The organism is Nitrospirillum iridis (assembly GCF_014205765.1).
GTDB classification, from domain to species: Bacteria; Pseudomonadota; Alphaproteobacteria; order Azospirillales; family Azospirillaceae; genus Nitrospirillum; species Nitrospirillum iridis.
In genome coordinates, this window is record NZ_JACIIZ010000005.1 from 1 (window position 1) to 111,994 (window position 111,994).

The 111,994-nt window shown below is 65.4% G+C and carries 109 protein-coding genes, 2 tRNA genes, 1 pseudogene and 1 other annotated feature (1 of these 113 cut by a window edge); of the genes and pseudogenes, 70 read left to right on the forward strand and 42 right to left on the reverse strand.

Going from position 1 to position 111,994, the window contains the following annotated elements:
- The coding region (locus FHS74_RS09585; RefSeq protein ID WP_246463035.1) for a condensation domain-containing protein at window positions 1-1,403 on the reverse strand (1,403 nt) is incomplete at its 3' end.
- 375 nt (window positions 1,404-1,778) lie between these two features.
- Here FHS74_RS09585 and FHS74_RS09590 point away from each other — a divergent pair.
- Window positions 1,779-3,013, forward strand: a protein-coding gene (locus FHS74_RS09590; protein WP_184799848.1) for an IS3 family transposase whose coding sequence is annotated in 2 segments (ribosomal slippage) — window positions 1,779-2,073 and window positions 2,073-3,013 — 1,236 coding nt in all. Because the reading frame shifts where the segments join, the coding sequence is not laid out codon by codon here.
- Window positions 2,066-2,182, forward strand: a sequence feature (AL1L pseudoknot). Its footprint overlaps the gene before it by 117 nt.
- A 437-nt stretch (window positions 3,014-3,450) precedes the next feature.
- Here the strand turns inward: FHS74_RS09590 and FHS74_RS09595 are convergent.
- Entirely contained in the window at window positions 3,451-6,447 is a 2,997-nt protein-coding gene (locus FHS74_RS09595) for an autotransporter outer membrane beta-barrel domain-containing protein (RefSeq protein WP_184799850.1), read from the reverse strand.
- A 363-nt stretch (window positions 6,448-6,810) separates the two neighbouring features.
- Between FHS74_RS09595 and FHS74_RS09600 the strand changes: the two genes are divergently transcribed.
- The gene (locus tag FHS74_RS09600) at window positions 6,811-7,164 is read left to right on the forward strand and encodes a hypothetical protein (RefSeq protein ID WP_184799852.1); all 354 of its coding nucleotides are present in this window, start codon (window positions 6,811-6,813) and stop codon (window positions 7,162-7,164) included.
- 156 nt (window positions 7,165-7,320) lie between these two features.
- On the opposite strand, the gene FHS74_RS09605 is transcribed toward FHS74_RS09600, so the two are convergent.
- Together FHS74_RS09605 and FHS74_RS09610 are read right to left on the reverse strand one after the other, a co-directional pair.
- A complete protein-coding gene (locus tag FHS74_RS09605) occupies window positions 7,321-9,171 on the reverse strand; it encodes a flagellin N-terminal helical domain-containing protein (protein WP_184799854.1) in 1,851 nt (616 codons plus the stop codon).
- Window positions 9,172-9,669: 498 nt separating this feature from the next.
- Window positions 9,670-10,269: an aspartyl/asparaginyl beta-hydroxylase domain-containing protein gene (locus FHS74_RS09610; RefSeq protein ID WP_184799856.1), complete on the reverse strand. Its 600-nt coding sequence runs from the start codon at window positions 10,267-10,269 to the stop codon at window positions 9,670-9,672.
- A 251-nt stretch (window positions 10,270-10,520) separates the two neighbouring features.
- On the opposite strand from FHS74_RS09610, the gene FHS74_RS09615 reads away from it, so the two are divergent.
- The 3 genes from FHS74_RS09615 to FHS74_RS09625 all read left to right on the forward strand — a co-directional run bounded on the left by FHS74_RS09615 (window position 10,521) and on the right by FHS74_RS09625 (window position 11,131).
- Window positions 10,521-10,597 (forward strand) — tRNA-Pro (locus FHS74_RS09615).
- A gap of 110 nt (window positions 10,598-10,707) precedes the next feature.
- Window positions 10,708-11,013, forward strand: coding sequence for an ETC complex I subunit (locus FHS74_RS09620; protein WP_184799858.1), 306 nt, complete (start codon window positions 10,708-10,710; stop codon window positions 11,011-11,013).
- Between the two features lie 41 nt (window positions 11,014-11,054).
- Window positions 11,055-11,131: transfer RNA gene (locus FHS74_RS09625), tRNA-Arg, on the forward strand.
- 32 nt (window positions 11,132-11,163) lie between these two features.
- Here FHS74_RS09625 and FHS74_RS09630 read toward each other — a convergent pair.
- From FHS74_RS09630 to FHS74_RS09685, 12 genes are read right to left on the reverse strand one after another with little or no spacing between them, the layout of a single operon-like run.
- Window positions 11,164-12,318 carry a tyrosine-type recombinase/integrase gene (locus FHS74_RS09630; protein WP_184799860.1) on the reverse strand — a complete coding sequence of 385 codons (1,155 nt, stop codon included), beginning with the start codon at window positions 12,316-12,318 and terminating at the stop codon, window positions 11,164-11,166.
- An 8-nt stretch (window positions 12,319-12,326) separates the two neighbouring features.
- Window positions 12,327-12,608 (reverse strand): helix-turn-helix transcriptional regulator, encoded by a 282-nt coding sequence (locus FHS74_RS09635; protein ID WP_184799862.1) that lies wholly within the window; start codon window positions 12,606-12,608, stop codon window positions 12,327-12,329.
- Window positions 12,605-12,937: a DUF4031 domain-containing protein gene (locus FHS74_RS09640; protein ID WP_184799864.1), complete on the reverse strand. Its 333-nt coding sequence runs from the start codon at window positions 12,935-12,937 to the stop codon at window positions 12,605-12,607. The genes FHS74_RS09635 and FHS74_RS09640 overlap by 4 nt, the downstream gene beginning before the upstream one ends.
- Window positions 12,934-13,179 carry a hypothetical protein gene (locus FHS74_RS09645; protein WP_184799866.1) on the reverse strand — a complete coding sequence of 82 codons (246 nt, stop codon included), beginning with the start codon at window positions 13,177-13,179 and terminating at the stop codon, window positions 12,934-12,936. The genes FHS74_RS09640 and FHS74_RS09645 overlap by 4 nt, the downstream gene beginning before the upstream one ends.
- Window positions 13,176-13,751 (reverse strand): DUF3850 domain-containing protein, encoded by a 576-nt coding sequence (locus FHS74_RS09650; protein WP_184799868.1) that lies wholly within the window; start codon window positions 13,749-13,751, stop codon window positions 13,176-13,178. Before FHS74_RS09650 ends, FHS74_RS09645 begins: the two co-directional genes overlap by 4 nt.
- On the reverse strand, window positions 13,748-13,987 hold the full coding sequence (locus tag FHS74_RS09655) for a hypothetical protein (protein ID WP_184799870.1): 240 nt from the start codon (window positions 13,985-13,987) through the stop codon (window positions 13,748-13,750). The genes FHS74_RS09650 and FHS74_RS09655 overlap by 4 nt, the downstream gene beginning before the upstream one ends.
- A 33-nt stretch (window positions 13,988-14,020) precedes the next feature.
- A complete protein-coding gene (locus tag FHS74_RS09660) occupies window positions 14,021-14,248 on the reverse strand; it encodes a hypothetical protein (RefSeq protein ID WP_184799872.1) in 228 nt (75 codons plus the stop codon).
- 11 nt (window positions 14,249-14,259) lie between these two features.
- On the reverse strand, window positions 14,260-16,356 hold the full coding sequence (locus FHS74_RS09665; protein WP_184799874.1) for a DNA cytosine methyltransferase: 2,097 nt from the start codon (window positions 16,354-16,356) through the stop codon (window positions 14,260-14,262).
- Complete coding sequence (locus FHS74_RS09670; protein ID WP_184799876.1) at window positions 16,353-16,535, reverse strand: hypothetical protein; 183 nt, start codon at window positions 16,533-16,535, stop codon at window positions 16,353-16,355. Before FHS74_RS09670 ends, FHS74_RS09665 begins: the two co-directional genes overlap by 4 nt.
- Window positions 16,535-18,430 carry a ParB/RepB/Spo0J family partition protein gene (locus tag FHS74_RS09675; RefSeq protein ID WP_184799878.1) on the reverse strand — a complete coding sequence of 632 codons (1,896 nt, stop codon included), beginning with the start codon at window positions 18,428-18,430 and terminating at the stop codon, window positions 16,535-16,537. The genes FHS74_RS09670 and FHS74_RS09675 overlap by 1 nt, the downstream gene beginning before the upstream one ends.
- On the reverse strand, window positions 18,427-19,260 hold the full coding sequence (locus tag FHS74_RS09680; protein ID WP_184799880.1) for a BRO family protein: 834 nt from the start codon (window positions 19,258-19,260) through the stop codon (window positions 18,427-18,429). Before FHS74_RS09680 ends, FHS74_RS09675 begins: the two co-directional genes overlap by 4 nt.
- A gap of 15 nt (window positions 19,261-19,275) precedes the next feature.
- Window positions 19,276-19,545 (reverse strand): hypothetical protein, encoded by a 270-nt coding sequence (locus tag FHS74_RS09685; protein ID WP_184799882.1) that lies wholly within the window; start codon window positions 19,543-19,545, stop codon window positions 19,276-19,278.
- Between the two features lie 157 nt (window positions 19,546-19,702).
- Here FHS74_RS09685 and FHS74_RS09690 point away from each other — a divergent pair, with 157 nt between their 5' ends.
- Window positions 19,703-20,188: a helix-turn-helix transcriptional regulator gene (locus FHS74_RS09690; RefSeq protein ID WP_184799884.1), complete on the forward strand. Its 486-nt coding sequence runs from the start codon at window positions 19,703-19,705 to the stop codon at window positions 20,186-20,188.
- Between the two features lie 551 nt (window positions 20,189-20,739).
- Here FHS74_RS09690 and FHS74_RS09695 read toward each other — a convergent pair.
- Both FHS74_RS09695 and FHS74_RS09700 read right to left on the reverse strand, forming a co-directional pair.
- Window positions 20,740-21,276 carry a helix-turn-helix transcriptional regulator gene (locus FHS74_RS09695; RefSeq protein WP_184799886.1) on the reverse strand — a complete coding sequence of 179 codons (537 nt, stop codon included), beginning with the start codon at window positions 21,274-21,276 and terminating at the stop codon, window positions 20,740-20,742.
- A 331-nt stretch (window positions 21,277-21,607) separates the two neighbouring features.
- Window positions 21,608-21,796: a hypothetical protein gene (locus FHS74_RS09700; RefSeq protein WP_184799888.1), complete on the reverse strand. Its 189-nt coding sequence runs from the start codon at window positions 21,794-21,796 to the stop codon at window positions 21,608-21,610.
- Window positions 21,797-21,904: 108 nt separating this feature from the next.
- Between FHS74_RS09700 and FHS74_RS09705 the strand changes: the two genes are divergently transcribed.
- The 20 genes from FHS74_RS09705 (at window position 21,905) to FHS74_RS09800 (ending at window position 39,923) form a co-directional block, all read left to right on the forward strand.
- Entirely contained in the window at window positions 21,905-22,384 is a 480-nt protein-coding gene (locus FHS74_RS09705) for a hypothetical protein (RefSeq protein WP_184799890.1), read from the forward strand.
- Window positions 22,381-22,590 (forward strand): hypothetical protein, encoded by a 210-nt coding sequence (locus FHS74_RS09710; protein WP_184799892.1) that lies wholly within the window; start codon window positions 22,381-22,383, stop codon window positions 22,588-22,590. The genes FHS74_RS09705 and FHS74_RS09710 overlap by 4 nt, the downstream gene beginning before the upstream one ends.
- On the forward strand, window positions 22,580-23,020 hold the full coding sequence (locus tag FHS74_RS09715; RefSeq protein WP_184799894.1) for a hypothetical protein: 441 nt from the start codon (window positions 22,580-22,582) through the stop codon (window positions 23,018-23,020). Before FHS74_RS09710 ends, FHS74_RS09715 begins: the two co-directional genes overlap by 11 nt.
- A gap of 2 nt (window positions 23,021-23,022) precedes the next feature.
- Complete coding sequence (locus FHS74_RS09720) at window positions 23,023-24,792, forward strand: bifunctional DNA primase/polymerase (RefSeq protein WP_184799896.1); 1,770 nt, start codon at window positions 23,023-23,025, stop codon at window positions 24,790-24,792.
- Window positions 24,789-25,079, forward strand: coding sequence for a hypothetical protein (locus tag FHS74_RS09725; RefSeq protein WP_184799898.1), 291 nt, complete (start codon window positions 24,789-24,791; stop codon window positions 25,077-25,079). Before FHS74_RS09720 ends, FHS74_RS09725 begins: the two co-directional genes overlap by 4 nt.
- On the forward strand, window positions 25,076-27,205 hold the full coding sequence (locus FHS74_RS09730; RefSeq protein WP_184799901.1) for a hypothetical protein: 2,130 nt from the start codon (window positions 25,076-25,078) through the stop codon (window positions 27,203-27,205). The genes FHS74_RS09725 and FHS74_RS09730 overlap by 4 nt, the downstream gene beginning before the upstream one ends.
- A 360-nt stretch (window positions 27,206-27,565) precedes the next feature.
- Window positions 27,566-28,384, forward strand: coding sequence for a hypothetical protein (locus FHS74_RS09735; protein ID WP_184799903.1), 819 nt, complete (start codon window positions 27,566-27,568; stop codon window positions 28,382-28,384).
- A 385-nt stretch (window positions 28,385-28,769) separates the two neighbouring features.
- A complete protein-coding gene (locus tag FHS74_RS09740; protein WP_184799905.1) occupies window positions 28,770-29,324 on the forward strand; it encodes a hypothetical protein in 555 nt (184 codons plus the stop codon).
- Window positions 29,305-31,482: a phage terminase large subunit family protein gene (locus tag FHS74_RS09745; protein ID WP_184799907.1), complete on the forward strand. Its 2,178-nt coding sequence runs from the start codon at window positions 29,305-29,307 to the stop codon at window positions 31,480-31,482. The genes FHS74_RS09740 and FHS74_RS09745 overlap by 20 nt, the downstream gene beginning before the upstream one ends.
- A gap of 1 nt (window position 31,483) precedes the next feature.
- Window positions 31,484-31,681 carry a phage head-tail joining protein gene (locus FHS74_RS09750; protein ID WP_184799909.1) on the forward strand — a complete coding sequence of 66 codons (198 nt, stop codon included), beginning with the start codon at window positions 31,484-31,486 and terminating at the stop codon, window positions 31,679-31,681.
- Window positions 31,681-33,219, forward strand: a complete 1,539-nt coding sequence (locus tag FHS74_RS09755) for a phage portal protein (protein WP_184799911.1) — start codon at window positions 31,681-31,683, stop codon at window positions 33,217-33,219. Before FHS74_RS09750 ends, FHS74_RS09755 begins: the two co-directional genes overlap by 1 nt.
- Window positions 33,216-34,772, forward strand: coding sequence for a S49 family peptidase (locus tag FHS74_RS09760; protein ID WP_184799913.1), 1,557 nt, complete (start codon window positions 33,216-33,218; stop codon window positions 34,770-34,772). The genes FHS74_RS09755 and FHS74_RS09760 overlap by 4 nt, the downstream gene beginning before the upstream one ends.
- A 33-nt stretch (window positions 34,773-34,805) precedes the next feature.
- Window positions 34,806-35,183, forward strand: coding sequence for a head decoration protein (locus FHS74_RS09765; RefSeq protein ID WP_184799915.1), 378 nt, complete (start codon window positions 34,806-34,808; stop codon window positions 35,181-35,183).
- A 59-nt stretch (window positions 35,184-35,242) separates the two neighbouring features.
- The gene (locus FHS74_RS09770; RefSeq protein ID WP_184799917.1) at window positions 35,243-36,298 is read left to right on the forward strand and encodes a major capsid protein; all 1,056 of its coding nucleotides are present in this window, start codon (window positions 35,243-35,245) and stop codon (window positions 36,296-36,298) included.
- 102 nt (window positions 36,299-36,400) lie between these two features.
- Window positions 36,401-36,718, forward strand: a complete 318-nt coding sequence (locus FHS74_RS09775) for a head-tail joining protein (protein ID WP_184799919.1) — start codon at window positions 36,401-36,403, stop codon at window positions 36,716-36,718.
- Window positions 36,715-37,236: a hypothetical protein gene (locus tag FHS74_RS09780; RefSeq protein ID WP_184799921.1), complete on the forward strand. Its 522-nt coding sequence runs from the start codon at window positions 36,715-36,717 to the stop codon at window positions 37,234-37,236. Before FHS74_RS09775 ends, FHS74_RS09780 begins: the two co-directional genes overlap by 4 nt.
- 26 nt (window positions 37,237-37,262) lie before the next feature.
- Complete coding sequence (locus tag FHS74_RS09785) at window positions 37,263-37,481, forward strand: hypothetical protein (protein WP_184799923.1); 219 nt, start codon at window positions 37,263-37,265, stop codon at window positions 37,479-37,481.
- Between the two features lie 6 nt (window positions 37,482-37,487).
- Window positions 37,488-38,657 (forward strand): phage tail tube protein, encoded by a 1,170-nt coding sequence (locus FHS74_RS09790; protein WP_184799925.1) that lies wholly within the window; start codon window positions 37,488-37,490, stop codon window positions 38,655-38,657.
- Window positions 38,658-38,829: 172 nt separating this feature from the next.
- Window positions 38,830-39,600, forward strand: a complete 771-nt coding sequence (locus FHS74_RS09795) for a hypothetical protein (RefSeq protein ID WP_184799927.1) — start codon at window positions 38,830-38,832, stop codon at window positions 39,598-39,600.
- A 20-nt stretch (window positions 39,601-39,620) separates the two neighbouring features.
- The gene (locus FHS74_RS09800; RefSeq protein WP_184799929.1) at window positions 39,621-39,923 is read left to right on the forward strand and encodes a hypothetical protein; all 303 of its coding nucleotides are present in this window, start codon (window positions 39,621-39,623) and stop codon (window positions 39,921-39,923) included.
- A gap of 67 nt (window positions 39,924-39,990) precedes the next feature.
- On the opposite strand, the gene FHS74_RS09805 is transcribed toward FHS74_RS09800, so the two are convergent.
- Window positions 39,991-40,305, reverse strand: coding sequence for a hypothetical protein (locus FHS74_RS09805; protein WP_184799931.1), 315 nt, complete (start codon window positions 40,303-40,305; stop codon window positions 39,991-39,993).
- A gap of 635 nt (window positions 40,306-40,940) precedes the next feature.
- Between FHS74_RS09805 and FHS74_RS09810 the strand changes: the two genes are divergently transcribed.
- The 3 genes from FHS74_RS09810 (at window position 40,941) to FHS74_RS09820 (ending at window position 41,758) form a co-directional block, all read left to right on the forward strand.
- A complete protein-coding gene (locus FHS74_RS09810) occupies window positions 40,941-41,108 on the forward strand; it encodes a hypothetical protein (RefSeq protein WP_184799933.1) in 168 nt (55 codons plus the stop codon).
- 4 nt (window positions 41,109-41,112) lie between these two features.
- Complete coding sequence (locus tag FHS74_RS09815; RefSeq protein WP_184799934.1) at window positions 41,113-41,538, forward strand: hypothetical protein; 426 nt, start codon at window positions 41,113-41,115, stop codon at window positions 41,536-41,538.
- Between the two features lie 70 nt (window positions 41,539-41,608).
- Window positions 41,609-41,758, forward strand: a complete 150-nt coding sequence (locus FHS74_RS09820) for a hypothetical protein (protein ID WP_184799936.1) — start codon at window positions 41,609-41,611, stop codon at window positions 41,756-41,758.
- Window positions 41,759-41,896: 138 nt separating this feature from the next.
- Here FHS74_RS09820 and FHS74_RS31130 read toward each other — a convergent pair whose 3' ends face one another.
- The gene (locus FHS74_RS31130; RefSeq protein ID WP_211106211.1) at window positions 41,897-42,214 is read right to left on the reverse strand and encodes a hypothetical protein; all 318 of its coding nucleotides are present in this window, start codon (window positions 42,212-42,214) and stop codon (window positions 41,897-41,899) included.
- Window positions 42,215-42,410: 196 nt separating this feature from the next.
- On the opposite strand from FHS74_RS31130, the gene FHS74_RS09830 reads away from it, so the two are divergent.
- The 3 genes from FHS74_RS09830 (at window position 42,411) to FHS74_RS09840 (ending at window position 44,085) form a co-directional block, all read left to right on the forward strand.
- Window positions 42,411-42,848, forward strand: a complete 438-nt coding sequence (locus FHS74_RS09830) for a hypothetical protein (RefSeq protein ID WP_184799938.1) — start codon at window positions 42,411-42,413, stop codon at window positions 42,846-42,848.
- Window positions 42,849-42,989: 141 nt separating this feature from the next.
- Window positions 42,990-43,277 carry a hypothetical protein gene (locus FHS74_RS09835; RefSeq protein WP_184799940.1) on the forward strand — a complete coding sequence of 96 codons (288 nt, stop codon included), beginning with the start codon at window positions 42,990-42,992 and terminating at the stop codon, window positions 43,275-43,277.
- Window position 43,278: 1 nt separating this feature from the next.
- Window positions 43,279-44,085: a phage antirepressor N-terminal domain-containing protein gene (locus FHS74_RS09840; RefSeq protein ID WP_246463036.1), complete on the forward strand. Its 807-nt coding sequence runs from the start codon at window positions 43,279-43,281 to the stop codon at window positions 44,083-44,085.
- A gap of 24 nt (window positions 44,086-44,109) precedes the next feature.
- Here the strand turns inward: FHS74_RS09840 and FHS74_RS31290 are convergent, their stop codons facing one another.
- Together FHS74_RS31290 and FHS74_RS09850 are read right to left on the reverse strand one after the other, a co-directional pair.
- Window positions 44,110-44,544, reverse strand: coding sequence for a superinfection immunity protein (locus FHS74_RS31290; RefSeq protein ID WP_425491288.1), 435 nt, complete (start codon window positions 44,542-44,544; stop codon window positions 44,110-44,112).
- Between the two features lie 123 nt (window positions 44,545-44,667).
- Window positions 44,668-44,991, reverse strand: a complete 324-nt coding sequence (locus FHS74_RS09850) for a hypothetical protein (RefSeq protein WP_184799942.1) — start codon at window positions 44,989-44,991, stop codon at window positions 44,668-44,670.
- A 108-nt stretch (window positions 44,992-45,099) separates the two neighbouring features.
- On the opposite strand from FHS74_RS09850, the gene FHS74_RS09855 reads away from it, so the two are divergent.
- The 11 genes from FHS74_RS09855 (at window position 45,100) to FHS74_RS09905 (ending at window position 60,639) form a co-directional block, all read left to right on the forward strand.
- Window positions 45,100-45,750 carry a DUF6441 family protein gene (locus FHS74_RS09855; protein WP_184799944.1) on the forward strand — a complete coding sequence of 217 codons (651 nt, stop codon included), beginning with the start codon at window positions 45,100-45,102 and terminating at the stop codon, window positions 45,748-45,750.
- Between the two features lie 2 nt (window positions 45,751-45,752).
- Window positions 45,753-52,280, forward strand: coding sequence for a phage tail length tape measure family protein (locus tag FHS74_RS09860; protein ID WP_184799946.1), 6,528 nt, complete (start codon window positions 45,753-45,755; stop codon window positions 52,278-52,280).
- Window positions 52,280-53,809 (forward strand): hypothetical protein, encoded by a 1,530-nt coding sequence (locus FHS74_RS09865; RefSeq protein ID WP_184799948.1) that lies wholly within the window; start codon window positions 52,280-52,282, stop codon window positions 53,807-53,809. Before FHS74_RS09860 ends, FHS74_RS09865 begins: the two co-directional genes overlap by 1 nt.
- Window positions 53,809-54,672: a hypothetical protein gene (locus FHS74_RS09870; RefSeq protein ID WP_184799950.1), complete on the forward strand. Its 864-nt coding sequence runs from the start codon at window positions 53,809-53,811 to the stop codon at window positions 54,670-54,672. Before FHS74_RS09865 ends, FHS74_RS09870 begins: the two co-directional genes overlap by 1 nt.
- Complete coding sequence (locus FHS74_RS09875; protein ID WP_184799952.1) at window positions 54,672-57,605, forward strand: LamG-like jellyroll fold domain-containing protein; 2,934 nt, start codon at window positions 54,672-54,674, stop codon at window positions 57,603-57,605. The genes FHS74_RS09870 and FHS74_RS09875 overlap by 1 nt, the downstream gene beginning before the upstream one ends.
- Before the next feature lie 13 nt (window positions 57,606-57,618).
- The gene (locus FHS74_RS09880) at window positions 57,619-58,407 is read left to right on the forward strand and encodes a hypothetical protein (RefSeq protein ID WP_211106213.1); all 789 of its coding nucleotides are present in this window, start codon (window positions 57,619-57,621) and stop codon (window positions 58,405-58,407) included.
- Window positions 58,404-58,961, forward strand: coding sequence for a hypothetical protein (locus FHS74_RS09885; protein ID WP_184799957.1), 558 nt, complete (start codon window positions 58,404-58,406; stop codon window positions 58,959-58,961). The genes FHS74_RS09880 and FHS74_RS09885 overlap by 4 nt, the downstream gene beginning before the upstream one ends.
- Complete coding sequence (locus FHS74_RS09890) at window positions 58,958-59,188, forward strand: hypothetical protein (RefSeq protein WP_184799959.1); 231 nt, start codon at window positions 58,958-58,960, stop codon at window positions 59,186-59,188. The genes FHS74_RS09885 and FHS74_RS09890 overlap by 4 nt, the downstream gene beginning before the upstream one ends.
- 2 nt (window positions 59,189-59,190) lie before the next feature.
- A complete protein-coding gene (locus FHS74_RS09895) occupies window positions 59,191-59,658 on the forward strand; it encodes a lysozyme (protein ID WP_184799961.1) in 468 nt (155 codons plus the stop codon).
- 61 nt (window positions 59,659-59,719) lie between these two features.
- A complete protein-coding gene (locus FHS74_RS09900) occupies window positions 59,720-60,175 on the forward strand; it encodes a 3TM-type holin (RefSeq protein ID WP_184799963.1) in 456 nt (151 codons plus the stop codon).
- Window positions 60,172-60,639: a hypothetical protein gene (locus tag FHS74_RS09905; RefSeq protein WP_184799965.1), complete on the forward strand. Its 468-nt coding sequence runs from the start codon at window positions 60,172-60,174 to the stop codon at window positions 60,637-60,639. Before FHS74_RS09900 ends, FHS74_RS09905 begins: the two co-directional genes overlap by 4 nt.
- A 506-nt stretch (window positions 60,640-61,145) precedes the next feature.
- Here FHS74_RS09905 and FHS74_RS09910 read toward each other — a convergent pair.
- Together FHS74_RS09910 and FHS74_RS09915 are read right to left on the reverse strand one after the other, a co-directional pair.
- Window positions 61,146-61,556 (reverse strand): hypothetical protein, encoded by a 411-nt coding sequence (locus FHS74_RS09910; protein ID WP_184799967.1) that lies wholly within the window; start codon window positions 61,554-61,556, stop codon window positions 61,146-61,148.
- Window positions 61,557-62,196: 640 nt separating this feature from the next.
- Complete coding sequence (locus FHS74_RS09915; RefSeq protein ID WP_184799969.1) at window positions 62,197-62,439, reverse strand: hypothetical protein; 243 nt, start codon at window positions 62,437-62,439, stop codon at window positions 62,197-62,199.
- 53 nt (window positions 62,440-62,492) lie between these two features.
- On the opposite strand from FHS74_RS09915, the gene FHS74_RS09920 reads away from it, so the two are divergent.
- The 7 genes from FHS74_RS09920 (at window position 62,493) to FHS74_RS09950 (ending at window position 67,444) form a co-directional block, all read left to right on the forward strand.
- Window positions 62,493-63,017 carry a hypothetical protein gene (locus FHS74_RS09920; RefSeq protein WP_184799971.1) on the forward strand — a complete coding sequence of 175 codons (525 nt, stop codon included), beginning with the start codon at window positions 62,493-62,495 and terminating at the stop codon, window positions 63,015-63,017.
- The gene (locus tag FHS74_RS09925) at window positions 63,014-63,274 is read left to right on the forward strand and encodes a hypothetical protein (RefSeq protein ID WP_184799974.1); all 261 of its coding nucleotides are present in this window, start codon (window positions 63,014-63,016) and stop codon (window positions 63,272-63,274) included. The genes FHS74_RS09920 and FHS74_RS09925 overlap by 4 nt, the downstream gene beginning before the upstream one ends.
- A gap of 293 nt (window positions 63,275-63,567) precedes the next feature.
- Window positions 63,568-64,296, forward strand: a complete 729-nt coding sequence (locus FHS74_RS09930; RefSeq protein ID WP_184799976.1) for a hypothetical protein — start codon at window positions 63,568-63,570, stop codon at window positions 64,294-64,296.
- Complete coding sequence (locus FHS74_RS09935) at window positions 64,293-64,565, forward strand: hypothetical protein (RefSeq protein ID WP_184799978.1); 273 nt, start codon at window positions 64,293-64,295, stop codon at window positions 64,563-64,565. The genes FHS74_RS09930 and FHS74_RS09935 overlap by 4 nt, the downstream gene beginning before the upstream one ends.
- 25 nt (window positions 64,566-64,590) lie before the next feature.
- The gene (locus FHS74_RS09940; protein WP_184799980.1) at window positions 64,591-64,842 is read left to right on the forward strand and encodes a hypothetical protein; all 252 of its coding nucleotides are present in this window, start codon (window positions 64,591-64,593) and stop codon (window positions 64,840-64,842) included.
- Window positions 64,843-65,424: 582 nt separating this feature from the next.
- On the forward strand, window positions 65,425-66,756 hold the full coding sequence (locus FHS74_RS09945; RefSeq protein ID WP_184799982.1) for an ATP-binding protein: 1,332 nt from the start codon (window positions 65,425-65,427) through the stop codon (window positions 66,754-66,756).
- Between the two features lie 166 nt (window positions 66,757-66,922).
- Entirely contained in the window at window positions 66,923-67,444 is a 522-nt protein-coding gene (locus tag FHS74_RS09950) for an IS66 family transposase (protein WP_343066898.1), read from the forward strand.
- Window positions 67,445-67,489: 45 nt separating this feature from the next.
- Here FHS74_RS09950 and FHS74_RS31295 read toward each other — a convergent pair.
- Window positions 67,490-67,987, reverse strand: a pseudogene (locus tag FHS74_RS31295) (transposase); the annotation flags it as partial.
- 429 nt (window positions 67,988-68,416) lie between these two features.
- Between FHS74_RS31295 and FHS74_RS09960 the strand changes: the two are divergent.
- Genes FHS74_RS09960 through FHS74_RS09970 form a run of 3 tightly spaced genes read left to right on the forward strand, consistent with a single transcriptional unit; the run spans window position 68,417 to window position 72,421 of the window.
- Complete coding sequence (locus FHS74_RS09960) at window positions 68,417-69,118, forward strand: RNA polymerase sigma factor (RefSeq protein WP_184799984.1); 702 nt, start codon at window positions 68,417-68,419, stop codon at window positions 69,116-69,118.
- A complete protein-coding gene (locus tag FHS74_RS09965; protein ID WP_184799986.1) occupies window positions 69,115-70,644 on the forward strand; it encodes a hypothetical protein in 1,530 nt (509 codons plus the stop codon). Before FHS74_RS09960 ends, FHS74_RS09965 begins: the two co-directional genes overlap by 4 nt.
- 16 nt (window positions 70,645-70,660) lie before the next feature.
- Window positions 70,661-72,421 carry a DEAD/DEAH box helicase gene (locus FHS74_RS09970; protein ID WP_184799988.1) on the forward strand — a complete coding sequence of 587 codons (1,761 nt, stop codon included), beginning with the start codon at window positions 70,661-70,663 and terminating at the stop codon, window positions 72,419-72,421.
- Between the two features lie 15 nt (window positions 72,422-72,436).
- On the opposite strand, the gene FHS74_RS09975 is transcribed toward FHS74_RS09970, so the two are convergent.
- Entirely contained in the window at window positions 72,437-73,849 is a 1,413-nt protein-coding gene (locus tag FHS74_RS09975; RefSeq protein ID WP_184799990.1) for a DNA cytosine methyltransferase, read from the reverse strand.
- 432 nt (window positions 73,850-74,281) lie between these two features.
- On the reverse strand, window positions 74,282-74,608 hold the full coding sequence (locus FHS74_RS09980) for a helix-turn-helix domain-containing protein (protein WP_246463037.1): 327 nt from the start codon (window positions 74,606-74,608) through the stop codon (window positions 74,282-74,284).
- A 221-nt stretch (window positions 74,609-74,829) separates the two neighbouring features.
- Here FHS74_RS09980 and FHS74_RS09985 point away from each other — a divergent pair, with 221 nt between their 5' ends.
- The 6 genes from FHS74_RS09985 (at window position 74,830) to FHS74_RS10010 (ending at window position 84,076) form a co-directional block, all read left to right on the forward strand.
- Window positions 74,830-75,234: a hypothetical protein gene (locus FHS74_RS09985; RefSeq protein WP_184799992.1), complete on the forward strand. Its 405-nt coding sequence runs from the start codon at window positions 74,830-74,832 to the stop codon at window positions 75,232-75,234.
- A gap of 495 nt (window positions 75,235-75,729) precedes the next feature.
- Window positions 75,730-77,751: an AAA family ATPase gene (locus FHS74_RS09990; RefSeq protein ID WP_184799994.1), complete on the forward strand. Its 2,022-nt coding sequence runs from the start codon at window positions 75,730-75,732 to the stop codon at window positions 77,749-77,751.
- A 268-nt stretch (window positions 77,752-78,019) separates the two neighbouring features.
- The gene (locus tag FHS74_RS09995; RefSeq protein WP_184799996.1) at window positions 78,020-78,949 is read left to right on the forward strand and encodes a PDDEXK family nuclease; all 930 of its coding nucleotides are present in this window, start codon (window positions 78,020-78,022) and stop codon (window positions 78,947-78,949) included.
- An 8-nt stretch (window positions 78,950-78,957) separates the two neighbouring features.
- Window positions 78,958-81,255: a hypothetical protein gene (locus FHS74_RS10000; protein WP_184799998.1), complete on the forward strand. Its 2,298-nt coding sequence runs from the start codon at window positions 78,958-78,960 to the stop codon at window positions 81,253-81,255.
- 23 nt (window positions 81,256-81,278) lie between these two features.
- Complete coding sequence (locus FHS74_RS10005) at window positions 81,279-82,253, forward strand: ATP-binding protein (RefSeq protein ID WP_184799999.1); 975 nt, start codon at window positions 81,279-81,281, stop codon at window positions 82,251-82,253.
- Window positions 82,250-84,076: a TniQ family protein gene (locus tag FHS74_RS10010; protein WP_184800001.1), complete on the forward strand. Its 1,827-nt coding sequence runs from the start codon at window positions 82,250-82,252 to the stop codon at window positions 84,074-84,076. The genes FHS74_RS10005 and FHS74_RS10010 overlap by 4 nt, the downstream gene beginning before the upstream one ends.
- A 592-nt stretch (window positions 84,077-84,668) precedes the next feature.
- On the opposite strand, the gene FHS74_RS10015 is transcribed toward FHS74_RS10010, so the two are convergent.
- On the reverse strand, window positions 84,669-86,390 hold the full coding sequence (locus FHS74_RS10015; protein ID WP_184800003.1) for a DUF885 domain-containing protein: 1,722 nt from the start codon (window positions 86,388-86,390) through the stop codon (window positions 84,669-84,671).
- A 276-nt stretch (window positions 86,391-86,666) separates the two neighbouring features.
- On the opposite strand from FHS74_RS10015, the gene FHS74_RS10020 reads away from it, so the two are divergent.
- The 3 genes from FHS74_RS10020 to FHS74_RS10030 all read left to right on the forward strand — a co-directional run bounded on the left by FHS74_RS10020 (window position 86,667) and on the right by FHS74_RS10030 (window position 89,634).
- Entirely contained in the window at window positions 86,667-87,176 is a 510-nt protein-coding gene (locus FHS74_RS10020; RefSeq protein ID WP_184800005.1) for a nuclear transport factor 2 family protein, read from the forward strand.
- Between the two features lie 75 nt (window positions 87,177-87,251).
- A complete protein-coding gene (gene chrA, locus FHS74_RS10025; protein ID WP_184800006.1) occupies window positions 87,252-88,577 on the forward strand; it encodes a chromate efflux transporter in 1,326 nt (441 codons plus the stop codon).
- A gap of 220 nt (window positions 88,578-88,797) precedes the next feature.
- A complete protein-coding gene (locus FHS74_RS10030; RefSeq protein ID WP_184800008.1) occupies window positions 88,798-89,634 on the forward strand; it encodes a class I SAM-dependent methyltransferase in 837 nt (278 codons plus the stop codon).
- Here FHS74_RS10030 and FHS74_RS10035 read toward each other — a convergent pair.
- The gene (locus FHS74_RS10035; RefSeq protein WP_184800010.1) at window positions 89,631-90,548 is read right to left on the reverse strand and encodes a DMT family transporter; all 918 of its coding nucleotides are present in this window, start codon (window positions 90,546-90,548) and stop codon (window positions 89,631-89,633) included. The two genes, FHS74_RS10030 and FHS74_RS10035, sit on opposite strands and share 4 nt — an antisense overlap.
- 298 nt (window positions 90,549-90,846) lie before the next feature.
- On the opposite strand from FHS74_RS10035, the gene FHS74_RS10040 reads away from it, so the two are divergent.
- Window positions 90,847-91,053 (forward strand): hypothetical protein, encoded by a 207-nt coding sequence (locus FHS74_RS10040; RefSeq protein ID WP_184800012.1) that lies wholly within the window; start codon window positions 90,847-90,849, stop codon window positions 91,051-91,053.
- Window positions 91,054-91,095: 42 nt separating this feature from the next.
- Here FHS74_RS10040 and FHS74_RS10045 read toward each other — a convergent pair whose 3' ends face one another.
- Window positions 91,096-93,156, reverse strand: a complete 2,061-nt coding sequence (locus FHS74_RS10045) for a TonB-dependent receptor plug domain-containing protein (RefSeq protein ID WP_184800014.1) — start codon at window positions 93,154-93,156, stop codon at window positions 91,096-91,098.
- Between the two features lie 211 nt (window positions 93,157-93,367).
- On the opposite strand from FHS74_RS10045, the gene FHS74_RS10050 reads away from it, so the two are divergent.
- The gene (locus FHS74_RS10050) at window positions 93,368-94,216 is read left to right on the forward strand and encodes a ferritin-like domain-containing protein (RefSeq protein WP_246463057.1); all 849 of its coding nucleotides are present in this window, start codon (window positions 93,368-93,370) and stop codon (window positions 94,214-94,216) included.
- 186 nt (window positions 94,217-94,402) lie between these two features.
- Window positions 94,403-96,238, forward strand: coding sequence for a DUF885 domain-containing protein (locus FHS74_RS10055; protein ID WP_246463038.1), 1,836 nt, complete (start codon window positions 94,403-94,405; stop codon window positions 96,236-96,238).
- 7 nt (window positions 96,239-96,245) lie between these two features.
- Here the strand turns inward: FHS74_RS10055 and FHS74_RS10060 are convergent, their stop codons facing one another.
- Window positions 96,246-96,854 (reverse strand): hypothetical protein, encoded by a 609-nt coding sequence (locus tag FHS74_RS10060; protein ID WP_184800017.1) that lies wholly within the window; start codon window positions 96,852-96,854, stop codon window positions 96,246-96,248.
- A 124-nt stretch (window positions 96,855-96,978) separates the two neighbouring features.
- Here FHS74_RS10060 and FHS74_RS10065 point away from each other — a divergent pair, with 124 nt between their 5' ends.
- Both FHS74_RS10065 and FHS74_RS10070 read left to right on the forward strand, forming a co-directional pair.
- The gene (locus FHS74_RS10065; protein WP_184800018.1) at window positions 96,979-97,557 is read left to right on the forward strand and encodes a GNAT family N-acetyltransferase; all 579 of its coding nucleotides are present in this window, start codon (window positions 96,979-96,981) and stop codon (window positions 97,555-97,557) included.
- Window positions 97,558-97,585: 28 nt separating this feature from the next.
- Window positions 97,586-98,443 (forward strand): glycosyltransferase family 2 protein, encoded by an 858-nt coding sequence (locus FHS74_RS10070; protein WP_184800019.1) that lies wholly within the window; start codon window positions 97,586-97,588, stop codon window positions 98,441-98,443.
- A gap of 80 nt (window positions 98,444-98,523) precedes the next feature.
- On the opposite strand, the gene prfB is transcribed toward FHS74_RS10070, so the two are convergent.
- The 4 genes from prfB to FHS74_RS10090 all read right to left on the reverse strand — a co-directional run bounded on the left by prfB (window position 98,524) and on the right by FHS74_RS10090 (window position 102,918).
- Window positions 98,524-99,646 (reverse strand): peptide chain release factor 2 gene (prfB, locus tag FHS74_RS10075; protein WP_184800020.1). Its coding sequence is split into 2 segments (ribosomal slippage): window positions 98,524-99,576 and window positions 99,578-99,646, totalling 1,122 coding nucleotides; the frame shifts between segments, so codons are not numbered across the junction.
- A gap of 200 nt (window positions 99,647-99,846) precedes the next feature.
- Entirely contained in the window at window positions 99,847-101,292 is a 1,446-nt protein-coding gene (locus FHS74_RS10080; RefSeq protein WP_246463039.1) for a methyl-accepting chemotaxis protein, read from the reverse strand.
- A gap of 345 nt (window positions 101,293-101,637) precedes the next feature.
- Window positions 101,638-102,291, reverse strand: coding sequence for an OmpW/AlkL family protein (locus tag FHS74_RS10085; RefSeq protein ID WP_184800022.1), 654 nt, complete (start codon window positions 102,289-102,291; stop codon window positions 101,638-101,640).
- Between the two features lie 114 nt (window positions 102,292-102,405).
- Complete coding sequence (locus tag FHS74_RS10090) at window positions 102,406-102,918, reverse strand: hypothetical protein (RefSeq protein WP_184800024.1); 513 nt, start codon at window positions 102,916-102,918, stop codon at window positions 102,406-102,408.
- A gap of 236 nt (window positions 102,919-103,154) precedes the next feature.
- On the opposite strand from FHS74_RS10090, the gene FHS74_RS10095 reads away from it, so the two are divergent.
- On the forward strand, window positions 103,155-103,535 hold the full coding sequence (locus tag FHS74_RS10095; protein WP_184800026.1) for a hypothetical protein: 381 nt from the start codon (window positions 103,155-103,157) through the stop codon (window positions 103,533-103,535).
- Between the two features lie 41 nt (window positions 103,536-103,576).
- On the opposite strand, the gene FHS74_RS31135 is transcribed toward FHS74_RS10095, so the two are convergent.
- The 3 genes from FHS74_RS31135 to FHS74_RS10110 all read right to left on the reverse strand — a co-directional run bounded on the left by FHS74_RS31135 (window position 103,577) and on the right by FHS74_RS10110 (window position 106,240).
- Window positions 103,577-104,263 carry an HTH domain-containing protein gene (locus tag FHS74_RS31135; RefSeq protein WP_184800028.1) on the reverse strand — a complete coding sequence of 229 codons (687 nt, stop codon included), beginning with the start codon at window positions 104,261-104,263 and terminating at the stop codon, window positions 103,577-103,579.
- Window positions 104,264-104,340: 77 nt separating this feature from the next.
- Window positions 104,341-105,555 (reverse strand): FAD-dependent monooxygenase, encoded by a 1,215-nt coding sequence (locus tag FHS74_RS30950; RefSeq protein WP_184800030.1) that lies wholly within the window; start codon window positions 105,553-105,555, stop codon window positions 104,341-104,343.
- Between the two features lie 211 nt (window positions 105,556-105,766).
- Complete coding sequence (locus FHS74_RS10110) at window positions 105,767-106,240, reverse strand: OsmC family protein (protein WP_184800032.1); 474 nt, start codon at window positions 106,238-106,240, stop codon at window positions 105,767-105,769.
- A gap of 148 nt (window positions 106,241-106,388) precedes the next feature.
- Here FHS74_RS10110 and FHS74_RS10115 point away from each other — a divergent pair, with 148 nt between their 5' ends.
- On the forward strand, window positions 106,389-107,834 hold the full coding sequence (locus tag FHS74_RS10115) for a sigma-54-dependent transcriptional regulator (protein ID WP_184800035.1): 1,446 nt from the start codon (window positions 106,389-106,391) through the stop codon (window positions 107,832-107,834).
- On the forward strand, window positions 107,824-109,203 hold the full coding sequence (locus FHS74_RS10120) for a sensor histidine kinase (RefSeq protein ID WP_184800036.1): 1,380 nt from the start codon (window positions 107,824-107,826) through the stop codon (window positions 109,201-109,203). Before FHS74_RS10115 ends, FHS74_RS10120 begins: the two co-directional genes overlap by 11 nt.
- Here FHS74_RS10120 and FHS74_RS10125 read toward each other — a convergent pair.
- From FHS74_RS10125 to FHS74_RS31140, 4 genes are all read right to left on the reverse strand, one after another.
- A complete protein-coding gene (locus FHS74_RS10125) occupies window positions 109,187-110,449 on the reverse strand; it encodes an MFS transporter (protein ID WP_184800038.1) in 1,263 nt (420 codons plus the stop codon). The genes FHS74_RS10120 and FHS74_RS10125 overlap by 17 nt on opposite strands.
- Window positions 110,446-111,006, reverse strand: a complete 561-nt coding sequence (locus FHS74_RS10130) for an isochorismatase family protein (protein ID WP_184800040.1) — start codon at window positions 111,004-111,006, stop codon at window positions 110,446-110,448. The genes FHS74_RS10125 and FHS74_RS10130 overlap by 4 nt, the downstream gene beginning before the upstream one ends.
- A gap of 27 nt (window positions 111,007-111,033) precedes the next feature.
- Entirely contained in the window at window positions 111,034-111,498 is a 465-nt protein-coding gene (locus FHS74_RS10135) for a MarR family winged helix-turn-helix transcriptional regulator (protein ID WP_184800042.1), read from the reverse strand.
- 93 nt (window positions 111,499-111,591) lie between these two features.
- A protein-coding gene (locus FHS74_RS31140; protein ID WP_184800044.1) for a hypothetical protein crosses the window boundary here: on the reverse strand, window positions 111,592-111,994 show its end. It continues 1,340 nt past the right edge of the window; 403 of the gene's 1,743 nt are visible here — the last part of the coding sequence; its start codon lies off the right edge, out of view; the stop codon is at window positions 111,592-111,594.

Here is a 111,994-nt window from a genome sequence, read left to right on the forward strand (position 1 = left end):
ACCTGCGCCTCGAACAACGCTGGCACCGTCGCCGGCGGCACCGGATGCGCCGTGTCGTTCCAATCAATCAACAGTTGCCGGCGCTCCTCCGGCGAAAGGAGGTCCAGCCGCCCAACCGGCGCCTCGGGCGAGGACACCATCGCCGACAGAACCTGCAGGAACCGGGCGCAATGGTCGGTCAAGTCCTGATCTGTATAAAGTGCCGCGTTGGCCTTGAATTCGAACCGTAATCCTGCCGTCTCCGAGCGCTGGTAGACGAAAAGCGACAGATCCTCGATCGGGCCGTTCTCAAGATTATGCGTTGTCGTCGGGTGACCCGCGAAGCGCAGTTCGTAGTCAAACGCCATGATATTGACGCTCGGGCCGTACAGGCGCCTTTGCGTCCCGGCCCATTGCAGATCGCGCCGCAACGCCTCGCTTCGATACCGCTGATGGCGCAAGACATGTCGGGCCTCGCCCGCGGCCTGCTTGACCAGATCCCGAAAGGTCATATCGGGGCGGACGTGCAATCGCAAAGGCAACACGTTCGACATCATCGCCGGCACGCGCCGCGCCGCGCCCCCGATCCGGGCCAGCACGGGCAAGCCGAGTATAATGTTATCCGACGCGGTGAAGAGATGCGTATAGGCGGCCATCGCCGCTATGATCACCTGTGGCCAGGTTGCGCCCGCGCTGCGCGCGACCGATCGCAATTCGTCGAGAACGGAGTCTGGCGGATGTAGAGTGCGCCGCACAATACCGCAGGCCGCAGCCGGCGGCCCCTCGACCAGAGTCACGGGTTCCGGCCGATCGGCAAAGCGCGCGGTCCAATAGGCTTGATCCCGCCTGAAATCGTCCGAGACGCGATACGACGCATCCGCGGAAAGGAGAGCCCCCAGCGATCCGAATGGGCTGTCCTCCGGGCGCCGCTCCTCGGCCAGGGCCGAATACACGCCGGCCAAACGCTGGGCAATCAACGCCGCGCCGTAGCCATCCTGGATGATATGATGATAGCGCTGATACCAGAGGTAGTGATCCGATTCCAGGCACAATAAGGCATAACAAAACGCAGGGTCTCTCTTCAACTCTATGGGTCTGCTCAGCTCCGAGCGCATCCAGGATTCGGCGGCGGCCCGGGGATCCGGCGCCGCCGAAAAGTCGATTTTGACCAGAGAACGGTGCGGTATCGGACCTATGAATTGCGCCAGGCCTCCGTCACCCGTTTCGAACCGCAAATGCAGCGTCTGGCTCTCGGATATGACTTGGTCCAATGCTCTTTCAAAGAGTCCCGAGTCGATCGGGCCGTGGATCTCGATGTATTCGGCGATGTTGTAATTGGCTGTGTCTTCGGCAATTTCCAGGGCCAGCCAAATGCCGAGCTGTGCCGCCGACAGCGGTTGGAGAAAAGGGCGAGCGTCGTCCATTATGGATATGGTCCAGTCAATGGGAACTCCACTCTCAATAAATTGAAGAGATTATTGGGGTATTGAGTATACCTGTCGCGAATAGACGCGTCGGATACGCAGGCGCCAGCCGCTCGCGCTCGCCTCACGGGACTCCGAGCGAGCGAGCGTAAGGGAACAACGCAGCCCGGGGCGTGAGACCACAGGCATCATACCCTCACCGTTTTGGTGTAAGTTGGTAAACTATTCTCTTTAAAATGGCATAAACGTCCTTTCGGCTCAACAAGAATGTTGGTTCCCCGCACCGCTTGGAATGAGGGCATCGCATCGCACCCCAGCCGTTAAGTGAACCGCCCCGTCTTTACCGGAGGGTAAAACCCTCAGAGGATGCCCGTCATGGTAGAGAAGAAGAACACATCGCCCTACTCGCCAGAGTTCCGTGAGCGCGCGGTTCGGATGCTGGACGAGCATCTGTCTGATTATCCGAGTGTATCCGTGGCTTGCCGGGAGATAGCGGCCAAGCTGGGATGTTCGGGGGACAGCCTGCGCGTATGGTGGAAGCAAGTGCGTCGCGACGGCGGGATGGAGCCTGGCGCCACCACGGCGGAGAAGGCGCGGATCAAGGAATTGGAGCGCGAAGTTCGTGAACTTCGTCAGGCCAATGAGATCCTGAAGAAGGCGTCGGCCTATTTTGCGCAGGCGGAGCTCGACCGCCCGTTCCGCAAATGATTGAGTTTATTGAAGCGCATCGCGCTGATCATGGGGTCGAGCCGGTCTGCCGGGTTCTGCCGATCGCCCCGTCGACATATTATCAGCATGTCGCCGTGACCAGAGCGCCTGCCAGGGCGAGCGCTCGCGCCCGGCGCGATGCTGATCTGAAGGAAGCCATTCGGCAACTCTGGGAAGATAATCGCGAGGTTTATGGCGCCCGCAAGGTTGGGCACGGCGTGATGCGCGAAGGGTGGCATGGGGCGCGCTGCATTGTCGAACGCCTGATGCGTCAGATGGGATTGAGGGGCGTTATCCGGGGCAAGAAGGTCATCACGACCAACCCGGACACGTCCAGGCCATGCCCCGATGACAAGGTCAACCGGCAGTTCCAGGCTGACGCCCCCAACCAACTCTGGGTTTCTGATTCCACCTGTGCGCAGACGTGGAGTGGAACAGTCTATGTGGCTTTTATCATTGATGTTTTCGCCCGCAGGATTGTGGGCTGGAAAGTGTCGGCAACCATGACCACCCAGTTCGTGCTTGATGCTCTCGAGCAGGCAATTTGGCAGCGAAGGCCAGCGGGGAACAAAGCCTTAATCCACCACTCGGACCGCGGATCGCAATATCTGTCCATCAAATACACGGAACGCCTTGCACTGGCAGACATCGACGCCTCGGTCGGCACCGTTGGCGACAGTTATGACAACGCCTTGGCCGAAACGATCAACGGCTTGTATAAAGCGGAGGTCATCCATCACCTCGGGCCATGGAAATCCATGGCGCAGGTGGAATGGGAAACACTGAATTGGATCGACTGCTACAATAACCGCCGGCTCTTGGCCCCAATCGGCTATAGGTCGCCGGCCGAAGCCGAACGCGCCTTCTATGCAAATCACGACGAGCTCGATATCGCCGCTTGATCTTTGAACCAATCACTCTCCGGTAAAGACGGGGCGGTTCACTACTACGACCTCGGCTGACTTCCCGCTCCGGTTCGACACCGTCACCCCTTCAGGCATAAGGCGGGATCTCCCCAGGTAAGAACGCGTTCCTTCACCACACAACCGACGGATTTACGACACCGACCCTTGATCACGAGAGCTTCGCGGTCTCTGGCCCGCTCGCCCTGGTCGGCACCGCCTTCTATCCGGTTCTTGTCCATCGGCCCGTGGTTGCGCTCCACGCTTCCTCCCCACATTCGGTCGCCCTCATGCAGTTGCGCTTCGCTTCGTTGACCGTGATCAGCTTACGACGGGACTCTCGCCCGCAGGAACGCGCCCATGCTGGGCGCACCAAAAGCGAAGGCGGCCCCCGCAAGGGCCGCCTTCATCACGTCGTCGGCGACACCGTCGCCGGGTCAGAAGCGGAACTTGCTGACGAAGCGGGCATCGTAGCCGATGTAGCCATGGCGGCTTTCGCCACCCAGTTCCAGGCCGATATCGGAGTAACGGTTGCCAGCCTGGACCGTGAGGCGGGCGATGGGGCCACCGCCCACCATGGACTGCGGCACCAGGGTGAAGCTGGACCCGCCGGCGAAGTTGGCGGTGGTGTCACCCGCCCCGTCGCCGAACACCTGCTTCCAGCCCACGGTCAGGGCCGGCTTCCACTGGAAGTCGCCACCAAGCTGGGTGCCGAAGGTCAGGCTGGCCTCGGCATTGCCCTGCTGGCCCGTGCGCGAGGCGATATTCAGGTTGAAGGCGCTGCCGCCGTTGCTTTCCTGGTGGGCGCCATCATAGAGGACGAAATAGTCCAGCGAGGCGTTGGGCCGCACGAACATGAAGCCCAGCGACTGCTCATACCCCAAGCCGACATGGGCATCGCCCAGATAGCCGGTCCAGTGGGCGTCGGCGTCACGCTCGAACGCGGTGCTGTCATCATCCGTGCCGGTGAAGACACGCTTGCTGGTGAAGCGGATATAGCCCGCGTTCAGGCTGGCATTGGCCATCAGCCCGCCCAGCCGGTCACGCCAATAAGTGCCACCGGTGAAGACCTGGCCCTTCACCTGGTTGCCGCTGGACGCGTCCGGATCGTTGACGGCGGTGATCATGTAGGCGCTGGACAGGCCGACGATGCCGACATTCTCCACCGACTTCTCATAGCCGCCCATCAAGGCCACGCCATTGCCGTTATAGCCGGGGCCCTGGTCGCGGTTCTGTGACACGGCGAAGCCCAGTTCCTGTACCCAGGCGCCGCGCTTCTCGTCCACCATGGCCACGGTGGGATCGGCTTCGGTGCGGGCCAGGGCCATCATGCCGCGGTTCAGCAACTGGAAGGGCCCGCCATTATAGTCCGGCAGCATCTTTTCATACAGGCTGCCGAAGGTGCTGGCGCTGGTGGCGTTGAAGAACGCCTCGCCCACCTGGGTGTCCTTGTCGAAGGCGGCATAGACCGCGTTGAACGCGCTGGCGCCCACGGTGATGCCGGCTTCGGCGGCGGAGCGGCGGGCCACATTCACCGACACGGTGCCGGCGGTGGTGTCGGCGGCGATGCTGGCCTTGTACCAGTAGGAAACATCGCCCAGCAGCGTCTGGTCATTGGTGCCCACGGACAGGCTGCTGGCCTTGATCACCGTGAAGGTGGTGCTGTCGGTGACCTTGCTCTTGAAGATCAGGCCGATCTTGGTGCCCGAGGCCAGGGAGGCGGTGCCCGACACGTTGAACAGGGTGTTGGTGTTGTTGGCCGGATCGGCGGTGAAGTCGATCTCGCCGCTGGAGCCGACGGTCAGCGAGCGCATGTTGATGGTGCTGGTGCTGGTGTCCCGCAGCTTGCCATTGGTCACCGTGGTGGCCAGCGTGCCATCGCTGGTCAGGGCGCCAACATAAACCGCACCGCCATCAATGGTCAGCGTGTTGGTGCCACTGCCGAAGGACAGGGCGCCGGTGACGGTGCCGGCGGTCAGGTTGACGGTGGCGTCACCCGAGCCCAGCAGGATGTCACCGGTGATGGTGCCGCTGTTGTTGATGGTGACGCCAATGGTGTTGGCGCTCAGGTCCAGGGCCGTGGCGGTGCCGGTGATGCCGGTGTTGTCGGTGGATTTCGACACCTGGGCCAGGATGATGCCACTGTTGTTGATCAGGCTGACGGTGCCACTGGCATCCTTGATGGCGACGGCGTTGCTGGCCACCGAGGTGGTGGCGCCGGAATAGCCGGTGGCGTACGCCGCGACCGTGCCGACGATGTTGATGCTGTTGACGGTGGCGCCGCTGGCGATGGAAATGGCGGTCGCCGTCGAGGACTGGGACGAGACGGTGGTGCTGACGGTGCCGGAAATGGCGATGTCGGTCACCGTGGCGCCCGAACCGACGAGGATGCCGGTGGAATCCGCCTTGTACGCCAAGGTGGTCAGGGTGCCCGACAGGCTGAGGCCGCCCACCACCTCGACGGTGCCGCCCAGGCCGCCGATCTGGATGCCGGTGGTGCTGAAGCCATTGTAAACGCCGCTGGCGATGATGGAACCGGCCAGCACCAGGCCGCGGGTGTTCCCCGGATAGGCGCCGAGGGCCATGTCGCCCGTGCTGGCGCCCACAAGGATCGCCGGCGCCGAACCATAGGAACTGATGACCGAGGTCGATTCCGCGTACAGACCGCCCGTCGTCGTCGCGGAAATGCGCAGGGCGGCGCCACCCTGCAATTCATCATTGGCCGTCAGCGCCGCGAAACCGGCCGTGGTGGTGGGCCGGGTCGTGGACAGGTAGCCGGTCGAGGTGATGGTCCCGGTGACGTCCACCGCCCCTTCCGTCACGCCGTCCAGCGCCACGCCGACCGAGCCCGTGCCCAACGTGCTGACCGTGCCGGAGATGAGGATGGTGCCGGCCGTGATCGCCGTGGTGTGGATGCCATAGGAATTGTTGCCCGTGACCGACACGCTGCCGCTCATCGACAGGCTGCCATCCATCTCGGTGGCGATCAGGATGCCGGCGCTGTCGTTGCCGCGCACGGTGAGCGTGGCCGAGGTGCTGATGTCACCCGTGAACACACCGGTACCGGACACCCAGATGCCGTACCGCCGCTCGGCCGAGGTCAGGGGAACGGTGGTGCTGATGCTGCTGTCGGTCAGCGTCAGGGTGCCGCTGAGGCTGACGCTGCCGGTATTGCCACCCTTGACCAGGATGCCGGTGGTATCGTCATTGCCGGTGATGGATATGGTGCCGGAGCTGGTGATGGTGTTGCTGCTGTCCAGCGTCACCGCCGTGCCGCTGGATGGGCTTACCGTACCGGTGATGGTGAGATCACCGGACGTGGAGGTCGACACCGCCGTACTCTGGGTGCCGGAGATCGTCGTCGCCGCATGAAGATCGGTCAGGGCGGCGAAGCACAGGGGCGCTGCGGCCACCGGCGCGAGAAGGCGCTTCATTTGCTGAGAAATCCTGCCTGTTCAGACGAATAAGGGCTTTGGGCCGGCTTGGCCTTGGGAACAACCGGCGGCACCGGCTGGAACGGATTGGTCGGGGCTGGAGTTGCGACGGAGGACTGCGGAACCAGGATTACGGCCCGTACGGACCGAGTTACACGTCGCTGCCGTCGAAACCCGGCGGCTTCAGCGGGAAAAAATTCGCTGAACCGCAATTTCCCGCCAATTTGCCGCAGCCTGCTCGCCAACGGCCACGGCTATCCTTATTCGTCCGCGCGGCGGGATGGCGCCCGGGCATTTGCAACTGGCGGGGTTAACCACACCTGGCGTAGAGTTCACGCCCCAGGCCTGCCGGATCACCACCACATGAAGGAACTACGCTGCATCGTCTTCACCGACCGCGAGGTGGTGACCGCCATCACGGAGCGGCGACGCAAGCTCAACGATGTCTTTCCCGAGGGGGACGTCACCAGCCTGGACTACACGATTGATCGCGGGGTCACCGCCAAGCTGTCCGTGACACTGAACGGCGCGGTCAGCGAGTTGGCCATAGCCGAGCAGGAGTTGCAGGCGGCGGTGGTCGGCTATTGCATGTCCCGCAACATCCCGCTGCCGGCGGTGGCCGACAAGGCCCTGTACGTCATCAAGGGACGGGCCACGCTGATGATCACCATGAACTTCCGCAAGCCGGCGCGCCTGGTCGTTCTGGGCGTGGAATGATCCCGGGCTTACCTGCGATTCTGTGCACCAACAAGAAGGGCGGCCCACCAGGGACCGCCCTTCTTGTTGCCCTATAGCCTCCTGCGCCGCCGCCGGACGGCGGTGGGGCGGGTCCCATGGCTGGTAAGCCACGGGACCCATCCCCGCCGTCACCGATTAGAACAGCTTCAGGATGGCCTGCTGGCTCTGGTTTGCCAGGGACAGGGTGGTGACACCCAACTGCTGGCGGGTCTGCAGGGTCAGCAACTGGGCGCCCGCCTGGTTCTGGTCGACCTGGACCAAGCTGTCCGCGCCGTCCGACAAGACGTTATTGAACGCGTCGGTGAAGTCTGAGCGGGTCTGGATGACGTTCAGGTTGGTGCTGAGCGTCTGGCCGGCGGACCGCAACTGGTTCGTCGCGTAGGTCAGCTGACTCACCGCCGCGTCGATGTCGGACCGATCCAGGAAGTTGTTCTGGGCATAGTCAAGCCGCAGGCCCTGACCATCGGTGGTGACGTTGGTGGATTTCACCGTCAGCGAGTTGGTGTTGGTCTCGTTGAACTGCACCGACAGGTCGTTCTGGGTGTTGGCCGGCGTCTGCTGCGTCGTCGTCATGTTGGCGAAGCCGCTGGCCGATGCCGCCTGCATGATCTTGGCGGAGTCGATGTTGACACGAACCGTGCCGGTGGTGAACGACATGGCGTTCTCGCCATCGGTCAGCTTGGCGCTGCCACGATCATTGGCGCCCGACCGGGTGATGGACACACCGTTGAGGTCGGTTGCCGTGACCGAGACATCCACGTCCTTCTCAATGGTCGAGGTGCCGTTGCCCGCCGTTCCCAGGCCCTCCAGCGTCTTGCGATCGATGGTGAAGGACACGACCGACCCGGAGGTGAAGGACACCGAGATGTCCTTCGTCAGGGCGTTGGTGGCGGAGCTGCCCAGCGTGAAGCTGTTCGAGGTGCCGAATGAGCCGCTGGCGGTGATGGTGAAGCTGTTGCTGCTGGCGGTGTAGCCGACGGTGAAGCCCGAACTCTGCAGTCCGGTGGCCACCAGCGCCTGCAGGTGGTTGGCGATGGTCTGCTGGCGGATGGTCGGCGAAGCGTTGGACACGTCGCCCGCCGAGGCGGTGTAGCTGAACGACCGGCCGTTGACCGTGACGTTGAAGGTGTCGCCCTGGTCGACGTTGCCGGTGATGTTGACCTGCGAGACCTGCGGGACACCCGACTTGCCGGCCGTGTTCAGCGTGTTGCTGGCCGACTGGGTGTTGTCAAAGAAGGTGATGGAGCGGGACTCATCGCCTTCGGTGATGACCACCGTGCGGGTCTGGCCCACGGCACCGCGCATTTCGATCGACACGTCGGAGAAGTTGCCCGCCGTCGCGCTGAGCTTGCCGGAAATCTTCAGACCGAACAGGCCGCGGGCGTCTTCGGTCGACGCGATGTCGCCGGCGCTGCCCGAGATGTCGCCCGTGCCGGAAACGCGGATGGAATAGGTGTCCGAGGTGGTGACATTGGTGACGCGGCTGTTGGACAGGCCGGTGATGGAATTGACGGTCGCCCGCGTCACCGAGGTGGCGTCGTAGGTCTGGCCGCTGCCAGCCAGCAGGTTCTTGCCGCCGTAGCCGCTGTCACCGGCCAGCTTGTCGATCTGGTCCTTGATGGCGTTGAACTGGTCCGCCAGCGACTTGCGGGCCGCGATGGAGGACGGATCGTCGCCCAGGTTGGAATAAGCGGACGTCGTCAGGCCCTTGGCCTGGTCGATCAGCTTTTGAATGGAGGTGATGCCCTGGTTGCCGGCCTTGATCGTGCTGATGGCCTGACCCATCGCGTCCTTCAAGGTCGACAGGTCGCTGGCACGCTGGTTCAGACCCTGCGCGGCGAAGAAGGCGGTGGGGCCATCCAGCGCGCTGTTGATCTTGTTGCCCGTGGACAGTTGGGTCTGGAGCTTGTCGATCGAGCTGTTGGTGTTTTGCAGCAACAGCAGGTTGGAACGCATTGCCGAAGAAAGCGCGACTTGAGTGGACATCATCTGTCTCCTTTTGAGCTGCCGGAGGGCGGCCGTTTGGGCCGGTCTGATCCTTCTGGCGAGAGCAAGCTGCTGGTCCCACACCACCGGGAACACCACCCGCCCGCTGCCGGGGGGGCCTAAGTCCCCGTCTCCGGGCGGCGGCCCTTTCCTGCCGGGACTGGCGGAAAAGATCCGTCCGGGATCGCCGGGGCGTTCCGTTGGTATGGGTGCCGTCAACCTCCTCTGATGGACGGTTAGGTTCGGACGGCCATCCGCAGAAACCGTGCCAACAGCGCGGGGAGATATTCACGTTATTGTAAATAAAGGGGTTTGCCGCCGACGCGCAGGACCGGACGCGGGCACAGGGCACCGGGTTGGGGGGCGGATTTTTCCGCTTGCCGGGTCAAATTTGCCGGGTACCCTCCCGGACACACGGACGAGATTTCCGGGTGAATGGCCCCTGGAAGGGCGGTGCGGGGGGAAAAGGCAGTCCGGGATCGCCGGCACGGCGATCTGTCACCCCTCGGTCGTCCGCCAGGCCAGCAGCAGGTTGCGGCAGTCTTGGGCCACCCCGCCGCGCTGCGGCAGGTCGGCCGCCAACGCCGCCGGGAACCGTTGTTTCACGGGCGATGTCACCGCGACATCGATGGCCAGCACCACGCGTTGCTCCGCCGATGGATTTTCGACCTGATGCGGGATGGCGAAATCCCCCGTCCATCCATGGCCGGGTGGATAGGCCACCGCTTCATGGCCGATCCAGGTGGTGGCGGCCGCCGGCACCTGGATGGGAATCAGGATGCGCGCCTCGTCGAGGTGCAGCGCCTGGTTATCGAAATGCCATGGCAGCAGACTGCGTGGCGCCTGGCGCAGGAGGTGGCAGCCGCGAACCTTCCAATCAACGCGGGCAAGGAGGGCGGCCACGGCGGGCATCATGGCCAACGCCGGCATGGCCTGGGGTGAGGCGTGCAGGTCGCGTTCCAGCAGCACGATGGACGTCCAGCCCTCGGTGGCCCCAAAATAGTGACGGGCCTCGGGCGGCAACTCACGATCCAGCGCGGCGAACTCCGCCTGCAAGGGGGCGGGGTCTATCGCCAGATCCAGCGCACCGTGCAGCATCAGCCCACAGTCACGCGTCCTCTCCTGCCAAGGCTGCACCCCAGTCCCCAATCCCGTCGCGCCTCCCCTCCGGAGGTCGCCCCCTATGCCGCCCCATATTTAACGTCCAAGTCCGTTGGCGGCCACGGTTGATCGGGGGAACGACGTGCGAAACGGTGGAAGAATTCAACGCCCGGCTTGCGGTCGGACCTGCCGCTTTCCTGATTGACCAGATGGCGGCAAACCACGTAAACCCTAGCCCTGCATGGTCTCGGGGCGTAGCGCAGTCTGGTAGCGCGACGGTTTTGGGAACCGTAGGCCCCCGGTTCGAATCCGGGCGCCCCGACCATCATCCGGACCGGCGCCTTGTGGCGACGTCCGGGTTTCCCAACCGCCCGTCGGCCCGGTGCTCCGGACGGCGGGCATCAGGTGTTTCGTTCAACCAGGGACGTTCCAGAGATGCAGGTTCGTATCTATCAGCCGGCCAAGACGGCCATGCAGTCCGGCCGTGCCAAGACCCAGTCCTGGCTGCTGGAATATGAACTGGCCACCGCCCGCCGGCCGGAGCCGCTGATGGGCTGGGTCAGTTCGGGCGATACCCTGAATCAGGTGAAGCTGACCTTCGACAGCGCCGATGAGGCCGTCGCCTACGCCCAGCGCAAGGGCTGGGGCTATGAAGTCATCACCCACAATGACCGCATCGTCCGCCCCAAGAACTACGCCGATAATTTCCGCGCCGACCGCCCCCGCGTCGGCCGTTTCTAATCCCCGGTGTGTCGGCCCAGAGGGTCGGCGATCGCCAGGCAGGCCCCGTAGCTCAGCTGGATAGAGCACCCGCCTTCTAAGCGGGATGTCGCAGGTTCGAGCCCTGCCGGGGTCGCCATCTCGCCCTGACGCGTCTTGTTTATCAATGCGTTAGCGGCTGGATTTGTCCAACCTTTTCGAACCCGCTTCGGAAGGTTGGACACTTTTGTTCGATCCGTGTTCTTCCAGGCGTTCCATGGCCCTGGCCGCCAGCCCCTTCTGCCGGGCCGCGCGGGTGTAGTGCGCCACCTGGCTTAGGGTCCTGTGCCCCGTGATGGCGGCAATCTCATGCTCGCTGGCCCCCAGCTCAGCAAGGCGGGTCGCCGCCGTCTTGCGCAGGCCGTGGGCGCTGCAATGGTCAAGACCGGCTTCCCGGCACCAGTCCCGAAACATGTTGCCGAAACTGGCGACGGCGAAGGGCTTGCCCCGCATCGTCACCAAATAGGCCAGGTGCCCGGTGTTGGTCTGGTCCAGGATTTCGCGCAACGGCGCGACGATGGGGATTGAGACGGTCACCGGCTTATGGCGGGCGCCCTTGGCCTGGGTGATCGTCAACCAGCCGTCCTTGACGTGCTGGGGACCCATTCGAACGACGTCTGATCGGCGTTGACCCGTATACAACAGCAGGGCCATGGCCAGCCGCGCCCGCGTGCCTATCGGGTGTTTAGCCTCGAATTGCGCCACCTCTTCAAGGGTCCAGGTGTGATAGCCCTCCCCCTCTTGAGGGAATTTCTGCACGTCGCGCGCCGGGTTGGTCTGCAACCACCCGGCCTTGACCGCGACGCGGAAGAGGTGTTTCAGCGCCTTCAACAGGTTGTTCGCCCCCTCGGGGGTGTCCGACCGGTCGTCGTGCAGTTTCTGCACGTGGGTGCTGGTCATCAGGTGGGCTGGGTTCTTGCCATATTTTTCACACAGGGCGTCCAGCAAGTAGCGCCGCGCCTTCTGTGTGCCGGGATCAAGCTGGTTACGAAAGGCGCCTGTCGCATAGTACCGTTCCACCAGGGCGCGGAATGTCCCTGGCGCGGCTGCGGTTTCCCCTGGCGCGGGTTTGCCCTTCCGGCGCGGCGCGCGCTCGGGTGCCTTGCCCTCAAGGGCGGCGCGATATTGCGCCATGAATTCCGGCGTCCCGGGCGTGGCGGTCAGCAGCACCTTGAGGTGTCCGCGCCGTCGCAGGTAGATCCGGACCTTGCCGTGGCGGTCGACGTCTTCCACCAGGTATTTCAGCTTGACCGTGCCGGTACCATCCCGCAGGCGGAATTCAACCATCGCGCCCTCTACTTTCCAGGCGCCAGCCCGCAATCCACATCCCAGGGGTTCACGTCGCCGGCCGGCGGCACCATCGCCGCCCCGGCCTCATCGGGCAACGCGGAAAAGGCGGCGTCAAGGGCCATCAGGTCCCAAACCCGGCGCCCATCGATCCGCTTCGGCCGGGGCATGGCGCCGCGCTCGATCATCTGATCGAATTTTGTGGCGCTGATCCCCACGTACTCCGCCGCCTGTTCGCGGGACAGCCCTCGCGGTGGAAGGGATGCCGGCAAGATGCCGCGCTTGGTCATGCCGCCCGCCCTCCCCCCTGCTCAATCGCCTGGTGAGCCTGATGGGCCTTGTACCAGGCGAAGGCTTCTTCCGGCTTGCCCAGCTCGCCCGTGACCTTGCGGCGGGCGCGCATGGCGGCGGCTTGCCTCCACGTGATGGTGATCGCCCCCGCCTTGACGGCCAGGGCGCGGCGCGACGCACTGACGTCGTAGTGGTCGCCCTGGTACCAGCGGCGAAGCATGCCGATGCGGCTGGCCATGGCGTGCAACTCCGCCTCCGTGTCCGCGATCATGTGGCACAGGATCATGCGCCCCAGCTGCGCCCGCATGTTGTCGACATAGACGGTCATGATGGCACCCTGGCACGAACGGCGTTCGTGGCGGCCACGTCAACGCATCGGCGGAACCGGTTCAGGGCCGCCTCCCGCTCATCAATGTTGGGGAAGGTGGTCGCCAGCACGCCGCCCACGGGGATGGCCATGACGATCACGAAATCATGGGCGTCCAAGTTATGGCGTTCGATCACGGCGCCTATGGCCTCGCTCATATCCGCCGCCGCGCTGGTCAGGCGTTGTTCGTTCACGGGGGTCATTCCGCCGCCCTCCCCGCCAGTTGCGCGGCGACGCTGATCGGCAAGGGCTTGCTGGTCACCGTCCAATGCTGCGTCCAGTCCGGCATGGGCGGCCGGTGCAGGATCCGGATGGCATTGGCGCGGCCCCTGCCCCGGCTGATCCAGCCCCGTTCCTCCAAGCGGCACAGGATGGCGTGGACGTTGCTGCGGGACGCAAGTTCCAGTTCATCGGCCATTTCCTGCATGCTGGGAATGGCGCCAGTGGCGTCCATGCACTCCGTCAACAGGCGCATGACGGACAACTGGCGCTTGGTCAGCGCGGCCGGCGGCAGGACCGTTGTCATCTGTTCTGGTATGTGCGCGGACGACAGCGACAGCATGACATAGCCTGGGGTCAGATATGGACCAGAGGCGAGGATGTGGGTGACGTGGCGGGTCAGGCGGCGACCGGTGGGGATGCCGTCCCGGCATTCGTGCAACCGGAGTTGGTCACCCACCTGATAGTCGCGATCATCGCGCCGCAACTCCGCCGTTTTCCGCCCCGCCTCCACCTCCGTGTAATGCGCCTCATCGCATTTAAGATCGTGGATCATGGCGCATCCCCCTCTTGGATGATCGCTGCCAGGGCGCGGATGGCCGCCTTGGCGTCTTCGTCCAGGTCTGCGGCTATGGCCTTGAAGTCCAAGCCTATGTCATTCCCTTCCCTGGTAAGGCTGTTGATGAGGCAGGCGACGGCGAAATCGCCATCCTCGACAACAGCATGGGCAATATCGTCCGTATCCGGATAAATGGTGGCGCTGGTGGTCAAGCTGATGCTCGTGCTGGTCATGGCGGAAACCTCTCAATTCAGCGGGAGTGGGGGCTAAGCGAGGGTGTGGCGGACCATCTCAGCCAACGCCTTGAACGGTCCCAACTGGTCAATCTCGTGCTGGCAAAGGGGGCGCTGAAACTTGATCCTGATGGCCGGGTCCAGCGCGTCCAGGAACGCGGCGACAACGGCGGCAGCAACCGCGCGGTCAGCTGGGTTCCCGGCGTTTTCCAACGCTTGGGCGCCAGCATTGACGGCCTGCCGAATGGCGAATGCGCTCATGCCGTATCCTCTCAAATCAACAGGGGTGGGACGTCCAGGGCCGCACCGATCGCGACCGGGCGGACCCAGATGGGGGTGTGGCGGATGGGCTGTTGTTTGCCGGCGCGGACCAGCATCAGCAGCTGAAGGAAGACGTTGCCGATGGCCTCCGCCGCCGGTTCGGGTACCGCGTTGCCGATGGCTTCGCGCCACCGGCTGTCGCTGGCGCCATCCAACTCAAACGGCTCCCCGGGGTCGACCATGCCTTGCAGGGCGGCAAGTTCCAGGGTGGTGAATGGCCGGTGCCATGTGCCGTCCATCGCCCGGATGACGCACACAAGGCGGTCTTTCGGGTCCGGCAAGCGGCCTGCCGGCGCTTCGCCCTGGGCGTCACGCGGATCGGCAACGGACCATGCGCCGTTGTTGTTCTTGGCGTAGGCGGGGATGGCGCGGGTCTGCCCGTTCCATTCGTTTACCCCGTAGTGGCCACCGGTGGTGTAGTGCTGGCGTCCGCCGCGGGCGAATTCCGGCATGACGTCCGCCACGGCATAGGCGCCGTGGCCGGTGGTGCTGGCACCGATCACCGTCCCAGCCGCCCCGTCGAGCGCGACCACGGCATATTTGCCGCCGCCGCCATGGCTGGTGCACGCCTTGGGGTCCGCCACGCATAGGCCGCCGCTGGCCACCTGGACGGCGCACGACACCGTCGGGGCGCTGTCGTCCGCGTCCACCACCTTGTACTTGTTGACGTGGGCGGACGGGGACCAGTTGGCGCAACGCGGGTCGGCCACCGAATGGGCGCCCTGCCCCGGGAGGCTTTGGCCTGAAACCGTGCCCGTCTGGCCGTCCCAGCGGCGGACGCCATATTGCTGGTATTCCTTGCCCTGGAAATGCGGATCGGCGACGCATAGGCCGCCCCCGGAAGGCCGCGCGCCGGCCCCGATGGTGGGCGAGGCCTCGCCCGCCTCCACCACCCGATAGACGTTCTTGAACGGTGCCTTGCCGTCGCGCGTCCGGATATCCGCCACGGCATAGGCGCCCTTGCTGGGGCGCGCGTCGCCGCTGATGGTGCCGGACTGGCCATCCCAGGGGTTGACCCCCAGGAAGCCCGTGCCCTCGCGGCTGGTGATTACGTGAGGGTCGGCCACGTTGAAAGCGCCCGTGCAGGGTCCGGCGCTGCCCGTGATGGTGCCGCAGCTATCATTGACGCCATGGACGCCAAGGGTTCCGTCCCTCCAAGGCCGTTCGGGCATGATGCGGAAGTCGCGCAGCATGCCGTCTTCCACCGCCAAGCGGTTCAGGCTGCGCCAGTCCTTGCCGGCCTCCACGAATGCCAGGCGTACCCAGGTGATCCATTGCAGGGCCGGAACGCGGTGCCCCAGCCCCATGGACAAGTCGCCCGGGGGCGGCAGGGGTTCCAGCACCTTGCCCACGGTCGATAGCGGGCGCATCGGCGGCTCATAGAGGAAGGCCGGCACCTTGGCGCGGTTGCGCGCCACCAGCAGGAAGCGGGGGCGCCGCTGCGCCAATCCACCCAGCCGGCCGCAGCAGTGTTTGGTTTCCGCGCTGGCATAGCCGCCCTGGTCCAGGCGCGCCATGATGCGGTCCAGCATCGAGCGGCCCCGGACGGAAATGCGAACGACGTTCTCGAACAGGATGAACTCGGGGGGATCGTCGCCCCACGCCTCTATCACCAGGCGCAGGCAGTTTTCGGCCAGGTTGTTCAGGGCCTTATACTTGGGCGTCGCCGCCTTGCTTTCAGACAGTAGGCCCGATGCGCCCTTGCAGGGGGCGGTGATGAACACGATGTGCGGACGGCGATACCCCGCCGCGCGGCGCAAGTCTTCCGCCGTGGCCTCCCGCCATCCGGGTGGCGGCAGGCGGCCATGGAAGGCGATGTAATCCTCGCGCGGGAACAGGTCCAACACCGTACCCTGAACGCCCGTGCGGCGTGTGAAGTCCCGGATGCAGGCAGGGTCCACATCAACCCCGCCCAGGGTAACGATCCGACCGCGCGCCAAACCGACACGCTGGCGAGCCTTGGCCATGCCGCGCGCGCCAGCCCCTGAGCCGCAAGCGATGTGGAAGGAGAAGAATTCGTCGTCATAGGGGGTTAGCAGCATGCTCATTCGGCGGCCTCGATCTCATCCGCCACCTGCGTCAGGTCCTCCGCCAGCATGCGGGCGTGTTCGGGGAGGTAGGCTTTCGCCGTAACCTTGCCGCTCTTGTTGCGGTGGGTGAGCACCACGTATCCATTCAAGGCGTCAACGATGGTGCACCCGGGCAGGGGCTGCTGATGGTTGGCCATCACGCACCCCCTTTCAGGACGGCGTCGGCCGCGTCGGCTTCCGCCGCCATGGCGGCGGCGATTTCGTCGTAGGTGCCAAAGCGGAATTCCGCTGGGATGGTGCGAACGTCGTTCGCGTCAACAAAGTCCGCGATGGCGGAGCGGAGCTTGCCTGCATCCCATTTTTTCAGGTCCGCAACAGCGATAGGGCTGGTGAAGCGGTGATGCCGCCCACCCTGGGTCATGCCGATGGTGACGGCCAGCCGACGCAAGCGGTGCGCGTCCAGCAAGGAAAGATAGTGGGTATCAATCTGCCATTGATCCGCCATCCGGGGCATGTCCGCAGCCCAGGCCGCGACCGCCGCAGGGCTGTCCCCACCCGCGACGTTGCCACCGGCATAGACACGGGCCGCAACAAGGGCGGCAAACAACACCCGCAAATCGCTGTCCGGAAGGTCCAGCAGGGCGCGCACCAGGTCCGCCGCCGCATCGGACCGCGCTACGCGCCCATCCTCGGCTTCCGCCCGGACTGGGGCCATGGCGGCGGTGAGGGTTGAGCGATGGGTACGTTGGCTTTCCAGCGCTTCGGCCAACGTGGGGTGCACTGCCCTACGGCTGCCTGGGCTGCCGCTGCGCAGAAGGATGGCCGGGTCGTTGCCCATCATCCCGACGCACGCCAAGACCATTGCCATGCGCGTATGCGCGAATACGGTCATCTGCAACGCCTGGGTCTTCACCCGGTCGACATAGTCGCGGTGCTGGGGGGACATTAGCGATGGGCCCGGCAGTACCGGGGCGGCAGCCATCTGGACGTCACCGCGCTGGAAGGCTGGGGTAGTCGGTGCGGGGTCCGGCTTCGCGTATGCGTGGCGCTGGACGAGGTCTTCCCGTAGATCCCGCATCGCCTGCAGAAAGGGTGGGCGTTCCGGGGCGTTGGCGCCCAAGGTGGTCGGCTGCGGATGGCCCAGCCCCAACGCGTCCAGCAGGCCGCCGGGCTCTACCATGGGCAGCTGCGGCGCCATGGCGGCGGCGTGTTCCGCGATGCGGTCGCGCAGGTCCACCGCCGTGGCATAGCCATCGGCGCCCATCCCGATCCGCATGGCATGATATTCCTGCTGATCCGCCGGCAGGCGCATCAGTTCGCGGGCCATTTCCAGGTTGACGCCGTCGCCGTCCAGCCACAGGTCCTTGACGGCCTCGGTCAGGTCGCGGGCCATCTGCATCCGCAGTTCCACCCACCGGGGGGTGCGGCCCTTGAACATCCGGCCGATTTCGTCCTTGGTCCATCCGGCGGCGAGCATGTCCAGGAAGGCTTGCCCTTCCTCCAACGGGTGCATGTCCTTGCGGTCTATGTTTTCCATCGCCGCGATGGCCAGCACGTCCTTGTCCGTGGCGGGGCGGATGTCCACCTTCATGGCGTGATCGCCCGGCCAGGTACCGCGCTCCACCAGGATGGTAGCGGCGCGCAGGCGCCGTCCGCCGATGAAGACTTCAAAGTATCCGACACTGTCGGGATGCGGGCGCGCGGTCAGGTTTTGCAGCTGGCCCTGCGCGGCCATGCTGTCCGCCAGTTCCTCCAAGGCGTCCACGTCGAACACCTTGCGGGGGTTCAGGGCGCTGGGCATCAGCCGATCCAGCGGGATCATCCGCACGCCGCTGTCCGGTTCCTCCGCCCCCGCCGCCCCCGGGCTGGCAAGGTCCGCATCCCCGGTCAGGTGACCAAGGGTGACGTCCAGCACGGGCGCCAGCTTGCGCAGGGTGTCCAGGTCCAAGCCTGGGGTGGCGCCGCGCAGGACTGCGCCGATGCTGGCGTGCGACGCGAGGCCTGCCGCGCGGGCCAGGGGCCGGATACCCAAACCCTTGGCGTCCATCGCGGCCTTGAGGCGCTGCCCCAGCTGGGAGATTTCGGCGGTCATGGGGTGCCCCCGGCGGCGCCTTCATCGGCTGGCACCCGGAAGTAGGTGGCGATCTGATCGCCTGTCAGCGCCACGCCCGATTGGATCAGCGCCAGGATGGCCGCCTGTTGTTCCTCGTTGCCGGCGCTCATGTGGCGGGCCTGGTAGGGATTGATCTTGCCTTCTTCCAGCGCCCGCTTTGCGGGATCGATCAGCCGCTCGACCATGCGCAGCGAGTATTGCACCACCCGGGGATTGACCCCTGACGCGGCGCCGATTTCGGATGCGGTCATGCCGCCATCCGCCATGCCCCGCCACCATTCCGCCATGTTCAGCGCCGATGCCCCGGGCGCGGATGGAATTTCCGGCGGCGGGCTGGCCGTCGCCAGACCGATATCCCGCCAATAGCGCTGTGCCGCGAGCGGGCCGTGCACGCGCAGGTATGTCACGACCATCAGCCGCTTCCGATAATCCTCATCCGTCAGCACGATGCGCGGCAGGGGGCGCGCCGCTTGCCCCATCTCATAGCGCCCGGTGCGGCGCAGGCTGGGAAGGACCTCGGCCGTCACCCACTTCTTGAAGCGCTTAGCCGCCGGCTTGCGGCTGGTCAGGATCAGGCTGTAGAGGCCGCTTTCGTTGATCACGGTCAACTGCTGAACCTGCGCCCGGGCGATACCCTCGATATTGTCGAGGGTATCCCGCTCATCAGGATCTAAACGCCGTGAAGCGTCAGACGTGTTGCCAATCTCAAGCACACGGCACACGTCGGACAGCACCCACCAGGGGGCGCCCTCGCGATCCAAAACGCGGACGTTGGCGCCTTCAAAGCTGAAGGGAATTACAGCGGTCATTTCTGGTTCCTTGGGTTAGATCGCGCGGGGAGCGCCGCAGGCCACTCGTTGCGCCTTTTCAAGGGCGGCCTTTTCCAGGCCCAGCGCATTGCCGAAGCCCCGGCCCCGCGCGGCGACGCCAATGTGGTTGGCGGCGGCGGCGCGTAAGCGGGGGGTGACCGACGCGGCGCCCGCCAGCTTGTCCAGGTAGTCGAAGCCCCGGATGGCCAGGAGAAAGCTATGTTCGTGGCTCGCGAGATGGGCGTGGCGCCAATACATCATGGTCTGGATTTCAAGGCGGGACATGTTCAGCCCTCCGGGATCGGGAGAAAATCCCCCGGGGGTGGGGCTCACCCCCGGGGAGTGCCCGGGAAGGCGTGCCCCGGGGCCGGTGGTGAACAGGGAGGAAACGACCGGCCTAACAGAAATTGCACAACGCAATTTTCTTGGCAACACAATTTGATTGCATTTCGCGATCCGCCGCAAAATTACATGGCTGCGGCAAAATTGCATGGCGTGCCTTGGCGCCCTCCTAGGTGTTTCTGCCATGGCATGCGTGGCGCGAACGGCGTTCGATTTTCATCATGGCGGCACCATGCAAACACCGCCTGAAAACCGAATTCGCGAGATGCGCCAGCGTGCAGGCCAGACCCAAGAGGAGCTGGCGCACGCCCTGGGGACATCGTCTGGCCAGGTTCACAAGCTGGAAAGCGGCAAGCTGGGTCTAAGCCTGCAATGGATGGTGAGGATCGCCGACGCGCTTGGCTGCCATGCTCGCGACCTCATACCGCCGCCAAGCGGATCTGTCGAAGAACGCGCCGGGCAGCTGACCGAAAAAGCGCAGATCCTCACCAAGTTGGTGGCGGCTGGTCATTTTCGGGCGGCCTCGGCCTTGGCGAGTGATCTGGGCAAGGCGCTAGGCGCCGCGGCAGATGACTTCCCCGATTGATTTTCTGCCGTGATGGCAGGATGACGGCTGCACCATGAATACCCAAGTAGTCAATCTTGGCGTGTATACGTGGCGTTAACGCTCCAGATGCGTGTATTTTTGTGGAAATATCCGCAATCATTGCCGTAGTGTAGGCGTTAGACCGCCACTGGCAGGGAGGTCTCGCGCTTGCCGGCGCGTTACCAGTCAGAAAACCCCCTGACCGACCATAGCCGCATGCTTTCAGTCGCCCTGCCAGGGCGGCAATCTGATCATATTGGCTGTCCGGGTGGTTACTTAATATGAATAAAAGTATACGTGCCCTGCTGTTGCAGCTTGGCGAGACATTGGTTAACTATGTCTATATAAATGTCGACGGAAGCGTCAAAAAAGCGTGGATCGCTGATAGTTATCCATACACCTTGATTGGCGAAGACATAGACCAAATCTTTACCGAAGATTGCCGAACATGGCGCATCAAGGGATTTGTAGCCTTTGGCGGCACTACAACTCTAGTAACGGATAATGGCGACTTTTCCGTGCCGGCATACCTGATGCCGGACATGGGCAATCTAGTGATTATCGGAACCCTGGCTGTCCAATTCCGCAACGCGCAAGTCGGCAGCAACGCTCTCCGCAAGTCGGATAGCCCGTTGGACGTCGTTCTTGATGATGGATCGCCTTAAACGGTCGCACAGATCAAGTAATCGCCGCTGTTCAGACGTTTGCCTGGGTGCCGATGCTGGGGCTTCTTCCCCCAGGTCTGGCGGCGCACCCTTCGGGCCGTCACCTCGCCCCAAAACCATCCAAGCTTCGTCTACGCCGAAAATCGCCGCATATTTGCGCTGTGTGTCCAGATCGGGGGAGCGCTGCCCGCTCTCATGCATGTGATACGTGGCGTACGGTACCCCATGGGTGTCCGTGAACTCGCGCGCGGTGCGGAAACCGGCGGCGATGCGGGCGATCTTGAGGCGTTCCGGGAAGGTGCTGTGCATGTTGCGGATTGTAGAGGCGAAGGCCGGCATCGCAACGGCCTCAGAATTGCTACAGGCCATTGACATCTGAATTGCGTTGCGCAATACGTTGGGCATGGCATACGGCTCAATCATCGAGGCATGGCCCTCTCCCGAAGCCCTGGCGGAGGACGTTGGGGTCACGCGCGGGCGTATTGCCTGTTGGAAACATCGAAAGTCCATCCCGCCGGAATATTGGCTTCCGATGGTGGAGGCGGCGGCGCGACGCGGGCTTGAAGTGACTCTTGAGGATCTGGCGTCAGCCGCCCGCGAGCGTGCCGGGTTGGCCGCGACGGAGGCCGCAGAATGACCGGGAGCGCCCGCCATGCCCGATTTGCCCAGGTCCGCCGGCATGCCGGGCGGACAGCAGCGTCCGGAAGCCCCAGCCACGCCGCTATGCCGGGTGCTGCGGGCGATGCCCGCCCCCTCAGCCCATCCCGGCATAGGGAATGCTCTCCGCCCTGTCGGCCAGGGCGAAAGCGGCCCGGCGCAGAACGTGGGCCTCGAACGGGTCGGCGGCGGTTAGGGACGCGGCGTCCAGCCTGTCGGCGGACCGGGACAACGCCTCGGCCTGCCGGCGTAACCGCTGCATCCACCCCTGTTCACTCCACGCCATTTTCGCCGCCCCTCCGATCCGGTTGAGGCGGTCAGAACTACCACTTGAGCGCGCATTGCGCGCATCACTTCGCGCCTTTGAAAAATGATACCGGCTATGGGGGCCGTCATGACCAAGCGCCGTCCGGCATTGTCATTGGAGGATACCGTCCACCTGGTGGTGGGCCAGCTGCGCATGGAAAACGTGGCGGCCCTGGTGGACCGGGACGCGGCGGTTGTCCGCCGTTGGGCCGATCCGGACAGCCCGGACCGGCAGATACCCCTGGCCGCCGCCATCATCCTGGACCTGGCCATGGTGCGCGCGGGCCAGCCGGCGCCCTTCCTGCGGTACCATCAGATGCGGGTGGACGCGGCGCGGGCGGACGCCCACGGGGCGCAATCGCCCGCCCTGCGCCTCATCGCCACGCTGGAACCCATCGGCGCGGTCGCCACGGAAATCCGCATGGCGACGCACCCCGACGGCGACCAGGGGGAGCATATCACCCCGGCCGAAGCCGCCAGCATCCTGGCGGCCCTGGACAGCGCGCAGGACGAAATGGACAAGCTGCGCCGCGACGTCCTGGCCCTGTTGCCGGGGTTGCCGTCATGACCGCGCCCGCCGCCCTACCCCACCTGGGTACCGCCCTGCGAACGGCGTTCGCGGGCATCCGCTGCGCCGTGATGCGCGCGACCCTGCGGGCCCTGTCACCTGTGACCTGGTGGGGCGCCTTCGCGCTCGCGGCGGGCGTCACCGCCGCCTACGTCAGCTTTCTCCTGGTGTTCTCCATAGCGATGGGGGTGTTGCATGGCCGGTGAAATCCCATTCCGCGCCTACGCCGAACGCGACCTGGATCCCGGCATCAACCTGTTGCTGACCGTGAGCCGGTTCGTGGCGGACCCCGCGCCCTACCGGGCGGAACTGCGCGACAGGCTGTCCACCATGGGTGTGGCTGATGGGCCCGCCGCCACGATGGCCGAATGCGCGCAGGCGGCCCTGGACGCGATGGACGATGCGGGGCGCGCGGCGGAGCGCCCGGCCCGGATGTGGGCCCTGCGCGACGCGATGCAGGCCTACTGCGCCACCTTCCCCAAGGCGCCCGCCGCCACCGACAGCCGTCGCACCACCGGCCCGCGTCCGCCCCGCTTCGGCTCCGGCCGGGGCAAGCATGGCGGACGCCCCAGCTTCGTGGACCGGGCGCAGGCCAAGGATGGCGATGGGGACCTTGATCCGGCGCAGGATTTCTGACCATGGCCAAGGTGGACATCCGGTTGCAGGCGGCACTGAGCTATGCCGCCCGGGGGTGGCGCGTCTTCCCCCTGCGGCCCGGCACGAAAAAGCCCTACCCCTGCGCCTACACCGATGAGGCGCCGGTGGACCAGGCGCGCAAGCTGGCCCGCCGCGATCACTGGCCTGTGGTTGTGGAGCGTGGACGCGGCGGGTGTCATCTGGCGAGCGCCGACCCGGACACCATCACCAGCTGGTGGGAACGATGGCCAGACAGCGATATCGGCCTGGCCACCGGGCCGGATAGCGGCGTGTTTGTCCTGGACGCGGACATTGATGAGGCCAAGGGCAAGAACGGTTACCGCACCCTGCGAGGCTATGCGGAAAGCGGTCTGACGCTGCCGAAAACCGTGGGGCAGAAAACCCCCAGCGGGGGGCGTCATTGGCTGTTCCGGTTTCCCGCCGGCATCGATCTGCCCAACAGCGTGGAGCGGCTGTTGGGCGACGGGCTGGATACCCGTACCCATGGCGGCTACATCGTCCTGCCGCCCTCACGCCACCCGGTGCACCAGGCGCTGTATCAATGGCACCCCGAACGGTCGCCCGAGAACCTGCCGCTTGCCGACGCGCCGCAATGGCTGATCGACAAGCTGATGTCGCCCCCGGCGGACAAGCCGCCCCAGGATCGGCCGCCAGAACCCCGGGCGTACGATGTTTCGCTGATCAGCCCCAGGGCCAGGAAGGCGATAGACGACGAATGCGCCCGGGTTTCCGGCACCCCGCCCGGGGGGCAGAACCATGCGCTGAACAGTGCCGCCTACTACATCGGCCAGCTGGTGGGGGTGGGTGAAATTCCCCATGGGTACGCTGAACAGCAGTTGCTGGCGGCGGCCCTGGCCATGTCCCGGAACTATGACCCCAAGCGGGGAAAATGGACGCTGCCCCAGCTGGAAAACCGCGTGACGGAGGGCCTAAAGGCCGGCATCGCCGACAAGCACAAGCGCAAGCCGGCGGAGCGCCGGGCGCCGGCCGATGCCCCGCCGCCGCGCCGTCCGCCTGCCGCTGATGGCCGTGTTGGGGTGGCCCCTGGCGCGATCCCGGGTGCCGCCCCTGGGGCGCCCAAAGCCGATACCGGCGGCGCGCGGCGGCAGCAAAGCCAGGATGCCGCACGGCGCACCTGGGCTCACGCCCTGCCCCTGACCGATCCGCGCGCCCCACCGGCCGTCTTGACCTATGTCGCGGCGCTTGGCCTGGGGCCAGGCGATGTGCCCCCCACCGTCCGCGCGGCGGTCGCCCCCTACCGCCATTGGGCGGAGGGGCGGATGGTCGAATTGGGCCCATGGCCCGCGTTGGTGGCGGCGGTGGGCGCGGACAAGCGGGTGGAAGGGGTGCTGTGCACCTTCATCGCCCCCAGCGGTCGCGCCCGGCAAGAGGTGTGGGATACGGCGATCACCGGGCAGATGCTGTTTGACCGGCAGGGCCTGGGCACCGTGAAGGGCATGCCCCTACGTCTGACGCCCATGGCGGATGGGCCGTTGACGCTGTGCATCGGGGTGGAGCTGGGGCTGTATGCCCTGGCGCAGAGAGGCGCGGCACCGCTGTGGGCCGCCCGGTCCCTGCATGCCGCCGCCGAAATGAGCCTGCCGGACACGGTCGACCGGGTGGTGCTGTGCCTGTGGAAGCAGGATGCCCCGCCCCAGGCGCTGGACCGGGCCGTGAGGCATCTGGCGAACGGCGGCAAGCGGGCCGTCAGCGTGGCCCATGTCCCCATTCCCCCGGGGGTGAAGCCATGACGGCCGCGCCCTTCGCCCCCCTATCGCTGGATGAGGCGCGGGTACTGGCGTTCGCCCTCATGGCGGCGGAGGACCGCGCCCTGGCCGTGCTGGACCAGCAAGTCAAGGTGGCCCTGGGCATCCGGAGCACCAAGCGCATGCGGGTGGATGTGCTGTACGGCCGCCTCGTCGCCCTGGTCGACAGCTACCCGCTGTGGCGCGCGCGGGCGCGGATGGCGAAGCGCCGCCTGGATACGGAAGCCGAAACGTTGATGCCGGCCAATGCCGGCCAGAAGGTGCGCGCGTGACTGAGGTTGCCGAAAAGCTGACACCGGAGATGGCGGGCGTGGTGGTGGCGCTTGCCAACCCCAAGGCGCGACTATCCCGCATACCGGGGGGGGGTGCCTATCGCCTGGTCATCCTTGGTTCCGCCGCCGGGCAGTCCATGGTGGAGGCGTCCGTGGGTGACGCGATCATCAAGGCGGGCCTGGCCGATGCCGTGACCGGAGCGCCCACCGAGGCGACCGCCGCCGCGCAGGATGAGGCGCGGAAGGTCATGGGAGCCGTCACGGGGGGTGGTGCGAAGACGGGCAAGCGTAAGCGGAAAGCGGACGATAGTGGCGGCGCAGGGGCCGGGGGCGATGGCCCTCCCCCATCGCCATTTGAGGCCGCCTTGGCGGAAGCCAAGGAGTACGTCCCGGCGGACGGCGATGATGGCGGCGTTGGTGGGGGCGGGCGTCGCGGCCTGCTGCCCGAGGATTGTCCGGTGACGCCCTTGGGCAACAGCGGCGGCATCCACTACTACCTCGACGCTCAACGCCAGTTCCGCGAGCTGCTGGACCGCGAGCATGGCAAGGCCTCGCTCTTGGGCCTGTTCACGCCCCGCCATGGGTGGCTGTACGCCCACTACCCCCGCTATGCGAAGGAGGGCGGCGCCGTCACCGGATGGCGGGCGGAAGCCGTGGCGGAACACCTGATGGCATCCAATGCCCAGCGCGGCCTGTGGACGCCACGCGATCATGTGCGCGGGGCCGGCGCCTGGACGGATGAGCATGGGCAGCTGATCCTGCATCTGGGCAACCTGGTGGTGATGGGTGGCGAAGCCCAGCGCCCCGGCCTGTTGGGCGACATGGTGTATCCGTCCGCCGAACCGCTGTTCGGACCGCGCAAGGAACCGTGGCCGGGGGACGGGAGCGCCGCGGCGGAACTACTCCGCCTGTTGAAGCAATGGAACTGGAAACGGAAGGAGGGGGACCTGGACGCCCGGCTGATGCTGGGGTGGATCGTCGCAGCCCTGCTGGGCGGCGCGTTGCGGTTCCGCCCTGTCGTGTGGCTGACGGGCGACAAGGGCACGGGCAAATCGACCTTGCAGGACGACATCCTGGACCACGTCATGGGGCGATGGCTGTTTCGGGCGGCTGACGCGTCGGCGGCGTCCATCTACCAGACCAAGGGTCAGGCGGCCTTGGGCGTGGCCCTGGACGAGTTGGAACCCGAACCCCACAACGGACAGCGGATCCAGGCCGTCATCAAGCTGGCCCGCATCGCCGCGAGCGGCGGCAAGCTGAGGCGCGGCGGCAAGGACGGCGACCCCACGGAATACGCCATCCGAAGTTGCTTCATGTTCAGCAGCATCCTGATCCCGCCCCTGTCATCACAGGACAGGTCGCGCCTGGCCGTTCTGGAACTGGACCAGTTGCCCCCAGGTCCCCCGCCCAAGTTCGATGCGGCGCACCTGCGGGACATCGGGGCCGGCATGCTGCGCGCGGCGGTGGAGGGATGGGGCAGGTTGCCCGACATCCTGCAAGCCTACCGGACAGCCCTGGCGGCGCAGGGGCATCGCGGGCGCGGCTGTGACGTGTTCGGCACCTTGCTGGCCTGTTCCACCCTGGTGCTGCGCGGCGGCATCCCCACGGAGCTGGATATCCGGCGGGAGGTGGCGGAGCTGTCCGCCGAACACATCGCCGCGCAAAGCGGCGACATGCCGGACCACGAACAGTGCTTCCACCATCTGGCCACGCACGTGGCCGACGTCTATCGCGGCGGCACCAAACGAACCATCGGCCAGCATATCTACACCGTCGCCTATGGCAGCAGCGCCGTGGGCGCGCACGACAAGGTGGAGGCCAAGCAAACCCTCAGCCTGTACGGCATCCGCGTCATCCTGGACAGGGAGGACCAGCGGCCGTTCCTGGCCATCGCGAACAGCGGTAGCGGCATCGCCGCCGTCTTCGCCGACACCCATTGGCACGCGGGTGAGGCCAGCCAACCCGGTGGGTGGGTCCAGGCGCTCCGGCGCTTTCCGGACCATGAGGTGACCAAGAACGGCATCAGCATCGGCGGATCGCTCACGCGCGCCACCCTGCTGCCGCTCTCCGTCGTGCTGCCCGAAGGGCAGTTCTTCGGCGCGGGTTGGGAGGACGCGGCGGAATGACCCCCATCGTCCGCCCTCGCGCTCCGGCCCACCCCGAATGGCGTTCGCGCGCCCGCGCGCAGGGCCCGCCTTACGCACCCGCCGGCTTGCCCTTACGCGGGCGTAAGGGCATCAAGCCGCTGATCCGTCAATGACTTTTGCTGATCCCTTACGCCCTTACGGCCCTTACACCCACCCCCATACATGTGCGCGCCCGCGCGCGCCCTTTCACACACACGCATACGTGAAGATAACCTTATGTAAGGGTGTAAGGACTGTAAGGAATTAACACTTACCTGTTTCATATCAATTCGTTAACAGCCTTACACCGGCCTTACGGTAGGTCCCGGGGGTGTAAGGCAACCGATGATGGGGTTGCTGATGACTGAAACCGTGGTGCCCTTCACCCCTGCCGGACTGGCGATGCCCGCCGCCGACGCGTTGACGCAAGCCCGCGCCTTGGCCCTGGCGCTGTGCCGGGGTGGCCAGCTGATGTCGCTGGTCAAGACGGCCCTGATGATGGACGGCCTGCCCGGGGAAGGCGCGCGGCAGAACGTGCTGGCGGTTCAGGCGCTGCTGCGCGAACAGGCGGAGCGGTCGCCGTGCGATGCGCCCTGGATCGATCCCGTGATCGGCCGGCTACAGGGCCTGCTGGACGGGGAGCTGATGCGCCGGTCCCATGCCATCCGCGCCCGTGCCGCCCGGGTTGACCAGGCGGCGCGGCTGAAAGAGGAGCGCGTGGCCGGGCCGGGGCACCAGGACCCCCTACAGCACATGCTGGCCAAGGGCAGCCTGGGGGCGGCGGAAATCCGCAGCGCCGACGAAATCCGCGCCATCGTCGCGTCTCACACCGCCCACGGGTGGGCCGGGCATGGTGCCATCGATCCCTCGGTCATCAAGGTCGACGGCGGCAAGGGGGGCGGGCATGTGCCGGTCGCGCCCATCAGCGGCTTGCACCCGGCGGCGGCCACGCTGGACCGGTGGCTGATGGACCCGGCGGTTACGGCGCTGTTGGGCACCCGGCCGGATGGGGTGGACATCACCGTGGCGTCCGCCTGCCTCTTGGTCATCTGCCAGGGCGTGAGCTGTTCCACCATCAACGCCGCGTTGGGGGTTCGTCGCGGCACGGTGGGGGCGGCGGTAGCGCGGGCCCTTAAGCTCTACCCGGCCCCGCCGGCCCCCGCGCCGCACACGATCTAGGGTCCGCGATGGCGTCGGGGACAACCTCTTGACGGTTGGGGACGCCTTGAGGTAGGTTTCAGGCACAGTTCGACAAGAGCGCCCGGGGGCCGAAAGGCCGTCCGGGCGTCGTCGTTTCTGGCCCCAGCCCATAGGTGTCCCCATGCCCCACCCCAGCGCCCGCGCCGGAGTGCCCCCGCATGCCCGCACCACCCCCGTGCCCGCCCCCCACCCCGCCACCCCCTGGGGGTCCCTGGGTTTTCAGGCGGAATACGGGCAACTTGTGCGTTTTTGTTTTCTAGCTGGGGTGTTTCAGGGTGGTGCAACGGGCGCAACGCCTGCAACGGGCTGCAACAGGCGCCCCTGAGCCATGACAGGCGACTTGTTGAGCGCGGGACGCCGCCTCATGGGTGTCCGCGAGGCCGCCCGGGTGCTGAAGGAGGAAGGCCACCCCGTTTCCTACTCCACCCTCAGCCGCCAGCTGTCCGCGCGGAAGTACAACAACTACGGGACCGACGCCCGCCCCCTGCTTGACCTGGATGAGGTGATCGCCGTCCGCCTAAACGAGATGGACCCGCAAAAGCAGCGCGCCGCCCAGCTCGCCCGCGGTATCCCCGCCCGTGGGGATGATTTGGAGGCGGACGCCCCCGTCACGCGGGGCGGCGCGATGGGCAAGGCGCAGTTGCGCAAGGCCGAAGCGCAGGCATCGCAGGCCGAACTGGACCTGATGGAACGCGAGCGCAGTTTGGTCGCGGTGGAAGACGTCCACGATGCCGGCTTCGAGGTGGGGCAATACCTGCGGCAGGCGCACCTGTCCCGGATACCGGAGCTTGCCTCCGCCCTGGTGGGCGTTCCGGACGTGGTGACCGCGACGCGGATCCTGACGGAAGCGGATCACAAGGCGGAAGATGAATTCGTCAAGATAGTCCGGAAGGCGCTCGATGAGCTTGGCGCTCGCTGAACGCTTCCCACACATGGCGAGCGGCAAGGCCGTCTTCCTCGCCGGTGTCATTGAGGGGGCCCAGCCCCCGAAACTGCGCCCGGTGCCGCAGTGGGCGCAGGAAGTGCGCATGGTGGGTGCCGAAAGCGGCAGCGTGTACGCCCGGGGCAAGGACGTGAAATGGACCAACGACCGGGCACCCCATTTGGTGGAGGTCATGGAATGCCTGTCCATGGCGGACCCCAGCACGGAAGTGACCTTCACCGGCAGCGCGCAGATCGCCAAGACGGAGGCGGGCCTAAACCTTGTCGGCCAGATCATCGATGAGGACCCCAGCCCCATCCTGATCCTCCTGCCCAGCCTGTCTGAACAACAGAAATACGTTCAGATCAAGCTTCAGACCACCATCGACGCGACGGCCGTCCTGCGGGAGAAGGTCAGGGCGAACAAGAGCCGGGACGCGGACAGCTCCACCCAAACCACGAAGCGCTTCAAGGGCGGTTATGCCGTCATCGCGACGGCCAGCAGTTCGAAAGCGCTGCAAATGGTCAGCTATCGCATCGTCATCGGGGAGGAAATCTCCGAATGGCCGGTGGACGTCGGCGGCCGTGGCGACCCGCTGGACCAGGCTCTGGCCCGCACCGTCACGTATCAGGACACCATCGGGGCCAAGTGCTATTGGGTGGCCACGCCCGGCATCAAGGGGCGGTGCCGCGTCACCGCCAAATACGAGGCTGGGGACCAGCGCCGCCGCTACGTCGAGTGCCCGCACTGCGGCGCGTTGCAGCGGTTGGAAATGGAGAACATGCGGGCGCGCCGGTCCACTGCCCCTTACGGCGCCTACTTCATCTGCGCGTCGGGGAATGGCTGCGTTATCGAGGCGACCGACAAGGACAGCATTTTGCGCCGCGGGGTATGGCTGAAAACCTACCCGTCCAGCCCCACGGGGGATGATCCTGCGAACGACAATGGTGAGGATATTGGCGCCCCGGGCATCGTGGTGCTGCCCGCGCAGTTGTCCGCCTATCGCGGACGCTCATCCTGCGGACGCCAGCCGTCGTTCCATATCTGGCAGGCCTACGCCCTGAACGTCAGTTGGGACTCCGTCTGGGGTCGCCGCCTGAAAGCCGAGAAGGGCGACGACAGGGAAAAGAAGGCCTATTCGCAGCAGGTGCTGGGCGTGGCCTGGGAAGAAAAGGGGGACGCGCCGGACGCTGAAAAGCTGGCGGCCCTGGTCGAAGACTACCCCTTGCGCACCCTGCCCCCGGGCGCCCTGTTCTCCACGCTGTTCTGTGACGTCCAAGGGTATGGGCTGAAATGGGATGCCTACGGCTGGGGGCGGGACTTCGAGTGCTGGCACGTCGACGGCGGCACCATTGAGGGCGACCCTACCCAGGATGCGGTATGGGCGGAGCTGGCGAACGTCGTTCGCCGCCCCCTCATGGACAGCTTCGGTCAGCATTGGCCCTTGGACGCGGCGGGCGTGGACACCGGCTACATCTCGCATCGGGTCTATCGCTTCGTGCGGGATCAAAAGCGGGCCGGCTTCGACAAGATGTTCGCCACCGATGGCCGGGGCGGAGAGAAGAACAGCGTCATGCCGCCCCTTGGCAAGCCTAAAAAGGTCAAGATCACCTTCCAAGGCAAGACCATGGGCAGCACCCTGCTGTGGCCCGTGGGCACTTGGGGGCAGAAATTGGAGCTTTACGGCGCCCTGAACCGCCGTTTGCGGGCCGCCAAGAGCCCCCTGGACCCCCAGGGCCAGCCCTGGAAGGGCTTGCCCCATTTCGGCACCTACTGCGACCTGTCGTTTTTCCAGGAGTTGACGGCCGAAAGCCTGATCACCCACGAAAACGGGGATCGGGAGTGGAAGAAGCACCGCACCAACGATCGCTTGGACTGCTTCGTGGGTGCCCGCGCCCTGGCTGCCCATTTGGTCGATGAAATGAGCATGAATGAGGACAAATGGGACGCCCTGGCGGCGGCCCGCCGTCCCCGCGAGGTGCAGGGGGACCTGCTGAGCCTGCCGGTCCGCATCAAGGTGGCCGCATCACCATCCGTGCCGCCGCCAGGAGCCGACCAACCTCCCCCATCATCGTCCGCCCCACCCGCCGCCGTCTCTCAACCGACCAGGCGGCGCACAAGTCGTTCTTCCTCCTTCATGAACCGGGGGGCCTGACATGGCATTCACGAAAGACGACGCGGACGCCATCCGGCGCCTGCGCAAGGGTGGCGTCGCCCGGGTCCGGCAAGGTGATGAGGACATCCTCTATCGGTCGGACGATGAACTGCGGCGGTTGCAGAAGGAGATGGAAGCCGAGGCGGCCCCTGCCCCGGCGGCCCGCACGGTACGGATCCGTGCGCGGAGCGGCTGGTGATGGCGCCTCCCATGCGCCTGCGCGCCCGGGTGAAGGGGACCGACATGTATGTCGACGCCACCTATCCCCAAGCCATGGCGAACACGCCCATGGGCGGCTCCGCCTCCGCCCCCTACCAGACAGCGGGGCGCGGCCCCCGGTCGCGCGCTTGGCGCGCCCCCGGTATCGGGCCGAACGCGGCCTTGGATTATTCCGCCGGCACCCTGCGTCGTCAGACGCGGGAGCTGATGCGGCAAAACCCCACCGCCCGGACCATCCGCGACCGCCTCACCTCAAACGTCGTCGGCACCGGCATCGTCCCGGAAATCGCGGACGAAGCGGTCAAGGTGGCGTTCAATGCATGGACCGATGACTGCGCGCTGGATGGCACCCTGGATTTCTACGGCATCCAGGATCAGGCATTTGCCGCCGTGGTCGAGGCGGGTGAGGTGTTGGTTCGCTTCCGTCTGGTCGACAACGCCATACCCGGAACCGTGCCGCTCCGCCTCCAGGTGTTGGAAGCGGAGTATCTGACCACCGAAAGGAATGAGGATCTGGGGGGCGGCGCCTACATTCGCCAGGGCGTGGAGTTCAATGGCCAGGGCCAGCGGGTGGCCTACTGGCTATGGCCGACCCATCCCGAGGATTTGAGCCCCGGTACCTACAACTTTACCCCCACCCGTGTCCCCGCCTCGGAAATCATCCATCTGTTCCGCCCCGACCGGCCGGGGCAGATCCGGGGTATCACCTGGCTGGCATCGATCCTGGGGCTGTTGAAGGACATCGCCGAATACAACGATGCCGAAGTGGTGCGGAAAAAGGTGGCCGCCCTGTTCGTCGGCTTCGTCAAGCGACCCTTTCCCAAGGATGGGGTGGACAGTGACGACCTGGTCAAGATGTTCGGCGCCGCGGCCGCCGTCTCTGACGACAATGTCGGGAATGTGGAAATGGAGCCCGGCTCCCTCCAGTTCCTGGACCCCGGTGAGGAAATCGAGTTCGCCGAACCGGCGGACGTCGGCAACCAGTATGCCGAATTCCTGAAACAGCAGTGGCAGTCCATCGCCGCCGCCATGGGCATCCTCTATGAGCAGCTGCGCGGCGACTATGCCAGCGGCAATGACCGTCTGTACCGCGCCGCGATCAATGAATTCAAACGCCGCATCCGCCAGCTGCAGCACCACTTGATGGTGTTTCAGCTATGCCGCCCGGTGTGGAACCGGTGGGTGCTGGTGGCCAAGCTGGTGGGCGTCATTCCGGCCGACTACGTCGGTTCCGCCGTGCCCTGGCTGCCCGAGGAATGGCCCTACATCAACCCCTTGCAGGACGTTCAGGCGACCCTGGCGGAAATCCGGGGTGGCATCAACAGCCGCACCCGCGCCGCCGCCGCCCGGCGCAGCAGCGCTGCCGAAATCGACGCGGAAAACGCCCGGGATCAGACCCGCGCGGCGGGCATGGGGCTGGTTTATGACGCCAATGCCCGCCAGGTCGACAACCGGGGCCAGATGCAGCCCGAGGCCGCCCCCGAGGTGGATGATCCCGAACCCGAGGACAAGCCATGAGTGCCTTGAGCTTCCGCCTTGCGGAATACATCTCCGGCCTGACCCTGTGCATGGAGCCTGGTCGCGCCCGCGCCGCGCTGCTGGTGCTGGCGCCCCGCCTGGGTATGTCCGTTCGCACCGACAGCGCCCCGGCGGAAGATGGCGCCACCCTTGCGGCGCAGGCCAGAAGCGCCCGGGAAGCGTCATTGACCCTGGCGGGGGCGGTCGAGACGGTTGAGGTGGGTGACGGGCTGGGCGAATATGCCCTGACGGAGGATGGCATGGCCATCGTCTCCATCGCCGGTACCCTCGTTTCCCGTTTCGGCTTCCTGGACGCGGCTTGCGGCCTGACCAGCTATGAGAGCCTGAACGCCACGGCGGACGCACTGGCGCAAGATCCCCGTGTCGGCGGCGTCATGCTGGACGTGAACAGCGGCGGCGGTGTCGCCAATGGCATGCTGGACACCGCAGACGCGTTCCGCGCCCTGGACGGTATAAAGCCCGTGTTTGGGTATGCGAATTCCGTCGCCGGATCGGCCGCCTACGGCTTGATCGCGTCGGGTTCCCGGGTGTTTCTGCCCCGCATGGCCCTGGTGGGCAGCATCGGGGCGATGACCGTCCATATCGACCAAAGCGCTGCGGATGCGGCGCGCGGCCTGGCCTATACCGCTTTGTTCGCCGGAGATTACAAGGTGGATGGGTGGGATCACGCGCCCCTTGCCGATGATGCGCGCGTCCGGATCATGGCGCGCATCACCTCCGTCCGCGATCAATTCGCGCAAAGCGTGGCCACCCATCGCGGACTGTCGTTGGAAGCGGTGCTGGACACCAAGGCCGGCGTGCTTCTCGACCACGACGCCGTTTCCAGCGGTCTGGCGGACGACGTCCTTGTGTTCGCGGATGCCATGGATGCCTTGCGCCAAGAGGTTCGCGCCCGCGCCACCAACCGAACCACCGTGCCGTCCGCTGGCGGCCAAGCCCCCGCGAACGCCGTTCGCCCCAGAGACAAGGAGATCATCATGGGCCTGCCGAAGACCCGCGCGCCTGGCAAGGGCGTCCGCCCCATCAAGACGGAAACTGCTGTCGAGCCCCCGGAGGACAATCCGGCTGAGGATGAGGCCACGCCCGGTGGCGCGGACGGGGACGAAACCGAAGGCGCCGATGGCGAAGGTGAGGACGGGGATGAGGGTGCCGCCGAAAAGGTGACGGCGGCCCGTACCGAGGCCGCCGAAATTGTCGCCGCTTGCGTCCAGGCCGGTGCACCCCAGTTGGCGGCGGGCTTCATCAGCGCCGGCACGCCCTTGACCACGGTCAAGGCCAAGCTGGACACCGCGTCCAGCATCCGGGCCCTGGTGGCGGACGCCGCCAAGGCCTCGCCCAACATCAGGGCGGACGCCGCGGAGGCCCTGATCGGGGCCGGTGCCACCCTGGCGGAAGCGCGCAAGTCCATCCTGGACGCGATGCTGACGGGCCAGGCCCCCGCCATCCGCTCCGCCGCGCCGGATCCAGTCAAGAAAGTGGGCGCCGCCATCGACGTTGCGGCCATTTATGCCCGCGCCAATCGCCTGAAATAACCGCTTGCCACCCTAGAAACGGAGTACGCCCTTATGCCCACCGTGTTCACCGAAGGCATGCACCCCGGGGAATTCCTGGTGTCCGAAGCCAATGGCCGCCTGTCGCGCGACGTCGTGACGTTGGCGCAAACATCCATCACCTACCAGTCCGGCTCCGTACTGGCGTGGGCCACCGATATCTCGAAATGGGTGCATTACGCCGAAAGCGGCACGCACGGGACCGATACCGCCGGGGCCATCAACTATGCCCGGGTCGATGCCTCAGGCGGCGACAAACAGGCGACGGTTATCGCGCGACTGGCGGAAGTGAACGGCGCACAGCTCAGCTTCCTGCCCGGCACCACCACCAATGGCAAGGCGGCGGCGGCGGTTGACCTGATCGCCGCGCCCCATCTCATCGCCGTTCGCTAAACCTACGCGCATTCATGCCCCTCGCCGGGGCTTGGCGCCAACCCCTGAGGGAGCTTCCCATGCCCGATTTGACCATGGACATCTTCAACGGTGACGCGTTTTCCAACGTGACCATGACCAACTACGTCAACACCAACGTGCCCTTTCAGCCTTCCTTCCTGGGCTCCCTGGGTATGTTCAACGCCGAAGGGGTCTACTCAACCCAGGTCGCCTTCGATGATGAGGATGGCGCCCTGACGCTGATCAGTGCCACGGAACGTGGCGGCCCGGCCGAACAGTCGCAGAACACGAAGGGCACCCTTCGTGTGCTAAGCACGGTACGTCTGGCCCGTGAGGCGGTGATCAAAGCGGATGAGGTGGCGGGCGTGCGCGTCCTGGGCACCGCCGGACAGCTTCAGACGGCGGAGCGCCTTGTGTACAAGCGCGTCGAAGGCCCCGTGGGGCTGCGCGCGGCGTTGGAGTACACCAAGGAATATCATCGCCTGGGTGCCATCGACGGTATCGTTTATGACGCGAACGGCACCAAGGTGTTGTGGGACTACTTCGTCCATTACGGCGTGGCGCGTCCTGCGGCAGTCAACTTCGCTTTCAGTTCCTATACTGGCGAAGATCGCGCCTTCGGCAAGGCGTGCACCGCCCTGCGCCGCCTGGCCACGAAAGCACTGAACGGCTTCCCTCTGACGGCGGCCATGCCTATCGCGCTATGCGGCGACGGCTTCTATGACGACGCCTGGAGCAACAAGGAAACCGCAAAGGCGGCGCAGGTGGCGGCCACGGGCAATCTACAGGCCCCGGAATTGATTAGCAGGAACGAAGCCTTCGACAGTTTCAAGTACGGCGGCATTGTCTGGGTGAACTATCGCGGTAGCGATGACGGCAAGGTGGCAATTCCGACCGACGAAGCGCGCTTCTTCTATGCTGGGGTTCCTGGCCTGTTCAATGAGTACAACGCCCCGGCCGACACTTGGGATTTCGTGAATACCGAAGGCTTGCCCGTCTACATGCTTCAGCGTCCGGAAAATCAGACGTCCAGCCGCAGGACCTTTGAAGTCCAGGCCAATCCCCTGCAACTCTGCCTGCGCCCGCTGCACATGCGCCGTCTGACCAAGAGCTGACCCCGCCCCCTGCCTTACTGCCCCCACCGAAGGCCCCGAACCGCTCCCCAGCGGCCGGGGCCTTCGGCTATCTGCCCTTTGCTTACCATCCGGTGATCGCCCATGCCCGACGTCTTCGACATTGCCCTGGGCAGCCTGTACGCGGACCCGAACCTGGGTTATGGCGGCGTCTACACCCCCGATGGCGGTGCGCCCCAGGCCGTGCGGGTGCTGTGGGCTCAGCCGGACAAGGATTACTCGTTCCCCAACGGCGGCGGCGTCACCGCCAGGGCCACCGTCGCCCGCATCCGCGTTGCCGAGCTGGCCGCTGCCGCCAAGGGCGATGTCCTGGTGGTCGACGGCGCATCCTATCTGGTCGAAAAGCCGACCCGCCCCACCAAACGGCGGCGGGAATGGTACTTGGAACTGTCGCCGCTATGACCGATCCGTCGCCCCGCCTCACCGTCCGGGAACAGCTTATCCGCTACGTGCTGGGGCATCTGCTGCCCAGGGTGCTGCCCGAAAACATGGCGGACACCATCAAGATTTATCGCGCCCGTGCCGACACCATCCTGGAAAGCGATCTGAGTGACGGCGCGACCGGCGCGCCTGATGATGCCGCCGCCCTGAACCTGGTGGTGTTGAAGGGCCCGCCCTCCGAACAGGTGTCCGCCGCCGTCCAGCGCAATCACCTGGTGCTGTCCGTCCTGGCGACGGTCCGCCGCAAGGGAAAATCGGCTGATGCCGATGTGGACGCCGCACTGGCGGACCTGGGCCCCGCTATACAGCAGGAATTCGAGCGTGACCCCACCCTGGGTGACCTGGCCGTCGACACGGTGGAGGTGGAGGTGGACCAGGACCCGCCCATCACCGGTGCCGCCCGCGTGGCACAGGTCTTCGTGACCGTCCAAGTGGAGTATTGGACCCGGCCGGGTGACCAATACGCCCTCGCCCCCTGACCCGGCGCCCCACCGGAGCATCCCCTATGACAGCCCCAGACCAGTCCCCCGCCCTTCCGGCGGGCCGGGACGCCGCGACCTATTACCTGGACGGCGACGGCTATTCCGCCACCCCGCCGGTTGCCCCCGACCCTGGCCCCGCCATCCCCACCGCCCCGAACGCCGTTCGCGACACCACCCCGCCCCCGGATGCCCCGGCGGCCCCGCCCGCCGATGACACGGCCGGCGGCAGCACGAAGGAGTAACCCCCCATGGCCCTTGTTATGCGTGCCCGCAATTCCGTCGTCCTGGCGAAGGTGGAAACCACCGCCGGCACCGATGCCGCCCCCGTGGCCGGCACGGATGAGGTGCTGGTGGAAAACCTGTCCATCAGCTTCAACGCCAACAACATCCAAACCCATGAGGTCACCGGCGGGCTGGACAGCCTGGACGATATCGTGGGCGGCCTGAACGGCCAGATCAGCTTTGACGTCTATCTGAAGGGCAGCGGCACTCCCGGCACCGCGCCTGAGTTCGGCAAGTTGCTCAAGGCCTGTCAGTTCAGTGAAATCGTCACCGCCGCCGCCGTGGGCGCCCCCACCGCCATCAGCGCCGGCACCACCACCACGGCCACGCTCGCGGCGCCCTTCGCCGCGACGGCGCAGCTGTACCGCTACATGCCCCTGATGATCAGCGGCGCCCCGTCCAGCGCCCTGTCCTTCATCAGCGACTACACCGTGGGCCGTGTCGCGACCCTGACGGACACCTTGGGCGCGGCCCTGACAACGTCCGCCCTGGTCCAGGTGCCGGTCAACGTCCTCTACCTGCCGTCCAGCGGCGCGCAGACCTACCTGACGCAATACGTCTACATGGACCAGCTGCTGTGGAAATTCGTCGGCTGCTGCGGCACCGTGAAATTCGATTTCAGCAGCGGCCAGGCGGTGAAGATGTCCTTCACCTTCTCCGGCCTGTTCGTCAGCAAGACGACGGCGTCCGCCCCGGCCGCCGCCAACCTGAACTATCAGACCACCCGTCCGGTGTCGTGGCGTGGCGGCGTGGGTGGCGCCTTCACCCTGGGGTCCAACCTCATCTCCGGCAAACAGATGACGCTGGACGTGGGCAACACCGTGGTCTTCCCCGACGATCCCAACGCGCAGGACGGCTACGGCATCCCCATCATCACTGAACGCCGCACCACCGGCCAGCTGAACGTCAACGAGGCGCTGATCGCCACCCGCGACCTGATGACCGATTTCCGGGCAGGCACCAAGCGCAGCCTGCACGCCCGCGGCGGCACGGTGGCGGGCAACCGCTGGGCCTGCACCATGGGCGCCAACCAAATCCTGAGTGATCAGCCCAGCAACGACAGCGGCAAGCTGATGGCCCAAAACCAGTTCAAAACGGCCATCGCCGATGGTGGCATGGGCCTCTGTTTCTACTGACCCCGGCTCAGGGCCGCCGGAAAGACTGCCTGCCCAACTTGGGCAGGCAGTCTTTGCATCCGCGTCCGCTGCTGGCGGCCCTGACGGCGGGCGGCGTTTGATCGGGAGCGCCGCCCGCCCCTTTCCCATCCCGATCCCCCATCCCGATATCCCGATCAAAGGACACCCCGCCATGGCCATGCGCGCCCGGGTCGACAGCCCCTTGCCCGTCACCACCGATCAACCGTTCCGCTTCTGCCCCGCCCGCGAGGAACTGGACGCCCTCCGTGCCCAGGCCGCCGCCCTGGACAAACAGGACGCGGACCCCGCGCCCGCCGATGGTCCGGACGCCCCGCCCCCAGATGCGGACGCGGTGTCGGGCCAGGCCCGCGCCCTGGCCGACAGGATCGAGGCGCTGGAGGCCAAGGTGGACACCGCCCCCGTCTATCTGATCCGCGTGGGCGGCTTCCCCGACCGCGCCAAGTGGCGGCGGTTGCTGGCGGAGCACAACGCCATGTCCCCGGCGCCGCAACAGCTGGTGGCGGCCCTGCGGGAGGTGGTGGATACCAAGATCGTGGCGGAGGACCGGCCCGCCTGGCATGAGCTGATCGCTCGCGTCACCGACATCACCCTGATCCCCAATGGCGATGACGCGGAAGGCGTCAAGCATTGGATGGAAGACCTGGCCAGCTATGCCGACCTGCAAGAGGTGGCCAAGGAACACAGCCCCCGCTTCCTGAAGCTGTCCGCGCAAAAGCAGTTCAGCGACGAAACCGCCCCCACCCTGGCCTGTCAGATGTTCCTGGTGGGGGTGGAAAACCGCGACGACGTGCCCTTCGCCCGCGACGGGAAAGGCCTGGTCAGCGACGCCACCTTGCGCGCCCTGGGGAGCGAAACCGTCGCCACCATCGGCGCCAAGGCCCGTGACCTGCTGTTCCTAGACAAGGCGCTGGAAAAAAACTGAGACTGGCCGTCGCCGTGTGGATGGACCCCGCCGCCTTCGACTGTGGGGAATATCCGCCGGACGGCGGCCCGGGGTGGGAAGTGGACGGCGAATTCCACCCCACCAACCCCAAGCTGACCCTGACCCCCGCCGATTGGGACATGCTGTCCATCTGGCAGGCCTGCCGCCCCCGGCCGGGGCGCATCGGCGGCATGGCGGCGGGCATCATCCCAGCATCCACCCACCTGCCCCAGGCCGGCGGGGTGATGGATCAAGCCGCCATCATGCTGGACGCCCTGGACGCGATGGATAGGGCCTGGTGGTCGATGCAGAAAGAGGAATAAGATATGGATCTTGTGATCAAGAATGAACGAGGGCCGGTACTTCTGGTTCTTCCGGTAGGTTCCCGTGTCATTCCTCCAGGCGAATTCCCAGGCTCTCCGCCACCACCGAAATCAGCGTGCCCCCTCTGCTCCGCATTTCTTTCAGCATTAGCGCATTCGCATCAAGCGGATCTGCAAGGTTCGCTCGGGTTCGATATGCGAAATCCGCAGCCTCGGTAATTTCCTGAGCGAGATCTCGTAGAAACCGAATTTTCTCAGATGACGGCTCATGCTCAAGTGTCTTTGCGATCAAGTGCTTTATTGCGAAATGATGGACTTGGTTCTGAGCAATGAGCCCAATGTATTCTGCATGGAAACGTGGCGCCTCAGCATCGTTGGACACTGCTTTTTCCTCCAATGCTTAAATTATTCTGGGTTGTTCGGATGGTTGGGGGGATAGCTCAATTCGACATCCCATTCTTCCCCGCTGTAGAACCCGGGATGGATGGGTTCACCGAACACCGTGGTCCTGTCCTCCTCCGGTATGCTGAGCCGTAAGCGATGCCTCTGGACCGTCTTGATCGCGGCCGCCAGCTCCTTGCATTCCGCCTCGGTCCCGGACCAAAGGTGCGGGCGGTGCCCATCCGGAAAGCGAACACGCACTTGAACATAGTCGTCGTTGCTCGGGTCGAAAGCCACTGCACTCTCCCTGGTTAGTGTGGGGAGCTTCCCACCACTTCAGGTGATAGCCAAGCGGGATATATCGTGAACGCCGGCACGCGGCTCCGCCGGTGGCGCCGGATGGAGGATTGAGCGATAACATGGGAGGGTATGGCGAACGCCGTTCGCGAAAACATACGGTGATGCCGTATATCATCGGGTTGATACCACTAGACATGATATGAGGTATGCTCATATTCATGAGTGTGGGCCGCACCCCCCATTGAGCGTCGCGGCTCAGGAACGCGTGCGGATAAGAGGTATATGATGAGCTTCTTGGCGCCGAAGATATCTTTCCCCAAGAGTGGGGAAAAGAACATGAACAAGCTGAAGGCCGCCTTCAATGTCCGCAGTGATGAAGAGGTCATTCAGCGCGCGTTGGAATTGGCCCTGATCGCCGTCAACCACAAGGGGGAGAGCGATATCGTCCTGATCGCCGACGCCAACGGGACGCGCGGCGAACGGGTGAAAATGTCCGCCGACTGACGGCATGGACCTCTCCGATCTCTCCCCCCCGTCTACGCCAGTCACCACCCTTGGCGTCGCGCCCCCGTCGATAGCGATCCGATTGGGTCAGGACCGGGGGCTTTTCCCTAAGATCACCACCGAAGGCGTCGAGCTGTCGTTGCGCGTCGTCGCGACGCTGGTGATGCTGGGCCTTTTCACCTTGGCGAATTGGGCGGTGATCGATCTGATCAAAAGCTTGGCGGCGGTTGACCGCGAACTGCTGGACGCCGGCAAGATCCAGGCGGCGGACAGGCTTATCGACAATAAGGTCATTATAACGCTGATAGCCGGCACGGTGACCCAGGTGGCCACCTTCCTGGTCAGTATCACCCGGTATCTCTTCCCTACCCCCGATAGGCCGGCCAAGCCCAAGGCCGGACGCAGCGGGGCGGCTGCGGAAACCGCTTGAAGGATGCGCCCGGGGCCGAAAGGCCGCCGGGCGCATCGCATTTGTGGGCACCCATTACGGCATGCGGACCATGGCGAAGAAAACACCGAAAACCGACGTGACGGATGAACTGATCGCCTCGCTGCAAGAGGCGGTAGGGATCATGGATGGAACGCTTGCCCCTGGCCGAGCCTATCAGGTCGAGGTGCCGGACTTGGATGTGAAGGCGGCGGGGGAATGAGGCGCTACCACATTTAGCGGTGCGGTATGTTAACGGGGACACCCTCTTGACCCTCGGGGGCACCTTGAGGTATGTTTCAGGCAAGATTTGATGAGTGCGCCCGGGGCCGAAAGGCTGCCGGGCATTTTCATGCGTGGTTCAATCCTTCGGCTTTTTCGGCCGACCCCAGATCGTCCGCCCCATCACGGTTTTCTCGCCGTAGGGCGGGTTGCTGGCGACCAAGTCGCCGTCCTTCATCTCAGCAGTCTCTTTCGCGAACCGCTTCGCCATCTCAAGGCCTGTGGCGCCCTCGCCCGCGAACGGGTCCAATGCCGGATGCTTCCGCAACCGCACGCCCGGTCCTTCGCCATTTTCCTGGATGAAGATGACACCGGCGGCCTCTAGGGCCGATTGCAGCACTGTGAGCGTCGCATTCCTTGGGGATGCTTTCTCGCCCTCGAATTGTCGAACGGTCACGGTTCCAACCTTGGCCCGTTGGGCCAACGTATCTTGGTTCCAGTTCAGTAGTGCGCGGGCCGCGCGGCATTGGGCAGGTGTCATGGGCGCGACATTACACGTTTAGCCGTTTATGGTCAAAACTGTCGTTTTTCGATTGATCAAACTAAATGTGTCGCATATCGTCGTTTCTGTCGTTTTTAGACAGAGGTGCGCCATGACAGCCTTATCTCGCCGCTCCATTCTCTCCGCTGGTGCCGCCTCGCTGGCGGTGGTGTCGGCATCCGCCCCGGTCGCCGCCGGCCCAACGGCGGAAGCATCGGATGCTGACATGTGGGCCTTGCTGGCCCGCTGGCAGGCCTTGCAGCTGGCGATGGAGCATGCGCCCCGCAACGACGCGGAGGAAGCCGAATACGACCGCCGCTTCGCGGAAGCGGACAGCGTGCTGCTGACCATCTTCCGCATGCCGCCCCGCACGGCCATGGGCTGGGGCGTCAAGGCCTACCTGCTGCTGCACACCCAGTTCGGCCAGGGCCGGCACGACGCCTTGCGCCCCGGCCTGCAATTCCTGACCGACGGCATAGAAGATCAGCTGAACCTGCTGTTGCTGGCGGACGTCGAGCGCCTGTTTGGCGACATCCCCCGCGCGGCCTGACCCGCCGCGCCATCCCCGAGTTTCGGCCTGCAAGCCGAATGAGCGCGCCCACGGATTTCCCCGCTTCTTGGGGGCCGGTGGGTCGCGAGAGTGACCACCCGAACGCGCCGGGCTTGCAGCTCCGGCCCCCAAGGAGACCTGATGATGAACGCAGCAAGTCCCATCCCCTTCGACGGCGTAAGCCTTCATATCCCGCTGCATGGCGGTGAGGTTTGGTCCGTGCAAGGCCGTGACCTTCTAAACGTCGCAGCGGTTCACACTGCCCACGCCGTTTTCGGCGAAGCTGGCGCCACTAGCCTGTGGGGCGATCTCGGCCTGCGCATTCTGCCCGACGAAGAATTGCGCCATCTGCTCGGTATGCTGAACCGGGACGTTCCTGATGATACCTGGGACGATATCCTCGGCTCGTCTTCGGAAACGGAGGACTGAGATGACCACGATGCTGACGGCTGTCCCGTTCCGGGATGACACACTCTTGGCCACCCGCACAGACAGTGGCGATGTGCTGGTGGCGGTCAAGCCGGTATGCGTTGCGTTGGGTTTGGATTGGAAGTCCCAGCAACTTCGGCTCCGTCGCGATGCGGTGCTGTCGGAAGGTAGGGTCATCATGACCCTACCTTCCGCCGGCGGCCTACAAGAGGCAATTTGCCTCCCCCTTCGCCTGATGAATGGTTGGCTTTTTGGCATTGATGAAAACCGAGTTCGTCCAGAAATCCGCGACAAGGTCATTGCCTACAAGCGCGAATGCTATGACGTGCTGTGGCAGCACTTCCAACCGCCGGTTCCCACGTCGGTTCCAACAACTCAGCCTCTGTCGGATGCTTCAGGGGGTGACGAAATCCTGGAACTGACGGATGAACTGTCCGGCCTGCCCTACCAGGCCATGCGTGCCTGGATGGACATGATCCGCCTCGCGGGGCGGCTAAAGGGCCGGAACGCCGCCCTGGCGATGTGGGAACGGTCGCCGCTTCCCCAACTCCCCGGCGCGACCGTGACGCCCTCCGCCGTCGAGGTTGAGGACAGCCATACCGCCCATTTCGCGGCAGAAATGCTGACGACAGCGGAAGGCCAGTCCGTGCCCTTCGCCGCCGTCTATCAGGCCTATGAGCGTTGGTGCCGCCAGCAGCGTGAGATTGCCGCCAGCCGCATGGCGTTCAGCCGCCAAATGCGCGCCCTGGGCTTCGTCGCCACGCTCCGGCCGGCACCCATCCGGTTCCTGAACGTCGCCTTGGTTTGACTTGGTGATATCCTCACGTTTTTGCTATTGGTTAAACTGATGCTGGCAAAAGCGGCAAATCCTAGCTTCATTTAGAATGGCCTCAGCACACCGAGGACATTTTTTGTAATTCGCGCGGATAGCGGTTGCTTGGGACGCCCCCGCCAAGGCCCAGAATAGAGAAATGATCCATCCCAGCAGGGTCCATCCAAGGAACAAGTTGAGGAACAACACAGCCGATCTGTTTCCGGCCCGTGAATGGAAAGCGATTATGCTGGGGATAAAATAGATAAATCCCACCAGTAGCAGGACGACTACAAGTGTAAATGTCACGCTGCCTCCCTGAATGATAGTCGATGAAACCATTTGGCTCGGTCCGGCATGTGGATTAATCATGACCAGTGCGGCGTAGGCGGCAATTCCCACTGTCGCAATGGCAACGAGTATAAGCGCCAGACTGTTTGTGACGCCAATCAGCATCTTTGAGATTATACGGCTCACCACAATGTACCCTTCAGGATGTAGTCCTCAAGCCTGGGATCGCATTCATAGCCAATAGAGTTGACCTTGCGGCGACCCATTTTGTTGCAGAAGTGAAGCTTCTCAGGTTTGTGGGATTTCGCTAGGCTTCTGTTCCTTCCATCCGCGCTTCAGATAGGCCTTCGGGATTTCGTCGCCAAAGCAGTAGGGCGTTATTGCCCACCAAAAAACGAACGTGGCAGCGCCTCCGCCGATTTTATCTGTCGCGCCTATAATATAGAGCGATAGGAGAGCTACTCCGGCTGTTGTCGCAGCGGCCAAAAGGCCGGCTCCCCAAGCTCTTTTGTAACAAAGATACATCGCTCCAAAGAGAAGTATTAGGACAGCGTCTTTCTTATCGACCGTCTCGGTATAGCCATTTCCGGATGGATGTTCGAACGTCCGCATATCGCTCCCCTATCGCAGCAGTCGATGCAACTTAGCAATTTGTGCGTGCAAAGAGTCAACAGGGCTGCCGTTCGGGCGGCCCTTTTTGTTGCAAAAATGGAGGGCCGCATGGGTATCCAATGGGTGGACAAGACCTTCGAACAGGCCATGGATGACCTGGTGAAGGACATGGGCGCGGGTGTGCGAACGGCCGTTCGCAGCGCCGCCACCAGCCTGCATGACGAGTTGCGGCGGCAGGTGGACGCGGCGGGCCTGGGCGATGGGTTGGCGGCGGCATGGCAGGTATACCTCTATGGCGTCCATACAAGCCTGAACCCCGCCGCGTTGATCTATTCCAAAGCGACGCTGCTGCACGATGCCTTCAATACCTCTGTCACCATCACGGCACGAAACGCGCGGTGGTTGGTGATCCCGCTGCCCGCCGCCACGGCCCTGGGCTTCCAACTACGGCCCCAGGGTAGGCGCGGGCGCCAACTGTCACCGCCGCTACCTGCGAAGTGGTCCAACGTGGATGCCGCGCAAGCCAAATGGGGCGCGTTGGAATTCAGGCCGTTGCACGGTGGCAATAAGGCGCTGCTTGTGGCGCCAGCTTCCCAAGCCGGTGGCCGCTCCCCGGGTAGCGCGGCCCGCAAGGGTGTTCCCGTCTTCCTCCTGTTGCGCAATGTGAAGTTGGGAAAGCGCCTGGATGTTGAAGGCGCGCTCGCCCATGCGCGGGAGCAGCTTTATAGCGCCGTCATGGCGTCCCTGCCGAGCGCCTGATCATGGCGGACCGTACCCTCGCCATCCGGCTGTCACTTGATGGCATGACCGATTTCCGCGACCAGATGAAAGCTGCTGGACTGGAGGGGACTAGCGCCTTCAACACGATCAATGCGGCAATCGACGGTACTGGCCGAGGTGTCGAGCGCCTTGTGGTCCGGCTGGACCCGACAATTCGCGCCACAACAAGCCTATCGGATGCCGCCGGCAAGCTGGCGTCGGCGCAGGCCTATCTGTCCACGGAAATGGCCAAGGGGGGCGACGCGGCCGAACGGACGGCCGCCAGCCTGAAGGTGGTGCAGTCCGCATCCGCCCAGGTCGCGGAAATTCAGGCCGCGTTGGCGGCCAAGACGATTTCCGCGACCGAGGCGACGCAGCAGCTGCGCCAAGTCATGAGTGGCACGGCGAATGACAGCGCGAAGGCGGCTGCGTCATTCAATGCCCTGAAGGCTAGCCTGGACCCCGCCTACGCCGCGACGCAAAAGCTGACGGAGGGCAGGAAGACACTGGATGCGGCCTTGGCGTCCGGCCTGACCACCGAAGCCGAGCATGCCGCCCTGTTGCAGAAGATGGGGGACGGCGCGCGGTTCGGCGCGACGCAGACGGCCATCCTGCAATCCGGCGTCATCAATACCTTTCAGTCCATCGCCTCCGGCCTGCCGGTGGGGCAGACGCTGCTGACGCAAACGGTGCAGACGGCCCCCGCCCTGGCGGGGATGGGCGTGGCGGCCCTGGCGGCGGCCGCGCCGTTCATCGTGTTGGGGGCCGCCGTGGCCGCGATGGTGGTCGCCCACGTCCAGGCCAATGCGGAGCTTAAGGAAACCAATCGCGTCCTGGCCCTGGCGGGCGGTGCCGCCGGGGTGACGTCGTCGCAGTTCTATGAACTGGCGGATCAGGCCGCGCAGTCTGGTCAAATCACGCGGGCGTCCGCCCTGGCCTTGCAGCAGACCTATGCGGCGACCGGCAAGATCGGCGGCGACATGCTGTCCAAACTGGCGGCGGAAACCAAGGCCTGGGCAACCCTGACGGCGCAGTCGACGGAGGATGCGTCCAAGCAACTGGCGGGATATTTCAGCGACCCCAGCTCTGCCGCGACACAGTTGGCGAAGTCCTTGAACCTGTTGAGCCTGCAACAGGTTCAGACCATCCAAAGCATGGACAGGACGGGCAACAGCGCGGGGGCGCAGGCGGCCCTGTTCGCGGCCATCAAGGACAGGGCGGACCAGGCCAAGGAAAGCCTGGGCTACTTCGGCCAGGCCCTGAACAACATCGCCGACAATTGGGAGCGGATTAAGCATTGGGGTGCGCCGGACGCCCTGCCCCCTGTGCAGCGCCTGGCCGACGTGACGGCGCAGTATGACGCGGTGCTGAAAGAGCTGCGCGAAGACCAGGCCAAGGCCGCGACCGACGACGACTATGTCGGCGCCGTGGTGGCGGATCAGCAGAAACTGGCGGCCCTGGTGCGCCAAGCCGAAGACTTGCGCCGCAGCATCGCCAGCCAGACGCGGCAGGCGTCTGCCGGTGCCGACCAAACGGCGGCGAATGACCTGGGTGCCAAGGTCATGCCCATCGTCAACGCGCTGCCCGATGCGCAAATCAAGGGGCTGAATGCCGACATCCTGGCCCTGTCGCGGGCCTTCCTGACGATTGATCCCGCGACGGGCAAGAGCGTCATCTCCGCCACCCAATATGCGCAAGCCGTGCAAGCGGCTCGGGCTCAAATTGAAGGCTTGCAGCAGCCCTATCAGAAGTGGCTGGACCAGCAGCGTATCGAACAGCAGGTACTGGCGGCGGACCCGGCCTTGCGGGACCAGTTGCGCGCCCGGTTGCAGGCGGAATATGCGGCCCGGACGGTCAATGCCTCCGCCATCGAAAAGGGTGCGATGGCCGCGGGCGCGGAGGCGTCTGTGGTCCGCGCCCGCGATGACGCCTATCTGCGAAGCGCGGCGGCGGCCAGTGCGTCCACCGCCGCCACCCTGACCGTGGCGGATGCCTACGGCGTGTCCGCCGAAGCGGGGTTGCGGGCCGCCGAAGCGGCCAAGGTGCAGGACCAGGCGCGAACCGATCTGACGGTGCGAACCCATCAGCAAGAGGTGGTGGAGCGGAACCTGGCGGCGGCCTCCGCCGCGTCCTACGCCGCGCTGGCGCAGCAGGTGCAGCAGCTGGACGTGGCGACGCAACAGCAAGACGCCCTGGCGGCGGCTTCGGCGAAGGGCGCCCAGGCCCTGGCGGACCAGACCATCGCCAACCAAGCGGCGGTGATGGTGCAAAAGGCCATCAACGACGCCAAGGCGGCAGGCATCACCCTGACGCAGCAGGAAATCGAGGTGAAGCGCCAGGAAATCGAGGTGGACCTTAAGCGGCAGGCCTTGGATCAGCAGCGTATCGCCGCCGACAACGAATTGCGCTCCGCCAACGACAACATCACCTACCTGCAAGCCGAAATCGACACGCTGGGCATGGATAGCCAAGCCCGCGCCGTCCTGCTGGCTCAGATGAAGGCTGAGCAGCAGCTGCGAGCGAACAATCTGGCGCTCTATTCGTCGGAGGACGCGGCCGATAAGGAAAAGGTGCGCAGCCTCATCGACGCCGCCGGCAAGACGGCGGCCCTGACGGCGGAAAACGAGCGGCTTACCGCTGCCTATCAGACGTTCAGCGACTTGGGGACCAGCACGTTTGACGCGATGATCCAAAAGGTGGTGTCCGCTTCCGATGCCACGGCCACATGGAAGGACATGTTCCGAGGCCTGGTGGCGGAGATCGAAACGGCGGGCATCAAGCTGGCCGTGTTGAACCCGCTGAAGAACTGGCTGTCGGGTGACAACAAACTGCCCACTCTCAGTGACCTGACCAAGGTTGCCGGGAATGCGCAGGGTGCAGCCGGAAGCGGTTCGTCCAGCGGCGCGGCGAACGATAACCCGCTGGCCATCAACACCGGAACCGGCCTGTTGAAATACCTGGACATCGGCGGTTCGTCCAGCGGTGGGACTGGGGCCGCCGCCGGCTCCGCCGCGCAGTCGGGGGGCTGGCTGTCCGGACTTGGGTCCGTCAATTGGGCGGGAACGCTGGGCATCGCGGGTGCGTCCGCCGCGGTCGCCAGCACGCTGGGCAACTTGTTCGGCCAGTCGGATATCCAGCAGCGCAACAGCAGCATCTTCGGCGCCTTCCTGGGCGGCATCCCCGGCGCAATCCTGGGATCGATCTTCGGGCCCAGCAAAAGTGTCGGGCCGGTGGGCCAAATCGGGATCACACAGGGCGGCTTGGGTGCCGGCCAGGTGGTGGGCCTGGGGCCGGTGGGCGTGGACAACGGCCAAAGCCGAAGCGATGCGACGGCCTATGGCAAGAGCGCCATTTCCGCCATCAATAGCGCGGCGCAGACGGCGGGCGTTTCAAATCTGGTGTTGTCCCAGAACAGCGGATTTTTAAACGGCAACTATATAGAAACGATCAATGGGACGATCAATACGTTCGTAAACGGCGTGAAGAAGTCGTTCACGGACGGTGACGCGGCCATCGCCGACTTCGCGAAGCGCCTCTTGCAGGATGACCATTCGGGCGCGCTGAGCGCCGATGTGAAAACGGCCCTGGCCAACACCAAGGCGACCACGTCGGCGGAGCTGAACAGCGATATCGCCTTCGCCAAGAGCTTTCGCGACACGCTGTCCAGCTATTCCCAGGGCTTGGCGGCGGCGGACGATGTGCAGTTGCAGGCCAAGGCCAGCATCGTCAGCACGATCCAAAGCCTACAGGATTTCAAGAAGACCACGGCCGATCTCGGGCTGGACACCGCCGCCGCCAACACCGCAGCCAGCGATTACCTGAAAAGCCTGCTGGGCATCACCCCCGCCGCCGCCACGCTGGACGCCACGCAACAGGCCGTCGCGAAGATAGACGGCGCGGTCCAGGGCGCCATCCCCTATCTGGCCGAATTCGGCATCAGCATCGATGACGTGACGGCGGCGGCCAAGAACGCCAAGGCCACGCTGTTGAGCGACTACATGGCCAAGCTGAACGATGCCTTCCTGCAAGCGGGCGACGCGGCGGAACAGGCGGCCTACGCGGAACAGCAGCTGGTGGCCCAACGCGCCACGGCCATCACCGACATCAAGGCCCTGGGCGGCTCAGAGGCCGATGTGGCCACGGCCAACACGGTCTATGCCCGGCTGATGCAGAACGTGGTGGACCAGGCGCAGCTGTCGGGCGACGCGTTCAATGAGTTGCTGTCGCTGATGCCCGACCTGACGGGCCAAATCCACGCCTACAGCGCGGCGGTCGCCGACGCCACGGACACGACAGCCGCCGCCACGGCGGCGGCCAACCTGGCGGCGGCCAACCGGGCGGCGGCGCAGGCCAAGGGCCAGGTCACCTATCTCAACGCCACCGGCGGCACGGTCACCGGGGCGCAGGACCTGACGGCCAGCCTGTCGGGGGCAACCGACCTGTCGGCCATCATCGCCACCATCGGCACGGACCTGGACAACATCACCGCCCTGGGCAAGGCGGGGGTGGACAGCACCGACGCCTATCGCGGTGCCTTCGACAGGCTCAACGCCGCGCTCACCGCCGGTACCATCGCGCCGGCCGACTACACCACCGCCTTGGGGGTACTGACTAGCCGGTTCCAGACGGCGCAGCAGTCGGTGTCCAGCCTGGCCGCGACGGCGTCGCAACTGACATCCGCCGGGGCCAGTGTCCAGGCCTATATCGACAAGGCCAAGTCGGGGGGTGTCACCAGCTATCTCAGCCCAACGGATCAGCTGTCCAACGCCCGGGACGCCTTTAATCGCCAGCTGGCGCTTGCCCAGGCCAACGACAGCACGGCCCTGGGGGGCATCACTCAATACGCGGATACCTATCTCAGCGCCCTGACCAAAACGCAGGGGTCAGGCACCGACACCACGGCCACCATAAACGCGGTGCTGGCGCAATTGTCGGCCCTGCCGGCCACGCAGTCCTTCAACGATAAAAACCTGGCCCTGTTGGGCCAAATCGCGGCCAACACCAACAACGCCGCGGCGTCCCTGGCGCGCGCGGACGCCAACGGCGACAAGGTGATAACCTGGGCGGAATTCCAGAGTTGGGGCACCGGCAATACGGCGTCGCTGAAGGCGATCGGCGCCCTGCTGAACCTGCCCGGCGGCGGCGATCTGGCCAGCATTTTCGCGGCCATCGACACCAATGGCGATGGCACCATCAGCCAGCTGGAAAGCACCCGCGTCAGCCTGCTGTCCGCCCTGACGGGCCTGCCCAGCCCCACCGCCCTACAGGTGGGTGGTGCCCTGGCGCCCTATTTCGGCGCCCTGACATCGAGTACCAATGGCCGCCTGGACCTGGCCACATTTACCGCCGTCATGTCCGGCAAGGCCGACAACGGCACCCTGCAATATTGGTTCGGGCAGCTGGACAGCAACGGCGATGGCGCCATCAGCCAGCTGGAGGTCACCCGGGCGCAGCTGCTGGACGGCCTGTCCGGCATCGCCACGCCCACCGCCCTACAGGTGGGCGGCGCCCTGGCGCCTTATTTCCAGCAGCTGGCGGCCATCGGCAACGGCCGCCTTGATCTGCCCACGTTTACCGCCGTCATGGCCGGCAAGGCCGACAACGGCACCCTGTCCTACTGGTTTGCGCAGCTGGACAATAATGGCGACGGCGCCATCAGCCAGCTGGAGGTCACCCGGGCGCAGTTGCTGTCCGGCCTGTCCGGCATCGCCAGCCCGACGGCGCAACAGGTAGGCGGCGCCCTCAAGCCTTATTTCGATGATTTAACAGCCAGCACGAATGGCCTGCTCAGCCAGGCGACGTTCAAAAGCGTGCTGTCGGGCAAAGCCGACGACAGCACGTTGACCACGTGGTTCAAGCAGCTGGACGCAAATGGCGATGGCCAGCTGTCAAAATTGGAGACATTGAATTCCAGTACGGGCGACGTCACGAGCGCGGTCGGCGACCTCGCGGGGAGCGGTGCCAACGGCACGTTGGCAGACATCGCCGTGATCATCGCCACCGGCTTCAAGATCGTGAAAGACACGATCGATGCGACCAACATCCTGATCTACAACGCGGATGTGTGGCAGCGGGCGAAATGGGGCGATGAGTGGCCACGGCTGGACGGTTTGCGCGACGTCCTGGACGCCATCAACGTCTATTCCGGGAAGGTCACCTGGAATACAGCGCAGACGGCCGCAAAATTGGGCGGCACACCCGCCTATGCCACCGGCACGGACTATCACCCCGGCGGCCTGGCCATCGTGGGCGAGCGTGGGCCGGAGGTGGCATGGCTGCCCACCGGCACCAGGGTGTGGCCCAACGGTTCGGCCCCCTCGTTCGGCGGCGGCTCGGTCAATACCGCAGGCGTCGAGGCGCGGTTGGATACGATCATCCGTCAGAACAACCAGTTACTGGCGCAAATCCGCGCGGGCGGCTTGGCCAGTGTCGGCGGCTTGGGGAGGGTGGAAACGGCGATCAAGTCCACCGCGAACGCCGTTCGCGGTCCAGTTGGCGGCCTCACCACCATACAGCGGCGGGCGGGCTGATGCCGTACCTGGCGGATTTCTACCCCTACCGGGTGTCGGCGGGGGCTGAGGTGCTGTTGCCGTTCAGTGACGTGGGTTTCGTGACGGGGCCCGGCGACAGCCCGCCTAACACCCTGTATGAGCGCGCCATTGATGTGCCTCTAACGGAAACCCGGTCACTGACCAGCGGCGACACGGTCGGGGGCTATTCCTCCCCCTCCGGCGGCACCATCACCATCACCAACATGGATGGATCCCGTAACGCCATCGTGGGGCCGGACTACCGCTGGTCCGGCCGGCGCTTCGTCCTGTACTACACCGACAAGGACAGCCCCACGCTGGCGGATTTCCAGGTGGCGCGGACAGGGGTGGTTGATCAGGTCATCGGCGGCACCACCATCACCATCCGCATCCTCGACCGCAGCGCGCGGTTTGACGTGCCCGCCACCACCGGCACCTTCGCCGGCACGGGCGGTATCGAGGGCACGGCGGAAATGGCGGGGCGCGGCCTACCGTGGGCCTACGGGGATGTGGTGCAGGTGTCTCCGGTGTCCCTGGGCGCCCTGCTGATCTACATGGTTGATAAGCGCGGGTTCACCGCCCTGGTGTGGGTCAAGGATGGCGGCAAGGTTCTGCCCAGCGCCGGGCCCGACGTCGCCACCTACGCCGCTTTGGCGGCACTCAGCATGTCCGGATATGACTACGCCACCTGCAAGGCGTTGGGGCTGATCCGGCTCGCGACCGATACAGCCTCGACGCTTATCGTCCGCGTCCAGGGCATCACCGTCAGTGGCACCTATGTGACGTCGTTCCCGGATATCGTCCGTCACATCGTCACCACCATGGGCGACATGACCTCCGGCGACATCAACGCCGCCTCCCTCGCCGCATTCGCGGCGCTGCCGGGTGGGTCCGCCGCGCTGGCGTACTACCATGACGGGGCGTCCGATGTGACCATCCGCCAAGTGGTGGATGAGCTGGCGTCCGACGTCGGCGCCTGCTGGGGCTTCGACCTGCTGGACCAACTGTACATGGTGCGTTTCGACGCGCCGGCCGATACCCCGGACTACACGGTGACCGACCGCGACTATACGGAGCTGGTGCCGCAGGAGGTGCCGCGGCGCCTGCGCAATTGCACCCTGGGCTATGAATGGCATTACACGGTGCTGGACGACAGCAGCATCCTGCCCGGCGCCGGCACCGTGCCGGAGGCCGACAAGCCCGGTTTGAAAGCCCAATGCCTGTGGGCGCCCACCGCGACCAATGCCGACGTGGCGGCGCACGAACTGCTGTACAGCGACGTGAGGGTTCAAACCCATTTCGTGAATTCCGCCGATACGGAGTTCGAGGCCAACCGCCGGGCCGTGGTGTACGGCGACTGGTCTGCCGCCTACTCCCTCACTATGCCGCTGATCCCTGGCCTGTTGCCCGGCTGCACCGTCGCTATCGTCGACCCCGTGTGGGTGCCGGGCGGATCGCACAGCATCGTGGTCACCAGCGTACAGCCGGCGGGAAGTTCCAATCTCATGACCGTGACGGGGCGGGGCTGATGGGTAACGTCGCCATTCTGTGGAAGCATGTATCCGACATAGGCGCCCTTACCGATGGCGGGGTCGCCGGTTGGGTGGAAAGTGGCGGGCTGAGCCTGCAAAACCTGCGGCTTCAGGACATCAAGAAGCCCGCCCGTTTCCTGAACATCGCCAGCCATGCCGCCCGGATGCAGGTGGACATGGGTAGCCTGCAGGCGGTGTCCAGCGTCGTGCTTGTCGCGCACAACGCATCCGCCGCCGCCACCCTGACCCTAACGCTGTCGAATACGCCAGATTTCAGCGCCCCGGTGGCGACCGCGACGGGCCCCATGTGGCTGCCCACGGCCGTGCCGGGCACCCTGCCGTGGGGCGTTTGGCCGTGGAGCGGCGTTGACCGGGCCGCATACCCCACCACCTACACGGCTTATCTGCTGCTGTCGCAAACCTATTTCGCCCGCTACCTGCGGGTGGAGGTGACGGACCCCGCCAACCCGGATGGATATTTCCAGGCCGGGCGCCTGCTGGCGGGCGTCGCGTACCAGCCGCCGCGCAATTACAGCTATGGCCTGCACGTTAAGCCTGTGGACCCATCACAGACTTATGAAACCCCCGGCGGCGCCTTCGGCGCGGCATCCCGGCCCATGCGGCGGGAATTCGGGCTTCCTTTCGACTATCAGTCCAGGGAATTCGCCTGGGGCGTCCATCACGACATGTGCATGCGGCTGGGCATCCGACGGGAGTTGTTCATCATCCTGAACCCGGATGAGGACGCGCCGTATCTGGCGCGGCAGATGTTCTATTGCCGGATGACTGACATGTCCGAGGTCACCAACACCCATCACAATTTGTGGGGCTTTTCCCCCACCTTTGCGGAGCTGATCTGATGTCTACCAGCTGGGTATTAAACGGCACCACCTATTCCGAGGATGATTTCTCGCTGGAGAATGTCGGTTACTACAAAATCTGGGCGCGGTTCTGGAGAGACGCGCTGGCAGAAATCGGCAACTCCAGCCCAAACCTCGTGATGCAGTCGGTCACCGCGCTGGTGGCCATCGTCCAGGGCTATGCGGCGCAGGCGGCGGCGGCGCGGGATGGGGCGGTGGCCGTGTCGGGCCTGGGCGACCTGGGCGCATTCTCGGGGCAGGTCCAGGCCGGCGCACCCGCCGCAGTGTTCTTTTACGATACGACGCGGGACGGGGACGGCGGCGCGTGGCGTCTACGCTGCGCCGGAAAGACCTGGGCGACGCAGGTGCTGAATACCAGCACTCGGGGCAAGCGCGCGGATTTCCCGGGCCGGGTGATGTTCGTAGCCGATGCCACGGCCCGAACCGTCACGGCCTATGACTGCGACCAGTCCACGCCCGTGATGTGGGCGGTGATCGGCGGCCCCGGCAAGAATGTCGACCTAGGGGCGGGCGTGCCGCAGATGCTGGCCCGCAACGGCTGCCTGTACATCGCGAGCAACTCGACAGGGTTGTTCGAGATCAATTTCCTGGGCGCCGAGATCGTGACCCGCGTCACGGCGGGCGGCACCTACATCCGGGGAGAGCCGGGGGTGGTCAATGCCAACAACGCGCTGTCGGAAAGTGTTTACCTCCCGGCCCGGGCGCTGGTGACCAACGGCGCGGCGGGCGTGGACGTCACCGTCCTGCCGGGCGCGCCGATTGACCGGGCCACCGGGCTGCCCCGCCCCACCATCGCCGTGGCGACGCCCGGCGGGGTCAGTGTCATCCACCCATCGGGCCAGGTCGCCACCATCACCGACGCGAGCGGCGCCGCCGCCGTCTGGTTCACGTCCGATGGGCGCTTGGGCTACATCTCCGGCGGCGGCATCATCAGCCTTGGCCCCGTCCCCTATTCCACTGTCGCGGCGACCGCTTGGCGCCAGTACATTTACGGCGACGCCGCCACATCCGGGGCGATCAACCGGCCGGGGACGGTGGCGGTCACCAAGGCCATCGTGGGGGGGTGGTTCGGCGGCGGCGCCGGCCTCTGTCTGCTGGCGGAAGACGCCGTCAATCCCACCGCCGGCATGCAGGCGGTGGTCACATCGGCGGGAAATACAGCCTATGGCGGCGGGGCGTTCAACAGCGGGTGGATGCCAGGCGATATCCGCCTGGCATTGAGTTCCACCGCCACCGGCAGCGTCACGACCAGCGGGGAGCTGGTCGCCAACGGCACCTTCGCCAGCAGCCTGACGGGCTGGACGGCGGGCGCCGGATGGGCGCAATCCAGCGGTGCCGCCGCCAAGACGGCGGGTTCCGCCGGAAACCTGTCGCAGACCATCGCCACGGTGGCGGGCCAGACTTATCTGTTCGCGGCCGACGCCACCCGCAGCGCCGGCACCCTGACGGTGCAGGTGGCGGGTGCGACGGTCGCGACCGTCACGGCCAACGGCACCATGCTCGTCCAGTTCACGGCGACGGCGTCGAGCACGGCGATTTCATTCGCCGGCGATGCCAGCTTCGCCGGCACGGTGGATAACGTTTCGGTGATGGGGGCGGAGCCCGACCGCTGCGTCAGGGCCATCGGCATGCGGGTGATGGGCAGCCTCACCAGGGCGGCGGTATCCGCCATCGCCCCCACCGATCTATCGGCCTGGGGTGGTTTCAGCACCAGCAACTACCTGCTGCAACCGCCATCCGCCGCGTTGGATTTCGGCACCGGGGATTTCAGCCTGTCCGTGTGGCTACGCGCGGGGGCCGTCAACCAGTTCGTGGTCGCGCGCCAGCCGGGGACGGGTGCCGGCTATGGGACAACGCCAAATTGGGAGCTGTTCACCAACGGCTCGGGCAACTATCAGTTCAACATCAGCGATGGCACGAACGGCGCCTTCGTGGCGGATGCCGGCACCCATACCGCCGGCACCAGTTATGACCATGTGGTGGCCGTCAAGCGTGGCAGCACCCTGGAAATCTGGGTCAATGGATGGCGTGCCGCGACCGCCAGCGCGGGGGCCGTGGGGTCCCTGACCAATACCGCCGCATCACTGTTGGTCGGGTGCGGATATTCCGGTGGGGCGTTGACCGGCGCATGGTCGGCCGGCGCCGTCGCGCTGCTGCGGATCAGCGCGACGGCGCCCACCCCGGAACAGATCACCCGCATCTTCGCGGATGAGGCGCCGCTGTTCCGGGCTGGCGCCCGCTGCGTGTTGGGGGGCGCCTCCGCCGCCGTCCAGGCCCTGGCCCATGATCCCGACACGGGCGCGCTCTATGCCGCCAAGGGGGACGGGACCTCGGTATTCCAGGGGCTGATCCGCACGGCGCACCTCGCCGGGTTGGCCGCGACCAACAACAGCGACAACCATACGGGGGTGGCGGCGCGACAGGGCGGCTATGTCATCGCGACCGGCAACCAGGCCGTCGCCGGCCAACCACCCATCTTCCTGCGGGACCGCATCCTGTCTGACAGGGTGCCGGTGGCGCCCATCGATGGCGTCCATGTCGCCTTCCCGGTGGGGCGGACCACGGACGCCACGGCCACGGTGGTGGCCCGCTTCCCGGTGGCGGAAGGCGACCACGGCCAGGTGGTCTTCAACGTCACGGCGGCGGAATGGGGGGCGGCGCCAACGGAAATCGACGGCTATCAGGTGCGCGCCCGTTTTTACCGGCTGCCCAACGGCAATGTGACGATAACGGGCGTCCAGCACCTGGGCACGGACACGGAGAGCAACACGACCGCGATGGATGCCACCCTCGTGGCCTTGAACGATGCCGCCCCCGGGGTTGGGCTTCAAGTCCAGGGGGTGGCGGGCAAAACCATCGGCTGGGCGTCCGCGGCCGAAATCACCCGCTTCGGCGGCGCCCGTTACAGCTGATCCAAGGGGGAGCATGATGCGCGCAATCGATATGGCCGACAGCTATCGCGCCGGCCGGTATGTCAACGTTTGGACCCTGGTCGGCGGCTGGCCCCGCTGCCACGGCGGCCCGATGGATGTGACCACGGTGGATCAACCCGTCATCGCCAGACAGCTGGCAATTAATGCCGCTGTGCGCGCCCTGGCGGCCGCCGCCGACGCCTATGAGGCGGCGGCGCACCTGACGGCCCGTCCCTGCCCACCCGTGACGCTGGGGGCAGGCCCCGATGGTGCGGCCGTACCGAACCCCGCTTTCCAGGCATGGACGGACGCCCTGGCCCTGGTGTCCGGCGCCGGTAGGGACCTGCTGTGCCTGGTCGCGACGCGAGGGGCCGATTACCCCCGTGGCGATGACGGCCAGCCCATCGCTGCCTATGTGATGGATCTGCCGCCCCCCCCAACCTTGACGCCCGGCGCCGAAACCGCCGATTGGGACGGCACTGCCTGGACCGTCCGGCCGGTGACGGCGGATGAGGCGGTCGCATGGCGCGCCCTGATGGCTGTGCGCTACCCCCGGCGGATGAGTGCGTCCGACCTGGTGGTGCGCCTGCTGACCGGCGCCGAATGGTTGGCCATCGTGGCCGATGCCCACCCGTCAGAAGGTGGGGCTTCCCTGGCGGCCCTGCTGCTGGGGGCGGGCACGCAATACGTTGATTTGGATGCCGAGCGCACGGCGGCCCAGCTGCGGGCGTGGGTGGACAGGGGCCTGATCACGCCCGACCGGATGGCCTGGATCCTGACCGGCCAGCCGCCCGCCGAATGAGCGCGAACGCCGTTCGCTTGAGTGCCGCGCCCGCCCTTTCCGGCGGGCTTTTTATTGCCTGCCCGGTGGGGCGAAAGATGGGGGTGTTGATGGAAATTGAGGCTGCGGCGTCCGCCGCACAGGCGGGGCCTTGGACGGCGATCACCGCCGCACTATCGGTGCTGGCCGTGGCTGTATCCGGCCTGGCCTACCGTGTGCGCCGACGGTCATCGGATGACGATGGGGACGATGGCCTATCCTCCCGTATCGCCGTGCTGGCTAGCAGCATCGCTGTGCTGACGGCGCGGCTGGATCGGGCTGAGCGTGACATCGCCAATGATAAACAGGGCCGCCAGGCCTTCGCCGATGCCTTTTCGGAAATCAAGGTGATGGCCGCGACACAGTCCGCGATGGCCAGGGCCATAGAGGCGCAGGAAGCGGCCATGGCGAAGGCCATAGAGGGTTTCACCGCAACCCAGGTCCGGCAGTCCGCCAACTTGGACCGGGTCCACACCCGCATTGACGATTTGCACCATGCCATCGTGGCGCAGCAACACCCGCGGCTAACCGCATGACAGCCCCCATCACCCACACCACCACCGACGCCGCAGGCATCCGCCGCGTGGTCGAGGGGACGCTGTGCAGCCTGGAATGGGTCCGCCTGGTCAATGCCGACCGGGTGGAGCTGTGGGCCGGCGGCAAGCCCCTGCTGATCCTGACCGTCTCCGGCGCCTGCGAGGCCCATGCCGCGCTGGGGCGGGTCCTATCCCAACCCCATCACCAACCCCATGAGAGGTATTGATCATGATCCGCCGTATCAATTCCGCCGGCCTGGCGCTGCTGCGAGCCTTCGAAAGCTGCGAGCTGGAGGCTTACCGCGACGTCGCTGGGATCTGGACTATCGGTTGGGGGCACACCGGCCGCGATGTGGTGCCGGGCCTGGAAATCAATCAGCAGCGGGCGGACGCCCTGTTGCTGGGCGACCTGGACCCGGTGGAGCGGCGCCTGTCCACCCTTCGGGCACCGCTGAACGACAACCAGTTCGGCGCCTTCGCCGTTTTTCTGTTCAACGTGGGCCTGGGCGCCCTGAACGGTGAGGGCATGTCCGCCGCCCTATCCTCCCCAGATTGGGAGGTGGCGGTTCCGGTGCAAATGCTGCGCTGGAACAAGGCGACAGTGAAGGGGCAGAAAGTGGTTGTTCCCGGTCTGGCCCGCCGCCGCGAGGCTGAAGTGGCGATGTGGCAGACGCCCTGTGTTCCGGCCGCCGCCTGAAACGCAAACCAAACAGACCGCAATCCGGGGCGCCTTGGGCGCCCTTTTTCATGGGGGTACCATGGGCATCCTGCAAGAACTGCTGTCGCCAGCCTCGGGTGTCATCACGCCCGTGGTCAATAAATTGCTCGATTTCATCCCTGACCCCACGGCCAAGGCCCAAGCCGAAGCCGCCGCCTATAAGGAGGCGGCCGACCGGGCGCAACAGCTGAACCTGGCACAGCTGGACGTGAACAAGGCTGAGGCGCAGTCCGGCTCCGTCTTCGTCGCCGGGTGGCGTCCTGGGGCCGGCTGGGTTTGTGTCGGGGCCTTGGCCCTGTGCTACTGGCCCAAGGCCGTCGCCCTCACGTGGGTGTGGGTCTATCAGTCCTACATCATGTTGGCGGCGAACCCCATGGCGGCCCCGCCCACCTTCCCTGACCTGGGCATCACCGACCTTCTGGGATTGCTGGCCAGCATGCTGGGCATGGGCGGCCTGCGCACCTTTGAAAAGCTCAAGGGCGTCCAGACGAAATGACCGACGCCCACTCTGGCCCCCGCGGCCTCATCACCGCTGTCCTGGGCATCCTGCCGTGGATGGCCAGCGGCTTCATCGTTCTCCACCACCGTCTCACGAAAGGTAAAGCCATGATCGATCCCAATCCCCAACCTGCTGTTAGCGCCCCCGCCCCCATCCCCCTGGTGGGGGAAGCCGGCCCGGAGCTGGTCAGCATTCCCGCCGGCACCGTTGGCGCTCCGCCGTCCGTCCCGCCCTCTCCCGGTATCGGTGACCTGGCGGCACAGCTGGCGGCTGCTCGGGATGAGTACCGCGACGCCGTGAGCGCCGATGCCCAGGCGCGCCTTGCGGCCACAGCGGCGGCGCAAGGCAAGGCGGATGCCTACGCCACTCTGACGGCGGCCAAGGACACCTTTGACAAGGCGGCGACCGACCTGATGGGGACCGCGACGGACGCCCTGGGTCTGGGTGTCGCGCCAAGCTGATCCCTATCCACAACGGCGCACCTCAAAGGGGGCGGCTCCGTCCGGGCGCCGCCCCTTTTTTTGCGGGGTCGTTCACCTCGTGGTCGCGGGGTTACAAGTCGGGCAAGGCTGTCGGCCGCGCTCCGTCGACGTCAGATCGTCAACCCACCCGTGGTCATGGCCACAACGGTCACAAACCAACCTCACACGCCGACCGGCCATGGCCAACACCCGCAGCATGACGGTCAGCGGGCGGGCACGGTTCCGAAGGTGGGACGGAAAAGTCATCGGTTCACCTTGTGGTCTAGATGCTCTACCGATGATCAAGATCGATGCCGGCTGCTTCAAGTCCCGCTTTTACCCCTTCAAGGAAGGGTGTTGAGCCTAGCGACGTAAGTGGCGCCAGCGGCACCAACTTGATAGGCAGCGACTACCATGTCATCCTGGATATGGGCCAGGGCGAGTGTAGTAGTGTCCTCGATGGTACTCCACCCATGAGGCTGCGTCTTAGTAGATGGATGGGCTCATCACTTAGATGATCCTGGGGGATCTTCTGATTGATGGATTATGGCCTCGCCACGATCATAAGCATTAATCACATGGTTCAACGTATATGTTGGATCATATAGAAATCGTCCTATTTGATTTCTAAGAAGTGACCATGCCCTTCTGTACCGAATTCCTCTTTCCTTTGGCTTTATGAAGCCGATAAATGATGTAATTACAACGACAGCCCATGAAAAAAATGGAACGGTCTTTTCATCTATACCAATTTTTGCGCCAACAGCTGCGGTTGATGAACATATAATCAACATTGACCCAAGAAAATAGTGCAATGCAAACCATTGTTTGAAATATCTTAACCAGGCAGCCAGGGTATCTTCATACTGCTTCACGGCTTCTTTTCGGCCATTATGGTCTATGTCACTGGCTCCCATAGTCAACCTCCCGCATGTGTTGTTGCTTCACCCTATGATCAAAAACGCCCTGCCGGTCCAAAGGTTGATAACGATCGTATACAACTATAGCGAGTGACAAGCGGGGCAAATGGTGAACGTGTGCCGCATCACTTCCTCGCCTTCGGGTACGGCGGATTGGTGAGGATCACCGTGCGTTCAAAGCTGGGGGCGGGCTTGGAGCGCTCGCGATGGCAACGCCCGCGCCCGGCCGTACGCGGTCGTTGGCGAAATAGGCCTCTCGCTCCCTGGTCCGGGGCTGCGGCTCTGCCAAAAGGGTTGGACACAAATAGCGAAATTCGCTGGAAACGCACGTGAATACTCGGTGTCCAACGTCGCCGCATCGTATTGAAATAAAACGCTTTCTATCGCCCTGCCGGGGTCGCCATCTCGCCCTGACGCGTCTTGTGGGAGGCAGCATAGTTTGGCCTTTTTCGGCCATAGTCTGCCTCGAAATGCACCACAGTTTGGCGTCTGTCTTGTGAAAAAGCCCGCCACGGATAATCCGCGGCGGGCTTTTTGCGTTCTAATTCCATGAGAATATTGAATTTTTCAGTCCGCAGGCCGTGGCGGCGACCACCTCCCCAGGTGGCGTAACCCCTTGCCACCTCCCCCGCCTCGCCTACCTCTTTTCCGTCACCATCGGGAGCCAGGTCACCCCCATCATGAGCGCGACGGCGGCCACCACCACGGACAGTGCGGCGCGGCAGGCGGCGGAGGCCGAACTCGACCGCCAGCTCCAGCACGGCGCCCACCAGATCGTCATGGACGCCACACGGCATCCGGTGGACCGGTCCAGCTTCCCCGTGGGCAGGCTGCCCACCGGCGTCAGCCTGGTGCAGTTCTGGCGCCTGGACGCCCCCAAGCTGCAGTTCCTGGAGTTCGAGTTCGACGCGCCCGCCGGCCGCCGGCCGCCGGGTGGACTACGGGGACGCCGTCAGCCAGCAGCTCATGACGGAGATGCTGTCCGTCCGCCGCCTGGACGCAGGCAGCCTGTCGGCGCTCCTGTCCCGCATCCGCTCCCGCCTGCTGGCTGCCTACGGCCCCGGTAAGGGCGGCTTCATGGCGGCGATGCTCATGGCGCGGGTGAACCAAGCGGTGGAGCGGCCGGAGGATTTCCCCGCCCTGCTGAGCGACGCCGAGCTGCTCGCGGCCTACGGCATCTCCGAGAAGATGGCCAAGTCCTTCGGCCGGGGCGGCTTCGTGTTCGCTGGTGCCACCGGCGGGCCGCCTGTTGCACGTGAGGTCGCCCAGCGCATGACCTGGTCCCTGCCGCGGTGGCTGGAGAACGTGGGCAAGGCCATGTCCAGCGAAGCCATCTTGCCTGTGGCGATGGGTATCGGCACGATCTCGTGGATCATCTCGTCCGGGCACGACCATTTCGCCGACCGCAAGCAGACGTACAAGGAAGAGATGATCCGCCGCAACATGGCCATCCCATGACCGCCGTCGCCAAGACCTCGCCCCGCAATGCCGCCATCGCGCTCCTTTGGGTGATAGGGTTCGCCGCCTACCTGGTGGCGTTCGCCATGTTCCCCATGGACGCGGATCGCGCCTTCAGGTCGTGGAAGAACCTGTGCTTCCCGGCCGGCATCATCCTGGCGGCGGCGACCCGCCGGCGGCCCTTCGTCTCTGCGCTGTGCTGGGCGGGCTTCGGCGTTCTGGCCGTGGTCTTGGCCATGCTGACGCCGGTTCGCTGATGGTCGCGGTCGACCTGGAATGAACCGCAAATCCGTGAATCCCAGTTCGATTCCCGGGTCAGGTCTTTTGCTCCAGCTGGCTTGTTGTGTTAAGCGGCCCAAAGGTTGCGCAAAACGGCGCATAATCCTGCGCGATTCGGCGCATAGGCCTGCCGTACTCGGACCTCCCGCCCCCCGGCCGCCCCCTCCCCCGTCAATTCTCGCCCACCTCCCCAGGTGGCATATCCCCTTGCCACACCCACCCTTGGTCCTACCTCCCTCTCATCACCACCGGGAGCCGGACCCGCCCCATCATGGCCGCCGCCAACCCTTCCATCACCTCCGACCCCGCCGTCCAGCAGGCTGAAGCCGACCTCGATCGCCAGCTCGCCCAGGGCGCCCACCAGATCGTCATCGATGCGACGGGCCGCCGCGTCGACCGTGCCTCGTTCCCCGTCGGCCGCGTCCCTGCCGGCATGACCCTCGTCCAGTTTTGGCGGCTGGATTTCCCCATTGCCGGCCAGTCCCTCAACTACGACGACCCGGCCGTCCAGCACCTCCTGCAGGACATGCTGTCCATCCGCCGCCTGGATGCCGGTGGGCTCACAGCCCTCCTATCTCGGATCCGTCGCACGCTGCTCGACGCCTACGGCACAGCCAAGGGCGGGTTGATGGCGGCGGCGCTCATGGCGCGGTGTCAGCAGGCCATTGAGCGGCCCGAGGACTTCCCGCCACTGCTCAGCGACGACGAGCTGCGCACCGGCTACACCGCGACCGGCCGGATCGCCAAGGGCTTCCACTACGGTGCCTGGGTCAACAACGCCGCCGCCGCGGAAAGCAACCGCGCCCGCGTCGTCGGCAGCACCTGGCTGCCAGCCTGGCTGCGGGAAACCTGCCAGGCGCTCTCTCGCGGCCCAGCAACCCCGATCAACCTGATGTTCATCTACATCGGCAAGATCCTGGGCACCGGCGAGGACTACAACAACGCACGGCACCTGGCGTATCGTGACGAGATGAACCGCCGCCGGATGGCCATCCCATGACCACGACGACCACCGAAGAGCGCCCACCGCTCCATCCCCGGACGCGGCGCGCCTACTTGGCCCTCTGGGTGCTGGGCGTTCTCGCCTTCGTGGGCGCCGCCTTCACGGACAGCCACCCGCCCACAGCCGGCCTGCGGTTCCTGGCTGATTCCCTATTCCCGGCCGGCCTACTCTTGGGCGGCATCACCTGGAAGCGGCCGTATCTCAGCGGAGCGCTGTGGCTGGCCTGCGGGCTGGCGGCGCTGGGTGTTGCCCTGGCGTTTCGGTGAGGGCGCGGGGCCTGGCGATACCGCGATGACGGCCGAAGGCAAGCTCTCCCGGATCAGCCCGACCCTCATCCTCTGGATCGCGGGCCTGGCCGCCTACGTCATGTCCACCGCCAGGTTCCCGGAGCACCTGGGGACCTGGGAGCAGCAGGTCTTCTACCTCCTGTTCCCAGCCGGGCTGATCTCGTCCTTCGCGGCGCGGAAGCGGCCCTGGCTGTCGGTGGGGCTGTGGTTGGTGTTCGGCTTGGTTGCCCTGGGAATGGCGTATTACGGGCGGTGACGTAGGTTTATTGACGCGATGGCCACCGAAAAGCGCCCTCCGCTCCACCCCCAGATCGCGCGCCTGTGCGCTTTTGGGCGCCACTTTTATGAACAGCCACCCGCCGACGGCGGGACTGCGGTTTCTGGCCAACTCCCTATTCGAGGGTTTCCTGCTCATGGGTGGCAGCACCTGGGAGCGGCGTATCTCAGCGGAGCGCTGTGGCTGGCGTGCGGGCTGGCAGCGCTGGGGTTCGCCTTAGCGTTAGGTAGGTTGGAACACTCGACCGACTCCACCAATATTGCCCGCTGTGACTGCTTGCCAGGGGTGTAGGCAATAAGGGATGTCCTCCTTTACATGTGTGTGCCCTAAATTCGACAGTGCAGTTGCTGTGGTTTGCATTTGTCCGCTTTGTGCCTCATGGTGGTCGTTGGGTAGATCAACATAGATCACCGATAGCGGACCTTGGCGATATCGCGGAAGGTCACTGGAAGCCTTCCACCAGCGATTTTTCGATCCCCCGATTGGGTTGTGGTTTGCTGGCCGCAAAAAGATAGCTTATTATTTGACATTTTAGCGCCACCAAATCTTTTCAGGTCAAAAATGGCACAACGTCCAAAAGCTCCCGCCAGAAAAACCAAACCAACTACGGACGCTGAGAGAAGAATAGACTTTAGGAGGGGCGTCCCAGAACTCCTCTACAGGCAAGCAGGTGGGCGGTGCTCTGTCCCTCGGTGCAAAAACCCTACAATGGGGCCATTTTACGAACGAGACGGCGCCGTAAACATGGGTGTTGCGTGCCATATATATAGTGCGGCTGAAGACGGGCCTCGGGGGAGGGGCGGAAAAGATGCTGATTTTATTAGCAGCGAAAAGAACGGAATATGGTGCTGCGAATACCATTCCCCACTGATAGACAAAGCAAGAGGCTGCGACTATCCAGCAGAGGTTCTTTTTGCTTGGAAAGCCCTTATTGAAGCTCGCGTATTAAAAGAGATGAACGACTTCCCCTCTCCGCTAGGATGGGTGGATTCCATTGAATTTAGCGAATTCCCAGGATTGAAGCCTCTTCCAAAAATAACACTTTCCCGACGAACACTTATGACGGGACGAAACTGCAGCGGCAAGTCATCCCTTATGGAGGCCGCCGCATCTATTTCTCACTCAAGATATATGGACCGCTTCAGCGGAACGCGTATAAAAAATAAAGAAGGTGACTCGGAGCCGGCCACTTTCCGCGCCAAAGTGACGTACTCAACAGTTGATAGCTTAAGCAAGGAAATTGACCTAGAAATTAGGGGCATTGAACTTTCCAGACGAAACGGCACGATTCCGTATCTGTTGCCTCCAGGTGACATTGAGATCATCTACTGTTCTGAGTCCGACACGAGAAAGCTCGATCACGAAGACGATATTGATTTTTTGATGCGAACTCTGAATGTTGATAAGAGTGCCCTTTTTGCTCTTGCGAAAATTGGGGCCGGGCCGCTCTTTCCTGGTGACATTGCCTTTGTACATGCGACGGAATCAGACGACGACACCGAAGAAGAACGCCCAAAATTCAAAACAGACGGCTCTCCATATTTCGAACTAATGTTCAAGAGACGTGGATCACAATGGCCTCCGCGCCCGTTTGACAACCTTTCAGGTAGCGAGAGAGGTAGCCTAATACTTGACCTCATTATACTCAAGGCCCGTGAGGTCAGCAAAGAACGATTAACTCTCCTTCTTATTGAAAGCTTATCTGTGACTTTTGATCGAGGAAATTTTGAGGCACTGCTGAGGGCGCTTTCATCTGAGGACTTTCAGGTTATCGTGCTCTTACCACCAGCAAGAGAGAATGATATTCTAGAGATGGGCGCGACAAAGCCTGTACTTCGCAAGCTAGATTATTTGGATTCTTGGCAACTTTCCGTAATAGGGGCGGAGGACTGAGAACGCCTTCCTTTGGACAATTGCAGCTCAGGCGGAGAGGGCTTGGACAGAAGCTCCCTTCTACCGAACGAAGGCCACCGCAAGATCGACAGCTATTGCGTGGACTCCGCCGCCTCGCAGCCCTGAGTCGTCGGTTGGGGTGCTGGTTCGGGATACGGGGGATACGGTGTCACTGGATGTCAGGGCGCAGGATCTGCTGGCCGACACCGTCATCGTCAGCGACTACGCTGGACAGTTCCACGTCGGGCGCCATGCCTTGTGCTGGGTCCATGCCGAGCGCCTGGTCCACAAGCTCGACACCTTCACCGATCATCATCGCGCCGCCCAGCAGCGCATCCGCAGCCTGATCTGGTGGTTCTACGCCGACCTCAAGGCCTATCGCCACGATCCGACGCCGGCGCGAAAGGCCGCCTTGCGTGCCCGCTTCGACCGCATCTTCAAACGCAAGACCGGCTTCGCCACCCTCGACAGGCTGCTCGCCCGCCTCCACGCCAACAAGCCGGAATTGCTGATGGTCCTCGACCAGCCCGATATCCCGCTTCACACCAACGGCTCGGAAAACGACATCCGCTGCCAGGTCACCAAGCGCAAGATCAGCGGCGGCACCCGCAGCGACACAGGCCGCCAATGCCGCGACGCCTTCCTCGGCCTGGCCAAGACATGCGCAAAACTCGGGCTCTCCTTCTGAGACTATCTCGGCAACAACCAGATGCACCGGCACAAAGGACGCCGCCTCAGGGGAGAGTTCGCCGCTCCGGATCTGCCGGCGCCATCGGTAGATCAGGCTGCTGCACACCCCATGGCGCCGTGCCACCGCCGCCACGGCCCCGCGACCACCACGCGCCTCGCCCACCAGGCGAATCTTCTCCTCCGCCGAATAGGCGCGCCGCCCACCGGCCCCGGTGATGACCTCGATACGTTGGACTGCCACGGTGCAAACCACAACTGCTTGCCATGATGCCAAGCCGGCCACACACCCACGCGCCGCCGACACATAGCTTTCAGCACAACAGCCCCCGATCCAACAAGGCAGCCCACAGACGACGCTTACGGTAAGTCCAGTCTGCTGGCCGATCCGAGCCTCGCCCTGCCACCACACTTCTACCGGCGTTCCCGGCGGGAACTGGCTCCCGATGCCCGCCAGGCGGGTTGGGAAGTTTTTTCGGCAATGTCTTCGGACTTCTGACCGCGATGGCGCGGGCAGCCGAGAGCTTAAGATAGCCCAGTGCACGCAGTTCGCGGCCAAGGGTGAAGCACCTCATCGAGACGCCGAATTCGTCCCCCGGCAACTGGACCAGATCGAAAGACCGCCAGCGCACGACGCCGTGCACGGTTGGGATCGGCCCAACCTCGCCGGCTGCGGCCTGGCGCGCGCGGTGAATATCGTTCCGCAGCGATGCCTTGCTGGACGCCTTGCACGCCGCCAGGCGTCCGGGCCATTCGCATAACGATCCACGCGCCCGCCTTCGGTCTGGTGGCGTTCACCGCGAGGACTGTGTAGCACGCGCCTTGGCCATCTTGTTACTCCCAACTCGGTGGCTGTCGGACGTGCCGATGGCGGGAGCGCTGCCGGCGGCCCAGGGGGGAATGGCCTGTCTCGTCCCCGCACTTGTGGATAGGGGGACAGCCAGACTGTTCCGGTTTCCCAGAAGGCTATCAAATGGCGAACAACGGCCACACAACGCTTCCGGCTGGCACCGACAGCGACCTATTCCAGGTTGCGAAAACTGCAGCGGCCGAGGGTCGTCCCGAGGACATGTTGCAGGCACTGAGCGCCAGTATGTTTTTGGATGGCCTTGTGCGGATGCATCGGAAACGGTGGGGCCAGAAACTGCCGGCCTCGGAGATTGAAGACTGCATCGCCTCGAGCGTGGACGCAGCATATGACGGCATCCGGGCAGGAAAGCCCGTGCACGACCTTGGGGCCTGGCTTTGGAAGGTAGCGGATAAGGTCGCGCAAGACCGCTGGACCAATGACTACCGGCACCGGCGGGGCGAGGCCAACGATCTGGCTGAAACTCCCGACCAAATCCTTGATGACGGGGAAAGGGCTGAGGCTGAAGCCTTAGCGGACCACAGGAAGTCGGAAGCTGTACGCTTTGCGCGCCGACTCCTGCCCCGCCTCGGCCAAGGACAGATCGCCGACGTTATGGCTCTGCTCATCGACGCCGTCGAGCAAGGCTTGCCCGACCTGCCCGCCAACTTGGTCGCTGACACGCTTAGCATCAGCGCTGGATCCGCACGCAAGCTCATGTCTAGGGGACTGGCGCGGCTGCAGCGTGAGGCAGCCAAGGAAGGCATCGAATTCCCAGACACCTTCGACGACAACACCGATAACAATCAACCCGAGGACGACCAATGACCACGCCTCAGAACGATTTTTCAACTGAGTTCCGCCAATTGATCGCGGACGCTCGGGCCCTTTCGTCCGACATCGGCGGAGTGGTGGAAGAGATCCTGCGATCCGGCTTGAACGAGCCGCTGTCAGACGAAGAGGCGCGCTCGCTACTGACCAGGGTTGCGCAGGTTATGCGGTCCAATGCTCAAGTCCGAGGTGACACCTCCACGATGGCGGCGCTCGACACCGGGATAGCCGAATTAGTTGATCGGGTCATGTCCGTTCACGATTTGCTCGGCAGCCGTTTCTTATCCACCACCATCACCAACCAGATACGGCCTATCGAACACGACGGTATCAAACCGCGTCCGGTTTTGCCCACGCCGGTTTTCCATGAGCGGCCTGTGCAGGTGGTAGAAGGGTTCGTCCGCACGCGAGATATCCAGCTCTGGGATGAAAACCAGCGCCTGGATATCCATCTCAACCAGTTTCAACAGGCCCATGGCCGGAAGCCTGATGCTGATGAGTTGCTGGAGATTATGACGGGCGAGATGACCCTTCCGGGTCTCACCAAGGATGATCAGTTCGAAATCAAAAACTTGGCGCGAAGCATTGCGGTCAATGGAGTTCGTAAGCCGCCGATCATCGACATCGACGGCAAACTGCTTGACGGTAACCGCCGAACGGCGGCCTGCTACTTCATCCTCAACAGCCCTGATTTCGATGCTGATTCCAAGCGGCGAGTCGAATGGATGCTCGTTTGGCAGCTTACAGAGCATGCAACCGAGGCCGACCGGAATGCAGTGATAGTGTCCCTGAACTTCGAGCCAGACTTCAAGCAAGACTGGCCAGAATACGTGAAGGCACGGACCGTCTATGAACGTTGGCAGGGGTTGGTAGCGCTTGAACCACGCGGCAACCCCACGCTCTCCCGGCAGCGGGCGCTCAAGCGCGACATTGCGCGCACCTTCGCGATTTCGGCGGATGACGTCAGCCGCTATATTAGCATGGTCGAATTAACGGAAGATTTCGAGGATTACCATGTCACCGAACGCAATCAAGATCAGTACGCAGTCAAGCATCGCAGCGAGCGATATTTCCAATACTTCGACGAACTAGGAAAGGGAAAAGGCGCTGGTGGCGTCTATTGGTCTCTCAACCAGGACGATAGCTTTAAGCACTTAGTCTACGACTTACTCTACGATGGAAAATTCCAAAATTGGAATAAAATTCGCGACCTCAAATACGTCTATTCGAATGAAGACGCAATGGCCTACTTGCGGCGGGCTCGTGACGAAAATGACCCAGAAGCCGGACAAGAGCTTGTCAACGACGCGTGCGGCTTCGCGCGGGCGTCCCGTGCTGAGACCCGTCAGGTCGGAGCGAACACGCGCGTCCATGTCTTCGTCGAGTGGTTCAAAGACCTTCCCGTGAAGACGTTCAAGCCTGGTGAGCCCGGGTCTATCAGCCAGGAGAATCTCCAGGGGCTGCGGACGGTTTTGGACATAGTGGAGAAGCACTTGCCAACCGCTGGCCGTGAGGAGAACTGACGTGGATCGCACTACGATGACCTACGTGACGGCCGATGTGCGGTTATCCGAAACGCTGGATGCCCTCTATGTAGTCCCTCAGGATCCTGCAGATGCTCTGACTATCCTGCGGCGACTTTCCGCCTCCATGCCGACGGCGGGACTCCGACGTGGTGCGGGGGGGATCCGTGTCGGGCGTGAAAACGCCACATACCTGAAAATAGGCACCCCCGGCCTTAACTTGGTATGGGCCTCCGAAGCCCGACAGTTTGTCGCCAACCGGGAACGTGTGGCGGCCGCCTACCCTGCAGTGCGGGCCTCCATCGAAGGAATAAAAGCTGGCGGCCCCGACGCAGCCCGCTTGTTCATCAAGGACAGCGACGGGTTGAATGTCCTCGACAGGCACCAAGTCACCAACGTGGCTGCCATGACCGTACCGGAGGGATTTGGGTTGTGCGTCTTCGACGAACAGGGCGCCGGCAAGACGGTCACCATGATTTATGCGTTCGATTTGATGGTTGCCCGGGACGAAGTCGACTTGCTCGTTATCGTAGCGCCTAAGAGCATGGTGGCCGAGTGGCCGAAGGACTTCGCGACGTTCCGCGGGGACTTATACCGGGTGGCTATCTTGACCGGAACCAGTGTGCAAAAGCGATCGACCCTGCGTTCAGGTGCCGATGTCCTTGTCATGAACTTCGAAACGGCCGTAGCGTTGGAGGCGGAGTTGAAGTCCTTGCTACGAAACAAAGACGGGCGCGCGGTTCTGGCGATCGACGAATCGTTTTTCATCAAATCGTTGGATGCCAAACGAACTCGGGCGCTTCGGCGTCTCCGCGAGTGGTGCGGGCGGGCCTATGTGCTTTGTGGCACGCCAGCACCCAATGCACCGCAGGATCTGGTCCAGCAATTCAGCCTTGTAGATTTTGGGTTGGCGTTCGAGGGGCTGGAACTGCCCAAGGACCGAGAGACGGCTATGCCGTTGGTACAAGAGGTGGTCGACACTCGTGGCCTCTACATTCGGCACCTCAAAACCGACGTCCTGCCCGACTTACCACAAAAGCAGTTCCAACGGATTTACGTGCCGATGGAACCGCGTCAACGACGCCTCTATGAAGGCGCTCTAAATAGGTTGGTGGATGACGCTGAAGCCGCGTCTGACCGAGACTTCCAGAAGACCTATGCCAACTTCCTCGCTCGGCGAGCCGCCCTGCTACAGGTTTGTTCCAACCCACAGGGCATCGACCCCTCGTATAAAGAGACCCCGTCAAAGCTCGCCACGATGGACAACATTCTCCACGAACTGGTCGAGCAACGGGGAGAGAAGGTGGTGGTCTGGTCGTTCTACACCGCTTCAGTGACGGCGCTGGTCGAGCGCTACGCACGGTATGGAACGCTACGTTATGACGGTCAAGTTAGCAACATCACCGAACGGCGGGAAGCAGTGAGGCGCTTCCAGCAGGATGCAGACGCCAAAATCCTTGTCGCCAACCCCGCAGCCGCGGGTGCAGGACTCACGCTGCATAGTGCCCGGATTGCAATTTATGAATCCCTTTCGAACCAGGCAGCGCACTACCTGCAAAGTCTCGACAGAATCCACCGGCGCGGCCAGACTAGGGATGTTGAATACTTGGTGCTGCTTTGTGACGGAACGATCGAGGTTCAGGAGTATGATCGGCTTATCCGCAAGGAGCGCGCCGCCCAAGATCTCCTGGGAGACCAGGTGAGCGCCCCAGTGACACGAGAATCCTTCTTAGCGGATGCTCGCGCCGCTGTGGAATTCCTGAGCCGATCCCAATAAACAACCAAACATCACTTATTCCGCTGCGAGCATGAGTTCGTCTTTTACATCAATAATTTCATCTGCCGCCGGGTGTAATCTCTTTCGACCACCAACCGAGATCAGGTGCTTTAACTCATTGAGCCGTTCAGGCGGCACATATTCAAAGGCATCAGCGCGCATCCGTGAGCCCTCCTGATGCCAATCCGAGATCGTACTCCCTTTGGTGTCGTTCCTCATGTGGGGAGGATTAACGATCGTCCGAGGGCGCCGCAGCATCTTCGCCAAGAGGTCGAGATTCCAACACTCGACGCGTCCATAGCTGCGTCCGGTTCCTTCTTGCGCCTGCGCTGCTATAAGGGCTTGGCCTATTGCTTTGCCGAGGCCCACTGGCACCGCATTGCCGACCTGCTCGTACTTTTGCCTAACCGACCCGGCAAAGGTCCAATCTTCCGGGAATTGCTGGATCCGAGCATATTCGCGGATGGAAAGCGGGCGCAACTCGGTGGGGTGGCAGAGGCTTGTGGCTTTGCTATCTGGCCTCGTCGTGAGCGCTGGACTTGGTCGGTCGAAGCTCAGGCGGCGAAAGAAACCAGACCGTCCTCCCCACGAAACAAATGCCCGGCCTAGCGCTTCCGACTGCAACTCTTCGGGCAAGGCTCGCCAGTTCCCACCTTCGGGAACCATGGCGAGGTATTTAGCCTTGCTTGGGCAAAGCTTCGTGAATTCGGGAGCAGGGTCTTCCAGCCCCTCAAGCGCGGATCGAAGTATTTGCCACTTGGGAAGTCCATTGTCGCCATTCCGATCGTGGGTCGCAGCCGGCATAGCGATCCGTTCGTGATACCGCGTCCCCAAGAACACTAGACGCTCTCTGGCCTGCGGGACGCCAAAGTCCGCCGCATTCAGGATGTCGAAGATGGTGTAATATCCAAGCTCGCGCAAAGTGGAGGCGACAGTTTTCAAGGCCGAACCCAACTCCTCGTCGGGCTCCAGTGTGGGATAGCCAGGACCTCGTTCTTTCAGGGATCGATGCTTCACCGCAGCCGAAAGTAAGCCGCGAACATTTTCCATGACAAAGAAATGCGGCTGGGCTTCCCGCACGACCCGAGCGAAATGCTGAAAGAGCGTGCCGCGTGGGTCGCTGAGAGAACTGCGCGCGCCTGCAGTGCTGAAAGCCTGACAGGAGGGACCGCCAGCCACTGCGAAGGCCTCTCCCGGTTTGAGCCCTGCCGCTTCTAAAATTTCTGTCGTGGTGACGTCTTCGATTTTTCGGTCGATGACCGGCAGGCCGGGCCGGTTGGCGCGGATGGTGGCAACGGCCACGGGGTTGCATTCAACAGCTACCGCAACGTGCAGGCCTGCGGCTTCAAGGCCGAGATCAAGGCCCATTGCTCCTGAAAAAAGAGAAATTACGGGCAGGTCGGGGCGACTATCGCTTCGGCCTATCATCTGTCTCTAACCCCAATACAAGCTGGCCAGTACTGGCCTGATCAAGCAACCGCGTGAGGGCGAGTTCGACGACATAACGCTTTGGAAGCCGCGGTTGACGGCGGACAGTGACGTCCAAAAGCCGCTCATAAAGCCGCCGATCAATCACCACCGTAAAGCGCATTTCGTCGGCCATGCAGGCGCCTCGAATCATAAATATCCGTTATGGATTCTAGCTTTTTGTAGATCAAAGTAAACATCAAATTGCATAGAAGCACACCAAAATATGATATTCTGCACATCGTGTCTGAGCCCCACCCCTGGAGGCGGCCATAGACCCACCGCCTACCGTCCACCCGCGACCGCCGCGATCCGGGGCGGTCGCGGTGAACTAGGCCTCATCGAAGGGGGCGAAGCGCAGGGGCACCATCAAGCCGGCTGCCAGAGCCACCACTACACCCCACCCCGCTTCCTCTCCGGAAGCTCGGGCCCAGGCCCATCCCCCTCGCCCCCACCGGTCCGGTCAATCTCCAGCCCGACCAGCAGGTCCGACGCTTCGATCCCCAACCCCCGGGCGAGATCCACGATTACCGCAAGGCTGGGATTCCATTTTCCCCGTTCCAGGTCCGACAGATAGGGCACGGCCATACCAGCGCGGCCGGCAAGCTCCTCTTGCGTCAGGCTTTTCGCCTTCCTTTGCTGCCGCAGTAGCTTCCCAAACTGGATCCGGATGTCTTCAACCATCCGGGCAAAACACGCGGTTGCAAAAGCCAAGGCCATAATATATATCTTAAGTCGCCTTTCAGACGGTGCTGACGCGCCTTTTCACAGGCGTCTTCGGTCGCCGGGCGCCACCGTCCTCCGTTGCCGTATTTCCTAGGGTTTCCCAATGCCCCTTTCCCCCCGCCCCGTCGCCCGCCGCCTCGGCCGGGCCACCCTCCGCATATTGCCCGTTTCCCCGCTGGCGGCACCCTCCGCCCACGCGTCGGCGGAGGCCTGAGATGAAGAAGGTCTCGGGTCAACTGTCGCTGTTGGGCGACTCCATCATCAACGCCAAGCAGTGCAACTACAGCCTTATCAAGATTGGCGGCCAAATCCTTCCAAAGGTGGTCGTGCCGATCGGCCTGAATAACTTTCTCGATGTCGACGCCGATGGCGTAACCACGCTCCATTACGTCAAGTTATTCTATACTAGCCCCCTGATCATCGGCATCGAAACACCTTCAGGCGAGCGCTATTACGCGAAGACCAATGCCTTCACATCGCTCATAATCCTGATCTGTTCCATTATTCTCATCCCTTTCTTGGGGCTCGGGCTTTTGTTCCTGCCCGCCGCCTTCGCCGTCATCGCGACGGACATCGCCGGCGGCCAGCTGCAGGACCAGGGCTTTACACCCGTCAAGTAAACCTCACGGAAAGCCTGTCTGATCTGCATGAATCGCAACCCTAGAGAGAGGCTGCCCGGTTGACTCGCCGCGCGGCCCGAAGGATGATTCTCCCATCATGACGCACAAACTCCCCCTTAAGCGCGACACGGTTGAGTTCATCTCCCGCTCCACGCGCGTTGTCATAGTACGGCCCGCCGCTTAGCGCGGGGCCGGAAGAGCAGTAGCTCACCCCTCCTGATACCTGCGCCACGCGGCATCCCCGCCCCGCCTCCACCGGCGGCTCCGGGCACCTCTGCCTCGTCCGTACGCCACGCAGGTCATCATGCTTCCCACCCGCCCCCCTCCCTGCGCCCGTCCACTGGCGATTCCACTGCCGTCGGCCCCTGCCCACTGCACTGCGCCCACTTGCGCCCGCAGGCCGCCTCCCCCCGCCAGATGTGCCGGGTCCGGGTCCGAATGCGAACGAGGTCCCATATGCTTAGCGCCCTTTCCGCCAGGTATGGCGGCAGTCCGATGGCCTTCGATCCCGACGAGTTCGAAGCGCACGCCCCGGTTGACCTGGAGACCAAGCGTCTCGACTTCACCGCCGTGGAAATCCTGTTCGAACAGAGTGCCGAGGACCACCCCGGCCTCCGAGAAGCCGCCCTCCGCAGCGGATGCCTGGTCACCGTCGAAGTTCCGGGTGATGCGTGGATAGAGGCTGCCGAAGCGGCGGTCCCGGCGGTCCTGGAGCGGTGGTTCGACCTCGCACCGGTTCCGGCCCAGATGCAAGACGGTTCACCGGCCGGCACTGCCGCAGCATGCCGCGCCACGTCGCCAAGGTGGACCGTCGTCAACCGGAACAGCGCCGGCCAGCTGCCGGCCCACGCCAGCGCCCACGTCGCGAAAGCGCTGTCCGCCGGCGCCGGTGCCGTCCTGGTCCTGCGACCAGGGGAAGCGCTCCCGGCGCGGCTGGCCGCGATCACCGACTACCGGCTCGAACTGCCGGCATTTACCTGGGCGGTGGTGGAGGAGTTGGTCGGTGCTGTCGCGCCGGGCGCGTCGCTGGAAGCCGAACTGCCCGACGGCCTCTGCGCCGCGCTGGAACCGGAGGATTTCCGGCTCATGGCGCGGCCGGGAGAAGAGCCGGACCGCTGGATTGATCGCCTCCGCGCCATCGCCCAGAGCCGGATCGCCACGTCAAAGCCAGCATCAGGCCCAACGCTGGATGACCTCCATGGGATGGACGGGGCGGTGGAATGGGGGCGCAACCTGGCCCGCGACCTTGCTGAGTACAAGGCCGGCCGGCGGCCTTGGGCCGAAGTCGATCAGCGTTGCCTGCTGGCGGGGCCACCCGGCACTGGCAAGACGACCTTCGCCAGCGCCCTGGCAAAATCGTGTGATGTGCCGTTGATCATGGCGTCGCACGCCGAGTGGCAATCGACGGGACACCAGGGCGACATGCTGAGGTCGATGGCCGCCACCTTCGACATGGCGGAGCGGACGGCACCCTGCATAGTCCTCATCGAGGAGATCGACTCGTTCCCTTCCCGTATTCGCCCCGATGGGAACGACACGAACTCGAACTACAACCGCCAAACCGGCAACGCCCTGCAACTCATGCTCGACAAGGCGAGCCGCGTAGACGGTGTCGTGGTCATCGCCACGACCAACCACCCCGGCATGCTGGATCCCGCGCTGCTGCGGGCCGGGCGTCTCGACCGCACGATCGAGATCGGCCTACCCGACAACAAGGCGCTGGCAGAGATCCTACGCCTGCACATCGGGCAGGCTCTCTCACCGGGCGTCGATCTTGCCGGCCTGATGACGACCGCAGTGAGCGGCAGCACAGGCGCGGACTGCGTGAAATGGGCGCGGGGAGCCAAGCGGCGCGCCCGCGCTGCCGGAAAGCTGGTGGGCCTGGCCGAACTGCAGGCGGAAATCCCGCGGCGCGAGGAAGTGGGGCTGCCGCCGGGCGTGGCCCAGCGTGTCGCGGTGCATAAAGCCGGACACGCAGTCGCCATGGCGGCACTGTTTCCCGGCGCACTGGCCTCCGTCAACATGCCATCGGCAGGCGTGGCAGGGGCGGGCATGGCGGGCCTCAAGCTGGCCGCCGATATCTGCGAGCCGCTGCCGACCGCGCCCATGCTGCTGGACCGCGTGCGGGTGTCCCTGGCCGGACGGATCGCGGAGGGCCTTCTTCTCGATGCCCCCGGCATGGACGCCGGTGGTGGTGAGGATAGCGACCTGGCGACCGCCACCCTCACGGTGATCCGCATGCTACGCAACGGCGGACTGGGCGCCCACCTGACCTGGATCGGCGCGGTCACGCCGGCGTCGGTGGGACCCATCCTACGCGCTGACCCCGCGCTGGCCAGCCAGGTGGAGCGTCTGTTGAAAACCGAGTTCCTGGGCGCGCACGCGCTGATCAGCCGGCACCGGAAAGCGGTGGAAGCTGTCGCTGAGCTGCTAATGCAGCGCGGTGCGGTCAGCGGCGAGATCGTCGAACGGATCCTGGCCACATCGGCCGCGAACGCAGGAGGGAACCTGCAATGATTATGAGTAAGAGGGCGCCCGTCGCCGGCACCCCCATCACCCAGCGCCGCCTCCTCAGCGCCGCGATAATAATACGCCCCCGTCCGATAGGCTGAGTTCGGCCCGACGCGAGAAGTAGCGTCCGCCCGAACTCCCCGCCGAGGCAACCGGCCTGACCCGCGCGAACCATCGTTCGCCGCGAATAGCCCCCCGCATGCCCCGGCTCATCCCCGACATGGACATCTCCCGGCGGGCGCCCAACGGCGCAGCCCCCGGACGGAGGCAAAACATGACCAAGGAACGCGTCATCGCGCGCCATCTCCACGCCCTGCGCCGCCGCAGGCGGCAAGGCGCCAACCCCACCACTTCCATCGACATCACCGATGTTCCCGCCCCCGCACAGCAGCCCCTGGCGGATGACGCCAGCGCACACGGGCCGCCACCGGACGATGTTCACTGTCACGATGCGTGGCAGCCACCGGCGGAAAGCACGGGCAGTCGGCAGCCGCCGGCCCGCTCCAAGGGCCACTGCCGCGCCTGGATCGTCGATCCGGCCGACAACCGCGTCCTTGGGTGCGAAAGCGCCCTGGAACTGGCCCTGGCCAACATCCTCTTGGCGGACAGGAGGGTCGTGCGCGTCGAAGACCAGCCCCCTAGGGTCGGTTTCATCAGGCCGGACGACGGGCGGCTGGCGCACCACACCTTTGACTTCCGGGTGACCCTGGACGATGGCCGCCGCGTCGCCATCGCGGTCAAACCCGAGGGCAGGCTGAGGTCGAGCCGCATCCATGCGACCGTCGCGGCCATCCGCCAGCAGGCGCCGTGGTTCGCGGACAGCTTCCAGGTCGCCACCGAGCGCCACGCAACCCCGCGGCGGGCTGCCAACGCCACAGCGATCCTGAGGGCACGGCGGATGCGGTGCGAAGGGGACGTCGCCACCATGCGCGCCATGGTCGCCGGCCTGCGCGAGGAAGTCCGCCTTGGAGATCTGAGGTCATGGTCGAACCTCGGCGCCAGGGCCTGGGCGGCCATCTTGAACCTCATCGATGACGGCGTGCTGGAATTGGTGGCGGGCTCCATCGTCGGCCAGGACGCCAGGGTGCGCCTCCGCGATGCACCGGTGGCGGCCAGGGACGCATCCCATCAGTCGAACCCGCCCGGCGCCGACGCTCCCGAACGCCACCCTGCCCAAGCCGTCTCCACCCCAGCGAGGATCTGAAGATGCCCATGCGCGAAGCCAACTCCTCCCGCCACGCCCGTTGCGTCCCCGCCTATCCCGCAGGCATGCCGGCCCCGGCCATTGCCCCCAGGTACCGGTTCGGCCTGCATGACAAGGTGACGGTCGACGGCGTGGACTACCGGCCGTTCCATACCGGCGACCGCGGGCACGCCTTCGAGCGCGTCGACGTCCCCGGCGTCACCGAGGACTTCACCCACGAGGACCTGTACCGCTGGCAGACGGACGGTCTGCTGAAGGTTCGCGCCGGCTTCTTCCGGGGCGAAGCCGCCCGCCTCCGGAGCGGAAAGGCGGATGTGCCGCTCGACGAGACGACCGAGGAGGAGCAGTTCCGCACGGTCTGGCGGTATGAATACTGCGTCCGGTTCCTGCGGGCGGAGGAAGCCGCTCCCGGCACCGTCAACCGCTCTGACCGCGTCATGAAAGCGGTAATCGCCCGTCTCGCTGCGGAGGTGAACGCGCAGATGTTGCGCAAGACCGCGCGCCACCGGTGTGGCACCCGCTCGGAAAACCTCGATCCGCCCAGTCCAACCACCCTGCGCCGCTGGCTCCGAGCCTTCGTCCAGGCCGGCTACCAGGTGGAAGGCGTCCGGCCCCATTCCAGGGAAAGCGGGAACCGGATACCCCGGCATGACGCGGCGTCCCGGTCTTTCGCATCGGACGTGGTGGTCGGGTTCGCTGACGAGGAACGGCCCACCATGGCGTCTGTCTTCGCCGACTATGAGGCGCGGCTGGATGAGGAGAACCGGACCCGGAAGGAAGATGGGCGGCCACCGCTGCAGCATGTCGGCCCCCGGACCTTCCGGAAGCTGCTCCGGTCGCGCCTCTCGGACTTCGACATCTGCGTCCGTCGCGAAGGCGAACAGGCCGCCATGCGCAAGTTCAAGCTGGTCCAGGGCGGGCTGGTCGTCGAAAGGCCGCTTCAACGGGTCGAAATGGACGAATGGGACGTCGGCATGTTCACCGTGCTGCCAGAGGATTCCGAAGTCTGGGAAGTCCTGGACAGTGAGACAAGGGAAACCCTGCAGAAGAGCCGCCCCTGGCTCACGGCGGTCCAGGACTGCGCGACCCGTTGCATCCTGGCGTTGCGGCTGAGCCCGGAAGCGCCCAGCACGGCCAGCGCGCTCGCCGGCATCGAAATGGCGATCAGCGACAAGTCCAGGTTGGTGGCGGAGGTCGGCGCCTGCTGGGAGATGCACGGGGTCCCCGGCTTGGTGGCCATGGACTCCGGGGCGGCATTCGTCGCTGAGCAGACGAAATGGGCCGTCCTGGGCCTGGGGGCCGTGCCGTTCTATCCGGCGGCGGGCACACCCTCGATGCGTGGCCGCATCGAGCGGCTGTTCGGCACCATGCAGCGTGGCCTCATGCATCACTTCCCGGGTCAGACCTTCGCTAACGTCATCGACCGCGGCGACTACGATCCCACCAAAAAGGCCACGCTCTTTCTGGAAGAATTGAACCGGGCGCTGATCCACTTCGTTGACGCCTACCACAACACGCCGCACCGCGAATTGGGCGGGGAAACCCCGCGAAACGCTTGGCGGCGCGGCGTCGAGGAGTACGGGGTGGTACCGCCGCCGGATCCGGTCGTCCGCCGCCACCTTTTCGGCATCCCAGTACAACGGCGCCTCACGCATAAGGGCATCGAGCTGCTGGGGCTGCACTACCACTCCCGGGATCTGCAGCGCCTGCTGATGGAGAGCGGCCACCAAGACGTAGAGGTCCGCGTCGGTCGCTTGGACATCGCCGAAATCTCGGTTCGGCCCCGGGGCAGCAAGGGTCCGTGGTTCACCGCTCGGGCCACCGAGGACCTCGACCTGACCGGCACGACCTGGTGGGAGTGGGTCAGCGCCTGGCGGGATCTTCGCACCCAGTACGCCGAAGAAGCCAAGATCTCCGTCGGCGCGGTTCGGGCGAGCATGGCCAAAATCCGGAAAATCGGCGCCGCGGCCAAGGAGCGCCTGGAAATCGGCTCCCCGATCCTGTCCCCAAAGCATCTCAACCTCATGGAGGAGAAGCTGTTCCGCGCTTTCCAGATCGTTCCCGCGGCGGAGGCGGAGTTGCCAATGGAGGACATCCTTGGTGCCGAGGACGGGAGTGGCGAGGTAACCGGCGCCGGCCCTGTCCAGGAGAGTGGAGCGCGCGGCCAGCAGCGCCAAAGCCGCAAAACCAGCGGCCGGCGCAACCTGACCACCGGCCCTGGCACGAGGCCGGCCCCGGCCTTCCCGACCCGGGGAGAGGACGACGGCGACACGTCTGACGTCGGCATCCTCTCCATCGAAGACTGAACCAGCGGAAAAGGAACCCGATCATGAGCAACAGACCAGCTGTCGTTCTGCGCACACGCCTGACCAAATACTTCACTACTCCCCGGGACCTGGAACTGGACAAGCGGCTCCAGGCCCTGGTGGACGACACCACTGCGGCGCTCCAAGACAGACACCCCGAAGGCCGGATCTTCGGGCTTTACGGTCAGCCGGGAGCAGGAAAGACCGCCGCTGTGGACCGCGCGATCGCCCGCAACCCCGACCTGGATACCGACCCGCAGCACGGGAACATCGTCGTCCTCGACGCGCCGTTCCCCTCCACACTCAAGCAACTGGGACGGGCCATCCTCCGGGCCCTGGACTACCCCATCGAAAGGGAATTGCCGGATCACATCATCTGGGAGAAGGTCCGCTTCCAGGTCCGGGCACGGGAGAAGCGCTACCTCGTCATCGACGAGATGCAGAACGCCATGGGAGCCAGTACGGACCATGACCTGATGAGGCTCTGCAATGCCGTCAAGAGCCTGGTGCAAGCCCGCGACTGGCCGGTCAGCCTCATCCTTATCGGCTTGCCCGAGGTGGCTGAGTTCATCGCCTACGACGAACAGATCCGGCGCCGGAGCCAGACCCTGCAGTTCCATGGTCTGACGACACGGCATGCCGCCCAGGTGCGCCAGACCATCGACACCCTGGTCGTCCAGCATGCCGCGATGGGCATGGCCGGGGAGATCAAGGCGGAGGATTTCCCAGAACGCCTGAGCCATGCCGCCGGCGGCGCCTATGGGATAATGATCGACCTTACACGCGAGGCCATCATTGGCGCCTTTGACCGGGCGGGACCTGAAGGCGTCGTGGGGCTGGACGACTATGCCCATGCCTACGCGCGCAAGCGCGGCTGCACACGGGAAGAGAACGTTTTCCTGGTGGACGCTTGGTGGGAAGTCGAGCGGCGCGTTGCAAGGATGCAGGAACTCGGTCCGGCCGGTGCCGCGAAGCGCAAGGGCAGGGGGACACGATGATGGGCATGCTGGGACTTACCGTCCCTCTGGGGGAATTGGAGACACCAGCAAGCTTGTGCTCGCGGCTGGCCCATCGGAACGGCTGCGGGAGCGCGGCGGAATTCTGCCTGGACATGGGCTTCTCCCTGCGACGGATCATGGACGCCGATGGCGATGCACTGGCCAAGTTGGCCGAGGTCTCCGGCGTCGGGGTGGAAATGCTGAGACGCGGCGCGTTCATCCAGACGGGAACACGGATGTTCGGAGTAGGCAGTGAGATGGTTCCCGCCGTGGCCTCCCGGCGGAACTATCTCAGGGTCTGCCCCCAATGCCTGGCAGATGACATGGCCGCATCGCCGTTGCTCAAGCAAGCGGCACCTTTCCAGCGGGTTTACTGGCAGATGGCGTGGTTCCGCTCATGTCCGATACACCGCGTTCACCTGGTCAGCTTGGCTGAACAGACGAAGGGCAGCACGGGCGGCGAGTTCACGAACGCAATCCGGCCCATGTTCACTGCGACCAACGCCCAGAGCTTTGAGCGGACGGAAAGCGATAGCTACCTACTTGAAACCTACCTGTTGGCAAGACTGCGGGGTGAGGAAACCGGGGCGCCTTGGCTGGATAGCCTTCAATTCCACGTTGCCGCCAAGCTATGCGAAGTGATTGGTGCCATGCTCCTGTTCGGGAACAAGGGGGCCATGAAGGAGCTGGGTGACCCCGCCCTTGCCCAGGCCGGAAACCTAGGTTGCGGATTGCTTCTGAAGGGAGTTAACGGCCTGCATCAGGTTCTTGACAGGATACGGCTTGCCACCCGTACTGACTCTAACCATGGCCGCGCACCCAAGCTGTTTAGCAGACTTTATCAATGGCTTGAGGAGGAAAGAGACAACAGCGCTCTCAAGCCAGTCATTGACGTTGTGCACGACTACATCGTTAACCATTTTCCCTTGAAAAGGGGCAGCGTGGTCTTGGGTCGGGAAGTTGTCAACCCAATAATGATTTCCCTATCCACTGCCGCAACAAGTATTTGTGTCGGCCCTGTTGTTCTCCGCAAGGTACTTCAGACGAAAGGCATTCTTGATGAGCATGAACCGGCATTTCCGTCAGAAAATCCGACATTTCTAACGGAACAGCTAGCGCCGATCCTCGCTATATTTGGGCGTCGGATAACACCGAAATCGGCCGCCGAATATCTCCATATTTCAAAAAAGAGTTTGGTTTCACTCGCCGACAGCGGGATCCTCGTTCCATTTTTCTGCGGCGACGAGGATACCGACCTGAAACCACAATACGATCTTCGGGACCTGGAATATTTCCTTTCCCTCCTGACGGCACGCGCATCGGCAGAGCCCACGCCGGATATGTGCATCATCAGGTTAGCCGTCAATCAAGCCATGTGCCCATTCCCGGAAATCATGACCCTCGTCTTGGACGGAAAGCTGAAACGTGTATCCAAACTGTCAGATGAAAAGGGCCTTGCTTCATTCCTGGTCGACCCGGAAGAAGTGAGGGCAGTCGTCTGGGGGCCGGAGCTGGCGCTTCTCGACGTGCAGAAGACTATGAAATGGACCTCGCATACCCTGGGTTTCCTGATCCAAGAGGGAATGTTACCAACCCATGTCGCCCGAAAGCCAGGATCTGCAAGAACTTTCATGGTGATCCGCCGCGAGGATCTCGATGACTTCAACGCCAAGTATGCCACGGCACATACACTAGCTCTGGAATCAGGGTGCACACTCGCCGAGGTCCGTGCCCATTTCAGAAAGCACCATATGGAACCGGCCATCGTCAGTAGTAGCACCCGCGCCACTCCTTTTTATCTCAGGGCCAATTACCAGGAATAAGGCGCTTGGTGCCACGCGCTTAAGGCCCGTCAAACAAATGGCGGGCCTTCTTTGTTTTTTGGACTACGTCAAACATTGCTGATCTGTGAGGCAATTTATGAGTCAGGGGAGGATTTTTTTCTGTTTATAATCAGTGCATTATATTGACGCTGGAGCCAAATTATGCGGCATCTCACACGTCTTATTTATCAATGCGTTAGCGGCTGGATTTGTCCAACCTTTTCGAACCCGCTTCGGAAGGTTGGACACTTTTGTTCGATCCGTGTTCTTCCGGGCGTTCCATGGCCCTGGCCGCCAGCCCCTTCTACCGGGCCGCGCGGGTGTAATGCGCCACCTGGCTCAGGGTCCGGTGGCCAGTGATGGCGGCAATCCGTGGCTGGCTTCTGAATTTTAATAAATTGATTGTATTGGATTCGCCACCCGTCGCTCCAACGCAACGGACTTCAAATCTATGAATCCGGGTTCGATCCCCACCCGGGTGCCAATCGGCGCCCAGTTTGGAGACTGATCAGCACGGCATCAGTTTGTTTCTGTTGAAATCGATGGGGTCATTTGATCGCACCGATTTACAGCAGCCGATGCCGGAGGCCGGCTACCTGCCGACGGCGGCGATCCAACGCCCCACCTGGTCGTGCAGGATGGACAGCGGCATTGGGCCGTCGTCCAGCACAGCGTCGTGGAAGGCGCGGATGTCGAAGCGGGGACCCAGCGCCTGTTCCGCCCGTTGGCGTTCGGCCAGGAACCGCAATTCCCCCACCTTGTAGGCCAGGGCCTGGGCCGGCCAGGCGATGTAGCGCTGGGTCTCGCCCACCACCGCCCGCTCGGGCAAGGCGGTGTTGTCGCGCAGGCAACTGGCCGCCCGCTCGGCACTCCACCCCTTCCAATGGATGCCCACGTCCATCATCAGGCGGCAGGCCCGCCACATGTCGAAGGACAGGCGGCCGAAGCGCTCATAGGCGGTGCGATAGACGCCCATGTCCTCGCCCAGCTGCTCGGCATAAAGGGCCCAGCCCTCGATGAAGGCGGTGGGCTCGTCCTTGCGGCGGAAGGCCGGCAGATCGGTCCGTTCCTGGCCCAGCGCGATCTGCAGGTGATGGCCGGGCACGCCCTCATGCAGGATCCAGGACGGCAGGCCGAACAACGGGTCGCCGAAGGACTGGGCCCCCACCACCACGCGGCCGGGCACGCCCTTGACCGGGTCGCCCAAATCGTAGCCGCTGGACGAGCCCTCCTGCTCCGGCGGCTTTTGCCGGATGGTCCAGGTCAGGCGCGGCAGCTTGCCGAACCACAGGGGCAGCAGGCCGTCGATGCGCTTGCCGATCTCGCTGGCCTTTTCGACGTAGGTGGCCAGGTCGGGGGCGTAGAACCGTGGGTCCGTGCGCAGCATGGCGATGAATTCGGGCAGGGTGCCGGTGAAGCCGGTGGCGCGCATCGCGGCCTCCATCTCCCCCTTCAGGCGCGCCACCTCCTGCTCGCCCAGGGCGAACACAGCGTCGGGCGCCAGGTCGGTGGTGGTGGAGCGGCGCACGGCGTAGGCGTAATAGTCGCGCCCACCAGGCAGGCTGCTGGCGCCCGGCGCCTCACGGGCGTGGGGCAGGTAGTCCCGTTCGAAAAAGGACACCAGCAGGGCCTGCGCCGGCTTCACCGTCTGCCGCACCGCCGCCAGCGCCTCCGCCCGCAACGCCGTCTGGCGGTCGGCCGGGATGGTGGCGGGCAGCGCCTTCAGCGGCGACAGCAGCGGACTGGATTCGGCCGGCTGGTCGGCTGCGATCTTCAGGATGGCCAGGACCGAGGCGGCGGTGGTCCGGGGCTGGACGAAGCCCGTGGCCACGCCGCGCCGCATGTTGGCGATCTCCTGCCCGTAATAGGCCGGCAAGGCCCGCAGCCGCGCGATCCAGGCCTGGGCGTCGGCCTCCGTCCGGATGACGGTGGTGGCGGCGGCATAGTTGGCGGTGTTGAAGAAGCCGTCGCCATTGTCGAAGGGGATGCGATCCTCATCGAACCGCGCCCCTTCCACCAGCACACCCAGGCGCCACTCCAACAGGCGCCGGGTCAACGCCTCCTCGCCATCCGGAGCGGAAGGGGGAAGTTTGTCCAAACGGGCCTTGAGCGCCGCATAACCTTGCGCCCGGCGGTCGGCGGCGGCCTTGCTGACATCCGGCCAACCGGGACCGTCGGTCCCGTCCGTCTGGCGGGCCAGCGCCTCATAATCGGCGATGACGGCTTCCATGCCGCTCGGGGGCTGGGCCCAAGCCGGCGACGAAAGGGGTGACACGGCCAGAGCCACGACAAGTGCCAACGCGCTGCGGTTCATGAATGCCCCCTCGTTTCCCAGGATGGTCCTGGATGGGATATTGTATGTCAAATATTTTATCCGACATTTGCCCCAGACTTGGCGACCGCCACAGCACGGGCTGCCGGCGCCCCTACGTATAAGTGCCATAGGCGCGCACGCGCCCCAACGCCACCATGCCCCCACCCCACAGTCGCCATAATGCCAGTGCGGGATAATGGTGTGGCCTGAACACGGGATCCGGTGGGAAGCCGTCCCTGACCGTCCACCGCTTCGCGCAGCCCACGAGAGGAAGAGATGCGTCGTTTGATCATCCACGGCCTGACCATCTGCGCCGTGGCCCTTTGCGCCACCCCCTACGGCCACTTCCCGCAGGCAGGGGCCGCCCCGGCCAACCAGGCGGCGGGCGCCACCAGCGGCCGCATCCCCGATAGCGCGGCGGAGGGTGAGGCCAACCGCCAGAGCGTACTGGCCTTCTACGACGCCTTTTTCAACAAGCACGATTTGTCGGCCGCCGACCGCTACGTCGCCCAGGAATGCCGGCAGCACAGCCCCGGCCTGGCCGATGGCCGCCGCGCCCTGCAGGATGCCTATGCCCAGTTCTTCCAGCACCACCCGGACGCGACGGTGGAGGTGGTGCGCAGCGTCGCCCAAGGCGACCTTGTCGTCCTGCATGTCCACAGCGTCCCCACCCCCGGCGACCAGGGCGACGCGGTGGTCGACATCTTCCGCGTGGCCGACGGCAAGATCGTGGAGCATTGGTCAGTCAGCCAGCCCGTGCCGGCCAGCGCCACCGGCATGTTCTAGCGCCCTTGACGCCGCCGGTGCGCCCGGGGCTAAGTCACCCGGCCTTCCCCGACACCGCTCCCGCCGGCGCCCCCTATGTCCCTTCCCAGTTTGCGTGAGGCCACCCGCGTCTGGGCCCGCATCGGACTGCTGAGTTTCGGCGGCCCCGCCGGGCAGATCGCCCTCATGCACCGCGAACTGGTGGAAAGCCGCCGCTGGATCAGCGAGGCGCGCTTCCTGCACGCGCTCAGCTATTGCATGGTGCTGCCGGGGCCGGAAGCGCAACAACTGGCCACCTACATCGGCTGGCTGCTGCACGGGCGCCGGGGCGGGCTGGTGGCGGGCCTGCTGTTCATCCTGCCCGGCGTGCTGGTCATGCTGGGCTTGAGCACGCTGTACACGCTGTACCATCAGGCGCCGCTGACCGCGGCGCTGTTTTATGGCGTCAAGGCGGCGGTGCTCGCGGTGGTGGCCGACGCGGTGATCCGCCTGGGTCGGCGGGCCTTGCGCGGCTGGCCCGCCGTGGCCGTGGCCGGCCTGTCCTTTCTGGCGCTGGCGGTGGCGCGTCTGCCCTTTCCCTTGGTCATCCTCATGGCCGCCCTCATCGGCGGCGCGGCCCGGGACACGTTCGCGCCCGTCCGCCCGGACCACTCCGCGGACGCGCTGCTGGACCGTCAGCTGGACGGCGCCATCCCCCCACATGCCCGGCCCAGCCGCCGCCGGGCGTTGGCCACCCTGGCGACATGGTTGCCGCTGTGGCTGGGGCCGCTCGCCGCCCTGCGCCTCCTCACCGGGCCGGATAGCGTCTGGACGCACATCGCGCAGTTCTTCAGCGGTATGGCGGTGGTCACCTTCGGCGGCGCCTATGCCGTGCTGGCCTATGTCGCCCAGACGGCGGTCACCGGCTATAGCTGGCTGTCGCCGGGGGAAATGATCGACGGCCTGGGCCTGGCGGAGACCACCCCCGGCCCCCTGGTCCTGGTGCTGCAGCATGTCGGCTTCCTGGCGGCGGCGCATGCGCCGGGCGGCCTGCCGCCGCTGTTGGCCGGTGTGCTGGGCGGCCTGCTGACCAGTTGGGTCACCTTCGCCCCCTGCTTCCTGTGGATATTCCTCGGCGGCCCGTATGTGGAGCGGGTGCGCGCCAACCCCACCGTCACGGCAGCCCTGTCCGCCATCACCGCCGCCGTGGTCGGTGTCATCCTGAACCTGGCGGTCTGGTTCGGCCTGCACGTCCTGTTCCGGGGTAGCCGTCCGGTGGCGCTGGGTCCCATCAGCCTGCCTTTGCCCAGCGGCTTGGATACAGGCGCCGCGCTGCTGGCCCTGGCGGCGCTCTTTCTCCTGCGCCGTACCCGGCTGGGCCTCCTGCCCACCCTGGCGGCCTGCGCCGCCGCCGGCGTGGCGCTGCGCCACCTGGGGGCGTAGACCGCATTCCGCCGGGGGAGCGGGAACGGCGGTTGATATTCCGTTGGCGCGGCCCCAATTACGCGCCAGGGGTGACCACCGGGGTGGAGGTGCGCTTCATCGCCAGCGGGCCATTCCACCCGTCGTTGCCTTGAAGACCGCGACCTCCCCACCCGCTGGGCGCGCGATGGCACAGCCTGTTGGAAAGCCTCAACCGCAACGCCGAGGGAGCTATGGCCACATGAGCCCCGATGCCCTGTCCCCGCCGCCCAAGCTGCCCCCCGGCCTCAGCGGCGTGCCGGAGACCATGCTCTGGACCCTGCACAACCGTGCCGCGGAGGCGATGCGGCCCAATGGCGATTTCCATGACCCGGAGGCGGTGCGCATCTATCAGGCGCTGGCCTACGATTATGAGCGGCATTTCGGCCGGGCCGACGGCTCGCACGCCATGCGCGCCGCCGCCATCGACGCCGTGCTGCGCCGATGGCTGGAGCACCATCCGGACGGAACCGTCATCTCGCTGGGCGAAGGGCTGGAGACGCAACGCGGCCGGGTGGACAACGGGCGTGTCCAATGGCTGACGGTGGATTTGCCGGAAGGGATCGCCCTGCGCGATCATTTCCTGCCGCCGGGCCCCCGTACCCGCCATCTGGCGGCCGATGCCCGCGACCCCGCCTGGATGGATGCGGTGGCGGGCGACGGCCCCGTCCACATCGTGGCCCAAGGCCTGTTCATGTATCTGACGGAGGCCGAGGTCCGCCACCTGGTGACCGGCCTGGCCCGGCGCTTCCCCGGCGCGCAGCTGGTGTTCGACACCGTCCCCGCCTGGCTGTCGCGCCTGACCCTGCGCGGCCTGAACCGGACGCCCCACTACCGACTGCCCCCCATGCCCTGGGGTATCGACACCGACCGGGTCGTGCCCACCCTGACCGCCTGGTCGCCCTTGATCGCCGTGGTGGAAACACTGGAATACCGCATGCCCCGCGGCCTGCCCCTGCTGATGGACACGCTGTTCCGCCTGACCCCCACCTTGCGCCACAAGCTGCCCGGCCTCGCGCGGGTGGAGTTCGCGGGCTAGAGGGCGGTCACGGACGCCGGATCCGCCGCCCGCTTGCGCCAGGTCTTAGGCCCCAGCACCAGCAGGTTGCCGGCGATGGCCAGCGCCAGGCCAACGAAGGCGGCCGGCGACCAGTGGTAGCCTTCGAAGAGGGTGGAGATCACCAGCGCCAGGATGGGGATCATCACGGCGACGTAGCCGGCGCGGTCCGCCCCGATGCGACCGATCAGGGTGAAATAGGACAGGAAGGCGATGACCGAGCCGAACAGCGCCAAATAGGTCAGCGAGGCGGCATAGCTGACACTGGCTGGGAAGCGGAAGGTGGCGCCCCGGACCAAGGCCACCCCCACCATGAGGGCGGCACCGAAGGCCATGCTCCACGCCGTCACCGGCATCAGGGGAACGCCGGCCTTGGCGCCACGCTGCACCGTTATGCTGCCGAGGGAGGCGCTGTAGTTGCTGAGCATGACCAGGGCCAGCCCCACGGCGGCCTTGCCCGTCAGCCCGTCCACCCGCAGTTCCGGCAGGAACAGCAACACCACGCCGCTGACGCCGATCAAGCCACCCAGCAGCACCAGCGGGCGGATGGCCTGTCCCAGGAAAACCCGGGCGTTCAGCACGTTCATCAGGCTGAGCGCCGACCCCGCCACCGCCACCAGGCCGGACGGCAGGCGCTCCGTCGCCAGGTAGACCAGCAGATAGTTGGTGGAAAAGGTGAAGGTGCCGACCATCGCCACGTGCTTCCAGGCGTGCCGGGGCGGGATCAACCGCTGGCGCCGTGCCACCAGCCAGCCCATCAGCAAGACGGCCGCCAGCGCGAAACGGTAGGCCACCGAGACCGCCGGGTCCACGACACCCAACTGGAATTCGATCACATACCAGGTCGATCCCCAGATGAGGACCGTGACGAGGTAGAGGACCAAGGTGGGGGACATGGCGGCAACCCGTGAACGGCAAGGCGCCGGCCAGCGCCGACGCGGGCGGCAACGTTAGGGCCCAGCGCCCCCGCCGGCCAATCCGTTTCTTGTGGCGGTGACATTTTTGGGTGGCCCCAGGTCCGGGTCAGGTTCGGGTCGCAAAATTTTCCAAATTTCTTGGGCGGCGGCGGGGACGTTAGCAACCTGTTCATCTTCCCGGGCGTAAAAATAGTCTCAAGAGCCACACCACGCTATTCCCCGCCACAATCCCTCCACAATAAAGGATCAAGGTCTGGGGAATGTAGGAGTAGGGATCATGACCGCAATGTTCAATAAAGATCGCCTGGTCACTTTGAGTTTATGGGTGGTGCTGTTGAGCATCGCCTGGTCCCTGCCGGTCATCAGCTATCTGCGTTCGGAACATGAGCGCGCGCTGGTGAAGTCCGGCCACTACTATAAGCCAGCATTTCCCGCCGAATTCTACGTTCCCGCCCCGGCCGCCACCCCGGCGGCACCGCGCTAAGCGGTCTTCGCCTGCCTGCTTCTTTTTTCCTGTTTTACTTTCCTACCAGTTCACGCGCACCCCGCCGGAAATGACCCGCCCCGGGGCCACCGCCACCAAGCCATCGATGCGGCGCCCTGATTCCACCGTTCGGTCGAACAGGTTCTCCGCCGTGGCGAAGACGTCCAAATACCGCCGCACATGCCAGGTGCCCGACAGGTCGACCGTGACCGTGGGCGCCAGCGACCGGCTGTTGAGCCCATCCTCATACTGCTGGCCGCTGGCCTTCGCCCGCAGCGCCAAGGTGACGGCGGATGAGGGCGTCCAGCTCAGGTCGGCCGTGCCCTGGTGCAGGGGGCTTTGCGCCAAGCGCTTGCCCACCAGTTGGGGGAAGCCGTCGGCGCGCAGCACCGTCGACCGGCTCCACAGATAGCCGACGCCCGCGTCCACCGTGGGATCCAGCGTCCAGGTCGCCCGCATCTCCCCCCCCTCCGCCCGCACCCGGTCCAGGTTGCGGCGCTGGGCGAAGGTGCCGCCCGCCGGCACGAACACGCCGAAGCCGGGCACGGTGCCCGGCTGGGATGTGATCAGCACATTGTCCACGGCGTCGGTCACGCCATCGTGATAGGCGGTGAGACTGACCGTGGGGCCATGGGCGGGCTGCCAGGTGATCCCGGCCTCCGCCCCCACCATCCGCTCCGGCTTCAACTGGGCGTTGGCCTCGATGATGTCGTTGCCCACGCGGTAGGGGCGGTACAGCTCGTTGATGGTGGGCAGGCGGAACCCGGTGTAGGCGGCGGCGCGCACGGTCCAGTCCGACGCGGGCCGCCAGTCGGCGCCCAGACGGGCCGTGGGCAAGGCGCCGCCACGCCCGGCATAGCTGTCGTCGCGGGTCAGCGCCCCGGTCAGGATGACGCGTTCCACCCTATGCCCATCACTGGTGGCCCAGCCGTCCAGCCGCACGCCGCCGTGCAGGTCGATCTGGGCACCCAGCGGCCAAGTCTGCTCGGCATAGGCGCCGCCGACGATCTGGTCGCCGCCGGCATCGCGGTCGCGGGTGAAGATTCCGGCCACCGGCTGAAAGCGCTCATGCGTCGCCCCTTCCGCCCAGCGCAGGTCGGCGCCCAGCACCGTGCGGCGCCCCCCGCCCTCGTCCACCGTGGTGGACAGCGATCCGCCGGCCGCCGTGGCCGGCACGCGGTATTGGTCCAGCGCCGGGGTTTCGGCCGTGCGGGTGGCGTTGACGGAGGAGAAGCGGTTCTTGAAGACATAGCGGCGCAGGTACAGCGTGCCGTGCCAGGGCAGGCCCAGGGGGCCATCGGCATCGGCCAGGCGCAGGCTGCCTTCCAGCGCGTCGGTGCCGTTCTCCTGGATCGGCGTGCCGTTGCCGCGATGCTCGTGAAAGGCCGACACGGTGCCGGCCAACGCCAGCGGGCCCGCGTTCCCCTGTGCCTTCACGTCCACGAAGGCGTCGTCCCAGCCCGCCTGGGTGTCGACGGGCCCGCGCTGGTCGGACCGCACCAGATAGCTGCCGTCGCTGCGGCTGGCGTGCGCCAGGACGGAGATGCCACCGGCGGCGGCCCCGGCGGTGCCCTCCGCCAAGCCGTTGCTGCCGACGCGCACCTCACCACCCTCCAGCGGCTTGGTGGTGATGCGGATGACGCCGTCCAGCGCCTGGTTGCCCCAGGGCCCGGCGCCGCTGCCTTCCGTCACCGCGACCGAGGCGATCGCGGCCGTGGGCAGGCGGCTCCAGTACACCCAGCCACCGAAGGGGTCGTTGACCGGGATGTCGTCCACCAGCACCAGGGTGCGACCGGCGCCGTTGGGGCCTAGGGCGCGCAGTGAAATCCCCTGTGAGGTGGGATGGGCGCTGGTGCTGCCCGTGCGGCGGAACAGGGAGATGCCGGGCACGCCCCGCAACGCCTCATCCAGCCGGCGCTCCGGAGCCGCGTCCAGCCAGGCGCCGTCCAGTCGCAGGGTGCCGTAGATGCGTTCGGTGGCGGCGTCGGGCGGCACACGACCGGTGATGATGACCGTCGGCACCTCGTCCACTGGCGCCGGCACCGGCTCTGGTGCCGCCCCTGCCATGCCCGGCAGCGCCACCGGCAGCAGTGCCAGCGCCATCCCCCATCCCAACCGCCTCATCATCCCTCCCCCCCGCGTCATCCGTCCCGTTGTTTCAGGGCCCGACGGCTTGGCCGTCGCCCGGGGCCCCTTGACTCGACCCCGCCGGATAGCGTCCAAAAACGCCATGGCACCCTATCATGTTCCCGCCCCCGCGCCCGCCGCTACTTTAGAGCCATTCCAAGATGGTTCGCCCCCTGAATCGTTGCCACTGCCGCCCAGCCTGGCGGCGGCGGCGGTCAGCGTGCTGACCACGGCGGCGGCGGCGGAAAAGGTGCGGCTGTCCCGGGCCTACGCCGCCGCCTGGCGGGACGGATCGCTGCCCGACCGGCCGGGCCCCCGGCCCCCTGACCGCCCGGCGCGGCCCGTGCGGCCGGAACTGAAATTGCCGCGCGACATGCCCAAGCGGCGCAAGGCCGGCAGCGTGGCGGGGCGTGTGGCCCTGCTGCATGCCCTGGCCCATATCGAGCTGAACGCCATTGACTTGGCGTGGGACATCGTCGCCCGCTTCCCCACCTTCCCCGACGGCACGCCGGCGCCCCGCGCCTTCAAGGACGACTGGGTGCGGGTGGCGAATGAGGAGGCCAAGCACCATGCCCTGCTGGCCGCCCGCCTGGCGACGCTGGACGCGACATACGGCGATTTGCCGGCCCATGACGGCCTGTGGCAGGCCAGCGAAGTCACGGCCCATGACCTGGCCGCCCGCCTGGCCCTGGTCCCCCTGGTGCTGGAGGCGCGCGGTCTGGACGTGACCCCCGGCATGATCGCCAACCTGGAGAAGGTGGGGGATGGGGACAGCGCCGCCGTGCTGCGGATCATCCATGATGACGAGGTCGGCCACGTGGCCGCCGGCCGCCATTGGTTCGGGGTGGTGGTCGCCAGCGCCGGCGGCGACCCGGCGGAACGGTGGCGGGCCCTGGTGCGCCAGTACTTCAAGGGCGACATCAAGCGGCCGTTCAACGACGCCAGCCGCGGCAAGGCGAACTTCCCGCCAGACTGGTACGAGCCGTTGGCGCCGGTGGAAACCATCCTGGCGGGCGCCGCCCCGCCGAAATCCTGAGGGATACCCCCGAACAAGTTACCATTCGGTAACAAACTGATCTTGGGACGCCGCACCCGCCCTTGCTACCATCCGCGCCATCCAGCCCCCGGCCAGCCGCCGGCGGCCCCCGCCTGATCGTGCTGGCCCGCCAGCCCCTACCACGGTGCCCGAACGCCCATGACCGCCTCCTCCTCTGGTGTAACGATGTCCCGCCGTTCCCTGCTGCGCCACGGCCTGATGGCCGGTACCGCCCTGGTGGCCCTGACGGCCCTGCCCGATCTGGTGGCCACGCCCGCCGCGGCGGCCGAACCGTCGGAGACTGAGAAGGCCCTGAACGCTTTCTTCGAGGATTGCTGGAACGAGGATCTGGCCCGCGATCCGCAACAGCGCACCGTGCTGGGCCTGCCCGGCCCCCACGACAAGTGGACTGTGCCGGACGATGCCCGCCTGCTGGAAAACTTCCACCTGGCGGAACAGCGGTTGAAGACCCTGAAGGGCTTCAAGACGGCGGAGCTGTCGCCCAGCGCCCAGGTGAGCGCCCGCCTGTTTGAGAATGAGCTGCAGCAGACCATCGGCCAGTATCCCTGGCGCAACCACAATTACGTCATCAGCCAGCTGACCGGGCCGCACACCGACATCGCCAGCTTCCTGATCAGCTATCACGCCGTGGCCAGCGCCCAGGACGCGGAGGACTACGTGGCCCGCCTGGTGGCCATCGCCCCGCTGATGGACGCCTATCTGACCCGCATCGGCAAGCAGGCGGACATGGGCATCCTGCCCCCGGCCTTCGCCTTCAAGGCCATTCTGGAGGCCGCGCGCAACGTCATCACCGGCAGGCCCTTTGCTGGCAACACGGCCGAAAGCAGCCCCCTGCTGGCCGACTTCACGGAAAAGGTCACCGCGCTGAAGCTGGCGGACGCCGACCAGGCCCGCCTGCTGGCCAGTGCGGAGAAGGCCCTGACCGGCCAGGTGCAACCCGCCTTCCAGAAGCTGATCAGCACCGTCACCGCGCTGGAGGCCAAGGCCACCACCAGCAACGGCGTCTGGGCCCTGCCGGATGGGGAGCGCTTCTACCGCTCGCAGGTGGCGCTGATGACCACCCTGCCGCTGGACCCGGCGGCCGTGCACACGCAAGGCCTCAAGGAGGTCGCGGGCCTGCAGGACGAGATGCGCGCCATCATGGCCAAGGTGGGCTTCAAGGGCGACCTGCGCGCCTTCTTCGATTACCTGCGCACCGACAAGCGCTTCTACGACCCGGCCACGCCCGAGGGCCGCGCCACCATGCTGAAGCGCGCCACCGACATCATCGACCGGATGCGCGGCGACCTGGACCGCTTCTTCCTGACCAAGCCCAAGGCGCCCATCGTGGTGAAGGCGGTGGAGCCCTTCCGCGAGAAGGCCACGGCCAGCGCCTTCTATGAGCCGGCGTCGCCCGATGGATCCCGCCCGGGCGTGTTCTACACCAACCTGTACGACATGTCGGTCAACCCCATCCCCATGCTGGAAAGCCTGGCCTATCACGAAGGCATCCCGGGCCATCACATGCAGATCGCCATCGCGCAGGAGATGGCGAACCTGCCCACCTTCCGCCGCTTCATCTGGAACAGCGCCTATGGCGAAGGCTGGGCGCTGTATGCGGAGCGCTTCCCCAAGGAATACGGCTATTACCAGGACCCCTATTCCGACGCCGGCCGCATCGCCTCGGAACTGTTCCGCGCCGCCCGCCTGGTGCTGGACACCGGCATCCACCTGAAGCGGTGGACGCGCGAGCAGGCCATCGCCTACATGAACGAGAACACCGCCAACCCCGAGCACGACAACATCACCGAGATCGAGCGCTACTTCGTCTGGCCGGGCCAGGCGCTGGCCTACAAGATCGGCATGAACAAGATCCTGGAACTGCGCGAGGCCGCCAAGGCCAAGCTGGGCCCCAAGTTCGACATCCGCGCCTTCCACGACACGGTGCTGACTTCCGGCTCGGTCAACCTGCCGGTGCTGGAGGTGCTGGTGCAGGAGTGGGTGAAGCGCGCCGCCGCCTGATCGTGGCCTAAAGGCAGGGGTTCATGACCGGCGGCCGGGGTACGGACAGTGCCGCCGCGAGGTCCGACCGTAGTCCGTCCAACGACGCCTTGCGCACGCCGCCCAGCATGCGCAGGGCGTCACCACTGGCGCACCCCTTGGCCACGGCCTCCGGCCCCCGCCTGGCCGCCTCGGCCTGAACCTTCTTCAGCCGTTGCGCCTCATCCATTTTCAGTGAGTCCTTGGTGACGGGCCGCAGGCTGTTGGCGACCACGAAGTCGTCCAATTGGTCCAGCGCCTCATCCATGAAGGCGCGCGCGGGGCCATCCCCCTCCTGGCGGCAAACGTCCAGGCCCTCGCGCAGGCCGAGATAGATCATCCGCAGGCATAGGACGGCGCCGTGGCCACTGCGGTCCTCAACCAGCGTCTGCACCTTGCCGCCCCGCCGGACCTGTTGCGCCACCACCCCGCCGGGATAGTCGATCCGCCGTGTCTCATTCCCCTGGGCGTCGTGATCCAGGCGCACCGTCGCGTTGGGGGGCGTCGGAACGTCGCCCCAATCGGCTGTTGCGGTCTGCCCAAATGCCGGGGCCATCAAGGCGGCCATCATGACGGGGACCAGCACCATCGCGCGCATGACCAATCTCTCCACCGTAAGATGAATAAGCACCAGGCAATGCTTTGGGTTTGTGTCTGAAAAAAGGATGGCGGGAATACCCTGGGCTGGTCATCTTGACGCACCCCCGCCAAGGACAGGCGCCATGGCCGACATCCCCACGTTCAAGACCCCCCGCCTTCTGCTCCGCCCCTGGGTGCCGGCGGATCGCGACGCCTTCGCCGAGATGGCGAACGATCCCCGCGTCATGGAATTCCTGACGCCCCTGGACCGGGCGGGCAGCGACGCCTTGGCCGACCGGATCGATGCCCATTTCGCGCGGCACGGCTTCGGCTATTGGGCGGTGGAGGTGCCGGGCGAGGCACCCTTCATCGGCTATGTCGGGCTGGGGGAGATTTCCTTCCCGGCCCCCTTCACCCCGGCGGTGGAAATCGCCTGGCGGCTGGCCAGCGCCCATTGGGGCCGGGGGTACGCCACGGAGGCGGCGGCGGCGGTGATGGGGGCCGCCTTCGACCGCTTCGGCCTGGATGAGGTCGTCGCCCTGACGGTACCAGCCAACCGCCGGTCGCGCGCCGTCATGGAACGGCTGGGCATGGTCCGCGACCCGGCCGAGGACTTCGATCATCCCCGCCTCGCGCCAGGCCATCCTCTGCGCCGCCACGTGCTGTACCGCAAGCGGCGTCTTTCCCATCCGGCGCTTCACGGTTATTCTGAGAGCAACTGACAGGGGGACGCGGGGGAGGAACAGCCTCATGAAACTGCACGCCATTCTCATTACCCGCAATGACGATCTGATCATCGAGAATTGGCTGGCGCGGCACCATGACATGTTCGACACGATCGCCGTGGTCGACGGGTCGGACGGGGATTTCACCCGCGTGACCTGCGCCCGTTATCCCCACATCCGCTATAGCACCGACCCGGCGGGCGGCCCGATCACCGACCAGACCCTGCGCCATCGCGGCTATGAATTGCTGCGCGACACCGTCACCGAGGGCGATTGGATCTTCAACGCCCACGCCGATGAATTCCTGATCCACGACCCGCGTAATTTGATGACCTTGCCATGGAACACGCTGCTGTGGCTGCCGCTGCACATCCTGCCCCATCCGTCGGAGGCCGAGGCCTGGCGCGCGACGGGGGGACGGCATCCGACGATGCTGTTCCGGCATTTCTGGTGGCGCCGGGGCCGCCCGCCCCATTGCGAGTTCCGCATGTGGCGCGTCGTCCGCGAACCCATCTGGGACCTGGTGGGGACCAAGCCCAGCACCGATGTCATCCCCATGAATTACCTGGGCGAAGGCGCCCCGTCGATCGCGCCGCTGTACTTCCACTACAAATGCTATGACCCGCGGCCGGAATTGTACGAGACCGATGGACGATTGAAGAAGTCCAACCTGAACACCGGCATCCCAACCCGGGCCCTGCCGGTCGAGGACTATTTCTTCGATGAGGACCGCCCCTATGTAGAGGACGGGGTCGCCTGGCACGTCGCCCGGTTCGACAGCATGGCCGACCTGCTGGCCCGTTTCGGACACCCGCCCCAGATCATCCGTGACGAACGGGGAGAGGTGCGGATAGTGAACGACGACGGGGTTCCCTGTCACTGAGGACCCCAGGCAGCGATACGGCCGGAGGATACCCGCCGGCCGTATCGTTACACCATCAAAACGATTTAGGCGTCCGCTGGCTACGCCTGTTCCTCATCGGCCTGACCCTTGATGCGATGGGCCAAGGCCGCCTGCAGGAACTCATCGATGTCGCCATCCAGGACGGCGCCGCTCTGGCTGGTTTCCACGCCGGTGCGCAGATCCTTCACCATCTGGTAGGGCTGCAGCACGTAGGAGCGGATCTGGTGGCCCCAGCCGATCTCCGTCTTCTGCGCTTCCAGGTTGGCGGCGGCCTCCTCCCGCTTGCGCAGCTCCATCTCATAGATGCGGGCGCGCAGCATGTCCCAGGCCTTGGACCGGTTCTTGTGCTGGCTGCGCTCCTGCTGGCAGGCGACTACGATGCCGGTGGGCATATGGGTCAGGCGCACGGCGCTGTCCGTCTTGTTGACGTGCTGGCCGCCGGCACCCGAGGCGCGGTAGGTGTCCACCCGGACATCCTTCTCATTGATCTCCACCACGATCCTGTCGTCGATGACAGGTGTGACGGAAACGCTGGAGAAGCTGGTGTGCCGGCGGGCCTGGCTGTCGAAGGGGCTGATGCGCACCAGGCGGTGCACGCCCGATTCCGCCTTCAGCCAGCCATAGGCGTTGTGGCCCTTGATCTGAATGGTGGAGGACTTGATGCCCGCCTCTTCGCCATTGGTCTCGTCCAGCAGTTCCACCTTGAACTTGTGCTGTTCGGCCCAGCGGCTGTACATGCGCAGCAGCATGAGGGCCCAGTCCTGGGCCTCCGTGCCGCCGGCGCCGGCGTTCACTTCCAGATAGCAGTCGTTGGCATCGGCCTCACCGGACAGCAGGCTTTCCAGCTCTAGGGCGGCGGCGCGCTTCTGCAGGGCGATCAGGCCCTGTTCGGCGTCGGCGATGATCTCCTGGTCGCCCTCCAGCTCGCCCATCGCGATCAGCTCGATGCCGTCGTTCAGGTCGCGCTCCAGGGCGCGATAGCCCTCGATGGCGGTTTCAAGCTGGGTCTTTTCCCGCATGATCTTCTGGGCGCGGTCGGAATCGTCCCACAGCTTGGGATCCTCCGACAGGGCGCTCAGTTCGTCATAGCGGCGGAGGGCATTTTCCCAGTCAAAGATGCCTCCTTAGCAGCGTCAAGGACTGTCGCACAGCCTCGACGACCGCCTCGATCTCGGCCCGCATCGCGGTCCTCCTCGTCTCAGGTCATGAATTGATGTTGTAACGGACCGTCTAGATAGCCGGTCCCCCGACCAATTTGAACCCTGGATTTCCGCCGGACGGTGTTGCGGGCGGACAGAAACGGAAGCGATCCCATCCAACGGCAAAAAAGGGCGCCCCGGCGGGGACGCCCTTTGACGGTCCGCATCATCCCAGCAGGGACGTCAGCCGACCATGGCCAGCGACGCCTGGTTGATCCGGAGGGTCAAAGCGTTGGCGCCCTGGGTGGCGTCGGCGATCTTGGTCAAGCTTTCGCTGATGCTGGAGACGCCATCGGCCGCGGTCTGCATGTTGCGGGAAATGTCGCGGGTGACCGCGTTCTGCTCCTCCACCGCCGCCGCCATGGCGCCGGAGATGGTGTTGATGCGGGTGATGATACCGCCGATGCCCTGGATGGCACGGGCCGATTCCGTGGTGGCCGATTGCACGGTGCCGATCTGTTCGGCGATCTCGCCGGTGGCCTTGGCCGTCTGGTTGGCCAGCGCCTTGACCTCACTGGCGACGATGGCGAAGCCCTTGCCGGCCTCACCCGCACGGGCCGCCTCGATGGTCGCGTTCAACGCCAGCAGGTTGGTCTGGCTGGCGATGTCGCTGATCAGCTTCACCACCTCGCCGATGCGCTGTGCGGCGTTCAGCAAGCCGGAGACGGAAGCGTTGGTCAGGTCGGTCTGGCGGACGGCATCCTCGGAAATTTTGGAGGCTTCGGCCATCTGGCGGCTGATCTCCTCGATGGAGGCCACCAGTTCGGTGGCGCCGCCGGCGATGGCCTGCACGTTGCCGGAAGCGATCATGGCGGCGTTGGAGGCATGGCCCACCTGCGTGTTGGCGACGCCCATGGCGCCGGCCAGGCCCTTCAGGTCCTCGGCGATAGCCCGCTGCGTCGCCGCGCGGCCATCGCGCGCCTCCACCTGCTCAGTGATGTCGGTGGCGAACTTCACCACCTTGTAGGGCTTGCCGCCGATGTCGAAGATGGGATTGTAGGTCGCCTGGATCCAGACAGGCTTGCCACCCTTGCCCAGGCGCTTGTATTCGGCCGACTGGAACTCACCCCGGCCCAGCGCCGCCCAGAAACGCCTGTAGTCGTCGCTGGCCTTGAAGGCGTCGTCCACGAACATGCTGTGATGGCGGCCCTGGATCTCCGCCAGGGTATAGCCCACGGCGTTCAGGAAATTCGAATTGGCCGTCAGGACGGTGCCGTCCATGTTGAATTCAATGACGGCCTGGCTCTTATGGATGGCGTCCAGCTGGCCCATGATGTCCAGGGAACGTTGCTTGCCGGCGGTGATGTCGGTCGCCAGCTTGATCACCTTCACCGGCTTGCCGTTGGCGCCCATGACCGGGTTGTAGGAAGCCTGCAGCCAAACCTCGCGGCCACCCTTGGCCAGGCGCTTGTATTCGGCGGTCTGGAATTCCCCCCGGCCGAGGCGCGTCCAGAAGGTCCGGTATTCATCGCTGTTCTTGAAGGCGTCGTCCACGAACAGGCTGTGGTGCCTTCCCTGGATCTCCGCCAGGGTATAGCCCATGGTCTTCAGGAAATTCTCGTTGGCGGTGACGATGGTGCCGTCCAATTTGAATTCAATGATGGCCTGGGAACGGTCAACGGCGGCCATGATGGACTTAAGGTCAGAACCCGTACCGTGAAAGAACCGTCCGTTCATCATGATCGACCCCGATCTTTTCTTTTATTGCAGGTAGCCGGGATTACCGACCGCACCCGCGAAAAATAGGGCCGTATTCTTAAGTTTTCCTTAAACGCCCATCTTTGAAAAAGATGCACTAACTAAACATAATCAATGCGCTAACTCGGCATTCACCTGCTGTTAATTGCTAACCTGAAGTATTAGGTTGCCTCGTCACCGGATCGGTCGACTGCCGGCGTCGCCCATGCAAAAGGCCGGATCACCCCATTTTTGGTGGGATGGTCCGGCCCATGAACAACTTACAGTTTATTTATCTCAGAAGCGGTACCCCACACCAACGCCGACCAGCCAGGGGTTGATATCAACATCCGCCTTGATGGGCGTGCCCAGGCCGGCATTCACCGTGGCCGTGGTGTTGATCATCAGCTTCTTCACGTCCAGGTTCAGCGACCAATGGTCGTCCAGCTTGTAATCCACGCCGGCCTGGAAGGCGTAACCGACGTTGTTGTCATACTTCACACCCAGAGCATCGCCACTGTCGACATTGTAGAAGAACGTGTAGTTCACGCCGACGCCGATATAGGGGCTGATCTTCTCATGCGGCATGAAATGGTACTGCAGCGTCAGCGTCGGCGGCAGCAGCCAGACATTGCCCAAATCCACCTTGCCCAACGGCGTACCGCTGGCCTTCACATTGTGCGGCGTGGTGCCCGCGATCAGTTCCGCAGCGATGCTGTCGGTGAAGAAGTAGCTGAAGTCCACTTCCGGCACGATGGCCGTGCTGATGTTGGTGTGGCCCGGAATGCCGGCACCGCCCAGCGAAAGGGAACTGCCCACGTCCGGCGCGACGATCAGGGCACGGCCCCGGATCAGTATATCACCGGCATCAGAGGCGCGCGCCGCCGGCGCCGCGCCGTAAATACCCGCCAGAAGAGCTGCGGCGGCCACCGTGACGGACAAGAACTTCATAACTTACCCCTCCTTGAATAGTGAGGCCGGCGAATATTCTACCGCCTTGTCACCGCACTAATTTTCAATGAGAGGATTTTTATTACATCTCGGCGGGGCCATCTCTGACCTGTATCAATCAACATCGTCAAGCGATGCAATACGGCCCGGCGGAAACGCTATGCCTGTGAAAACCGCCAAAGCGCAGGCGATGGCGTCCAGGCGGGCGCCGTCCAGCCGCATCAGCCCCACCGGCAAGCTCGTCCCCCAGCCCATGGCCGCCAGCGCGCCGTCCAGCACGGCGGCGAGGGGCGCAGTCCGCGTGGGCAGATAGGCCACCCGCCGGCATGCCCACTCCCGCCCCGCCGCGTCCCGGTCCACCACCATGCCACCCGCCTGCACATGGCCCAACGCCAGGAAGCGGCCGGCGCCGGGCGGGGCATCGGGGGCGAAGCACGCCACCCGCTCCCCCGCCATCACAAGGCGCAGGGCCTCATCGCGCCCGACCGGCAGGCGCAGGTCGCCAGCGGCCAGGGCCTGGTGGATGGCACCGCATGACGCGACCCAGGCCCAACCGGCCGCGCCCGGTTGGACGACCGGAACAGGCGAAGACGATGCGTGGGGGGGTAAGGCGGTCTGGGCGATCATGGCGGCGCTCCGTCGAAGGGCAGGACGGCACCTTAATGATGTCCCCTGACAAATCCTGTCAGCAGAGCATCATCCCCTCGCCAAACGGGGCCGCAAACGCTATAGCCGGTTGCGTTTAATCGGAAACACAGCCGGCTATAGCTGAGTCTGTCCGCGAGCGGCTTCACGCCCAAAGGCAATTCCGCCTTGGGGCGATCCGCTCCAGGGTCCAGGCTTTTCGCGCCCAGGGAAACCGCATGCTTTTCAGGACGTTTCTGCTGGCGGGCCTGACCGCCGCCGCCATCCGGCCCGCCCTTGCCCACGACTGCCAGCCTTATCAGCCCGAGCCCGTGGCGCTAACCGGGGAGATCACCCTGGTTCACGGCCCCAAGGGCCCCAAAGACGACTATTACCTGCTGACATTGCCGGAGATGGTCTGCGTCGCTGGCGGCACCGCAGAGACGGACGAGGATGTGGAATCCATCAACGCGCTACAGCTGCAATTGCCCAAAGGCGTCAAGCTAGGCCCCTCCCTGCTGGGCCGGCGGGTGAGCGTGACCGGCACGCTGGTCCACCGTCTGGCCGAGGGCCACACGGATGTGTTGCTGACGTACGATACCGCGAAGCCGGCGCCTTAAGGCGCCGGGGCGACACCGCGAAGCCGGCGCCCTGAACCGCGTCACCCCGCGTTGTCCGTCTCGATACGCCAGTCGGCCAGCAGCGCGTGGCGGCGGCGGGGATAGCGGTCGGCCATGACCTCCACCTCGACGATGCGATCGGTCCGGAAATGGCGGAAGGCCTGGCGCGCCTCGCACCACGCCACCACCATGCGGATGCGCTCGAAAAAGGCCAGCGCGAAAGGCCAAATGGTCCGGTCGCTGGGCCGGCCCTGACCATCAGTGTAGGCGATGCGCAGTTTGCGCTCCGTCCGGATGGCGCGGCGGATCTCCGTCAGGTCGCGCGGCTCCACCACGCCGGGCTGCAGGGAGACGGGCACCAGGCCGCTATCCTCCGCCAGCGCCTTCAGATCGCCGGGCAGCACGGCCATGATCTTGGCGGCGGCGTTCTGCGCCGCCAGGCCCAAGGGGCCATCGCCCCGTTGCGCCACCCAGCGCAGCCCCAGCACCAGCGCCTCGATCTCATCATCGCCGAACATCAGGGGCGGGAGCAGGAAGCCGGGACGCAGCACATAGCCCAGTCCCGCCTCGCCCTCCACCGGCACGCCCTGGGCCGACAGGGTGGCGATATCGCGGTAGATGGTGCGGATGGACACCCCCAGCTCCGCCGCCAAGTCGGACGCCGTCACCGGCCGGCGGTGGCGGCGCAAGGCCTGTATGAGGTCGAGAAGGCGGGCGGAACGGGACACGGGCACCGGCTTTCAGCAAGGACGGGGCGGCATGGTAGCCGCTGGCCAGGGCCAACGGAAGCAAGGCCCCACCCCGCTCACGCGACCGGCGGCACCACGCCGATGGCCGCCAGCGCCAAGGCGGCCCGCCGCCGCCGTTCCCGCCAGAAGGGGGCATCCGGCCAGCGGGTCTCCAGCCCGTAGAGGCGGGCGCGGTTGCGGCAGTGATCCGCATGCCGTTCCGCCACCACCGCCGCCCGCGGCGAAGGCCGCGGCGGCAGGCTGGCGCCCAGGGCCCGGGCCACATCCCGGCCGGCATCCACGCCGTCGACCAGGGCCTTGTGGACGCCCCGCGCCGCGCCGGGGTCATAGCTGGCGGCCGCGTCGCCCACGGCCAGCCAGCCAGCCCCCTCCACCTGCGCCAACACGCCGGTTTGAATGGGCAGCAGCATCGGTCCGTCGCCCCCATCCTTGAGCGACGGCGCCAGGACGACACCGGCCTCAGCCAGCCGTGGACCGACATGCAGGGTGGCGGCCAGCGCCCTTCGCCACGCCCCCCCCATGCGGGCCGCCGCCTCCCCCGCCGCCTGCGTCGACCGCGTCCCGGCATCGGTCCGCAGGGCCCGCAGGCCCGCCCCGTCGGTCACCAGCATGGCCGCCGCCCGGCCGTCGGGCAGGCGGGCCGCGTACCACCAGCCACCGGCGGTGGCCTCAAGCAGGGTTTGCCAGGTCAGGTTCCCGGAAACGGGCAGAAAGGCGAGCAAGGCATGGAGGGTGTCGTCCACCCTGCGCCCCACCCCCAGGGCACGGGCGAAGCGCGCCTCGACTCCGGTGGCATCCACCACCCAGGGGGTTTCCACCGGCTTGACCCCGCCCGCCGTCTCCATCATCAGCCGGTGGCCCAGGCCCGGCATGGGTTCCGCCCGAAGGAAGCGGGTGTCAAAGGCCACCCTGACATCGGCGGACAGGGCCGCATCCACCAGCATGGCGTCGAAGCGGCCGCGGTCCAGCCGCCAGGCCGGCCCGACGGGATGGGTGAGGAAGTCGTCGTGCGTCACCCGGCCGCCCCCCCAGAGGGAGGCGCTGCCTGGACAGGGCGCATGGCCGTCGGCGCGGAAACGGGCGACCAGGCCCAGTTGTCCCAAGGGCAGCAGCAGATCGGGCGGCGCGGTGTCGCCGACGCCCTGACGCTCCGCCGGCCCCGCCTCCGCCACCAGGATCGCGGCGTCCGGGCACTGGCGGCGCAGGGACAGGGCCGTGGCCAGGCCGGCCGGCCCGCCCCCCAGAATCACGGCATCGTAGCGCGCACGCATTCAGCCCGCCCCGGTCAGCGACAGCGCCATTGCGGGTGGAACGCGGCGGCATATCCGTACCCAAGGCGCATGCCGTGATCTCCTCCACCCGGCACGCACTGGCGCGCATCAAAGGTAGCGAAGAATAAGACGACTGCGCGATTAAGTACACGACGCACATGTCACAAGTTGTGACATGTGCTGTCGCCACCATGGCAACGATTGGGTCACGTCAATCCACTACAACCGTCCCTTCCGTCACCACCGGGAAGTTGACGGAGTTGGCGATGAAACAGAAATGGTGGGCCTTGTCGTGCAGGGACTGGGCCAGGGCGGCGTCACCCCCGGCGGCCAGCGTGATATGCGGGCGCAGCACCACGCGGGTGAAATGGCCGTTGCCGTCCGCCGTCTCCACCATCGTGCCCTCGGCCGCGTCCTGATAAGCGGTGACGATCAGCCCCGCCTCGGCCGCCAGGTGCAGATACCACAGCTTGTGGCAGGCGGAGAGGGAGGCGACCAGCATCTCCTCCGGGTTGTAGCGGGTGGCGTCACCCAGGAAGGCGGGATCGGACGATCCCGGAATGACCGGCTTGCCCGCCGCCTGGATCTCATGATCGCGGGCATAGGCGCGGTAGCCGGCCGTGCCCTGGCCGCGGTTGCCGGTCCAGGTGACGGTGACGCGGTAGGTGTGCTGCTTGGCCGGCATGGCGGTCGCTCCCTTGGGGTCGTGATTGCTTCAGTCATTGGAGGGGAGCCACTCCCGCCCCGCCAGGGGGCGCCACCGCAGAACGGACATGCGCGCAGGGCCCAGGCGGTGTACGTTTCCGGACAGTACGGTGGGAGACTTTAAGTCGATGACACAGAAGAGCGGCCGCATCCTGATGGTGGACGACGACCAGGACATCCTGATCGCCGCCCGCCTGCTGCTGAAACGCGAAGGCATCCTGGTCCATACCGAAAGCCAGCCCGACCGCATCCCCCTGCTGTTGAAGGAGGAGGCGTTCGACGCCGTCCTGCTGGACATGAACTTCGCCATCGGCGCCAACACGGGGCGCGAGGGCTTCCAATGGCTGCGCCGGGTCCTGGAGATCGACCCGACGCTGTCCGTCATCCTGATGACGGCCTACGGCGACGTCGGCACGGCGGTGGAGGCGATGAAGCAAGGCGCCTGCGACTTCGTGCTGAAGCCCTGGTCGAACGAGCGGCTGGTGGCGACACTGATGAGCGCCATGACCCTGACCGCCTCGCGGCGGGAGGCGGCGCAGCTGGGCGCCCGCAACAAGGAACTGGCGGCGGCGCTGGACCAGCCGGGGCAGATCCTGATCGGCGGCAGCCCCACCATGGCCCGGGTGCTGACCCTGGTGGACCGCGCCGCCCCCACCGACGCCAACGTCCTGATCCTGGGCGAGAACGGCACCGGCAAAGAAGTCATCGCCCGCGAGATCCACCGCCGCTCCCGCCGTTCGTCCCAGGTGTTCGTGGCCGTTGATCTGGGCGCCATCTCCGAGAATTTGTTCGAGAGCGAACTGTTCGGCCACAAGAAGGGCGCCTTCACCGACGCCAAGGAGGACCGCGTGGGCCGGCTGGTGGCGGCCAACGGCGGCACCCTCTTCCTGGATGAGATCGGCAACCTGCCCCTCTATCAACAGAGCAAACTGCTGTCGGTGCTGGAACAGCGGGTGGTCATCCCCGTCGGCGGCAACCGGCCCATCCCGATCGACGTGCGCCTGATCTCCGCCACCAACATGCCGGTGGAACAGCTGGAAAGCCCGGACACCTTCCGCCAGGATCTGCTGTACCGCATCAACACGGTGGAGCTGCGCCTGCCGCCCTTGCGCGACCGGGCGGAGGATATCCCGGCCCTGGTGGCGCATTTCATGGGCCTGTACGCCCGCAAATACGCCATCCCGCCCCGGCGCCTGTCCAACGACGCCCTGGCGCGGCTGAAAGCCTATCACTGGCCGGGCAATGTCCGCGCCCTGCGCCACGCGGTGGAGCGCGCCATCATCCTGGGTGCCGGCGACGTGCTGGAGGCGGAGGATTTCTCCCTGCCCTCCGCCCCCGGCGGCGCCCCCCGCGCGGCGGCCCGCCTGTCCCCGGCGGCCATGGCGCCAGCGGCGGGCGAGGATGGTTTGACCGCCAACGCCTTGACCTTGGGCACGCTGGACCTGGAAACGGTGGAGGCGCAGGTGATCCGCCGCGCCCTGGACAAGCACCAGGGCAACATCAGCCACGCCGCGGCGGAGCTGGGGATCACCCGCACCTCCCTCTACCGCCGGATGGAGAAGCATGGTCTTTAAGGCGTCGTTCAGCACGGCGCTGACCCTGCGGGTGACCTTGCTGTGCCTCAGCTGCGTGGCGCTGGGCCTGTTGCTGGAGGCGACGGACTATCACGCCACCGAGTTGCTGGTGGGGGTGCTGATCGCCGTGCAGATCGGCGGCGTGGTGCGGGTGGTCAACACCACCAACCGCGAACTGGCCCGCTTCCTGAACGCGCTCAGCCATTCCGACTTCACGCAAAGTTTCAGCTATCGGTCCATGGGACCCAGCTTCCAGGAATTGGGCCGCGCCTTCGCCGGGGTGTTCGACAAGTTCCGCGCCACCCGCGCCGACGCGGAACGGCATGCCGACTATCTGAACGTGGTGGTGGAGCATGTGCCCGTGGCCCTGGCGGAGGTGCACCCCGATGGCCGCGTCAACCTGCTGAACAACGCCGCCCGCCGCCTGATCGGCCATGACGACCTGAACCGCCGGCTGGTGGACGGCAGCACCCTGGACTCGGCGTTGCGGGCGCTGGAGCCGGGGCAGAACGCGCTGTTGAAGGTGGCGGGCGGCATCACGCCCCTGCATCTGACGGTGCGGGCCACCCAGCTGACCCTGGCCGACGGCCCCCGCCTGTTGATCTCCCTCCAGAACATCGGCGGGGAACTGGAGGCGACGGAGGTCAAGGCCTGGTCGGATCTGGTGCGGGTGCTGACGCATGAGATGATGAACTCGCTGACGCCCGTCTCCTCCCTGGCGGGGACGGCGCAGTCGCTGCTGTCCGACCTGCGCGCCCAGCTTGGAGCCATCCCCGATCTGCCGCCCGCCGTGCTGCTGGATGCCGCCGACGCGGGCGAGGCCATGGACACCGTCACCCGCCGCGCCGGCGGCCTGCTGCGCTTCGTGGAGCGCTACCGCCGCTTCACCCAGATGCCACGGCCGAAGGTGGAGCGGCTGAAGGTGCGGGACCTGTTCGGCCGGGTGGAGCGGCTGATGGGACCGGCGATGGCGGAGCACGGCGTGGCGCTGGAGGTGGTGGTGCTGCCCCCCTCGCTGGAGATCAACGCCGACCCCGACCTGATCGACCAGGTGCTGATCAACCTGGTGAAGAACGCGGTGGAGGCCCTGGATGAGGCGAAGGCCGGCGACACGGCCACACGACCGCCCGCCATCACCCTGGCGGGCCACCTGGACGTGACCGGGCACCTGAACCTGCTGGTGCGCGACAACGGCCCCGGCATCCCGCCCGACGTGGCCGACAAGATCTTCGTGCCCTTCTACACCACCAAGCGCGAGGGCAGCGGCATCGGCCTGCCGCTCGCCCGCCAGATCATGCTGGCCCACAACGGAAGCATCTCCGCCGCCCCGGTGGAAGGGGGCGGGACAGTGTTCACGCTGCGGTTTTAACCCCGCCCCAAGGCCGCCATCCGGTGTGCTTGACCAAGTGGCGCACTCCCACCAGCGCCGCGACGAAGCCTGACGCGGCGCCCAGGCCCAGGGACCAGCGCGGGCCGGCCATGTCGGCCACCCAGCCGACGATGGGCGCGCCCAGGGGGGTGCCACCCACGGCGATGGCCAGCAGCAGCGCCACCACCCGGCCGCGCATGGCGCTGTCGGTGGAAAGCTGCACCAGGCTGTTGGTGGAGGTGGTGAAGGTCTGCGCCGCCACGCCGACGACCACCAGCAGGGCGCCGAACGCCCAGGTGGTGGGCATGACCGCGGCCAGGGCGCACCCCACCCCGAACAGCAGGGCGGCACCCAGGAGCAGGGGCACGGTGGGTGTCGCCCGCTTGGCCGCCAGCAGGGCTCCGGCGACGGAGCCGACGGCCATGGTGGAGCTGAGCACGCCGTACTCCCCGGCACCCGCGTGGAAGGCGTGCACCGACATGGTGGAAATGAAGATGGGGAAGTTCAGGCCGAAGGTGCCGATGAGGAACAACATCAGCAGCACGGCCCGCAAATCCGGCCGCCCCCAGACATAGCGGAAGCCCTCGACGAAGCTGCCCCGGCTGCGCACCGCCCGCGTGCGGGGATGGAAATCCGCCACCCGCAGGAAAAAGAGGGAGCCCAGGACGGCGACGAAGGACGCGGCGTTGATCAGGAACACCCAGCCCGTGCCCACCGCCGCGATCAGCACGCCGGCCACCGCCGGCCCGATCATGCGCGCCGCGTTGAAGGAGGTGGAGTTGAGCGCCACCGCGTTGGCCAGATCCGCCTCCCCCACCAGCTCACCAATGAAGGTCTGGCGGGCGGGCGCGTCGAAAGCCGCCACACAGCCCAGCAGGAAGGCGAAGATGTAGACATGCCACAGCTGCACCAGGCCCAGCACGGTCAGCAGGCCCAGGCCCAGCGCCAGCAGGCCGGAGGCGGCCTGGGTGAAGAACAGCAGGCGCCGCCGGTCGAGATAGTCGGCGGCGAAGCCGCTGAAGGGCAGCAGCAGGGCCAGGGGTCCGAACTGCAAGGCCATGACAATGCCGACGGCGGAGGCGCCGTTGACATGCGCCAGTTCCGTCAGCACCAGCCAGTCCTGCGCCGTGCGCTGCATCCAGGTGCCCACGTTTGAGACGATGCCGCCGGCGGACCACAGGCGGAAATTCCGGTTGGCCAGGGACCGGAAGGTGCCGGTGGAGGCAGGCGGGGCGGACGCGGTCATGATGCCCCGTCCAGCAAGGACAGGATGTCAGCCGTGGCGCCCGTCTCCCCCAGGCGGGGAAAGATGCGGGTGACACTGTGATGGTGGGTTTCGGCCTCACGATCGGCCATGGCGTCCACCGCCAGTGTGACGTGATAGCCCAGCGCATGCGCCTCGCGCGCCGTGGATTCCACGCCGGCGCTGGTGGACACGCCGGCCACCACCACCTGGGTCACGCCTTGGTCCTTAAGGTAAGCGTCCAGGTCGGTATGGGGAAAGGCGCCCCAGGTGCGCTTGGCGACGCGGTGGTCGCCGGGCTGGGCATCCAATTCAGGGATCAGCTCGGTCCAGTCCGGCGGCAGGTCGCGGGGGACGCGCCCCTGCTCCGTCCGCCCCGGCGCGCCGCCGGTCACGGTGACCAGCACCACCGGCAGGCCACGGCGGCGAAAGGCGGCGGCCAAATCGGCGGCGTTGCGCACCACGCCGCCCAGCGGCGGCTGGCCCGGCATGGCCAGCAGGCCCTTCTGCAGGTCGATGACGATCAGCGCGGTGCGGGGGTCCAGGGTGGTGACGGCCATGGCCGGGCTCCTCAAGAATGACAGACGTCAGTCGGCGACCAGACGTTTCAGAAGGTCGACCGCGCGGCCCAGGTCCGCCCGCTCATCGGGCGTCAGGCGGGCGCGCATGGTGCGGAACAACCAGTCCTCCCGCGCGGCACGACCAACCCGCAGCCACTCACGGCAAGCGGGGGTCAGGTCCCACAGCGTCTGGCGGCCATCGGCCGGGTCGGGGCTGCCCGCCACCAGGCCGGCCACCTCCAAGGTCCCGACGGTGGCGCCCAGGGATTGCGAACGCACCCCCTCCGCCTTGGCCAGGGCCGTCACCGTGGCCGGGCCGTTGTCCAGCCGGCGCAGCACGGCCACCTGCGAGGGTGTCAAGTCGCCCGGGCTGGCTTGTTCGCGCAGGCGCCGGCGCAGCTGGCCCAGCACCACGCGCAACTCAACCGCCGTGGCCATGACGGCCGGGGCATCCGGGTCGCCCGCGTCGGACTTGTCCAAGGGATCGTTCATGCCAGGGAGGTTAGCGGATACGAAGGTTAACTGAAAAGTTTACCTTCGTATATCAGCCCGGCGCGACGGCGATGGCTTATACGTCGGCGACCGTCAGCGTCCGTGGGGGGTGAGCAGCGAGCGCGCCATGGCCAAGTCGGCTCCCGTCAACACAGGGTTGGCCGGCACCGGGCCCCGGCCCTCCAGATAGTCCAGCGCCGTCTGCCCCGTGCTGTCTCTCAAGGCGGTGTCGGCACCGGCGACCAGCAGCGCCTTGATCACCGGCAGGCCAGCATTGGCCGCCGCATACATCAGCGCCGTGCGTTGGCCATGAGCGATGGCGTAGGTGCCGCAGGCGGACAGCATGTTGTCCTCACTCGGAGGATCATTGCCATCGATCTGGTCCGGCGCCAGGCTGCGCAGGTTCACCGCCGCCTTGGCTTTCAGCAAGCCCTGCACCGCTTCCAGGGCGTTGAACTGCGCCGCTGTCATCAGGGGCGTCTTGCCGATGGGGCTG

Excerpts from the sequence above, each read along its gene's own strand:
- FHS74_RS09595 (WP_184799850.1), bottom strand. The coding sequence starts at position 6,447 with ATGAAGCGCCTTCTCGCGCCGGTGGCCGCAGCGCCCCTGTGCTTCGCC.
- FHS74_RS09600 (WP_184799852.1), top strand. The coding sequence starts at position 6,811 with ATGAAGGAACTACGCTGCATCGTCTTCACCGACCGCGAGGTGGTGACC.
- FHS74_RS09605 (WP_184799854.1), bottom strand. The coding sequence starts at position 9,171 with ATGTCCACTCAAGTCGCGCTTTCTTCGGCAATGCGTTCCAACCTGCTG.
- FHS74_RS09610 (WP_184799856.1), bottom strand. The coding sequence starts at position 10,269 with ATGCTGCACGGTGCGCTGGATCTGGCGATAGACCCCGCCCCCTTGCAG.
- FHS74_RS09620 (WP_184799858.1), top strand. The coding sequence starts at position 10,708 with ATGCAGGTTCGTATCTATCAGCCGGCCAAGACGGCCATGCAGTCCGGC.
- FHS74_RS09630 (WP_184799860.1), bottom strand. The coding sequence starts at position 12,318 with ATGGTTGAATTCCGCCTGCGGGATGGTACCGGCACGGTCAAGCTGAAA.
- FHS74_RS09635 (WP_184799862.1), bottom strand. The coding sequence starts at position 12,608 with ATGACCAAGCGCGGCATCTTGCCGGCATCCCTTCCACCGCGAGGGCTG.
- FHS74_RS09640 (WP_184799864.1), bottom strand. The coding sequence starts at position 12,937 with ATGACCGTCTATGTCGACAACATGCGGGCGCAGCTGGGGCGCATGATC.
- FHS74_RS09645 (WP_184799866.1), bottom strand. The coding sequence starts at position 13,179 with ATGACCCCCGTGAACGAACAACGCCTGACCAGCGCGGCGGCGGATATG.
- FHS74_RS09650 (WP_184799868.1), bottom strand. The coding sequence starts at position 13,751 with ATGATCCACGATCTTAAATGCGATGAGGCGCATTACACGGAGGTGGAG.
- FHS74_RS09655 (WP_184799870.1), bottom strand. The coding sequence starts at position 13,987 with ATGACCAGCACGAGCATCAGCTTGACCACCAGCGCCACCATTTATCCG.
- FHS74_RS09660 (WP_184799872.1), bottom strand. The coding sequence starts at position 14,248 with ATGAGCGCATTCGCCATTCGGCAGGCCGTCAATGCTGGCGCCCAAGCG.
- FHS74_RS09665 (WP_184799874.1), bottom strand. The coding sequence starts at position 16,356 with ATGAGCATGCTGCTAACCCCCTATGACGACGAATTCTTCTCCTTCCAC.
- FHS74_RS09670 (WP_184799876.1), bottom strand. The coding sequence starts at position 16,535 with ATGGCCAACCATCAGCAGCCCCTGCCCGGGTGCACCATCGTTGACGCC.
- FHS74_RS09675 (WP_184799878.1), bottom strand. The coding sequence starts at position 18,430 with ATGACCGCCGAAATCTCCCAGCTGGGGCAGCGCCTCAAGGCCGCGATG.
- FHS74_RS09680 (WP_184799880.1), bottom strand. The coding sequence starts at position 19,260 with ATGACCGCTGTAATTCCCTTCAGCTTTGAAGGCGCCAACGTCCGCGTT.
- FHS74_RS09685 (WP_184799882.1), bottom strand. The coding sequence starts at position 19,545 with ATGTCCCGCCTTGAAATCCAGACCATGATGTATTGGCGCCACGCCCAT.
- FHS74_RS09695 (WP_184799886.1), bottom strand. The coding sequence starts at position 21,276 with ATGATTGAGCCGTATGCCATGCCCAACGTATTGCGCAACGCAATTCAG.
- FHS74_RS09700 (WP_184799888.1), bottom strand. The coding sequence starts at position 21,796 with ATGGCGTGGAGTGAACAGGGGTGGATGCAGCGGTTACGCCGGCAGGCC.
- FHS74_RS09705 (WP_184799890.1), top strand. The coding sequence starts at position 21,905 with ATGACCAAGCGCCGTCCGGCATTGTCATTGGAGGATACCGTCCACCTG.
- FHS74_RS09710 (WP_184799892.1), top strand. The coding sequence starts at position 22,381 with ATGACCGCGCCCGCCGCCCTACCCCACCTGGGTACCGCCCTGCGAACG.
- FHS74_RS09715 (WP_184799894.1), top strand. The coding sequence starts at position 22,580 with ATGGCCGGTGAAATCCCATTCCGCGCCTACGCCGAACGCGACCTGGAT.
- FHS74_RS09720 (WP_184799896.1), top strand. The coding sequence starts at position 23,023 with ATGGCCAAGGTGGACATCCGGTTGCAGGCGGCACTGAGCTATGCCGCC.
- FHS74_RS09725 (WP_184799898.1), top strand. The coding sequence starts at position 24,789 with ATGACGGCCGCGCCCTTCGCCCCCCTATCGCTGGATGAGGCGCGGGTA.
- FHS74_RS09735 (WP_184799903.1), top strand. The coding sequence starts at position 27,566 with ATGACTGAAACCGTGGTGCCCTTCACCCCTGCCGGACTGGCGATGCCC.
- FHS74_RS09740 (WP_184799905.1), top strand. The coding sequence starts at position 28,770 with ATGGGTGTCCGCGAGGCCGCCCGGGTGCTGAAGGAGGAAGGCCACCCC.
- FHS74_RS09745 (WP_184799907.1), top strand. The coding sequence starts at position 29,305 with ATGAGCTTGGCGCTCGCTGAACGCTTCCCACACATGGCGAGCGGCAAG.
- FHS74_RS09750 (WP_184799909.1), top strand. The coding sequence starts at position 31,484 with ATGGCATTCACGAAAGACGACGCGGACGCCATCCGGCGCCTGCGCAAG.
- FHS74_RS09755 (WP_184799911.1), top strand. The coding sequence starts at position 31,681 with ATGGCGCCTCCCATGCGCCTGCGCGCCCGGGTGAAGGGGACCGACATG.
- FHS74_RS09760 (WP_184799913.1), top strand. The coding sequence starts at position 33,216 with ATGAGTGCCTTGAGCTTCCGCCTTGCGGAATACATCTCCGGCCTGACC.
- FHS74_RS09765 (WP_184799915.1), top strand. The coding sequence starts at position 34,806 with ATGCCCACCGTGTTCACCGAAGGCATGCACCCCGGGGAATTCCTGGTG.
- FHS74_RS09770 (WP_184799917.1), top strand. The coding sequence starts at position 35,243 with ATGCCCGATTTGACCATGGACATCTTCAACGGTGACGCGTTTTCCAAC.
- FHS74_RS09775 (WP_184799919.1), top strand. The coding sequence starts at position 36,401 with ATGCCCGACGTCTTCGACATTGCCCTGGGCAGCCTGTACGCGGACCCG.
- FHS74_RS09780 (WP_184799921.1), top strand. The coding sequence starts at position 36,715 with ATGACCGATCCGTCGCCCCGCCTCACCGTCCGGGAACAGCTTATCCGC.
- FHS74_RS09785 (WP_184799923.1), top strand. The coding sequence starts at position 37,263 with ATGACAGCCCCAGACCAGTCCCCCGCCCTTCCGGCGGGCCGGGACGCC.
- FHS74_RS09790 (WP_184799925.1), top strand. The coding sequence starts at position 37,488 with ATGGCCCTTGTTATGCGTGCCCGCAATTCCGTCGTCCTGGCGAAGGTG.
- FHS74_RS09795 (WP_184799927.1), top strand. The coding sequence starts at position 38,830 with ATGGCCATGCGCGCCCGGGTCGACAGCCCCTTGCCCGTCACCACCGAT.
- FHS74_RS09800 (WP_184799929.1), top strand. The coding sequence starts at position 39,621 with ATGGACCCCGCCGCCTTCGACTGTGGGGAATATCCGCCGGACGGCGGC.
- FHS74_RS09810 (WP_184799933.1), top strand. The coding sequence starts at position 40,941 with ATGAACAAGCTGAAGGCCGCCTTCAATGTCCGCAGTGATGAAGAGGTC.
- FHS74_RS09815 (WP_184799934.1), top strand. The coding sequence starts at position 41,113 with ATGGACCTCTCCGATCTCTCCCCCCCGTCTACGCCAGTCACCACCCTT.
- FHS74_RS09820 (WP_184799936.1), top strand. The coding sequence starts at position 41,609 with ATGGCGAAGAAAACACCGAAAACCGACGTGACGGATGAACTGATCGCC.
- FHS74_RS09830 (WP_184799938.1), top strand. The coding sequence starts at position 42,411 with ATGACAGCCTTATCTCGCCGCTCCATTCTCTCCGCTGGTGCCGCCTCG.
- FHS74_RS09835 (WP_184799940.1), top strand. The coding sequence starts at position 42,990 with ATGATGAACGCAGCAAGTCCCATCCCCTTCGACGGCGTAAGCCTTCAT.
- FHS74_RS09840 (WP_246463036.1), top strand. The coding sequence starts at position 43,279 with ATGACCACGATGCTGACGGCTGTCCCGTTCCGGGATGACACACTCTTG.
- FHS74_RS31290 (WP_425491288.1), bottom strand. The coding sequence starts at position 44,544 with ATGCTGATTGGCGTCACAAACAGTCTGGCGCTTATACTCGTTGCCATT.
- FHS74_RS09850 (WP_184799942.1), bottom strand. The coding sequence starts at position 44,991 with ATGCGGACGTTCGAACATCCATCCGGAAATGGCTATACCGAGACGGTC.
- FHS74_RS09855 (WP_184799944.1), top strand. The coding sequence starts at position 45,100 with ATGGGTATCCAATGGGTGGACAAGACCTTCGAACAGGCCATGGATGAC.
- FHS74_RS09860 (WP_184799946.1), top strand. The coding sequence starts at position 45,753 with ATGGCGGACCGTACCCTCGCCATCCGGCTGTCACTTGATGGCATGACC.
- FHS74_RS09865 (WP_184799948.1), top strand. The coding sequence starts at position 52,280 with ATGCCGTACCTGGCGGATTTCTACCCCTACCGGGTGTCGGCGGGGGCT.
- FHS74_RS09870 (WP_184799950.1), top strand. The coding sequence starts at position 53,809 with ATGGGTAACGTCGCCATTCTGTGGAAGCATGTATCCGACATAGGCGCC.
- FHS74_RS09875 (WP_184799952.1), top strand. The coding sequence starts at position 54,672 with ATGTCTACCAGCTGGGTATTAAACGGCACCACCTATTCCGAGGATGAT.
- FHS74_RS09880 (WP_211106213.1), top strand. The coding sequence starts at position 57,619 with ATGATGCGCGCAATCGATATGGCCGACAGCTATCGCGCCGGCCGGTAT.
- FHS74_RS09885 (WP_184799957.1), top strand. The coding sequence starts at position 58,404 with ATGAGCGCGAACGCCGTTCGCTTGAGTGCCGCGCCCGCCCTTTCCGGC.
- FHS74_RS09890 (WP_184799959.1), top strand. The coding sequence starts at position 58,958 with ATGACAGCCCCCATCACCCACACCACCACCGACGCCGCAGGCATCCGC.
- FHS74_RS09895 (WP_184799961.1), top strand. The coding sequence starts at position 59,191 with ATGATCCGCCGTATCAATTCCGCCGGCCTGGCGCTGCTGCGAGCCTTC.
- FHS74_RS09900 (WP_184799963.1), top strand. The coding sequence starts at position 59,720 with ATGGGCATCCTGCAAGAACTGCTGTCGCCAGCCTCGGGTGTCATCACG.
- FHS74_RS09905 (WP_184799965.1), top strand. The coding sequence starts at position 60,172 with ATGACCGACGCCCACTCTGGCCCCCGCGGCCTCATCACCGCTGTCCTG.
- FHS74_RS09910 (WP_184799967.1), bottom strand. The coding sequence starts at position 61,556 with ATGGGAGCCAGTGACATAGACCATAATGGCCGAAAAGAAGCCGTGAAG.
- FHS74_RS09925 (WP_184799974.1), top strand. The coding sequence starts at position 63,014 with ATGACCGCCGTCGCCAAGACCTCGCCCCGCAATGCCGCCATCGCGCTC.
- FHS74_RS09930 (WP_184799976.1), top strand. The coding sequence starts at position 63,568 with ATGGCCGCCGCCAACCCTTCCATCACCTCCGACCCCGCCGTCCAGCAG.
- FHS74_RS09935 (WP_184799978.1), top strand. The coding sequence starts at position 64,293 with ATGACCACGACGACCACCGAAGAGCGCCCACCGCTCCATCCCCGGACG.
- FHS74_RS09940 (WP_184799980.1), top strand. The coding sequence starts at position 64,591 with ATGACGGCCGAAGGCAAGCTCTCCCGGATCAGCCCGACCCTCATCCTC.
- FHS74_RS09945 (WP_184799982.1), top strand. The coding sequence starts at position 65,425 with ATGGCACAACGTCCAAAAGCTCCCGCCAGAAAAACCAAACCAACTACG.
- FHS74_RS09960 (WP_184799984.1), top strand. The coding sequence starts at position 68,417 with ATGGCGAACAACGGCCACACAACGCTTCCGGCTGGCACCGACAGCGAC.
- FHS74_RS09965 (WP_184799986.1), top strand. The coding sequence starts at position 69,115 with ATGACCACGCCTCAGAACGATTTTTCAACTGAGTTCCGCCAATTGATC.
- FHS74_RS09970 (WP_184799988.1), top strand. The coding sequence starts at position 70,661 with ATGACCTACGTGACGGCCGATGTGCGGTTATCCGAAACGCTGGATGCC.
- FHS74_RS09975 (WP_184799990.1), bottom strand. The coding sequence starts at position 73,849 with ATGATAGGCCGAAGCGATAGTCGCCCCGACCTGCCCGTAATTTCTCTT.
- FHS74_RS09980 (WP_246463037.1), bottom strand. The coding sequence starts at position 74,608 with ATGGCCTTGGCTTTTGCAACCGCGTGTTTTGCCCGGATGGTTGAAGAC.
- FHS74_RS09985 (WP_184799992.1), top strand. The coding sequence starts at position 74,830 with ATGAAGAAGGTCTCGGGTCAACTGTCGCTGTTGGGCGACTCCATCATC.
- FHS74_RS09990 (WP_184799994.1), top strand. The coding sequence starts at position 75,730 with ATGGCCTTCGATCCCGACGAGTTCGAAGCGCACGCCCCGGTTGACCTG.
- FHS74_RS09995 (WP_184799996.1), top strand. The coding sequence starts at position 78,020 with ATGACCAAGGAACGCGTCATCGCGCGCCATCTCCACGCCCTGCGCCGC.
- FHS74_RS10000 (WP_184799998.1), top strand. The coding sequence starts at position 78,958 with ATGCGCGAAGCCAACTCCTCCCGCCACGCCCGTTGCGTCCCCGCCTAT.
- FHS74_RS10005 (WP_184799999.1), top strand. The coding sequence starts at position 81,279 with ATGAGCAACAGACCAGCTGTCGTTCTGCGCACACGCCTGACCAAATAC.
- FHS74_RS10010 (WP_184800001.1), top strand. The coding sequence starts at position 82,250 with ATGATGGGCATGCTGGGACTTACCGTCCCTCTGGGGGAATTGGAGACA.
- FHS74_RS10015 (WP_184800003.1), bottom strand. The coding sequence starts at position 86,390 with ATGAACCGCAGCGCGTTGGCACTTGTCGTGGCTCTGGCCGTGTCACCC.
- FHS74_RS10020 (WP_184800005.1), top strand. The coding sequence starts at position 86,667 with ATGCGTCGTTTGATCATCCACGGCCTGACCATCTGCGCCGTGGCCCTT.
- chrA (WP_184800006.1), top strand. The coding sequence starts at position 87,252 with ATGTCCCTTCCCAGTTTGCGTGAGGCCACCCGCGTCTGGGCCCGCATC.
- FHS74_RS10030 (WP_184800008.1), top strand. The coding sequence starts at position 88,798 with ATGAGCCCCGATGCCCTGTCCCCGCCGCCCAAGCTGCCCCCCGGCCTC.
- FHS74_RS10035 (WP_184800010.1), bottom strand. The coding sequence starts at position 90,548 with ATGTCCCCCACCTTGGTCCTCTACCTCGTCACGGTCCTCATCTGGGGA.
- FHS74_RS10040 (WP_184800012.1), top strand. The coding sequence starts at position 90,847 with ATGACCGCAATGTTCAATAAAGATCGCCTGGTCACTTTGAGTTTATGG.
- FHS74_RS10045 (WP_184800014.1), bottom strand. The coding sequence starts at position 93,156 with ATGGCGCTGGCACTGCTGCCGGTGGCGCTGCCGGGCATGGCAGGGGCG.
- FHS74_RS10055 (WP_246463038.1), top strand. The coding sequence starts at position 94,403 with ATGTCCCGCCGTTCCCTGCTGCGCCACGGCCTGATGGCCGGTACCGCC.
- FHS74_RS10060 (WP_184800017.1), bottom strand. The coding sequence starts at position 96,854 with ATGCGCGCGATGGTGCTGGTCCCCGTCATGATGGCCGCCTTGATGGCC.
- FHS74_RS10065 (WP_184800018.1), top strand. The coding sequence starts at position 96,979 with ATGGCCGACATCCCCACGTTCAAGACCCCCCGCCTTCTGCTCCGCCCC.
- FHS74_RS10070 (WP_184800019.1), top strand. The coding sequence starts at position 97,586 with ATGAAACTGCACGCCATTCTCATTACCCGCAATGACGATCTGATCATC.
- FHS74_RS10080 (WP_246463039.1), bottom strand. The coding sequence starts at position 101,292 with ATGGCCGCCGTTGACCGTTCCCAGGCCATCATTGAATTCAAATTGGAC.
- FHS74_RS10085 (WP_184800022.1), bottom strand. The coding sequence starts at position 102,291 with ATGAAGTTCTTGTCCGTCACGGTGGCCGCCGCAGCTCTTCTGGCGGGT.
- FHS74_RS10090 (WP_184800024.1), bottom strand. The coding sequence starts at position 102,918 with ATGATCGCCCAGACCGCCTTACCCCCCCACGCATCGTCTTCGCCTGTT.
- FHS74_RS10095 (WP_184800026.1), top strand. The coding sequence starts at position 103,155 with ATGCTTTTCAGGACGTTTCTGCTGGCGGGCCTGACCGCCGCCGCCATC.
- FHS74_RS30950 (WP_184800030.1), bottom strand. The coding sequence starts at position 105,555 with ATGCGTGCGCGCTACGATGCCGTGATTCTGGGGGGCGGGCCGGCCGGC.
- FHS74_RS10110 (WP_184800032.1), bottom strand. The coding sequence starts at position 106,240 with ATGCCGGCCAAGCAGCACACCTACCGCGTCACCGTCACCTGGACCGGC.
- FHS74_RS10115 (WP_184800035.1), top strand. The coding sequence starts at position 106,389 with ATGACACAGAAGAGCGGCCGCATCCTGATGGTGGACGACGACCAGGAC.
- FHS74_RS10120 (WP_184800036.1), top strand. The coding sequence starts at position 107,824 with ATGGTCTTTAAGGCGTCGTTCAGCACGGCGCTGACCCTGCGGGTGACC.
- FHS74_RS10125 (WP_184800038.1), bottom strand. The coding sequence starts at position 110,449 with ATGACCGCGTCCGCCCCGCCTGCCTCCACCGGCACCTTCCGGTCCCTG.
- FHS74_RS10130 (WP_184800040.1), bottom strand. The coding sequence starts at position 111,006 with ATGGCCGTCACCACCCTGGACCCCCGCACCGCGCTGATCGTCATCGAC.
- FHS74_RS10135 (WP_184800042.1), bottom strand. The coding sequence starts at position 111,498 with ATGAACGATCCCTTGGACAAGTCCGACGCGGGCGACCCGGATGCCCCG.